The organism is Leifsonia sp. PARNA 1/14, assembly GCF_055720965.1.
Genome location: NZ_JBVQSP010000004.1, coordinates 281,314 through 369,296, shown reverse-complemented (window position 1 = coordinate 369,296; position 87,983 = coordinate 281,314). Strand labels below are relative to the sequence as shown.

The following is an 87,983-nucleotide window of genomic DNA, read 5'->3' as shown; positions in this document are numbered from 1 at the left end:
TCGCTCGCGTCGCCATATCGTGAGCCACCGACGCGACCGCCGCCGCCGCGACGGCCGGGAGTGTCGGGTCGAGCGGGTTGTCCAACGCCACATTCACGGGCTCGATCGTCGGCGCCTCCCGCTCCCGCTCCTCCTCGCCCTCGCTGAACGAGTCGAGGAAGCGGCGCCACCAGCCCTGGCGGGGAGGCTCCGCGCCGGCTGCGGGCGCAGCATCCGGTGCGGCCGCCGGCGCGACCGCCGGCGTCGGGTCATCCCCCACTCCCGGCGTGACGTTCGTCGGCGGGAGGTCGCTCGGCGGCTCCTTCGAGAAGAGGAAGGTCCCGACGAGCGGGATCGGCGCGTCCACCGAGTCGTCACCGGGCGCTCCGGGCGCGTGCTGGGCGATCTCGGCGTTCAGCTGCACCGGGTTGTAGTGCACGGCCTTCTGCTCGGTGATGAGCACCGACAGTCCGCGGATCGCGAGTTGGAGGTCGGCCTGCCAGGCGACGTCCGGCCGAGCGGCTACCGCCGACGCGGGAGGCAGCGAACTCAGCTCCACCTGCACCGACCAGTGCCCGAAGAGGAAGCGCGCGAGGTTCTGGTAGCCCTCCTCGGAGTTCACCTCGCCGTACGGGCCGGAGTGGGACTTGTAGACGAACGCGCGGTGCGCGCCCTTCACGTAGGCGTTCTCGATGAGCACGAGTCCGTCGCTGCGCGGCCCGACGCCCAGCTTGGCCAGGTTGTAGTCGTTCGAGTCGGTGCCGATGATGCAGAACACGTCGTCGACGTCGAACACCTCGGGCGGGATGACGCGGGGATCCCACGCCTCGCCGATCGGCTTGTCGCCGAACTTCTTGCCCGGCGTCAGGTAGCCGTACATCTTGGGCGGCGAGAAGATGTCCGATCCGGCCGGGCCGAAGGTCTCCATCAGCCAGTTCATCAGGCCTCCGGTGAAGACGATGCCGCCGTGCGGGGTCGCGTAGGTGCAGAACTTGGCGACCAGCTCCTTCGCGGGGATGCGGCCGTCCTCCTCGCAGACCTTCTGCATCATGCAGCGCGCGACCAAACCGCCCATCGAGTGCGCGACGAGGAACACCTGGGGCGCGCCGGTCTTCTCGCGCACCTGGAGGACGAGGTCGTAGAGCTCGCGCGCCGCCTGCTCGATGTCGAAGCCCTGCGCCGTCGTGTGCTCACGGACGAGGTCCTCGGTCCAGGTGATCGCGCGGTCGAAGAGGTTGCCCGTTCGCGGCGTCGGCGCCGCGTACGTAGTGGCGGCCTCGTCGTAGAAGCGGTGGATCCAGATCGACTTCTGCGGGAGAGTGCCGTCGGCCGCCGTGGCGAGCAGCTCCTTCTGGCTCCCCCGCACGAGCACCTGGTAGTCGCGCTCGCCGAGCAGCCGCAGCAGCGGGCCCTCGAACTGGTAGAACTTGGGGTCGCCGTCGCCGTTGACCCGGGTGTGGGTGGCACCCTCGTTGAAGCCGTAGAAGGGATCGTTGACCGTGGAGTCGATCTGACTGGTGGGGCCGGCATACCCGCGGCAGTAGACGATCGGAAGCTCGTTCACGGTGACACTGTCGCGCAGCGGAACGGGGCGCGGCAAGATTCGTCACGAATGTCAACGTTCGTGGCCCGAAACGTGACATTCGTGACGAATCCCGCGGGGACTCAGCCGCCGATGCGGATGAGCTTCTTGTTGACGAACTCGTCGGCGCCGAAGCGGCCGAGCTCGCGGCCCGAGCCGGAGCGCTTCACGCCGCCGAAGGGAAGCTCTGCGCCGTCGGCGAGCACCACGTTGACGAAGACCATGCCGGCCTCGATCTGGTCGGCGACCCGGAGGGCCTGCTCCTCATCGGTGGTGTAGAGGTACGAGCCGAGACCGAACGGAGTGTCGTTCGCGATGCGTACCGCGTCGGCCTCGTCCTTCGCGCGGAAGACCTGCGCGACCGGCCCGAAGAACTCCTCCTTGGAGGCCGGGTTCTCCGGCGTGACGTCGGTCAGCACCGTGGTCTCGAAGAACGCGCCGTTGCGGCCGCCGCCGCGCACCAGCGTCGCGCCCGCAGCGACCGCGCGCTTGACCTGGTCGTCGAGACCCTCGGCCGCCTTCAGCGACGAGAGCGGGCCGAGCGCCGAGCTCTCGCTGGTCGGGTCGCTGGCCTCCACCTCGGCGAGCTTGGCGGTGAACTTCGACAGGAACGAGTCGTAGAGCTCGTCCGCGACGACGAACCGCTTGGCCGCGTTGCAGGACTGGCCGCTGTTGTCGAGGCGTGCGTCGACCGCGTTCTGCACCGTGGCGTCCAGGTCGTCGGTCGACAGCAGGATGAACGGGTCGGACCCGCCCAGCTCGAGCACGACCTTCTTGAGGTTGCGGCCGGCGATCTCGGCGACCTTCGCCCCGGCGCGCTCGGAGCCGGTGAGCGACACGCCCTGCACCCGCGGGTCGGCGATGACCGTCTCGATCTGGTCGTGCGACGCGTAGATGTTGACGTAGGCGCCCTCCGGGAAGCCCGCGTCGAGGAACATCTTCTCGATCGCTGCGGCCGACTCCGGGCACTGCTCGGCGTGCTTGAGGAGGATCGTGTTGCCGATGATCAGGTTCGGTCCGGCGAAGCGGGCGACCTGGTAGTACGGGAAGTTCCAGGGCATGACCCCGAGCAGCACGCCCAGGCCCGACCGGCGGACGACCGCGGAGCCGCTGCCGTCGAGCAGCTGGATCGGCTCGTCCTTCAAGAACTCCGACGCGTTGTCCGCGTAGTACTCGTAGATGGCGCCGGCGAAGTCGACCTCGCCCAGCGCCTGCTCGACCGGCTTGCCCATCTCACGCACGATGATGTCGGCCAGTTCTTGGCGGCGCTCGACGTGCAGCTGACCGACACGGCGCACCAGCGCAGCGCGGTCCTCGACCGTGGTCTTCTTCGACCAGGTGCGGAACGCGTTGTCGGCCGACGCGATCGCGGCCTCCAGGCCCTCGTCGGTGATCGTGTCGAAGGTCTTGACCGTCTCGCCCGTGGCGGGATTGGTCACGGCGTAGCTCATGTTGCTCCTTATTCCTACTGTGACGGGGTCGTGGCCCTGGGTGATCGTGGCGAAGAGAGCCCCTCTGACGGAAAGGGCCCTCGGTAAGACCCTACGGGGCGGCGGCCTGCGGCGCTACGCGTCGGGCCCGCCCGGGCGGCTCAGGCGACCCGGTCGGGCTCGGCACGCGGCACCGAGTCGAGCAGCAGACGCGTGTACTCGTGCTGCGGGTTCGAGAGCAGGTCCACCGTCCGTCCGCTCTCGACGATCTCGCCGGAGCGCATCACGACCGTCCGCTCGCAGACGGTGCGCACGACGCCGAGGTTGTGGCTGATGAACAGCACGGTCAGCCCGCGGTCGCGCCGGATGCCGGAGACGACGTCGAGCACCTGCGCCTGCACCGAGACGTCGAGCGCGCTCGTCGCCTCGTCCATGACGAGCACGGCCGGCTCGATCGCGAGCGCCCGCGCGATCGCCACCCGCTGCCGCTGGCCGCCGGAGAGCGTGCGGGGCAGCGCCTGCGCGTGCGCCTCGACGAGCCCGACCTGGCCGAGGAGGCCGAGCACCTGCGAGCGCGCGTCGGCGGCGCTGAGACCGGGGTGGTGGAGGCGCAGGGCGTCCTCCACCGCGCGGCCCACGCTCATGCGCGGGTCGAGTGAGAGGTAGGGGTCCTGGAACACCATCTGGATGCGCCTCGCATGCCGCAAACGGTCGGTGCGCGTGCGCGGCGTGTCCTTCTGCACGGCGCCGTCGATCGACACCGTTCCCGAGTCCGGCTGCTCGAGGCCGACGATCATGCGCGCGAGCGTCGACTTGCCCGACCCCGACTCCCCCACCACGCCGAGCGCTTCGCCGGCCGGGATGGCGATGGTCGCGCCGGCGACGGCCCGCAAGGGCTCTCGGCCGCGGAGCTGGTAGGTCTTCGCGAGGTCGTGCACGTCGAGCACAGGAGGCTCGATCGCGCCCGCCGCGTCGGCATGCGCCCGCTCGCGCGGCTCGTCGCCGGTGACCTCGATCGTCGGCGTCGCCGCCACCAGCCGTTGCGTGTACGGGTTCACCGGCTCTCGCAGCACGCGGGAGGCCGTTCCCTGCTCGACGACCCTGCCCTCCCGCATCACGTAGACGCGGTCGCAGAACGCGGCCGCCAGCGTCAGATCGTGGGTGATGAAGAGCATCCCCATCGCGCGCTGCCCGCGCTGCTCGGCGAGCACGTCGAGGATCTGCGCCTGCGTCGTCACGTCGAGCGCGGTCGTCGGTTCGTCGCACACCAGCAGCTTCGGCGACCCGGCGAGTGCGCCGGCGATCATGACGCGCTGGAGCATCCCTCCCGAGAACTCGTGCGGGTACTGGCGCAGGTGCTCCTCCGGGTGCGGCAGATGCACCGCGGCCAGCAGTTCGACGGCGCGTGCCCGTGCCTCCGCCGCCGGCCGCCCCTCGCCGAGGCGCAGGGCCTCGGTGAGATGGTCGCCGATCGTGCGCATCGGGTTGATGCCTGCGCGCGGGTCCTGGAAGATCATTGCGGCCGTGGATAGCCGCAGCCGCTTCAGCGTCGCGCGGTCGGCGGTCAGGACGTCCGTGCCGTCGAGCACCACCGAGCCGGAGTTCGCGGATCGGTCAGGCAACAGGCCCAGCACGGTGCGGGCGGTCAGCGACTTGCCAGAGCCGGACTCACCCACCAGCCCGACGGTCTCGCCGTCGGCCACCGCGAGGTCGATGCCGTGCAGCAGACGGCGGCCGGAGCCGTGCTTGGGCGCCGGGAGGTCGAGGGTCAGCCCCGAGATCTCGAGCAGGGTCATGCGGGCGTCCTTCCACCGATGCGGTCAGAGAGCTCCTCGCCGATCACATTCACGGCGACGACCACGATCACCACTGCGACGGCGGGCACGATCGCGGGCAGGAAGTAGCCTCCGGCCACCCCGGCCTGGGCCTCGTTGATCATCGCGCCCCAGTCGGCGACCGGGGCCTGCACCCCGAGTCCGAGGAACGAGAGGCCGGCGAGCTCGGCCAGCACGTAGCCGAAGTTCAGCGTGGACTGGGCGCCGACGGTCGGCGCGACGTTCGGGAGCACCCGGCGCACGGCGATCCACGACCCCGCGAAGCCCTGCACCCGGTACGCCGACACGTAGGGACGCGCGCGCTCCGTCGCCACGAGCTGGCGCGTGAGCCGGGCCACGAACGGCGAGTACGCGATGCTCATGGCGATCACCGGCGCCACCAATCCCTTGCCGAACAGCGCCACCGCCATGATCGCGATGAGCAGCGAGGGGAAGGCGAACAGCACGTCGAAGACGCGCGCCAGCGTGGCGTCCAGCCAGCCTCCACGCCAGCCCGCGATGAGCCCGAGCACGATGCCCAGCAGCGTGGAGGCGACGACCACCAGCAGCGGGCCGAGCAGTGCCGTGCGGGCGCCGAAGATCATCCGGCTCAGGGTGTCGCGGCCGAGGGCGTCGGCGCCCAGCCAGTGCGCCGGGCTCGGGTTCGCGTACACGGCCGAGAAGTCCACGTGGTCCGGGTCGTACGGGGCGATGAAGGGTGCGAACACGGCCGCGAGGGTGATCACGCCGAGCACGACGATGGCCACGGTGAAGCCGACCCGGGCCGGCCGGCGCGCCGTCGAGCGCATCACCTTGAGCGCGAGGGTGGGGGTCGGGGCGCTCATCGTCCGGTCTCCCCCGCCGCCGCTCGCGGGTCGATGATGGGCTCCAGGAGGTCGACGATCGCGTTCACCACGATGAACGCCGTGACCACCAGCAGCACGATCGCCTGGACGACCGGGAAGTCGAGCCGGTCGACCGACTGCACGAGCAGCGATCCCATCCCGGAGATTCCGAACGCCGACTCCACGATGGAGGTCGCCACCAGCAGACCCGCGACGAGCATGCCGCTCACCGTCAGGATCGGCCCGATCGCGTTGCGGAACACGTGCCGGCGCACGACCGCCGCCCGGCCGAGCCCGCGACTGGTCGCGACCTCCACGTGCTCGCGGCCGAGCTGCTCGACCATCGACATGCGCGTCACCTTTCCGATCAGGACCACGAAGACGATCGCCAGCGCGATCGACGGCAGGACCAGGTGGTAGGCCATGTCGAAGAACCCGCTGCCCGAGCCGAAGGCCGGGAACCAGCCCAGCTGCACGGCGAAGAGCGAGATCAGCACGATCGACCCGACGAACGACGGGATGGCACCCAGCACGGTCAGCAGTGTCAGCGTCGCGCGGTCGGCGATCCTGCCGCGATTGAGGGCGGCGACGGTTCCGGCCACCAGGCCGACCACGGTGATCATCAGGCCGGCCATCACGACGAGCCCGAGGGTCACCGGGAGCCGGTCGCCGATCACCGTGGCCACCGACTGGCGGTACTGCAGCGACCGGCCGAAGTCGCCGTGCAGCATCCCCGCGACCCAGTTCAGGTACTGCTGCCAGGGCGGGAGGTTCAGGCCGAACTCCGCGGTGACCTGGGCCACCGCCTCCGGGGACGGTTTGCGCCCGCGGAGGAGGAAGCTCACCGGGTTGCCGGGAACCAGGAAGCGCGAGAAGAAGACCAGGAGCGAGGCGAGGAACAGCGTCAGCAGGAGCGAGCCGAGCTTGCCCGCGACCCGCCGCGCGGCCGCCTTACCGTGCGCCAATCGTGGCCGCCCAGGGGTAGTAGAGGAAGGCGACCGACGGCGCCACCCCGGTGATCTTCTTGCCGACGAACACCGTCATCGGGCCCTGGAAGAGCGGCAGCCACGGCAGCTGCTGGTTCGCGATCTTCTGCAGCTCGGCCGATTTCTCCGCGCGCGCCTTCGGGTCGGCGATCGCGACCGCCTGGTCGACCAGGGCGTCGAAGCTCGGGTCCGACCAGTTGCCGTAGTTGCTGAACTGGCCGGTGCGCAGCACGCCGTACATCTCCAGCGGGTCGGGCGTCGAGAGGTACCAGGAGGTGTAGAACAGGTCGACGCCCTCGCGTGCCGTCGGGTCGGAGAACAGCGTCGTGTACGAGTCCGGCGTCATCGTCTGGATCTTCGCCGTGAGGCCGATCGACTCCGCCGCGGCGGCCGTGGCCTGCGCGACGACGCTGAAGTCGGCTCCCATCGGCGCGGTGCGGATGGTGATCGTCTTGCCGGTGGCTCCCGCCTTCTCGACGAGCTTCTTCGCGGCCGCCACGTCGTACGTGTAGGGGTCCAGGCCGCTGAACGCCGCCTTCTTCGTGGCGTCGGACGCCTGTCCCCACACCGACTCGGTCGTGAGCGCGTTCGTGACGGAGCCGTAGCCCTTGACCGCGGCATCCACGACGCCCTGCCGGTCGATCGCCATCAGCAGCGCCTTGCGCACGTTCAGGTCGCCGAGAACCCCCTTCAGGTTGCCGACGATCAGGCTGCCCACCGCGGTGTTAAGGCCGAAGTACAGCTTGCCGGCGTCGGAGGTGCTGAGCTTGGTGATCGCCTCGGTGGGCACCATCCAGCCGCCGTCGACCTGGCCGGAGGTCAGTGCGTTCACGCGCGCGTTCGGGTCGGTCATGAACAGGATCGTGACCGTGCCCGCCTTGGCCCTGAGCTTCGGGTCCCAGTACTTGTCGTAGCGGGTCAGCGTCACCGACTCGCCCGACTTCCACGAGGTCAGCGCGAAGGGCCCGGTGCAGTTGACCAGGCCGGTGGAGTTGCCGTAGTTCTTGCCCTTCGCCGCGAGCGTGGCCGCGGACTCCACGACGCCGGCGGCGCCGCTGATGCCGAGGTTGAACTGCGAGTCGGGCTTGGTCAGGGTGACCGTGACCTCCATCGGCCCGGTCTGGTCGATCGAGGCGACGTTCTGGTACACGGAGTACCACGACGAGCCGACGGCGGGGTCGAGGTGGCGCCGCATGGACGCGACGGCGTCGGCCGCGGTCATCGGCGTACCGTCGTGGAAGGTCACGCCGGGACGCATCTCGTACACCCACGTGGTCGGGGTCGGGTTGGAGTACGACTCGGCGAGCCCCGGCGTGATCGTGTAGTCGGGGTTGAGCCTCAGCATCGACTCGCAGACGTTCGAGAGCACCTGGTTGTCGGAGTAGTCGAACGCGTACGCGTAGTCGAGCGAGTACGGCTCCGAGTACGAGACCCAGGTGAACGAGTCGATGTCGCCGGAGGGCGCGGGGGTCTGCGCCGTCAGCTGGTACGACGGGTGCGACCCCGTCGACGTGGAGCCGGAGCCGGCGGGAGAGCACGCGGCGAGCGCGAGACCGGTGGAGAGCACGACCGCCGTCGTGAGGACGAGACGGTGTCGGGTGCGGTGTCGAGGCATTTCGTGAATCCTCCTGTGTGGTGCGCTGGGGGTTTGGGGTGGGTGGTCGGGCGGCGAGGCGTCACGCGTTCGCGGGGACGACGGCGGCGTCACGCACGTACACCGGCACGCCGCCCACCCAGGTCGAGACGACTGTGCTCTCGTGGATGCGGTCGGCCGGGACGGCGAACGGATCGGGTTCGATCACGACGAGGTCGGCGCGGTAGCCGGGGGCGATCGTCCCGGTGTCGTGGTCGCGGTGGTTCACGTAGGCCGAGCCGGAGGTGTAGGCGGCGAACGCGGTCGCCAGGTCGAGCCGCTGCTGCGCTCCTCCGAGCGGGGCGTCGGCCGCACCCGGGGAGACCCGGTTGACGGCGATGTGGATGGCGGCGAGCGGGTCTGCGCTCGACACCGGCCAGTCGCTGCCGGCGGCCAGCCGGGCACCCGCCCGCTGCAGATCGCCGAACGGGTACTGCCGTGCCTCCAGCTCGTCGTGGAGGAACGGCAGGGTCAGCTCGTCGAGCTGCGTCTCGTGGCAGGCCCAGAGCGCCTGGAGGTTGGCGATCGCGCCGAGCTCGGGGAAGCGCACGGCGTCCTCCTCCGACACGACCTGCAGGTGCGCGAGATGGTGGCGGCCGTCGGTCGCGCCGTTGGCCTCCCGCGCCGCCTGCACGGCGTCGAGGGCCTCCTGCACCGCACGGTCGCCGAGGGCGTGGAAGTGCACCTGGAAGCCGAGGCGGTCGAGCTCGGTGACATACGCGCTGAGGAGGTCGGGGTCGATGAACGACAGGCCCGCGTTGTCCGTCTCGTGGCCGTGCGCGTCGAGGTAGGGCGACTTCATCGCCGCCGTGAAGTTCTCGGCGACGCCGTCGACCATGATCTTCACGGTGCCGAGGTCGAAGCGGTCGTCTCCGAGCCGCGCGTATTCGGCGCGCCGCTCGACCATCCCGGCGATCTGCTCGGCGCCGGTGTCGCGCAGCCACCACTGGGCGCCGCGGACGTGCGCGATGAGGGTGTCCTCCTCGAGCGCGCGGCGGTAGGCAGGGAGGTTCGGGGGCAGGGTGGCGACCGTGCCGATCATCGCGTCCTGCCAGCCGGTGATGCCGAGCGCGAGCAGCTCGGACTGTGCGCGGAGCAGCCCCGCGTAGGCGAGCTCGTCGTCGATCTCGGGCTTGACGCCGTCGAACAGGTCGCCGGCGCCCTCGTGGAACGTCCCGGCCGGGAAGCCGTCGGCCTCCCGCTCGATGCGCCCGTCGACCGGGTCGGGCGTGCTCGCGTCGAGCCCGGCGAGCCGGATCGCCGCCGTGCTCGCCCACACGCTGTGGTGGTCGCGGCTGGCGACGAGCACCGGGCGGTCGCCGACCACCGCGTCGAGCAGGCCGCGCGTGGGTGCCCCGCCCGCGAAGTGGTCCATCGACCAGCCGCCGCCGACGATCCAGCCCTCGGGGTTGGCGGCCGCGTAGGCTGCGACCCGCTGCAGGGTCTCCGCGGCGTCGGCGGACTCGGCGAGCGCGCACTGCAGCAGCTCGACGCCGCCGCCCACCGGGTGGATGTGCGCATCCTGGAACCCGGGGCTGACGAGGGCGCCCTCGAGGTCGATCACCTCGGTCGCCGGGCCGCGGTGGGCCTCCACCGATCGCTGCGGCACGAGGCCCAGGATCCGCCCGTCGGCGATCAGCACAGCCCGGCCGGACACCGGCTGCCCCGCCCCGGTGAAGATCCGGCCCCCGGTGAGGATCACGTCCGCCAGGTCGCCTGCCCGGTTCACTGCTGCGTCGGCCATCGTGCCGATTCCCTTCGTCGTCGAGTGGATCGAGCCGATGCTAAGACGATTCCAACGCTGATGTCAACAGTGCTGACATTGCTGTTGGCATCCGCTATCGTTAGAGGTGTGACTGAAGCGATGACGCACGACCACGGCAAGCGCCTCGACCGCGCGACGATCGTGAGGGCGGGGCTCGAGATCGCCGCGAGCCCGCGCACCTCCACGATCTCGATCCGCGCGCTCGGAACCGCCCTCGGCGTCGACCCGACCGCGGTCTACCGGCACTTCCGCGGCAAGGACGACCTCATGCGCGCGCTGCTCGACGAAGTGCAGGCCATCGCGCTCGCCGAGGCCTCAGCGCACGACGGCGACTGGAGCGACCGGCTCCGCACGCTCTCCCGCGCGACGCTCGACACGTTCGTCCTCTACCCCGCCATAGCACTGGAGGCCACGGTGCTCACCACCAACGGCCCGGCGGAACTCGCGACGATCGAGTACATCCTCACCGCCTTCGCGGGGGCAGGGCTCAGCGGCGCCGACCTGGTTCGCCACTACGCGCTCTTCGCGTCGTACGTGCTGTCGGAGGCCGCGGGCATCGCGCGCGGCCGCACCACGACCTCCGGAGGCGCCGGCGAGGCGCGCGCCAGCAACGCCTGGTTCGAGGGCCCGCTGCTCGTCGACCCGCTCACCCACTCCCACATCGCCTCCGTCGCCGCCGAGCTGCGCGACCTGCGCGACGAGGACATCTTCCGCATGGGCGTCGACGCCATCCTCGACTCCGCCGAGCGCACCGCGGCCTCCACGTCCTCCTGAAGGAGATCTGCTCGCGACACGCCCGCAAACTCCCCCAGGACACCGCCGAGGAGGAGATCCCCGGGCGCGTTTCCTCTGAGAGAAATCGCGACGGACGCCGAGTACGGGTGCCGCAGCGCAGGGGTTGGATGCTGCGGCACCCGACGCGCGAAATCGACGCGAGGAGTGTTCGACCCGCTCAGGCGAGGGCGCGGGCCTTCAGGTGGTCGAACTCCTGCTGCGTGATCGTGCCGGAGGCCAGTAGCTGCTGGGCCTTGGCGATCTCGTCCGACGGGCTCGACGACGCGACCGACCGGATGTGCGCGTCGACGACGGCCTGCGTGTCGGCGGCCTCCTTCACGCTGCGCTCCGCCATGCCGCGGCCGCGTGCGATCAGGTAGACCAGCGCGGTGAGGAACGGCACGAAGATCAGGAAGATGATCCAGACTGCCTTCCACCAGCCGTTGAGTCTGCGGTCGCGGAAGAGGTCTCCGATGATCGCGAACAGCGCGAACAGATACGCGATGAACGCGAAGCACCAGAAGAACCACCAGACGATGCTCCAGAAAGTGTTGATGATGAACCTCCCGGTGATGGCCGGCCCACTGCCGGCGACGGGAATGTAACTCTCGCGGCGGTGCTGTGGCTACACCTGAATTTGACCTCTCCCCAACGACGTCGCGCTCATGCATCCTGTGGCCCGAGGGGAGGTTCGCGATGGGGGCTGAGCTTCACTGGACGAGCCGGTGTCACGGGAAGGGTCGGCCATCCTCCCCGGCGCCGGCCTCCCGGGCACCGGCTCCCGAGCGGGTGGCGAGCACGCGTTGCGCTCGCTGAGGAGGCCGGAGGTCGGATGCGGGAGCTCGCCAGGTTCGGCGGCGCGGTCGCGGTGATCGCGCTGGTGGCCCTGGCGACCACCGGCGGCCCCGCGCTCGGCCCGGTGCGCGTGATCGACGCGATCGTGGTCGTGCTCGCGGCCGTCGGCGCAACCGCCTGCGCCGTCGTCGCAGACGTGCGGCGGGCGCGTGAACGCGATCCGGAGGCGACGGCGCACTCCCCCGGCTAGCGGTGGCTCGCGGTAGTTTGGAGGAATGGCCGACCTTCCCGACGCGCTGCCCGCCGACTACGACCCCGCCCACGTGTTCCGCGTCGTCGCGATGCCGGTCGAGCGCGGTTGGGGCGTCTGGTTGCGCGCCGCCGACGACAGCATCATCCACAGCTTCGGGCTCGGCCTGGCCCCGGAGACGCCCTTCCGTCCGGAGGTGCTCGACGTGCTCGGGCCGATCCTGAACCTTCAGTACCGGCTCGCCTACATGGACGACGCCGCGTGGGACGAGATCGAGAACCACTGGTCGGCGGTCGTGTACGAGTACACGCCGCGGTAACCGCTCGCTGCCGGTCGGCGCTCAGTCGTTGGGCGTCGAGATCTGCTGCACCACGTCGCCGTCTCCGTCGGCGAGGGTGCGCGGCACGGTCTCGGCGTACAGGTAGGCGGCCGCTTCGGGCCACGCGCTGGCATCCACGAGCCGGAACACGTCGACCGCGGCCGCGCCCTCGAACGCCGCAGCCGCCCGGATCACGGCGGGCGGACCTCCATCGACGATCGGGAGGCGCTTGCTGATGCTCGCCGTCGACTCGTCCGGGTAGAGCAGCACGGCGACGAAACTGCCGTGCGCACCGCCCTCGTCCAACGCTGGCATGCCGACCCCCGCAAGTCGTCATCGACCCCGAACGGGGCCTCCTCGTGGCCGCATGATGCACCAGCGCCTTCGCATTCGGCAAGACAGCATCCGCGCCGATCCGGGGGACAAAACGCCGAAGGGCACGTTGTTGTCGCTTTTCGCGCGCGAAAGCGACGACAACGTGCCCTTCGAGGGTCGAGAACTACTGGGGTGAGGAGTCCACGAGGTCGGCGTCGGTGGGCGTGGTGGCACGCTTCGCGCCGCGCCGCTCGGCGCCGCGCTGCCCTGCCCCGCGCTGTTCGGCCTCCAGGCGCTCGGCCTCCTCGCCGCCGATCGCCTCACCGCGGGCCACGAGGCCCGACTGGTCCGACAGCGGGATCTGCTTGAGGAACAGCGCGAGCAGGAACGCGACCGCGATGAACGGCAGCAGGTACCAGAACACCGGGGCGAGAGCGTCTGCGTACGCGTTCACGACGCCGGTGTGCACGGCCTCCGGGAGCTTGTTCAGGGCCTCCGGACTCAGGGTGGAGGTCGCTCCGGCCGCGTCGGACGCCGAGGCTCCGGCCTTCGTGAACACCGCCGTCAGGTTGTCGGTGAGGCGCGTGGTGAACAGCGTGCCGAACACCGCGGTGCCGAGCGCAGCGCCCACCTCGCGGAAGTAGTTGTTCGTGGAGGTCGCGGTGCCCAGCTGCGCGGCCGGGACCGCGTTCTGCACGACCAACACGACGACCTGCATGATCAGGCCGAGGCCGGCGCCGAACACGAACAGGTACACGCAGATCAGCCAGATCGGGGTGGAGGCTGCGAGCGTCGTCATGCACACCATAGCGATGCCGGTGATGATCGTGCCGAGCACCGGGAACAGCTTGTACCGGCCGGTGCGGGTGATCAGCGCGCCCGAGAGGATCGAGGTGCCGATCAGCCCGACCATCATCGGGATCATCAGCAGTCCCGAGGCCGCGGCCGAGGTGCCCGACGACATCTGCAGGAAGGTCGGCACGAAGCCGATCGCCGCGAACATCCCGATGCCGAGCGCGAGCCCGATTGCGGTCGCGTTGATGAAGATCGGGTTCTTGAAGAGGCTGAGCGGGATGATCGGGTCCTTCGCCTTCGCCTCCGCGATCACGAACGCGACGGCGGCAGCCAGCATCCCGACGCCCCACGCCCAGGTCGCGAGCGAGCCCCAACCGTAGTTCTTGTCGCCGCCGAAGTCGGTGAAGAAGATCAGGCAGGTCGTCGCGATCGAGAGGAACAGGATGCCGAGGATGTCGATCGGGTGCGTGGCCTTCTTGGTCGGCAGTGTCAAGGCGAAGATCGCGATCACGAGGGCGGCGATGCCGACCGGGATGTTGATGTAGAACGCCCACTGCCAGGTGAGGTGGTCGACGAAGAAGCCGCCGAGCAGCGGGCCGGCGACGGCCGACAGGCCGAAGATCGCGCCGAGCGGGCCGAGGTACTTGCCGCGCTCGTTGGCCGGCACGATGTCGGCGATGATCGCCTGCGACAGGATCATCAGACCGCCGCCGCCCAGACCCTGCATGGCCCGGAAGACGACGAACGTCCAGAAGTCGCCCGCGAACGCGCAGCCGATGGAGGCCGCCGTGAAGATCGCGATGGCGGCGATGAACAGCCACCGCCTCCCGAGCACGTCGCCGAGCTTGCCGTAGACCGGCATGACGATGGTGGTGGCGAGGATGTACGCGGTGGTGATCCAGACCTGATGCGAGACGCCGCCGAGGTCGCCGACGATGGTCGGCATGGCGGTGGAGACGATGGTCTGGTCGAGGCTGGAGAGCAGCATCCCGGCGATGAGGGCGCTGAAGATGATCCAGATGCGGCGCTTGGTGAGCAGCATCGGGGCCGGCGCGAGGGCGGTGGTCATGGTGTCCGTTCGTTCGTGTTTCGTGGTGTCTGCAGATGCTGGGGAGGTCTAGAAGAGCTCGCGCACGACCTCGAGGCGGCGGCGCACGATCGTGGGGAGGTCGTCGGCGGGCTCGGCGCCGGTGCTGCCGCTGTCGGGGTCGCGCTTGAAGTACTGCTCGGCGCTCGCACGCATGATCGCGCCGACGAGCTGCACCGCCGCCGCCGCCCGCAGATCGCCACGCGCGAGGCCCTCGCGGCGCTCGACGAGCTCGATGTCGCCGCGCTCGCCCTCGCCGGCGAGCTGGAGCATGTGCCCGATGAGCCGCGGCTCGCGCTCGAACGCCTGAATGAGCTGGGCGACCTCCGCCGCAGTGATGCCGCCGAACGACCAGCGCTCGAGATGGAGGGCGATCAGGTCGTCCACGAGGTGCGGGATGCCGCGGGCGCCGGCGGCGAGAAAGCGCTCGGCCGCGCCGGACTCGTCGAGGTCGGCGGGCACGCCGATCACGGCGTTCTCTTTGGAGGCGAAGTAATTGAAGAAGGTGCGGCGCGAGACGCCGACCTCCTCGCACAGCTCTTCGATCGTGAAGCCGGTGAGGCCGTGCTCGATCGTGAGCCGGCGGGCCGCGTCTTTCAGTCCTTGCGCGGTCTCGGCCTTGCGCCGTTCCCGGGTAGACATTGCACTCTCACTCACAAAGTGCAAGTTTGCACTGTGTACCTGAAAGTGCAATGTGAGCGCTGCGGGGCTATACGACGGCGCGGACGGCCGGTACCGTCGCGCCGTGACCTCCTCCGCGCCTCCCGAGTCCGCCTGGCGTCGCTTCTGGAATCGCGGCGGCTGGTGGAAGGCGGTGCTCGTCGCCCTGGTCTACCTGGCGCTCTATCTCGTTGCCGGCCAAGTCGTCGGCGCGCTGTTCGGCTCGAAGATCGACAAGACCGACCTCATCGTCAATCCGCAGAGCGTGTTCTTCGGCATCGCGCTGCCGATCATCGTCGGCAGCGTGATCCTGGTCCTCTTCGCGTGGTCGCTCGGGTGGCTGCGCGAACTCTTCGGCCGCCAGCCCCTCCGCGGCCGAGTGTGGATGTGGATCGCGCCGGCCGTCGTCCTCCTCGCGACAGTGCTGCGGATCGCCGGCACCGACTACGCGCACCTCGACGTCGGAGTCATCGCGACGGTCTACGCGACCGGCCTGTTCATCGGCTTCGCGGAAGAGCTGGTCACGCGCGGAATCGCCGTCGACCTCCTGCGCCGCCGCGGTTACTCGGAACGTGTCGTGATGCTGCTGTCGAGCGTGATCTTCGCGGTGATGCACTCGACGAACCTGCTCAGCGGCCAGAACATCCTGACGGTCGGCGCGACGATGGGGTTCACGTTCGTGTTCGGCGTCGCGATGTACCTGACACTGCGCGTCACCGGCAACCTCGTCTGGCCGATGCTGCTGCACGCCGTCACCGACCCGTCGACGATCCTGGCCACTGGAGGAGTGGATGCAGCCGGCACCACCCTCAGCCCGCTCGCGGGCCTCGCCGGGATGTCGACGCTGGTGTACCTCCTGCTCACGATCGTCGCCCTCTTCGCGGTGCGCGGCCGCGTCTACCCGGGAGGCGCGGCGCGCCCCGCGCTGCTCGTCCGCACCTGACGCCGAGGCGCACGTCGCGACGAGCAGCGCGAGGGGCACGGTGTTGTCACTTTCGGCGCCCGAAAGTGACAACAACGTGCCCTTCGGCGCCCAGCGGCCGCGCTCAGCTGCTCGTGTTGAGGGTGTATCGGCCGGAGGCGCATCCGGTGATCAGCCAGCCCCCGGGCGCCCGCGCGGTCGCGAGCGCCGTCACGCCCGTGGAGTGCACGGTCGGCCTCGCGGCTCCCGGCACCCACACCTCCAGCCCGCAGCTGTCCTGCGTCGCGTTGCCGGTGAGAAGCAGATCGGAGCCCTTGGCGCTGAGCATGGTGAGCGTTCCCGGAGCCGATCGCGGGTATGCGCGGCTCAGGATGGCGAGCAGGTCGGTGCGGGGCGCCGCATCGCCTCCCGTGGCGCAGTTCTGCACCTGCAGCCCATTACCCGTCGGGCCGATGCCGTTCTGCGGGTCGCCGCACGCCTGCTTCCACACCCAGTAGGCGCTGCCGAGCCGGTTCGCGTCCTCGGCTTTCGCGTAGCGGGTGAGCCGCGCATCCACGTCGGCCGTGTCGCCCCAGTAGCCGTACTCCCCCGACCAGAGCGGCGCATCGTACTCGGCGGCGACCCGCTGGGCGAGGGTGAACTGCCGGTCGAGCCCGACGATCGGCGGCAGGCCGAGCGAGCGGTCCATCGTGATCGACTCGGCGTAGAGGTGCGGCGAGAAGACGATGTTCCCGTCGGTCGTGAACCCCGGCGTCGGTCCGGTGTCGAAGCCGAGCCCAGACCAGAGGATGCTCGGCTCGACGACCACCAGCTGCCGCGACCCCGCCGCGCGGATCGCCCCGATCGCGCGGTCGTAGAACCGGCCGAGCAGGTACGACGTCGTCACCGGCGCGGTCTCGCCGAAGCCCGGCTCGTTGAGGAGGTCGTAGCCGGCGACCGTCGGCTCGTCCCGGAAGACCTCCGCCAGCTTTCCCCACGTCGTGACCAGCGCCGACTGCACTCCGGAGGTGTCGAAGTAGAAGTTCTGGAACGCGCGGTCGCCCGCGGGTGAGATGTCGCGTCCGGTGAACTGGCACCGCGGTGCGCCGTCGGTGATCGTCGCCCAGGACGGTGCGCCGTCGTAACCCCACATCGGGTCGGTGCCCGGCCGGCAGTCGGTGCCTGCGGGGGTCGCACCGTTCCACCAACCGTCCTGGTGCATGTCGAGCACGATGTAGATGCCGTGCCGGCGCGCCCAGCCCACGGCCTCCTGCACCTTGGCGAGGTAGGTCTTCGAGAGCACGCCGCGGGTCGGCTCGAGCGCCGACCACGAGAGGTTGAGGCGCACCACGTTGAAGCCCTGCGCAGCGATGCCGGCGAAGTCGCCCTCCGTCAGCGGCCGGGTCGCCGCGACGCCGGCCTTCGGCTGGTAGAAGTCGACGAGCTGGTTGACGTTGACGCCACGCAGCAGCACCTGGTCGCCGCGGCCGTCGGTGATGGTGGTTCCGGAGGCGCGGAGGAAGCCGGCGGGTGCGGTGCCGCTGCGGTCTGTCGCGCTGGCCGCAGCAGCGGCGTCCGCCGCCGATGCCGGTGCCATCGCCGGCACCCCGAGCGCCACCACGACCGCGACCACCACGATGGCCGCCGCCGACACGCGTGCGACGCGCACCCTGCCCGCGGCGGGGATGCGCTCGACGACGAATGCTCCGACCCCGACGATCCAGCCCACGCACGCGCCGAACGAGAGCCCGTCGGCGACCGCGACGTAGGCTGCCATCGCCGGCCAGAGGTCGCCGCTCAACCCGCCGTCGACGGCGAACGCGACGACTGCCTGCACCAGGCCGACCAGGCCTCCCGCGACGAGCGCCGCGAGCCAGCCGCCCAGCACGCCGGGCACCCGCCGCCGCATCCAGCGCAGGCACAGCACCGTGGCCAGCCCGATCAGCAGCACGGCGACGATGACCGAGAGCGGACCGCGGTCGGGGCGGGCGACGGGGACGCCCGGCGCGTACGCCGCGCTCGTCCACCATTCGCCCGCGAGCAGCGGAGCCGCGGCCGCGAACAGCGCCGCCGGGATCCACGGCGGCCCGCAGCGGTACACCTCCCGGGTCGTCGTGCCGCCGAACCAGCGCGCGATCGCAGCCACGATCAACGCGGCCGGCACCGCCTTGGCCGTCACATACCCGGCCGCCCACGCACTGATCGCCAGGTCTCCCGTCATCAGCAGGCACGCGAGCGCCTGCGCCACGAGGACAGCCAGCACGACACCGGCGGCCAGCGTCCAGTAGCGCTCGCCTGCACGCAGCGTCACCCACCACACCATCGCGAGCAGCACCGGGAGGTAGACGAGGTAGGGAGCGAACGGCCAGCTGCCCGCTTCGATCGTCGGCTGCGCGCCCGAGTAGCCGACCAGCGCCAGCAGCCCGGTCGGGTCGGCGACCGCCTGGAGGACGACCAGGACCAGGGCGGCGGACACCGCGACGAGAGGACGGCGGACCGACTTCATGACACTCCATCGTGACGACGTGCTAGGCGCCGCCGACGGTGGCAGCCAGCACAGAATGCGGGATTCGGCACTGAGTGTCAAGCCGGCGGCGGTGGCAGGATGGCATCGTGACCGAATCGATTCTTCTCATCACCGGCACCTCCTCGGGCATCGGCCTGGCTTCGGCCGTCGCCGCCGCCCGCGCCGGATTCACCGTCGTCGCCACCATGCGCGACCTCGCCAGGGCCGACGCCTTGCGCGCCGCGGCCGACTCCGCGGGCGTCTCGCTCGACCTCCAGGCGCTGGACGTCACCGACCCGGCCTCCATCGCGGCGTGCCTGTCGTACGTGGAAACCACCCACGGCCGACTGGACGCTCTGCTGAACAACGCCGGCGCCGGTCACCTCGGCACGATCGAGCTCGAGTCGGTCGACGACGTGCGCGACGTGATGGAGGTCAACTTCTTCGGCACCGTCGCACTCACCAAGGCGTTCCTCCCGTTGCTGCGTGCCAGCCGTGGCCGCGTCGTCAGCGTCTCGAGCGTGGGTGGCGTCGTCGGCCAGCCGTTCAACGAGGCGTACTGCGCGGCCAAGTTCGCCGTCGAGGGGTTCATGGAGTCGCTGACCCCGGTCGCCGCGACCGTCGGCGTGCGGGTGAGCGTGATCGAGCCGGGCGCGGTGACGACCGAGTTCGTCGCCAACGTCGGCGGGCAGCGCTCGGTCGACGGCACGCCGTACGAGGGTGCTTTGAACGCGTACCTTGCGCGCACGGCCGCCGCGTTCGACCCCGCGAACGCCCAGACTCCGGAGGGCGTGGCCGACGTCATCGTGCAAGTTCTCACATCCGAGAACCCGCCGGCGCGCGTGCAGACGTCGGAGGCCGCACAGAGGTTCGCTGGCGTGAAGCTCGCGGACCTCGACGGGTCGCACGTGCAGCACGTGACGGCGCACTGGGTGACCGGCGCCTGAGTCGCGGCCTCCAGCTTTCGCCGAAGGGCACGTAAACGCCCCTAAAACCGCGTTTTTGGGGCGTTTACGTGCCCTTCGGCGGCTGCAGCCTAGCGCCGTCGGCCGCCGACGAGCGTGTAGAGCAGCGGGAGCACCGACACGCTCATGAGCACGATCCCGAGCGGCAGCACGGTCGGCAGCAGCACCGCCCCGGCGACCAGCAGTGCACTGAACAGCACCGCCCCGATGAGGCGGCGCGTCACCCGCTCGAGCCGCGCGATGCGCCGGTCGAGGTCGGGCGTCTTGACCGCGAACTCGCCGTTCTCGATGCGCGTGATGACGGTGTCGAGACGTTTCGGCAGCCGCACCGTGACGCCGGCGATCGAGACGGCCTCCTTGAGCACGTCTTGGATGACGTTGCCGCTCTCGTCGCGGAGCAACTGGGAGGCGTAGGGCTCGATCGAGTCCCACAGGTTGAAGTCGGGGTCGAGCGCGCTGCACACGCCGGAGGTCAGCGACATCGCCCGGATGATGAGCAGGAAGTGCTCGGGCAGCTGGAACGGCAGCGACCGGATGACGTCGCCGAACTGCACGGCGAAGTCGCGGAACTCGCGCTGGTCGACCTCCCGCAGCTCGGCGAACCCCATGCCGCCGAACCGCGCGAACAGTTGGGTCATCGCCCGCTCGAGCTCGGTCGTGTCGGAGCTCGGCAGCAACACACCGACGTCGCGCATCGCGTCGACGAGCCCCTTGCCGTTGCGGGAGGCCGCCGCGATGAGCAGTTTGCGGAGGCCGCTGCGCGTGCTGTCGGGCACCTCCCCCATCATCCCGAAGTCGATGAACGTGAGCTTCCAGGGGTGCTCGGTGGTCGCGTCCATCGCGTCGGCGGGGTCGGCCACGCGGGGGGTGACGAAGATGTTGCCCGGGTGCGGGTCGGCGTGGAAGAACCCGTTCGTGAACAGCTGATCGAACATCACGGATGCGAACACCGGAGCCACGTGCGCCGGGTCGATCCCCGCCGCGCGCAGGGCGGCCGCGTCGGTGATCTTGATCGCCGTCACGTCTTCGAGCGTGAGGACGCGCCGGGTGGTGCGTTCCCACACCACTTCCGGGTTGGCGACGCGCGGGTCGTGGGCGAAGTCGTCGGCGAACCGCGCGCAGCTGCGCGCTTCGTGGAGGTAGTCGATCTCTTCGAGACAGGTCACCGAGAACTCCTCGACGAGCGCCGGCATGTCGACGCGGTCGGCCACGACCCGCACCCGCTTGAGCCAGCCTCCCACCCGCCGCAGCGCCGCGAGGTCGACGTCGACGATCGCGTCGATGCCGGGCCGCTGCACCTTGACGACGACCGTGTCGAGCCCCGTGTCCTCCCGGTCGGCCTGCGCCAGCCGCGCCCGGTGCGCCTGGCCGAGGGAGGCCGCGGCGACGGGGACCGGGTCGATGCTCTCGAACACGCGGTCCAGCGGCATCCCGAGCTCCCGCTCGGCCAACGCCGCGATCGCGTCGAACGGCACCGCCGGCACCTCGTCTTGCAGCCCTTCGAGCTCTTTGGTGATCTCGGGCGGGAGGACGTCGAGGCGCGACGACATGAACTGACCGACCTTGATCATCAGGCCGCCGAGCTCGACCGCGAGGTCGTGGAACCGGCGAGCGAACGCCGTCAGCCGTTTCGTGCGGCCGCGTTCGCTGAACCGGGCGAGCCCGATGCGCGGCAGGAAGAGGTCGTACCACCAGATGTGGATGAGGTTGCGTGCCGCGAAGCGCAGGATGCGGCGGTAGCGGGCGCGGGTGTCCCCCGCGCCCGCCGTGTTGCGTGTGGCCGGGGCCGCCACCCCGTCAGTCCTGAGCGAGGATCGAGTAGAGCTTGCGGCGCGCGTCCTCCAGGACGGTCACCGCCTCCTTGATCTGCTCGGGCGTGCCCGTGCGTCGCACCTGCGCCGCCGCCTGGGCGAGCGCGACGCCGGCCTTCGGGAGGTCGCCGTCGAACGGGTTGTGGCCACCGCCGAACGGGCCGCGGTTGCTGCTGCTTTCTTTCTCACTGCCGGTGTCCCAGGGCGCTGGCCCAGCCTCTTCGGCCGCGGCCCTGCCCTCCTCGGTGAGCGCGTAGGTCTTGCGCCCGTTGGACTCCTCGGCCGTGATCAGCCCCTCATCGGCGAGCAACTGGAGGGTCGGGTAGACCGACCCGGCGGACGGCTTCCAGCTGCCGCCGCTGCGCTCCTCGATCTCGCGGATGATCTGATATCCGTGCATCGGCTTCTCGGACAGCAGCGCGAGCACGGCGGACCGCACATCCCCGCGCCCCATCCGGGTGCCGACCTTCTTCTCGAACTGCGACCGCAGCTGATCGAACGCCTGCCACAGGTTGTCCGGGTTCATGTTGGCGCCCCAGCCGCCGCCACCGGTGAATGTTCCGCTCATGATGTGTCCTCCTCGGGAGAAGCGGGTAACGATAGTTCACGATATATCGTTCGGGCCTGGAGTGGGAGGGGGTTCGGGGAACTCACATCTTTGGCGCAGCATATTCAGTTCAGTCCTGAAATGAGGAACAGGAGGCTTAGATGCCACAGGGCTACTCAGTCGGGGCCGACAGCCGCATGTCCCGTGCAAGATAGAGGGCGGAGAATACGCGCCTCCGCCCTCTACTTAGTGGCTGGCGCTAACTCACTCGCTTCTGCTCTGCCAGCAGCGCCGTGTATGCATCGCGAACTACCTCGTACGCGGCGGGAGCCTTACCGATCTTGACGGGATCATAGTCAAGCACCTGCATGATGAGCTTGAACTTCTGGGCGATCTCGGGGAGGTTCTTCCTGATGAAAGCGGCCGGATCGACAGCCCACTCAATGCGGCCATCCTCGTCGCGCCGCATGAGTGCGGTGAGACCCCAGAGAAGCGGATACATGTAGCCGTCCGGGCTGTTGAACGACACCTCGCCGCCAGAGAACCGCGCGGTCTTGGAGCGCCCAGACGCGTTCATCTTGTTCACAGCGGTGATGCGGCCATAACGGCCCTCGTTTGCGTTGTATGCCTTCGGGAACTCGTCGTAGATGAGGTCGTACAGACCGGGCAGTTCCGACGCAAGCTTGAGTGCACTCCTGACGTTGGGGTTGTAGAGCTCGGCGACACCAGCGCGGTCGTGGGTGACCGCTTCCATGTTCATCAGATCGTGGAATTTCTGCATGCACTCCCCTTTGTTCCGATAGAGGTTCTGAGGGATCGGCGGAACGACGGGACGCTCACCATCGTCCACCGGCATTGGGTCGAGAAGCCCGAGGGGCAGCCACGCCAGTGCGATCAGGTCCTGCACCTTCACGGAGGCTCCGGGCTCGTTCGGCTTCCACTCGATGCGTGCCTCGATGTTGTCCGGCAGGTACTTGCGCAGGTCGTTGTAGAAGCCAGCCTTGTTCGACTTGGCGCCGACGACCAGTTCGGCGTTGTTGTTCCTTGCTTCACAGATCTCGAGAATCGAGGACTGGAACTCGTCGATCTGCACCTGGTCATCAGGATCAGCCGGAACGATCAGTTCCACGGGAATGAGGAAATCGAGCTCGTCGTCGCGCACGTCGAAGGAGGACGCGCGGCCGCGAAGGTCCTTCAGGCGCTCTGCTTGGTCCTGCCAGAGTTCGCGGAAGGTGAACCAGTTCTTTGCCCTGCGGAGCTGCTGCTCGGGAACGCTGGCGAGCTTGAGAATGTGAAGCCCGATGGCCAGCGTGTTGTGACCGCCGTCCAGGATGCCCTCCACGTGAGCGTCACGGAAGGTAGCACGGATGCGTCCACGATCAAGGCGCTGATATTCGGTGGCTCCGAGCAGGACACCCTTGGACTTGAAGGGGAACTCGTCCGGCGTGGTGGCGATCGACTCCATGATCGCGGTCGTCACGCGGCCGACCTTGGAAGAACGCGGGTTGGCTTCCAGGTCCAGGACATCGATCAGCGGCATGAAGTGCCGTCCGCGAACGAATCCGGAGATCCGGGTGATGCCGCGGATGGTCTGCTCGAACGGCTGCTCGAACTTGATGGTCGCGGCTTTCGTCTCGACCGGTGTGGTTGTTGCGATGGTCATAACTCTTCCTCTCATTGGGGGAAGAGCTTCTGGGCACAAAAAAACCGGCACGCGGCCGGCCACTGTTATCCACCCAGTGGTGGTTAATCCAGAAGCCCTATCCGGGAACTTGCTGATCACTTACCGCGCTCCTTGCGGAGCATCGTTGTTACGCACGCCTTTACAGGCACATCTGAAATGTAGAGCCTTGGACGGCTTGACCACAAGAGCTTTCAATTACCCCAGTGTGGGGGTCACGCGCTCATGTCGGATTCGTCCTGAGCGCCTCTCCGCCAGACTGGGTCTATGCCAAACGAGGAAGCCGCCGGCCAGGACCACCATCCCGACCTTCCAAGTGTCGTCGGGACACCGACCGCGGAATTCCCCGCCGGCTATCGTTACGGCGTAACCAGATACGCCGACATCATCCTGCGCGAGGCCTTCCCTGAACGATTCTCAGAGCTTGTCCAGACGCTGGAGAGCTACAGCATCAAGGTCGAGGAGCTCCTCAAAGGAGGCGGTGGCCGGGCGAGCCATACCGCTCGCTTCGATGCCACTCTTGCAGGGTTTGGCTGGGGCAAGCGGAACATCTCGATATCTCGCCACATCGATGGCAAGCCACTGCATGTCACCAAGGGTCACGAAATCGACATGTTCGCGACGGGTTCAACGGACGACCCTTACCCCGGGATCGGGGTCGAGATGGAGTGGAACAACAAGGACCCCTTCTACGACCGAGATCTGCTCAATTTCCAGGCGCTCCATCATGAGGGCGCCTTGGCCGTCGGCGTCATCGTCACCCGTGGTCCCGAGCTTCAGCGGATCATAGGGCCGACTATCAAAACAGCAGAGAAGGCTGGCAATACCAAGTACGGGCAGTCCACTACGCACTGGAACAAGCTCATCCCTCGCGTGAACCTAGGTGGTGGCGGAGAGTGTCCGCTGATCCTTGTGGGAATCGAACCAGCCAGGATTGAGGGCATCGAGCTCGTGCAGCTCGCGTTCGACGAGCACACCACCCTCTACTGAGCGCACCCGCGCACCGTCGACACGGCAATCGCATAAAGATCCATTACCAACAGATAGATCTTTGTTTGCTAGAATGGCTATGTGACGAGCACTGCCCTAAGTATCGACCAGACCCACGACATCGCGCCGCTGCCGACCATCGATGGCGGCTTCCAGACAGTGCTGGCGGACCCCCCGTGGCGCTTCACTAACCGAACGGGCAAGGTGGCACCGGAACACCGCCGGCTGGACCGCTACAGCACCATGGATCTCGAACAGATCAAGGCGCTTCCGGTGGGTGACGTCACTGCCAAGAACGCGCACCTCTACCTCTGGGTGCCGAATGCGCTGCTGTTAGAGGGCATCGACGTCCTCCAAGCGTGGGGCTTTCGATATGTCTCCAACGTTATTTGGGCGAAGCGGCGTAAGGACGGCGGCCCGGACGGGCGAGGCGTGGGCTTCTACTTCCGTAACGTGACCGAGCCGATCCTCTTCGGCGTCAAAGGCTCGATGCGTACCCTTGCGCCGGCTCGCTCGACAGTCAACATGATCGAGACCCGAAAGAGGGAACACTCACGCAAGCCTGATGAGCAGTATGACCTCATTGAGTCGTGCTCGCCCGGCCCGTACCTCGAGATGTTCGCGCGGTATGCCCGAGAGGGCTGGAGCGCCTGGGGCAACGAGGCCGACGCCGAAGTGATTCCCCGAGGCCAGTCACATAGGGGCTACGCCGGCGGTGAACTTGACCGGGTGCCGATGCTCGAACCGCACGAGCGAACCAGTGAATGGCTCTCCAATCGGATCGCCAACATCCTTGCCGACGAATATGAGCGCGGTACTAGCATCAGCAAGCTCGCCGAGGACACCGGTTACAGCATTCAGCGGGTGCGAACACTTCTCGAACGCGCCGGGGTGAAGAAGCGCAATCGGGGCCGGCCCAAAGCATCATCGCCGCGCACTGCATAACACGCCTGGCGTTACCGCGCCTTGACGGATGAGCGACGATTTGGGATGAGCCACCAGCCTGGCCCGCACGGGCACAGGCCACTCGCAGCTCACTTGTCGGAGCGACAGTGAGCATGAACGCTTCGGCCGCGAAGCCACGAGAATACGGGCTTCGCTCGTCCGACGTGTATACCGATCACCTAAGTCCACCCACGGAAATCAGCCATTGAGCCACCTACCAGAACGGTCGAGGGACAAGCAAGGCCAATTGGCACAGATTGCGAACTCATTCGAAGACAAGAGATACACGAGGGCTGGATCCCTCATCGGCAGGCCCAGCGAGCGCGGTCTACCCGACGTTTCGTTGTGGCCGGAGATCGGAACGTTTCTGCGGCCCGTCGCAACGACCACCATCCCTCAGGACCAGTTTCCGCCAGCCGGCGACGCCCTTCCCGGCGTCGAGGGTGCACCAGGGTGACTCACGAAGACCGCCAGCTGGCGCGCGGTGTGGGTAGCCGCATAGTCCCGGAGGACTTCCCCCACGTCGTGCGTTCTCTACGTCCCAGAGAAGTACAGCTAATTCGATCGCTTCGGCTGCTGGCGGCCGCTATCTGAGAACAAGGGATGGATTAGCCTTTCGGACCGGAAGACGGGGTCGGCACCGGCGAAGCGGGGAGTATCGTCACTCGGTTGTTGACGACAGGTGCCGGCTGTGCCGGTTGCGATGCGATAGGTCGCGGTCCGTACAACGCGATCGCAACGAAGGTTACGGCGAGTAGGCCCATGCCAATCAGATAGAACACGTTCAGTTTCCGGGACGATCGCCATACCACGGGCTTCTTTTTCCATTTCCAGTGTTTGAAAGTGATGTGACTCTGGTCCGTAATGTGCGCGCCTAACCCGACCTTTATGCCACTTTGCGTGAGAAGTTTCTCTTGATCCGCGCCCTCGATTACTGCGCCAATCAGAAGCATGTGAAACCATCCACGATCGGCGAACCAAAACGCACCCCAGAGACCTGCACCAAGTAAGGGGACGACGACAGCCGGGCTGAAGTGCCAACCGCCTAGGTGAGCGGCGGTGGTATTTAAGTACACAAATCCAACCGCACCAAGTGTAAATGTGAGCACTGTTAGCGCCAACGCGCGAATTCGCCAACCTATGTCATTGAAATGCATCTGGACTCCGACAGCTTCCTTCCAGATATCGAGATGTTTGCCCACGTCCAATTTGGGTCCAAAGTCGAAGAAGCTCAGCAGTTGATAGAACCCTTCATCTAGCACGTAGTCTGCCTTCGCCTTGATTGCCGGATCGGTGGACTTCTCCTTTTCTACGGCCGCTGGCTTCCAGTGAGTCACTTGTCGGAGCAAGTCATAACCCGGCTTCATGAAGGTCTCGCCGTACTTGGCGTGAACGCTTATCACACCGACTTTCTGCGCCATCTCAACGTCTCGGTCGAGACTGTCACCTACGTAAGCAACTGCCTGTCCTGCAACCGCATTGTTTGCAATGATCTCTTGGAGAATTTGCGGATCCGGCTTAGCAATCCCGCGCGCGACGTTCAAGTGCGTGGTGAGTTTGAGACCGTACTCCTCGGCTGGAAGAGTCCGAACGGTTTCGGCTGTTTCTCCAGCTGGGAAGTCGTGGTCGGGGGATGAATAGAGAACGTCGATCAATCCATCAAGTCCTGTGTTCCTCACCCTCCATTCGGTCCAAAAGCTCAGCGATTCTGTATATGCGACAATCTTTACGCCGCGAGACTTCACGTATTGCAGCGTCGACCTGACGCCCGGATAGAGCATCGTGTTGCCCTTGCGCGCTGAGTTCTGCGCATGAAGGACTGAGTCAAACACCTCGGACGCCTTGCGACCTGCCCGGAAGCCCTCCAAGACAATGAGTTCGTCGAGCAACCACGAATATTCGGCAGTACCTCGTTCCTCGTGAACGCTCTTTATCGCAGGAATCAGCTCGGCATCCGACTTGCCGGTGATCGCCTTCAGCTCCGTAAGCATCGCGGAGAATGACGCGTACCATGCGTCAAACCATGTCCACAAGGTGTCGTCTAAGTCGACAATAAGAAGGCCAACCTGCGGGCGCGATGCTGAGGTAGTCATAAGTCAAACCTACGGGAGGCGACCGACGTCCAACCGAGATCTGTCGAGACCGTTAGCAGGACAACCCCACCGCGACTGCGCCAGCGTGACGTGGGGTACAGGCGACTTCCAGTGGGCGCGGCGCAGTGATGGTGTGTGGTGAACTCGATGATTCCGGCCAGAAGCAGCAGTGGTTATGTAACTCCCGTCATGCAAGCTCGGACGAGCTCTATGCCCCCACTCAGGCAGCTCGATCGACTTCGACGGGCCGGGCGATAGACCACAGCTACAGGCTTCGTTCGACGTCGCTGTGGGGGATTTCGATGAATCCCGCGGCCGGGTGGCATTGCGACCCGCTGGTCTCTATTCACCGCTTTCGCGGTCGCGATCTCTCTGGTGGCTCAGTTGAAGCCGTGAGCCCAGTTCACACGACCAACTCCCCTTGCACCTCCCCCGCCTCCACCAACCACCGAACAGCCTCCAGCACCGTCTCCTCCGCGGTATACCGCGGCGCGTACCCGAGCACGTCCCGCGCCTTCTCGATCGAGAAGACCTGGCTCCGCACCAGGTGCTCCCAGCTCGTCTCCGCATCTCGCGCGCTCAACCCATCCCGAAACGAATCCCACGACACCGACTCCAGCGACGCAGTCCGCCCGAACCACGACGCTGCCAATTCGGCGTAGCCGCGCACGTTCAGGGCGGTCGGCGCCACGATGTAGAAGGCCTCCCCCGCCGCGCTGAGCGGGTGGTCCACCGCGAGCTCGAACGCCTGCGCGACATCGTCGGCGTGTACATGGTGCATCGTCTCGGCGCCGAGGCCGGGGATCGACAACGGCGCCCCGGAGGCGAGCGTCGCCCACACGGTGGGGTCGAGGTTGCCGGTCGGGCCGATCGGCGCCCAGCCGGGGCCACTGATGTGGCCGGGGTGCAGGGAGGTCGTGATGAGGCCTCCCGATGCGGTCTCGTCCCTGAGCATGCGCGCGATCAGGTCCTTCTGGATGCCGTACTCGCCGAACGGCGGCGTCGCCGTCTCTTCGGTGATCGGGAGGCTGACACTGGGGCCGGCGCTCCAGATCGAGCCGCAGAAGACGTACTGACCCAGCGAGCCGCGCAGCCGCTGGACCAGCGCGGTCGCCGACGCGAGTGTGAAGCACAGGAGGTCGATCACGACATCAGGGCGGAGCGCGGCGACCCGGTCGGCGAACGTGCCGTCGCGGTCCTCCTGTTCGCGGTCAGCAGTGACGACGTCCACGTCGGCCCACTCCGGAGCCTCCGCGTACGGGACACGGGTGCCGCGGCTGATGGACACGACATCGTGCCCGGCCCGCACCAGGCGCGGGACCAAGAACGTGCCGATGTGTCCGCTGCCGCCGATGACGATGACTCGCATGTGGCTCCTCGTTTCGTGTTCGCTCAGTTCAAGAGTTCCCGCCCATCATCCACCCGACCGCGCACGCGGGGGCCCCGGCCTCCCTCCCAGGGAGAGCGACCGGGGCCCGCGCGCTACTCGGTCAGAGCCTCACCCACGGCACGAACGTGCTCGACACGCTGGTCTGGTGCGTGTAGTCGCGGTTGTTGCCCGAGTCGGTGGCGATGACGCCCACGGTGCCCGCGGCCTCCAGTGTCATGACCGGGTCGCTGACGAAGGTGCCTGCGCCGCCGATCGCGCCGTAGTCGACGAAGGCGCCGGCGACGCTGGACTGCCCCACCAGGCTGATCGCGCCGGACGCGGTTCGCACCGCCACGGCCATGGTCTGGTTCGACGCCTGCAGCATGGCCGGGGAGCCGGCCTTGCCCGAGGCGATCGGCGTCCAGGCGGTGAAGGTGCTCGTCACGCTGGTCTGGTTCGTCTCCCACAGGCGGCCGTCACCCGAGACCGCCGTCACGACCACCGTGTTGTTGGGCGCAAGGGCCATCGCCGGCGAGCTGGTGAACGCGGGTCCGTTCGAGCCGATCGCGCCGTAGTCGACGAACGCGCCGGCCACGCTCGACTGGCCCACCAGGCTGATCGCGCCGGAGGTGGTGCGCACGGCCACGGCCATGGTGTTGTTCGAGGCCTTCACGATCGCCGGGCGTCCGGCCTTGCCGCTGCCGATCGGCGTCCACGCGGTGAACGTGCTCGTCGGAGACACCTGGTTGGACTCCCAGAGCCGGCCGTCCGTGCCGACACCGACCACGACGAGCGTGTTGTTCGGCGCCATCGCGACGGCGGGGTCGCTGGCGAAAGCGGGCCCGTTCACGCCGATCTGACCGTAGTTCGTGAAGCCGCTGCCCACCGAGCTCTGCGCCACCAGCCCGTACGAGCTGTTGGAGGTGCGACCGAAGATGGCCAGCGTTCCGTTCGACGCGACGATGGCGGCGGGAGCCCCCGTGAAGCCTCCGCTCGTCAGCTTGGTCCAGGCGGTGAAGCCTGCGCCCGGGGATGTCTGGTTCGTCTCGAACAGGCTGCCGAACTGGTCGATCGACGCGGCGGCGACGGTGCCGTTGGGCATCTTGACCACGGTTGCTGCCGGGTTGGTGGATGAGGTCGGCGGCGTGCTCGTCGCCCCGAAGTAGTTGAAGTGCACCGCATCGCCCGGGAGCTGGAAGTATCCGTAGGCCGACCCATGAGCGACGACCCAATCGCGCTGGCTGCCGGAGAACGAGAAATCGACGGCGACCCCGCATCCGTGGTTGGACGTTCCGGGCGTCGTGCCGCCCTTGTCCGACCAGTAGACCTGACCGGCGTAATTGCGGTAACCCTCGTTCGGGTGCAGGTAGTCGCCCGTCTGCGAGTGGTAGGCGACCAGCATGCTGGTGAGGTTGGAGGCGGCCGACGGCTCCAGGTAGATGGCACCCAGGTCACCCTGCTGGCCGACCGGCGCCCAGTTGTAATAGGAGGCGCCATTGCCCGAGACGACCGTCATGGCCGACAGCGGCACCGACCCGTTCGTGTAGCCGCCCCAGGAGCAGCCGTCCGCTGCGCTGGCGGGAGCGGCGAGGCCGACGACGGGCGCCGCGATCGCGGCCGACACCACCAGGGCGAGGGCGGCGCGGCGCCGGATCGTGCGACCCGGCTTGGATTCCGATGACTTCATTGTGATCTCCCCTTCTTGTCGTGGACAGCACGACGCCACGGAAGGCACAGGTGTGCACACAGACGAGGGCGCGTTCGACCGTCTCCGGTCCCCACCGGCGGTCTCTCCCCCGAGAGCTTTCGATTCCCCCTGCACATTCGAGACGTGATGCGCACTCGCAAGCATGGACTCGGGCGCCGCGACCGGTCTACCCCGCGAACAGGGGAGGGTGCTCCCACCCCCAGTACAGGTGCACGCACGCGCAAAATCTCACGATTCGGTAACGAAAGCGATACATTCGGTCGACCCGAAGATGTTCTCGACGAGGAGCCCGATGAGCCAGTTGCCGCCCCCCGGCTGGTACCCCGATGCCGACACCCGCTACCAGCGGTGGTGGGACGGGCAGCGCTGGACGGACTCGCTGCAGGCGCTGCCACCGTCTGCGCCCGTTCTGCTCGCGCAGAGCAACGGACTCGCGACGGCGTCCCTCGTCGGCGGGATCGTCGCGGCGGCAGTCGCGGCGCTCGCCATCATCACCGCGATCGGAATCGATCCCCTCCTCCTGCTGTTCATGGTCGCAGGCACGATCGTCTCGCTCGTGACGGGAATCCCGGCGCTTGTCCGCGCCAATCGGCTCCAGCCGCACGTGGGAAGGGCGCGCGCCGTTTGGGGCATCGCCCTCGGTGCCGGGGCGCTCGTGCTGGTGGCGGCGGTCGTCACCATCGCGCTGATCACCACGAACGGTGGCACGAACGTCACCAGCGCGTGATGGGTTGACCCTCGGAGCGAACGCTCAGTACCCGACCACCCCGGTGAAGTCCGGCGACCCGTCCCCCTTCGCCGGCAGCGGGGTGCCGTTCACATAGCGCGGCCACTCCAACCGGAAGCCGCCCGTGGGCGTGAGCACATTGGGGTACGCGGAGGCCGGCGCCGCTGGAGCCGCGGCCGCAGCAGGCGCGGTATACGCGCCAGCCGCGGAGACAACGGGTCCGGGAGCGACCGGCACCACCCCCGGCGCCACCACCGCACGCGGCACCCCCTGCACCCGCTCCCGCTTCGGCCCGAACAGCGTGTACGTCAGCGGGATGAGGATCGTGCCGAGCGCGTCCAGGATCGCGATCGCGCCGACCAGCCTCCAGAACGCCTCACCGAAGTCCACGTGCTGGAACACCAGTGGCGTGGCCAGCGCGACGGTCAGCGCTCCGACCAGGATGAGGGTGACCAGCGTCACCTTCGACATGATCGGCCCCGTGAAGCGGCGCTGCGTGTTCAGCACCAGGTGGATGTGCAGGAGGCCGAGGCGGGTCACCGCGACGAGCAGCATCCACGAGAAGAAGCCCCACCACCAGTCGTCGGGCACGCTGCCGTCGAGTGCAGGCGCCCAGATCTTCCACAGACCGTCGAGCAGCAGGAACGCCGACAGCGTCACGGAGACCGCGCCGAACCACGAGGCCCGTCGCGCGGACACATCGGCGTCGTACCACGACACCAGCGAGAAGAACACGAGCAGCGCGATCGTGCCGATCAGCCTCCAGCAGGTCTCGTCCCACCGGCCGATGATCACGGCGTAGACACCCACGAGCGCGGCGGCGATCAGCGCGCCGATCACGATCCGCGGCAGCAGCCTCCTCACCCAGCCGAAACGGTCGAACTCGGGTGCGGGCGCGGGGGCGGTGGCCTCGGTCATGTGTCGGAGGCTAGCGGCGCCGCATCGCCGAACGAATCAGTGGAGGTACGGATTCCGTCCTGTAAGCGGGCATACTCCCACCCCTTCTTATCCCCTCCCGCACGGCACCTGTCAACCGACTCGCACAGCGAACTTTCCGTGGCTTCATGGACGCCACACACGTTCGAACCAAACGGAAGGGAGCCGGAGCATGACGATCTCGGGAGACGACCCCGAAGGCACTCCGATCTTCGAGAACACACGCCAGAGCTACGGCGAGGCCGAGGTGGTGACGGGGGCCGAGCCGCCCGTCGGCAGCACTTTCCTCACCGGCAGCGACGAGTCCGGCACGGCCGGCACGACTGGCGGCAACAGCGGCGACAGCAGCAAGACCGAGGTCGCCAAGGATGAGGCGGGCCGCGTCGCGGACTCGGCGAAGGACGCCGCAGCCGACGTCGCGGAGGTCGCCAAGGACGAAGCGGCGACCGTCGCGCACGAAGCCCAGCAGCAGGCGAAGCAGCTGTACCACCAGACCCAGTCGGAGCTGCGCGAGCAGGCGGCCGTCCAGCAGCAGCGCGTGGCCGACGGCCTCCGGTCGATCGGCGACGAGCTGCAGCAGATGGCCCGCTCGTCCGAGCAGCAGGGTGTCGCGAGTGACATCGTCGGCCAGGCCGCGAGCCGCACGCAGTCGGTCGCTCGCTGGCTCGACGAGCGCGATCCGGGCTCACTGCTGCAGGAGGTGAAGTCGTACGCACGACGCAACCCCGGCACGTTCATCGCCGCGGCGGCGCTCACGGGTGTGCTGGCCGGGCGCCTGACCCGGGCGCTGGCCTCCGGAGGCGACGACAGCGGGAGCGGCAGCGGCAGCACGACCTCCGGCAGCAGCTTCGACGGCGTCCGCACGACCTCCACCCTCGGCTCCCCCACCTCCGCGCCGGTCACCGGCACGTCGGCGGGTACACCCGGCACGGCCCTGCCGAGCGGCGGCGGCTACGTCCCGGGTGGCACGATGGGCGGCGAGAACCAGGCCGGAGGTCCGCTGTGACCGATCAGCCCACTCCTTCGGAGGAACGCGCGGGCCGCGAGTCCCTCGGCGATCTGCTCGCCGAGGTCAGCCGCGACCTGTCGACGCTCATCCGGCAGGAGGTCGAACTCGCGAAAGCCGAGCTGAAGCAGACCGCCACGCGCGCCGGGAAGGGCGCCGGGATGATGGGCGGCGCCGGCTATGCCGCTCTGATGGCGGTGTTCTTCTTGTCGATCGCTCTGTGGTGGGCGCTCGGCTACCTGATGGGCAACGCCTGGTCCGGCGTCGTCGTGGCCGTCATCTGGGCCATCATCGCGCTGATCCTCTACCTGGTCGGGCGCAATCAGCTGAAGGCGGTGAAGGGGATGCCGCAGACCGTCGAGACGGTCAAGGAGTTCCCCGACACCCTGAAACGAAACGGAGAGAACCGATGACCGACGACCCCGATGTGATCCGCGCCGAGATCGAATCGACGCGCCGCAACCTCAGCGGCGACGTCGACGCCCTGGCCGACAAGGTCACGCCCAGCAAGATCGCCGACCGGCAGAAGCGCAAGGTCAAGGGTGCATTCCACTCCTTCACCGAGAAGATCATGGGCTCCGACGATCCGTACGACCAGCATCGCGGCGCGGTCGGAACGACCGGCGACGCGATCGGCGACGCGAAAGACGCGACCGTCGATGCGGGCCGCCGCGTCGTGGCGAAGGCGGAGGGCAATCCGGTCGCCGTCGGGCTGATCGCCTTCGGCGTCGGCCTGCTCGCCGCCTCGCTCATCCCCGCCAGCGACAAGGAGCAGGAGCTCGCCGCCAAGGCGAAGGACGCGGCCCAGCCGATGCTGCAGGAGGCCGCCGAGGTCGGCAAGCAAGTCGCGAACGACCTCAAGGAGCCGGCTCAGGACGCCGTCGAGTCGGTGAAGGAGACCGCCCAGCAGTCGGTCGAGACGGTGAAAGCCGAGGCGACCGACCGGGCCGGCGACGTCACCGATGACGCGAAGGAGGCGGGCCAGCGCGTGAGCGACGCCTGACCTGACACACGACCGAAAGCGGGAACGGCGCCGGCCCGAAGGCACCCGGACCCGACGGCGCGGCGAGCGACCCTGGGGTCGCCGCCGCGCCGTTCCACGGTGAGGGGTCCACGACCCCTGTTCGGGAGGGCGATGGCGCCACTCGGCGGCTGCTAGCTTGTGATCACTTACCGGTGAGAAACCTCGAGGATCACAGTGACACCCACCAGAACCGCCGTGCGCTCACGTGCGCTCGCAGCGACCGCCCTCGTGGTGGCAGCGCTCATCCCGACCACGGGGATCGCCGCGGCCCCAGGCGTCGGGGCACCGGCCGCAGCGACCGAGACCCAGCCCGAGCACCTGCAGGGCACCCTCCTCGTCACGCGGACCGAGCCGGTCATCGAGAAGGGCAAGTCGCTCGGAAGCGCGAAGCCGAAGACGAGCTACACGGTCGTTACGAGCGATGGCCGGCACGTCGCGATCACCGGCGATGTGCCCGCCGGCGCCACCACCGGCGCGCAGTTCGACGGCACAGTCGCAGTGCCCGCCGGCCGGTCGGCCTCCCCCTCGACGTCGGGTTCGGGGGCCCCTCTCACGGTGACGGCCGCGACGGTCACTCCGAGCGTGGTGCCCAGCGCTCAGAACCACGTCCTCGACCTCGTGGTGATCAACCCCGCCGGCGTCGCACCGGTCGACGCGTCCTACAGCACCTCGGTCGTGACCACCCTGGCGACTCACGTCACCGACTTCTGGCACGGCCAGTCGAGCCAGTACACGACGGACCCGTCGAAGGTCGTCTCGTTCACCACGACGCCGACCGTCCCGGTGCTCAGCTCCGCGCAGCCGTGCTCCCAGGACATCGTCACGCTGTTCGATCAGGCGGCCGTCGCGCTCGGCTACACGTCCGCACAGAACTATCTGGACACTCCGCCGGCCGGAGCCGGGCACCATCTGGTCCTCCTGCTCCCGCCGGGCTGCCAGAACGACTGGACGGGCATCTCCACGATCGGTGACGGCATCGGCAGCAGCGGACTCATCGAGGAGACCCTCGGCATCGGAGCCGACCGCACCCTCCTCGCCCAGGGGATCGGCGTCAACTTCGGTGTCGGCTCGTCCGATCTCGACTTCTGCAAACGCACGACCTCCGCGCCGGACTGCACGCGGTACGCGTACGGCGACGGCTACGACGTCATGGGCTTCATCATCGACGGGTACGACAACCTGAACGACCTCAACCCCACCACTCTCGTGCAGCTCGGGTGGGCGCCCGCCGCGATCACGAGCTACGCTCTGTCGGCCGGTCAGGCCACGCGCACCTTCACGTCCATCTCGTTGCAGTGGCGAGGCGATACGCATCTCCCCGGGATGCTCGCGATCGTCGACCCGGTGACGCAGCAGACGTACTACCTGGAGTACCGGTCCGGCAACGAATGGGATCCCATGCCCGGCTACGACGACTACCTCCTCCTCCCCCTCGCCGGCAACGATGTCGCACTGGAGGGGCGCGGGGTCCGCCTCCTCACGAGCAACGGCGACAGCGGCTCCGTCGTGGTGACACAGCCGGACGACAACTACTCGTACAACGACGTCGCCGGCATCAACGGGATGCTCGACGGGAACGGCCGGACCTATCAGAACGCGACGGTCCGCAACGACTCGGGCACGATCCGCGTGCGCGTCACCGCGAGCACCAGCTCCACCGCGACCGTCGACATCACGCTGTCGGTTCCGCAGCCCCGCCTGCACGACTACTCCGGTGACGGCCACCCCGACCTCCTCAGCCGCAACACGGGCGGAGCGCTGTTCTCGTACCACGCAAACGGCACCGGCGGCTGGAACGTGCCCACCGCGACGCAGGTCGGCAGCGGCTGGAACGGCATGACCGCCATCGTGGCGGCGGGCGACTTCGACGGCGACCACCACCCTGACGTCCTCGCTCGCGACACCACCGGCACGCTCTGGCTGTACCCGGGCAACGGCACGGGAGGCTGGGGCGCGCGGCGGGCGGTCGGAAGCGGTTGGAACATCATGTCGAAGATCGTCGGAGTCGGCGACTTCAACGGTGACGGCACGGCCGACATCGTCGCCGCCGACACCTCCGGCCGGCTCCTCCTCTACCCCGGCAACGGCTCCGGAGGCTGGCTGAGCGCGAGCGTGATCGGCAGCGGCTGGAACACGATGGTCTCGATCATCAGCATCGGCGACTTCAGCGGCGACGGCCAGCCCGACGTTCTCGCAGAGGACACGGCCGGCGCGCTCTGGCTCTACCCGCACTCCCTCTCGGGCTGGTCGGCCCGCAAGCAGGTCGGCAGCGGCTGGCGCAGCATGGTCGGTGTGCTGAGCGTGGGCGACTTCGACGGCGACGGGGCGAACGACATCGTCGCGACCGACACCGCGGGGATCCTCTGGCTCTACCGCGGTACGGGTGCCTCCGGCTTCCGCAGCGGCCGGGTGCAGATCGGCTCGGGCTGGGGCGGGATGACCTGGATCGGGTAGTGCGTCCGATCGCTGTTCCACGCTGATCGTGGGAGGGTGGAGGGGTGGCCCTCCACCCTCCCCGACCGCCCGCGGCCATCGTCATCGCCGGAGGCCGCTCGTCGCGGTTCGGCAGCGACAAGCTGGCCGCTGAGCTTCACGGCCGCACCGTGCTCGAGGGCACGCTCGCGGCCGTCAGCGGATGCACGCCCGTCGTGCTGGTCTCGGCCTCCTCCACCTCTCTGCCGGACGATGTCGTGCGCGTCTCGGAGTATCCGCGCTGGAGCGGACCCGCCGCAGCGATCGGCGCCGGGGTCGCCGCACTGCCGGCCGAGGTGCGCGAGACGCTGATCGTCGCCGCCGACCTGGCGCACCCGGAGGCCGCGATCGCGGCCCTGCTGGCGCTCGACGCCGGCGTGCTCGCCGACCTCGACGGCGCGCCGCAGTGGCTCCTCGCCCGCGCACCGGCCGCCGCCCTGCGCGGGCGGCTCAGCGAGTTGGAGGCCGCGGGCGGAACGGCAGGGCGACCCGCGCGCGCGATCGTCGGCGAGTTGGGCCTGCCGCTCGTGCCGGCCTCCCCGAGCGCGGTCGCCGACATCGACTTCCCGGAAGACCTCGACAGGATGAAGGAGCACTCATGACACCCGAAGAACTCGACGCCTGGGCGGGAGCCGCCGCACGACGCCTCGGGGTGACGCTCGAGCCGGGTGACGTGTCGGCCCTGCTCGACCTCGCCAAGGACGCCGCGCACGGTGTGACGCGCCCGGCCGCGCCGCTCACCGCCTACATCGCCGGCATGGCCGTCGGCTCGGGCCGCACCTTGGAGGACGTGACCCGCGAGCTGCGCGTCGCCATCGCCGAGAGCGCGCAGCCGGAAGACGACGAGACGTGAGCAATCGCGGGAATCCGGCCTCGGATTCCCGCGATTGCTCACGTCTGAGTGGTCACATCGCGCACATGAGGAGGACGCCCACGGCCATTCCGGCGACCTCGCCGAACGCGAGGAGGCCGGGGCGACCGGCAGCCCCCGCGACCCGTCGCGCCCGCGACATCGCGACCAGCAGCCACACGCTGTAGGCGAGATACCCCGCGACGAAGGCGACCGCGATCGCCGCGAGCGGCACCCCGTGCGAATGCCCGGGGGCAGCGGAGGTATGCGCCCCCGCCATCCCGAGCGACATCGCGACGAGCGCCGCCATCGTCACCCCGCCGAGCGCACGATGGAGGCTCATCGGCGCGACCCGTCCCTCCCGCCTCTGGAGAGCGAATCCGGCCGACGCCAGCGAGAGCACGATCGACACCAGCCCCAGACCGGGCGCGGCGGAGGCCAGCACGCACCCGAGCATCGCCAGCACCATCAGCGACGCCGAGATCCACACCCGCCGCGGACGCGGCGAGCCGAGCAGGCAGCACGCGGAGACCGTCGAGGCTCCGAGCGCGCCCACGTCGAGCATCATCAGTGCCCGCAGCTGCAATCGGGGCCGCAGGCCGACGACTCCGCACCGGAGGCGGTGTGGCACGAGGCCGACGCCGACCGCGGGAGGTCGAGGGTGGGGTTGCGGTCGAAGAAGCCGTACGGCTTGAGCGAGAAGCCCGCGTAGTCGACGGGCATGATCGGCCAGTCCTCCAGGCGCGGGAAGTGCGTCAGCCCGAAGGTGTGCCAGACGACGATGTCCTCGCCGTCGATCGGGCGGTCCTGGGCGACGTACGCGGGCAGGCCCGCGCCGCCCGGGTGGAGGTTGACCGCGTAGCCTGCGGCCCAGAGCTCCGAGGGCTCGTACCGGGTGACCCAGAGGTGGTGCGCGGCGAACCCGGCGCGGCGGCGCTGGTGCGCCTCTTCCGCGCTGAACAGCGCCGGCCCGGACTCCGGGTGCAGCACGTACGAGGTCGGACGGCCGACCCGGTTGGTGCGCTCGGCGCTGCTGATGCTCCACACGCGGCCGACGCTACCGTCGGCGTCGCGCACCGCACCACCCTCGGTCTGGAGGCGTGTGATCGTGCGGCCGATGGCGCTCCCCCACGGGTTGCCCCCCGACACCGGCACCCGCGTCACGTCGATCTCGTCCACCGCGTTCGCGACGCCGTCGACGGTCAGGTCGAGGCGGGCGCAGAACATGTGCTGGTGCACGGGAGCGCCGAGCCCGGGCGCGAGCGGGGTGGAGTACGGGTCGTCGCCGCCGTCGTGCGCACCGGTGAAGACGATGCCGGTCGCCTTCGCCTCCACCTCGAAGGTGCCGTCGAGGTAGAAGTAGAAGTAGAACCCGTAGTCGTAGTTGCCGACGGTCGTGAAGAACGAGACGACCAGGCGGCGCTGACGGCGCGCCTCCGAGGTGTGGCTGAACTCGTCGGTGTGCTTCCAGAGGATCCCGTAGTCCTCCTCGTGGATGCAGATCGCGTTCGTGATCGTGCGCGGGTTGCCGAAGTCGTCGGCGACCACGGCGTCGAGGTAGAAGATCTCGCCGAGGCAGTCGCAGCCGAGCTCGAGGGAGTTCGCGAGGCGGCCGAACTGGTACTCGCCGGCGTCGTAGTAGTTCTGCCAGCCGTGGATGGGCGTCGGGTCGGCGTAGTTGACGACCATCTCCGAGATGGAGGCCCGGTACAGGATCGGCCGGCGCTCCTGCTGGTAGGTGAAGGCGACGTCATGCAGGGTCAGGCCTTCGCGTCCGTTGAAGCCGACGCGGAGGTCCCAGTTCTCCCACCGCAGCACGCCGTCGTCGTACGTGAAGCTGACGCCCTCCGGCTGGCGGATCTCGATGGGCTTGAGGGAAGTGCGCAGCGGCCCGGTGAGCTGCGGGTCGAGGTAGTCGCCGGACTCCATCGGCACGGTGTCGATCGGTGTCTCGACGAGCCGGATCACCGAGCGCGAGAGTGTGTCCACGTGGGCGACGATGCCGTCGATCGGGTGCGCCCACGCGAGGTCGGCCTGGTCGGCCTGGTAGAAGGCGAGCACGCGGAACATCCGGCGGCCCTCCTCGTCGTCGTAGTCGAAGTGCCCGGCGGTGAGCGGGCAGGTGCGCACGTTCTCGATGTCGTGGATGCCGCGCCGGGCGAGCGCTGCCGCCCATTCGGCGTCGGCCTTGACGATCTCGTCGACGAGCGCGAACTCCTCGTCGAGCACGGGGGCGGTGCCCTCCGTCACGGGGTCGAGCTCGCGGGTGCTGACGACGAGGCCGTCGGTCACGTCGACGACCACCTGCGTGACGGCGCCGGTCGAGAAGTCGAGCAGCAGCGTCTCCACCTCCCGGTGCAGCGTGGAGGCACGCTCGGGGTCGAGCACGTCGCGCTTGTGCGGCTCGTGCAGCAGCACGTACGTGAACCGGGTGTGCTCGGTGACCAGGCCGGCCGCGGTGAGGACCTCGCGCGCGCGGTCGATCTCGGCGCCGGTGAGCGCGGCGAGCGGGTGGGTGGTCGTCGTGGTGGGGACGGTCAGGGACATTCCATACTCCTTCGTCGGTGCTCCCGATTGTTATTGACTCTAGCGTCAAAATCCCACGCACGGAAGGGGCAGTTGCTAACGGAGGAAATCCGGGCCGGCACACCGCCGGAAAGCGGGCAACGGAGGAGATCTACCGGAGGTCCGGGCCGATCTCCTCCGGTACCTGCGGTTTCGGGGTTCGGCACAGCCGATCTCCTCCGTTCGCCGCACGACCGAATTCGTCGGGCAAGATGGAGGGCGTGCCCAAGATCGTCGACCACGACCAGCGCCGCCGCGACATCGTCGAGGCCTACCTCCGCGTGCTCGCGCGCTCGGGCGTCGCGGGCACGCACGGGAGGTCGGTCGCGGCCGAGCTCGGCGTCGTGCCCGGCACGCTCTGGCACTACTTCGACTCGGTCGAGCAGATCGCGGAGGCAGCGGCCCAGCGGGGAGTCGAGCGCACGCTCGCGCGCATCGATGAGCGCTCGGGCGACCTGCGCGGGCTCGCCGCCCTGCTCGCGATCGCCGAGGAGATCCTCCCGATCACCGATGTCACCCGCGAGGAGGCGCGCGTCGTCGTCGCCTTCTGGGGTCAGGTGCTGCCCGACGCGGACACGCGCTCGGCGTTCGGCCGGCCGCGCGAGTTCACCGACCGCACCCGCGTCGCGCTGAGGGATGCGGTCGCCGACGGCGATCTCGTCGAGGCGACGCCGATCGAGCCGCTGGTGCGCCTCCTCGACTCGGTCTACGCGGGCGAGCAGGTCATCTGGGCAGCTGAGTCCGTCGACGACGACCCACGCCAGGCCCGCCGGTCGTTCGCGACCGCGGTCGCGCCCTGGCTGGGCGAGGCGACCTCGCCGGCCGCCGAGACGCTGCGCGGCTGGCTGCGGTAGGAACGCTCAGCCCGCCGCCCCGGTCAGCAGCCGCGGATCGGTGATCGCGTCGTACTCCTCCGCGGTGAGCAGCCCGCGACCGACGATCGCGGTGCGCACGTCGACTCCGGTCTCCAGCGCCTCGTGTGCGATCAGCGCGGCGGTCGAGTAGCCGATGCGCGGCGTGAGCGCCGTGACCAGTCCGACCGACGACGCGACGCGCGTGCGCAGCAGCTCGGCGTCGGCCCGGATGCCGTCGACGCAGTTGACGCGCAGCGTGCGGCAGGCGTTGGTCAGCCAGGTGAGCCCCTGCAGCAGCGCGTTCGCGATGACCGGCTCGAAGGCGTTCAGCTGCAGCTGGCCGTTGTCGGCGGCCATGGTGATCGACACGTCGGCGCCCGCGATGGCGAACGCGACCTGGTTGACGACCTCCGGGATCACCGGGTTCACCTTGCCCGGCATGATCGACGAGCCGGCCTGGCGCGGCGGGAGGTGCAGCTCACCGAGCCCGAACTGCGGCCCGCTCGAGAGCAGCCGCAGATCCGACGAGATCTTCGAGAGCTTGATCGCTGCACGCTTCAGCGCGGCCGAGACGAGCATGAACACGCCCGTGTCCGACGTCGCTTCGATCAGGTCGGAGGCAGTGACGAGCGGGAGGCCGGTGAGCGCGGCGAGGTGGCGCACGACCGCGGCGGCGTAGCCGGGCGACGCGGTGATCCCGGTGCCGATCGCGGTCGCGCCGAGGTTGATCTCGCCCAGCAGCGGGATGGTCTCGCTCAGCCGCAGTTCGTCCTCCTCCATCGTGACCGCGAACGCGGTGAACTCCTGCCCGAGCGTCATCGGCACCGCGTCCTGCAGCTGCGTACGCCCAATCTTCACGTGCTCGCGGAACTCGACGCCCTTCGACCGGAACGCGGCCGACAACAGCGCGTGCTCGGCGATCAGCCGTCGCAGCCCGATGGTCAGGGCGATCTTCACCGCGGTCGGGTACACGTCGTTCGTGCTCTGGCTGCGGTTGACGTGGTCGAGCGGGTGCACGAGGTCGTAGCGCCCGCGAGCGTGACCGAGCCGTTCGAGCGCCCGGTTGGCGATGACCTCGTTGGCGTTCATGTTGGTGGAGGTGCCGGCGCCGCCCTGGATGAGGTCGACGACGAACTGGTCGTGGAGGTCGCCGTCGACGATCTCCTGGCAGGTCGCGTCGATCTCCGACGCGATCGCGGGATCGAGCACGCCGATCTCGGCGTTGGCCCGCGCCGCCGCCTGCTTGACGAGCGCCAGGGCGGTGACGAGCTCCGGGTACGTGCCGACGCCCCGGCCCGAGATCGGGAAGTTCTCGACCGCGCGCTGCGTGTTCGCACCCCAGTAGGCGTCGGCCGGCACGGCGACCGGCCCGAGCGAGTCGTGCTCGATGCGCGTCGCGCTCACGAGGCGGCCCGCACGACGTCGACGACAGTCTGCGCGAGAGCGACCGCGGCATCCCGCAGCGCCTTCTCGGCGTCGGCCCCGACGCACGCGGCCGCGAACTCGGGCTGGTGGTTGGTGGCCGGGAGGCTGTTGATCCCGACGTACGGATGGATGGCCGGGACGACCTGGGAGACGTTGCCCATGTCGGTCGACGCGCGGTTCATGCGGCCGGCCGCCGAGGCCGAGCCGGAGGTGTCGAACATCCGCCCGAGCGCCGTGGCGTTGGCGCGGTAGAAGCCGAGCGCCCGCTCGTCGTTGCGGAACTCCGAGTACGGTTTGCTCTCCGGCGTGATGATGATCGTGGTCCCGGAGGCCAGGGCGCCGGCCTCGAAGCAGCGGTTCACCTTCTCCTCGACGCGCCCCAGCTCCTCCAGCGTCTCCGCGCGCACGTACCAGCGGCCCTCCGTGCGGTCGGGGATGGCGTTGGGCGCCTGGCCGCCGACGGTCTGGATGCCGTGCACGCGCACCGAGTGCGGAAGCTGCTGCCGCAGGAGCCCGATCGCCACCTGGGCGACCACGAACGCGTCGTTCGCGTTGACGCCCTCATCCGGATAGGCGCCCGCGTGCGCGGCCTTGCCGTCGTACCGAACGTGCGAGTGCGCGACGGCGAACGGCCGCGCCTCAGCGACATCCACCGGCCCGGGATGCGCCATCACCGCCAGGTCGAGCCCGGCGAAGGCGCCACGGTCGAGCAGCTCGATCTTGCCTCCGCCGCCCTCCTCGGCCGGGGTGCCGTAGACCTCCACGGTGATGCCGAGCTCGTCGGCAAGCGGCGCGAGCGCGGAGGCGACCCCGACCGCGATCGCCGCGATGAGGTTGTGCCCGCAGGCGTGCCCGAGCCCGGGCAGCGCGTCGTACTCGGCGCAGACGCCGATGCGCACCGGGCCGGAGCCGGCGGTCGCGAGGAACGCGGTCTCGAGCCCGAGGTAGGCGGGCGTCACAGTGAAGCCGTGCGCCGCCAGCGCCTCGCAGAGCCGGGCGGCCGAGCGGTGCTCGTTCCAGGCGGTCTCCGGGTCGGCGTGCAGCGCCTCGGACAGGGCGACGAGCCGTGGGAGGTCGGCGTCGACGAGCTCGCGCACGCGCGCCTTCAGCGTGGCGGCATCAGCCACCGCGAGAGACTCACTCATCGCGCTCACTCATCCCCGGGCACCCCGTAGCTCGGCGCGCCGGCCGGCATCAGCCCGCGGGTGACGTACGCGTCGCGCTGCGGCAGCCAGGTCTCGACCAGGATCTCATCGAGCAGCTCGACGGGGTCGTCGGCCCAGTCGACGCGGAGGTCGGTGACCCGCCAGCCGGCGTCGCGCACGACCGCGACGCCGGCCGAGTGCACCGGCCCTTCCTCGCCGCCGGCGGCGATCGCGGCCTTCAGTGCGGCCAGCAGCCGCACCTCGAGGTCGCCCGTCGCCGCCTCGAACGCGTCCACCATGAGCTGCGGCACGTCGGCGCGTGCGAGCATGTTGCCCGCGGCCACGGCGTGCGCGGACTGCGCCTCGCCGTGGTGGCCGAGCACCTGTGAACCCGAGTGGATGGCGGAGCGGCCGTCGCGGTCGATCACGAGAAGCTGCCGGTAGTCGATGTCGGGCGTGGAGTCGACGACCCACGCCAGCACCTCCTCCACCGGCCGGCCGTCACGCAGCCCGTCGATGAGTTGCGGGCCGAGCCGTGGATCGGTGATGTTCTGCGAGTGGGCGCCCCCGACACCGTCGGCGAGGTTCACGCAGCGGGCGGCGACGGCCGGCGAGGAGGAGCAGATGGCGGAGCCGATCGCGCCGGTGTCGTCGACGGCGAGGATGGAGAAGGTCACTGTGCACCGCCACTGATGACGGCCGTCGCGTCGATCTCCACCAGCCACTCCGGCCGGGCGAGCGCCGAGACGACGATGCCGGTGGACACCGGGAAGACGCCCTTCAGCCAGCGGCCGACGACCCGGTAGACGGCCTCCCGGTAGCGCGGGTCGATGAGGTAGATGACGACCTTCACGATGTCGTCGACGCTCGAGCCGGCCTCCTCGAGCAGCATCGCGATGTTCGCCATCGCCTTCTCGGCCTGAGCCTCCACGTCGCCGATGCCGACGGACTCGCGGGTCTCGAGGTCCTGACCGATCTGGCCGCGCAGGTAGACGACGCCGTTCGCGACGACCGCCTGGCAGAGGTCGTTGTCGAGGTTCTGCTCCGGGTAGGTGTCCTTGGTGTTGAACGGGCGGATCCGGTTGTGGGTCGGCATCAGAGAACTGCTCCTTGCGCCGCGAGCGCGGCCTGCTGGTCGTAGGCGACGTAGCCCCGCTGGATTTGGATCTGGTCGGCGATGTGGCGGGCGTCGTGCCAGACGCCCCAGATGAAGCTGGAGCCGCGCCGCGACTGCCACGGCAGGCCGAGGAAGTAGACGCCCGGCTCGGTCGAGACGCCGCGCTGGTGCGCCGGCCTGCCGTTCTCGTCGAACGCGTCCACCTGCAGCCAGCTGTAGTCGGTGCGGAAACCGGTCGCCCACACGATCGTGGTGATGCCGGCGGCGTGGAGGTCGAGCTCGAGGATCGGGTCGGTGAGACTCGCGGGGTCGGCGAGCACGGCGCGTGCCTCCGGCTCTTCGGGGAGGTCGAGGCCGTTGCGGGCGACGTAGGCGTCGGCCTCGTCGAGCAGCGCGAACAGGTTGGCGTCGCCGGCTGCCACGTTGCGGGCGAGGTCGGGCGCGAAGCGCATCCGCCCGTCGACGTAGGCGTCGGTGCGTCCGACCAGGGTGATGCCCGTCGCCGCGAGCTCGCGGAAGTCGACCGTGTGACCGCCGTCGGCGCCGCTCACCGCGATGGTGACGTGCTCGGCGCCCTGCGGGGGCGCGGCGAGGTCCCACTTGCCGAGCACGCCCAGCCACCAGACGAAGTCGCGCCCGCGGTAGCGACGGGGAGGCCGGTCGTGCGGGCCGACGGAGAGCCAGACCTCCCGTCCGGAGCGGCGCAGCTCGTCAGCGATCTGCACTCCCGACGACCCGGCGCCGACGACGAGCACTCCGCCCTCCGGCAGCTGCGCCGGGTTGCGGTAGTCGCTGGAGTGCAGCTGGTTGAGACTCGAGCCGTCCGGGACGACGGCCGGGATGACCGGGACCTGGAACGGCCCGGTCGCCGCCACGACGTAGCGGGCCTGGAGATCGCCGTCGGAGGTCTCGACGGTGAAGCCGGGCCGGTCGCTGTTGCGCACGACGCGGGTGACCTCGACCCCGGTGCGGATGGGCGCGTCGATGAGCTTCGTGTACGCGACGAAGTAGTCGGCCACGTCCTCCTTGGGAGCGAAGTCGTCGGCGCCGACGGTCTCGAACTCGAGCTTCGGGAAGCGGTCGTGCCAGGCGGGGCCGTTGGCGACCAGCGAGTCCCACCGGCCCGAGCGCCAGCGCTCGGCGATGCGGCCCTTCTCGAGCACGAGGTGCGGGATGCCGCGGTCGGTCAGATGGTCGCTCATCGCCACACCGGCCTGGCCGGCGCCGACGACGACGACCTCGATTTCCTGGCTCGACATGTTGATTCCCTTCGCTGATCCGCTGATCCGTGAGCTGAACCGTGAGCGGTCCGTGCGGTCCCGCGGCTCGTCCAGTCATTGTCGGCAGGAGCAGTTGAATCTGTAAAACAATGAGAATCGACGAATCGAATCAGTTGAAGTGATGCTTTACGCGCGGACCGCGCGCGCGAACATCTCCTGGCTTGCGCACCGTTTCAGGTTGCATCCGCTGTTTCATCAGTTGGGTCGATGCACTGCAACGTTTTTCGTCGCTCGTTTCGATGCACTCACCGTGCGTACTCTTCCGGCATGACGATCGACACAACTGTCCGCATCGACGGCAGGGCACTCATCGACGGCGACAGGGTCGACGCCGCATCGGGCGAGACCTTCGTCACGGTCAACCCGGCGACCGGCGCAGCCCTCGCGGAGGTCGCCAAGAGCGGCCTCGCCGACGTCGACCGCGCCGTCGCCGCTGCCCGAGCCGCTTACGACAGCCGGGTCTGGAGCGGCCTCGGCGCCGCCGACCGCGGCGCGGTGCTCCGCCGCCTCGCGGAGCTCATCGAACGCGACGCCGAGGAACTCGCGCTGCTCGAATCACTCGACATGGGCAAGCCGCTGTCGCAGACCCGCACGGTCGACGTGCCGGGCACGGCCGCGACCTTCCGGTGGTACGGGGAGCTCGCCGACAAGCTGACCGACGAAGTGCCGGCCACTCCCCCGGGCTCGACCGCGATCGTCAGCCGAGTCGCCCTCGGCGTCGTCGCCGCGATCGTGCCGTGGAACTACCCGCTCGACATCGCCGCCTGGAAGCTCGCACCCGCGCTCGTCGCCGGCAACAGCGTGGTGCTGAAGCCCGCGGAGACCACGAGCCTCACCGCCCTCCGACTGGGCGAACTCGCCCTGGAGGCCGGCCTCCCCGCCGGCGTGCTCAACGTCGTGCCCGGTCCCGGTTCGGTCATCGGCCGCGCTCTCGGCCTCCATTTCGACGTCGACGCGCTCACCTTCACCGGGTCGACCGCGGTCGCCAAGAAGCTGATGACGTACGCGGGCGAGTCCAATCTGAAGCGGCTCAGCCTGGAGGCCGGCGGCAAGAGCTCCAACCTGATCTTCGCCGACACGGAGGACCTGATGCTGGCCGCCGAGAAGGCCGCGTTCGGCGCGTTCTACAACCAGGGCGAGGTCTGCTCGGCCAACTCGCGCATCTTCGTCGAGCTGCCGGTCTACGACGAGTTCGTCGGCCTGCTCGCCGACGCCGCCCGGGCCTACCGGTCGGGCGACCCGCTCGACGAGGCCAGCGGCAACGGCGCCCTGATCTCCGCCGCGCACGCCGACGACGTGGCGGCAGCGATCGAACTGGCCGCCCGCGACGGCGAGCTGATCGGCGGCGAGCGCCACCAGCGCGGCGACTCGAACGCGTTCATCGACCCGGCGATCGTCGCCGGCCTCCCGCTCTCGCACCCGCTGCACCGCGACGAGATCTTCGGGCCGCTGGTCGTGGTGCACGCCTTCGACCATGAGGACGACGCGGTGCGCGCGGCGAACGCGACGGACTACGGCCTCGCGGCGTCGGTCTGGACCTCCAGCCTGTCGCGCGCCCACCGGGTCTCGGAGCGGCTCGTCGCCGGCACGGTGTCGGTCAACACCGTCGACGCGCTCGGGTCGACCACCCCGTTCGGCGGGTTCAAGCAGTCCGGCTTCGGCCGCGACCTCTCCCGGCACGCCATCGACAACTACGTCGGCCTGAAGACCACGTGGTTCCAGCACGACTAGGACGCACCGCACCATGACCCTGCAGCTCGACACGCCCACCCGGCCCGGCTTCCGCGTGCCCGCGGACGTCGCCCGCACGTGGCTGCTCATCTCCGCCGCCCGCCTCGACGCGGTCGCCGTCAGCGGCTCCCGGGCCGACGCCATCGTGATCGACCTGGAGGACGCCATCGACGCCTCCCGCAAAGACGTCGAGCGCGAGCGCGTCGCCCGCTTCCTCGCGACCGGAGGCGAGGCGTGGGTGCGGATCAACGACCGCACTACGCCGTTCTGGGCGGACGACGTCGACCGCCTCCGCGGCCTTCCCGGACTGCTCGGCGTCGTGCTCGCGAAGACCGACGAGGCCGGCCACGCCGCGGAGACGGCCGAACGCCTCGGCGGTGAGACGCCGGTCGTCGCCCTGATCGAGTCCGCGCTCGGCATCGAGAACGCCGCCGCCATCGCGCGCGCCGCCGGGGTCTTCCGGCTCGCCTTCGGCAGCGGCGACTATCGCCGCGACACGGGCGTCGCCAACAACGAACTCGCGCTCGCCTACCCGCGCTCGCGGCTCGTCGTCGCCAGCCGCGTGGGCGGCCTCCCCGGCCCGATCGACGGACCGTCGGTCGTCGACGGCGTGCCGATCGTCACCGAGCAGTCCCGCTCGGCGTCGGCCCTCGGCCTCACCGGGCGCCTCTGCCTGCGGGAGGCCCAGGTCGCGGTGGTCAACGAGGTGATGGCGCCCTCGGCCGAGGAGGTGTCGTGGGCCGGCGACTTCATCCAGGAGTTCGACGCCTCCGGCCGCGTCGTGCGCGACGGCAGCGACCTCCCCCGCCTCGGCCAAGCCGAGCGCATCCTGCAGCTCGACCGGGCGTTCAACCCTGCTCCGTAACTCACCCCACCCCCCACGAGAATGTAAGGACGAAGGAGTCCCCGATGAGTTCATCCACCCGAAACGACGCGAAGCTCGCGACCTCGAGCATCCGGGCCCAGCGCTTCCATAAGACGCTCGGCCGCCTCGACATCGTCTTCCTCTCGATCGGCGCGGTCATCTCCATCGACACCGTCGCGCAGATCGCGGCGGGAGGCGGCGCCGAGGCGTTCACCTGGACCGCCGTGATCGGCATCACGTTCCTGTTCCCCTACGCGCTCGTCATCTCCGAACTCGGCAGCACCTTCCACGACGAGGGCGGCCCCTTCGTCTGGGTGCGGCTCGCGTTCGGCAAGCTCACCGGAGCGATCGCGACGCTGTTCTACTGGATCACCAACCCGCTCTGGATGGGCGGCTCTCTGGTGTTCATCTCCGCCGCGACCTGGGGCGCTTACATCGCGCCGCTGCCGGAGGGCAGTGCGGGAGACATCGTCTTCAAGCTGGTGTTCATCTGGCTGGCCATCGGCACGGCGATCATCGGCCTCCGTTACGGCAAGCACATCGTCGCAGCCGGAGCCGTCGTGAAGGTCGCGCTGCTGCTGGTCTTCGTCGTCACTGTGGTCGTCTACGCCCTGAAGAACGGTGTGCACGGCTACGCCGCCGGCGCGTTCTCGCCGACGCTCGGCGGCTTCCTCGCGGTGACGCCGGTCATCCTGTTCGCGGTCGTCGGATTCGAGGCGCCCAACGGCGCGGCCGAGGAGATGCGCGATCCGCAGAAGGACGTTCCTAAGGCCATCACCTCCTCCGGCATCATCTCGATCCTGTGCTACCTCGTCCCGATCTTCGCCATCCTGGCGGTGCTGCCGGCCGACAAGGTGCAGGGCGCCAGCGGCCTCCTCGACGCCTTCAAGGAGGTCTTCTCGGTCTACGGCATCGCCACCGGCCCGGTGATGTTCATCGCGGCCCTGCTGTTCGTGTTCGTGGTGCTGACCCAGGCGAGCGCGTGGATGATCGCCTCCGACCGCGTGCAGGCGGCCGCCGGCGCCGACGGCGCGTTCTTCCGCTACTTCGGCGTCTTCTCCAAGCGATTCGGCACCCCGGTGCGGATGAACCTGCTCTCCGGGATCGTCGCCACCGTCTTCTGCATCGCCGCGACCCTGCTGCTGAAGGGCAGCACCGCCGCCGTGTTCACCGTCGTGCTGACCGTCGCCATCTCGACCCTGCTGCTGTCGTACCTGGTGATCTTCCCGTCGATCATCCGGCTGCGCCGCAAGTACCCGGACATCGAGCGACCCTTCCGCGTCCCCGGCGGTACGGCCGGCCTGTGGACCGCCGTGGTCGTCATCTACGCCTGGGTGCTGCTCGGCTCGTGGGTGGCGGTGTTCCCGGGAACGCTGGAATCGCTCTTCGGCCTCAAATACGACTTCGTCGACACCTGGGGCGTCGACCGGCCGACCTTCGAGGGCTTCACGGTCGGCACCCTGATCGTCATCACGATCCTCGCGCTGGCCGGCTACTTCTGGCAGCGGGCACGCGACCGCCGCGTCGCCCCGGAGCCCGAGCTGCTACTGGAGCCGGTACGCGACTGACGCGCTCGCCCCACGGCGCCTAACGCCGGAGATCCCAGCCATATCGGCTGGGATCTCCGGCGTTACTCCCGTTCAGCCCGCGTCTCGAGTGAGATCTCCGGACGAGTCAACCCGCGATCAGGTCGGCCGCCCGCTCTGCGACCATCATCACCGTGATGACCGGGTTCACCGAAGTGAGCGTCGGGAACACCGACGCGTCCGCGATCCGCAGCCCGTCGATGCCGCGCACGCGGAGGGACGGGTCGACCACCGCGAGCTCGTCGTCGGCGGCGCCGATCCGGCACGTCCCGCTCACGTGGTAGACGGTCTGGTGGATGTCGCGCTGGACGGCCGAGAGCTCTTCGTCGGTCTGAAGCTCGGGGCCGGGAAAGACCTCCCGCACCAGGTGCCGGCGCATCGGCTCCGCCTCCGCGATCCGCCGCGCCAGGCGCACGCCGGCGACCAGCATCCGCTCGTCGTGGCCGGAGGCGTCGGTGAAGTAGCGGTAGTCGATCACGGGAGGCTCGTCCGGGTCGGCGGAGGCGATCGTCACCCGGCCGCGGCTGTGCGGCTTGGCCACGTTGGGTGCGATCGCCACGATCGTCTCGGGGAAGCTCACCCCGCGGGCACGCGGGTGGTCGACGACCGGCTCGACCGGGAAGTGCATGAGCACGTCCGCCTTCGCCGGGTCGCCATCGACGCCGACCATCGCGCCGGCGTCCCAGCCGGAGGCCGAGATCGCGGGCGGGGCCGACACGGCCTCCCACACCACGAGGCCTTCGGCGTGGTCCTGGAGGTTCTCCCCCACGCCCGGGAGGTCGAGCACGGACTCCACCCCCGCGGCCTCGAGCACTTCGACCGGCCCGATGCCCGAGAGCAGCAGCAGCCGCGGTGTGTCGATCGCCCCGCAGGCGAGCACGATCTCGCGGCGCGCCCGCACCACGTGCAGCTCCCCGTCGGCCGAACGGTAGTGCACGGCGACCGCCCGTCCGTCCTCCACGACGACCCGCTCGGCGCGCGCACCGGTGATCACGTCGAGCGAGTCCCGGGTGTCCATGACGTCGTGGAGGTAGTGGATCGAGCTCGACCCGCGCACGTTGCTCCGCGGCTCGTAGCCGACCTCGAAGAAGCCGGCGCCGCGCGCCAGGGTGTCGGTGCGACCGTCGTTCCACCGCTCCTGCACTGGGAGGCCGAGCGCACTGCTCGCGGCCGAGACCACGTCGGCGACGAACGGGTTCCGATCGGCCGGAGCCACCGGGTGGATCGGGATCTGCAGCCGGTCGAAGTACGGCTGGAAGCTCGCGGCGTCCCACCCGGCCGCTCCGGCCTCCACCCACTCGTCGAGGTCGGAGGCCGGCGGTCGCCACGCGATCATCGTGTTGGCCGTCGAGCAGCCGCCGAGGATACGCATGCGCGACTGCCGGATGGTCGAGTTGCCGCGCTCCTGCGGCACACTGCGGTAGTCGAGGTCGTACTCGCTCTCGATCATCTCCTCCCAGCGCCGGATCGAGCGCGCGCGGCCCTCGTCGCGGTCGCTCGGCCCCCACTCGAGGAGGCCGACGGTGACGTCCGGGTTCTCGGAGAGCCGCGCGGCGAGGATGCCGCCCGCGGTACCGCCGCCGACTACGACATAGTCGTACTCGGCGGCGGCGGTGGTACTGGTGGCGCTGGTGACGGTCATTCTGCTCCTGCGGGGGTGATGGAGGCGGGGGCCGGCGCGTCGAGCACCGGGTTCTTCGACGGCGCCCACTTCATGAGCGCGTAGTAGAGCGGGCAGATCACGGCGAGGCCGACGATCCACGAGATGTCCACGCCGCCGAGGGCTGTGGCGATCGGGCCGGTGTAGAACGCGGTGCTGAGGAAGGGCAGCTGCACGAGGATGCCGAGCACGTAGCAGATCACCGCGTTGCGGTTGATGCGGCCGTAGATTCCGCCGTCCTGGCGGAACAGCGAGGCGATGTCGTACTTGCCGTGCTTGACCGCGTAGTAGTCGACCAGGTTGACGGCCGTCCACGGGATGAGCACGCACAGCAGCAGGATCATCAGATTCGACAGGTTGACCAAGAAGTTGGCCGAGAACGCGAACCCGAGCACGAGCGCGACCAGGAACAGGATCACCGCGACGGCGCCGCGGGTGACGGCCCGCGGGAGCCACTTCGGGAACAGCGTCTGCCCGATCGTGATGATCGCGAGACTGCCGCAGTAGAGGTTCATGCCGTTGCTGACGCTGATCCCGACGCCGAAGACGAGCAGCGCGAGCCCGGCGATCCCGGGGACGAGGGCGCTCAGGCCGGTCGCGACGTCGTCCTTGGGGAAGGCGGCGCCGACGATCGAGCCGAGCACCATCGGGATGACGGAGCCGAGCACGCAGCCGGCGAAGGTCGCCCAGAAGGCTGCGCGCACGCCGGTGTCCTTGGGCATGTAACGCGTGTAGTCCGACACGTACGGGGCATAGGCGATCTGCCAGAGCGCGGCGACCGAGATGGTGCCCATGATGCCGGTCGCGGTCACCGAGCCGTAGCTGAGCGCGCTCGCGGGCAGGGTGCCCGCCGCGAAGATGTAGACGAACACGAGCGCGATCGTGAGGCCTGCCACGATGCTCATCACCGTGCCGAAGACGTGCAGCAGGCGGTAACCGAATACGGCGCCGAACACGCTGATGAGCCCGACGATCACGGTCGACCAGAAGTCGCCGATGTGCGTCAGCGAGTCGAGCGCCTGGCCTCCCAGGATCACGTTGGAGGCGAAGAACGCCACGTACATCCCGACCACGATGACGACGACCAGGAGGCTGCCGTACGACCCGAACTGCGCGCGGGTCTGCAGCATCTGCGGCACGCCCATCTGCGGCCCTTGCGCCGCGTGCAGGGCCATCACGACGCCGCCGATGAGGTTGCCCGCGATGAGCGCGATGATCGCCGCCCAGATCGGGAGGCCGTACACGGCGGTCGCCAGCAGCCCGGTGGCGATCGACAGCATCATGATGTTGCCGCCGAACCAGATCGTGAACAGGTTGCGGGCTTTGCCGTGCCGCTCGTCCTCGGGGATGTAGTCGATGGTGCGGGTCTCGACGCCGAGGGCGTCGCTGCGCGGCTCGATGCGGGCCTCAGTGCTCATGGTGTGCTCCTCGTCGTGGCTTGGCATAGAAGCCTCTGCTGCTTTTCCGCATCAATCAACTAAGGTTGCCTGAAGCACTGCATCACTTCGGCAGATACCGCGCCGAAGGAAACACAGCCGAAACGTCGTCGTAACCGGGAGGCATTCCGATGAGCAAGAAGCCCGACGTCACCCTGGCGCAGTTGCGCTATTTCATCGAGGCGGCGACGCACCTCTCGATGACGCGTGCCGCGGAGGAGCTGTTCGTCGCCCAGTCCGCCGTCTCGTCGGCCATCGCGCAACTCGAGCAGCAGGTCGGCGCGCAGCTCTTCATTCGCCAGCGCTCCCGCGGCCTCACGCTCACGCCGTCGGGTCAGCAATTCCTCGGCGACGCGCGCGCCCTCTTGCTCAATCTCGAGGAGGCGCTCGACACCGCGCGCGGCATCGACAACCAGGTGCGCGGCACCATCCGCATCGGCTGCTTCGTCACGCTCGCGCCGTTCGTCCTCCCGGCGATCGTGAGCCGGGTGCGTGCGGAGCACCCCTACCTCGACATCGAGGTCGACGAACTCGACACCGACGGCGCGCGGGCGGCGTTGCGCAGCGGCCGTGTCGAGCTGCTGATCGGCTACGACTTCGGTTTCGGCAACGACATCCGCACGGCGGTGCTGTCGGACGCTCCCCCGCACGTCATCCTGCCGGCCGATCACCCGCTGGCGGCCTCCCCCCAAGTGTTCCTCCGCGAGCTCTCCCGTGAGCCGATGATCCTGCTCGACCTGCCGCACAGCCGCGAGTACTTCCTCGGCATCCTCGCCGGAGCCGGCCTCCAGCCCGAGATCCGTCACCGCTCGCTGAACTACGAGACCGTGCGCGCGTTCGTCGCGCACGGTCACGGCTTCTCGATCCTCAACCAACGGCCGCGGCACGACCTCAGCTACGACGGCGAGCGGGTGGCCGCCCTCCCGATCGCCGACAGCGTCCCCGCGCTGCCGGTGGTGCTCGCGGCGATGCGCTCGGTGCGGGCGACGGCGCGGGCGCGGGCGGTCAGCGACATCGCCGCGCAGGTGGTCGCGGAGTCGCTGAACCCGGCACCGTCGCGGGCGTGATCTGGGCGACGGTCCGGCGTACGTTTCGGCATCTGACGCGCTGATGAAGTGATCCACGCGAACCTATTTGCGTGATCCAGCCCTGGCGGCGGAGACTGGTCCGATACGCGAAGGGACGCCGATGACGAGTCTGCACATCACCAACGCCCGCCTCTACCTCGGCGACGGCCGCTGGCAGGAGGGCGGTGTGCTCGTCCGCGACGGCGTCATCACGGCGGTCGGCGCCGACGACGACCTCGCCGCGCAGCGCGTCCCCGGCACTGAGGTGCGGGATGCCGGTGGCGCGTCCCTCCTCCCCGGCTTCCACGACACGCACGTGCACCCGCCGATGGCCGGCAGCTCGCTGCTCGGCATCGACCTCATGCCGGTGCACGACGCCGACGCCTACCTGCGGATCATCGTCGACTACGCGGCCGCGCATCCCGAGCTCGCCACGATCGTCGGGGTCGGCTGGTACGGCGACGTCTTCGCAGGAGGCTTCCCCACGCGCGCGCTCCTGGACGCCGTGGTCGGCGACCGCCCGGTGATCCTCACCAGCCACGACGGCCACGGCGTCTGGGTGAACACCCGGGCACTGGAGGCCGCAGGCATCGGCCCGGACGTCGCCGACCCCTCGGGCGGTCGTTACGTGCGCGACGCGCGCGGCGAGCTCACCGGCGTGCTGCTCGACACCGCGATGCAGGCGCTCGACGCGATCCTCCCGGAGCCCGCACCCGGCGCGATGGAGGAGGCGATCCTCGCCGCGCAGCGCCGCCTCCACTCGGTCGGTGTGACCACGTGGCACGACGCCGCCGTGGGCAGGAGCGAGCTCGGCCCCGACTCGCTCGACGCCTACCTGAACCTGGAGGCGCAGGGCGCACTCACCGCCCGGGTGGTGCTCTGCCAGTGGTGGGACCGCGACCGCGGCCTCGAGCAGCTCGCCGACCTCGAGGCGCGACGCGAGCGGGTCGCGCAGACCTCCCGCCTCGTGGCGAGCACCGTCAAGATCATGCAGGACGGCATGATCGAGAACCACACCGCCGCCCTCCTCGACGACTACGCCGACGCGCCGGGGGTGCGCGGTGACTCGTTCCTCCCGGCCGAGGAGCTCGCCACGATCGTCGCCGAGCTCGACGCGCGCGGCTTCGACGTGCACCTGCACGCGGTCGGCGACCGCGCTGTGCGCGAGTGCCTCGACGCGGTCGCGCACGCCCGCTCCGTCAACGGGCCGGCGGGAGGCCGCCATCAGCTCGCGCACCTCGACGTGGTCGACACGGCCGACGTCGAGCGGTTCGCCGAGCTCGACGTGACCGTGAACGCGCAGCTGCTGTGGGCGCGCACCGACACCGAGATCGTGGACGAAAGCTGCCGATGATGGGCGACGACCGGGCGGCGCGGCACTTCCCGTTCGAGACGCTGCGGGCGCGCGGCGCGCGCATCGTGGCGGGCAGCGACTGGCCGGTCTCCGACCCGAACCCGCTGTGGGCGATGCACACCGGCGTCACCCGGCTGGCGCCCTCCACCGACCCGCACGCCACCGGCCGCGCGCTCATCGAGCCGCTGCTGGCCTCCGAGGCGCTGCCGCTGCCGACCGTGCTCGACGCCTACACCGGCACCGCCGCGTGGGTCGGCCGGTTTGAAGCGAAGACCGGGCGGCTGGAGGCCGGTCTCGCAGCCGACCTCGTGCTCCTCGACCGCGACATCTCCGACGGCCGCGACCTCGACACGGCCCGCGTGGTCGAGACCATCGTCGACGGTCGCACGGTCTATCGCGCCTGACGGGACTGCCGGGCGACTCAGCTCGTGACTCCATCTTGGGGGTCTTGATAGCCGGTGGCGGTCCTGGCAGTGTCGCTCTGTTGGGCGTTCGCCTGCGAGTTTGGAGTGCGGATGCGCGTCTGGCTGTCGATCGTGGTGATCGTGGCCGTCATCACGGCGGCGATCTCGGTGCCTCTCATGGCGTCCGCCGATGCAAACGGGCAGGCGCTCGCCCGGTACCGTTCCGCACGGTCGGCTCTGCCCGGCGAGGCGAGCCGTCTCGACCGCGCCATCGCCGACTTCGACGCCGCACATGACGATCTCGCTCGGATCGGCGCGACCATCGATAAGCTCAGCGCAGCCCCGACGGGCACGCTCCTCACCGCCCAGCGGGCCGCCGTGGACGAGGCCGCCGTCGGCATCGCAGCCGCGCTCGCGCTGACTCCCGGCGAGAAGGCGACCGCCCCGGAGGCCGCGGCGCCAGCCCATGCCACGACGGACGAACTCGCAGCCGCCGCCGCCACCCTGGAACAGCAGGACGGCCGTGAGCGCGGCTGGCTCTCCACGACCGAGCAGACCACCCGCGCCGTCGACGTCGAGCATGCGGTCGCAGCCGCCGTCCTCCGAGCGCTGGTCAGCGGCGCCCCGGCGGAGGGCGACCAGCAGGCGATCCCCGGTCTGGGCGACGCGTCCGCTGCCGCGCTCGCGCTCTACCCGCGGGCCGATTCATCGGCGAAAGACTCGGTTTCGGTGGCGGCGAAGGCCGCCGGGATCGCTGCTGACGCCGGTGCCACCGTCGATACCGAGCTGCTCGCCTACGCCGCCAGCGTCGAGAACCTCCGCGCATCGCAGGCGGCCGCCGACGCGGCGGCAGCGGCTGCCGCAGCTGCCGCAGCCGCTGCCGCCGCGTCGGCGACCAAGCACTCGACCAGCACAAGCTCGGGCGCCGGTTCGGGAGGCGCCTCCGGAGGCACGCAGAACGGCCGGCCGAACCCCGCTCCGCCGCCGGTGTTCCGCAACCACGTGCCCAAAGTCACCACCGAGGGCGCCTACACACCCGGGTGCTCCGGGAGTGCATTCCAGACGATGCAGTCCGGCGAGCACGGCATGCTGCTGATCACCCTCGACTACGACAACCCTTACGATTACCAGACGTTCACCACTGCGGACGGCTGGGGCCTCACCGTCATCGACTGCGACTGATTCGACCGGCCGACCTGGTCAGCCCGGTCGACCGACGTGAACATCGCGCCTTCGACGACGGATCCCGCGATTGCTCGCGTCTCGACGGCGCCGCTCGGGCACGATGGAGCATGTGATCGATGACTCCACGACCGGCATAGCGCTGGCGCGCGACTACTGGGAGGACGTAGTCGCTCCTCTCCTGGCGTCGCGCTTCCCCGGACTTGTCCACTCCGCGGGACGGCTCGGAGCCGGATCCGACGTGCTCGGCCTCGACGACGGGACCTCCCGCGACCACGACTGGGGTCTGCGCATGGAGGTGTTCGTCGCCGACGATGTGATCGGTGCGGTCTCTGCCTATCTCGATCACGCACTCCCGGAAACCTTCGAGGGCCTGCCGATCCGGTACCCGTTCACCGGCGAGGGCGAGCCCCGCCATCACGTCGACGTGACCTCGGTGGAACGGTTCCTGCGGTCGCGGCTGGGGGTCGATCCCCGCGCCGGTCTCTCCGTGCCCGAGTGGCTCTCGCTCACCGGGCAGGCCGTACTCGAGGTGACGGCAGGGCCGGTCTTCGTGGATGGGGACGGGGAACTCGGCAGAGCCCGTCGCGCACTCGACTGGTATCCGGACGACATTTGGAGGTACGTGCTCGCGTGCGACTGGATCCGGCTGGCGCAGGAGCTCCCGCTCATGGGTCGCGCAGCCGAACTCGGTGACGAGGCGGGTGCGCGCATCATCACCGCACGGCTCACTCACGTGGCGATGCACCTGGCGTTCCTGCTGGAGCGTCGCTGGCCTCCATACGCCAAGTGGTTCGGGACGCTCTTCGCTCGCCTTCCCGGAGCTCCCGAGCTGCAGCCGCCGATCGCCTCCGCGCTCACGGCGACGGATGCGGCCGATCGGCAGGAGGCGCTCGCCACGGCCCTCCAGCACCTCCTGGCTCAGCAGAACGAACTCGGCCTCACGAACGTCGCACGCGCAACGATCCCGTTCTGGGACCGGCCCTTCCTCCATCCCGACCCTGCGATCATCGCCCAGTTGCTCGACCCGATCACCGATCCGGAGGTCCGCACCCTCCCCCGAGGCCGCGGCTCAGTCGAGCAGCTGACCGACAACGTCGACGTGCTCACGGACCCGCGGGCCCGGCTCCGCCTCTACCGCGAGACGTGAGCAATCGCGCGAATCCGCACCAGGATTCCCGCGATTGCTCACGTCTCGGCGCCCCGGCCGTCCGGGTCAGGCCGCGCGCTCCCCCGCGAAGGCGTGGAGGCCCTCGGGCGAGATCGCGAAGCGCACCTGCTGGCCGGCGGCAAGGGTGTCGGCCTCCTGCGACAGCATCGTGACAGGGATGCGGAGGTCACCGGCGGTGATCTCGGCGCGCGCGAACGGACCGAAGAAGTCGATCGCGCTCAGGACGCCGACAGCGGTTCCCGGGGTGGTCGCCGCGTCGTCGCGGACGATGCGCACCCGCTCGGCCATGACCAGCACATCCACACGGTCGCCCTCGCGGAGGTCGCCCTGCGCGGTCGTCAGCGAGAGGCCGCCGATCTCCACGGTGGCCGACGGCCCGGTGCCGTGCACGACGCCGGTGCCGAGCAGCTGACCGCCGAGGAATTGCGCCACGAACCGGTTGCCCGGCGTCCGGTACATCGACTCGGGGGTGTCGTTCTGCTGCACGACGCCGTGGTCGAGCATCATCACCTGGTCGCCGAGGTCCATCGCCTCCTCCTGGTCGTGCGTCACCATGATCGTGGTGAGACCGGTCTCCTGGTGGATGCGTTTGAGCTCGCGCTGCATCTCGCCGCGGATCTTCTTGTCCAGTGCCGAGAGCGGCTCGTCGAGCAGGAGCAGGTCGGGTGAGGTGACCAGTGCGCGGGCGAGGGCGACGCGCTGCTGCTGGCCTCCCGAGAGCTGGGCCGGCGAGCGGCCGCCGAAGTCGCCGAGGCCGACCAGGGCCAGCATCTCCTCGGCCTTCTTCTTCGCGGCCGTGCGCGGGGTGCGGCGGGCGCGCAGGCCGTACATCACGTTCGACAGCACGCTCAGGTGCGGGAACAGCGCGTAGTTCTGGAAGACGAACCCGATGTTGCGCTTCTCGACCGAGAGCCGGGTGATGTCGCGTGAACCGACGCGGATGGCGCCCTCGTCGGGCTCCTCCAGGCCGGCGATGATGCGCAGCAGGGTGGACTTGCCGGATCCGGAGGATCCGAGCATGCAGCAGAACCGGCCGTCGCCGACGGTGAGGTCCAGCGGTTCGAGGACGCGCGTGCCGTTGAAGGTCTTGGAGACGCGCGAGACGGTGAGCTCGGCCATCAGTTTCCTTTGTTCGTGGAGGTGGTGAAGAGCTTGGCGGCGTTGCCGGACAGCCAGTTGAGCACGACGACCAGCAGCACCGTGCTGAGGATGATGATCGTCGCCAGCGCATCCACGTCCGGGGTCACGCCGAGGCGGACCATGGAGTAGATCTGCACCGGGAGGGTGGAGACGCCGATCGGGGCGAGGAAGAGCTGGATCGCGAAGTTGTTGAACGTGATCACGAACGCCAGCAGACCGCCCGCGATGATCGAAGGTCCGATCAGCGGGATGGTGATGGTGAGGAACGTGCGCAGCGGCGATGCGCCCAGGGAGTGGGCGGCCTCCGCGTAGTTCGGGTTGAGATCGCGCAGCCGCCCGGAGACGATCAGCACGACGAACGGCAGCGACGTCACGATCGAGGCGAGGATCAACCCGAGCGTGCTCGACCCGAGGCCCAGCCAGCCGAAGACGACGACGAAGCCGGCGGCGAGGATCAGGGCGGGCACCGTGAGCAGGGCCAGCAGCAGGCTGTTGATCGGGAGGGTGACGTAGACCTTCGCCCGTGACATACCCAGCGCCAGCAGGGTGCCAACGATCACCGCGGCGATCGTGGCCTGCGTCGCCAGGTTGAGGCTGGTCAGTAGCGCGTCGACGAGCGCCTGGTCGTGGGCGAGGTTCGCGTACCAGTCGAAGGTGAAGTGGAACGGGAACGTCCCGTAGCGCGACTGGTTGAGGCTGAGCGCGGTCATGGCCAGCAGAGGGAGCGCCAGGATGACGAGCACCACGTAGAGCCAGATCTTCATCAGGCGGGGCAGGACGGCGGTCTTCATCGGAGCACCCCTTCGGTGGTCAGCGCATCCTCGGCGATGCGGGTCTGCGCGACGATGCGCTCGGCGCGCGGCCGGCCGGCCTTCGAGACGCCGGAGAGCGCGTTGCGAGACCAGGTGAGCAGGCCGGTCACTCCGCCGACGATCGCCAGCGAGGCCACCAGCAGCACGAGCGACATCGCGACCGCGAACTGCTGGTGCACGCCCGCCTGCAGCTGCGCGGAGATCGTGTTGCCGAGCATCTGCCCGTTCGGGCCGCCGAGTATGGCGGGCTCGGCGAACGCGCCGACGGTCTGCACGAAGGTGAGCGCGAAGTTCACACCGATCATCGCGGTCGACAGCGGCCAGATCACCCGAGTGAACACGAAGCCCTTGCTCGCGCCGAGGGTGCGGGAGGCCTCCAGCACCGAGCCGTTGATCTGCTCGGACGCCGAGTACATCACCAGGATCGCGGTGGGGATCGACTCCTGCACCAGCATCAGGATGTTGGCGGCCGGCGTGTACATGATCGACGCCTGCGGGCCGGCGACTCCGATGGCCGAGAGCAGCGACATGACGGGCCCGCCCGCCTGGATGAGGCTGACGAATCCGTAGATCAGCAGCAGCTGCGACGTGATGTACGGGATGATGACGAAGCCCAGGATCAGCGGCTTCGCCTTCGGGCTCGTGTAGCGGGCCAGCGCCCACGCGGCCGGCCAGGCGAGCGCGATGCTGAGCACGGTCACGCAGAACGCGATCAGCAGGGTGCGGCCCAGCAGCGACATGTACACGGGGCTGCCGAACATCTGCGCGAAGTTCTCGAAGGTGAGACTTCCCGCGCTGTTCGTGAAGCCGATGACCAGCAGGGCGATCAGCGGCAGCAGCGCGAACAGGACGAGAAGGATGCCGCCGGGCGTGAGCAGGAAGCCCGTGCCCAGGGCCCCCCTGGCCCGCCGCCGGGGACGGCGGGCCAGGGACAGAGGGGCGGTGGTCATCAGGAGCCGGCTTTCACCTGGGTCCAGGCGTCCAGCCACGACTGGAGCCGGTCGGCCGGCTCGGGCAGCTGCAGGGCCAGGCTCGAGATCTTGTCGGGGTTCGCCTGCAGCCGGTCGAGCGTTGCCGGCTCGAGCGCGTCGACGACGGACTTGTTGGCCGGGGCCGGCGAGGAGTCCGCGGGGGTGTTCGCCCACTTCGTGAGGAAGTCCTTGCCGGTCATGTAGTTCAGCCACTTGTAGGCGAGGTCGAGGTGCTGGGTCTTGGCCGCGATCGCCCAGTTGTCGATCCAGCCGACCGCGCCCTCCTTGGTGATCTCGTACTTGAAGTTGTCGGTGCCCGCAGCCTTGCTCGCGATGAGGCCGCCGATGCCGTCGGAGTTGGCGATGCCGGCGACGATCGAGCCGCTGGCGATGCCCTTGGCGAGGTCGTCGGTCGACGAGTACAGCAGCTTCGCGTTGTCCTTCAGCTTCTGGAGGGCCGGCGTGACCTTGGTCATGTCGGGGTTCTGCGGGTCCTCACCGAGGTAGAGCGCGGTGATCGGCACGAGCACGTTCGGGTCGTCGATCAGGGCGATCTCCCCCTTGTACTTCGGGTCCCACAGCACGCTGAGCGAGTCGGGGGTCGGCGTCACCTTGCTGCCGTCGAAGAACAGGCCGGTGCTGCCCCACGTCCACGGCACGCCGTACAGCTTGCCGTCCTTGCGGATCTCCTTGCGACCGGAGAAGTCGGAGTAGTAGTCCTTGTAGTTCGTCAGCTTGGAGGTGTCGAGCTCGTGGAAGATCCCGTCGTCGATCCCCTGGCCGATGTACTGGATGTTCGGCAGCGCGACGTCGATGCCGCCGTTCGCCTTCTGCACGAGCTGGAGCTCGTTGGCCTCCGAGTCGATGTACTGGAACTTGAGGGTCGCGCCGGTCTCCTTCTTGAAGTCGGTGGCGACCCAGGGCAGGTCGGCGCCGTAGCCCTTCCAGATGGCGACCGTCAGGGTGTTGCTGTCGCTGCCCGATGCGCTCGGCGAGAGCGAGCACGAGGTCAGGGCGACGGCTGCTGCCACGGCTGCTCCGACGGCGATGGTGGTCCGTCGTGCGATGGAGCGGCGCCGTTGCCCTTTGCTGCTGCGTGAGTTGTTCACGTCTTTCTCTCCTTTGTGTGTGGTGCTGATGATCCACTCCTGGCGGGTGGGGATCGGGGTCAGAGGATGCCGGCGGTGACGTCCTCCAGGTAGGTGCGGGCTGCGATGAGCTGCCCGACGGGGTCGGACGCGGCGTCGAGCTCGAGCAGGATGCCGCCCTCGTAGCCGATCTCGGCGAGGGTGCGCGCGAACGCGGGCCAGTCGACGATGCCCTGGCCGGCCGCGCGGAAGTAGGGGCGGTGCCGGTCGAAGATGTCGCCGTCGACGAGGGCCTTCTCGCGGAAGGCGCCTGCCGCGTCCTTCCAGTGCGCGATGACGACGCGCTCGCGGTGGCGCGAGACGAGCTGCACCGGGTCGCCTCCGCCGAGCACGATGTGGCCGGTGTCGGGGCAGAACGCCACGAGGAACGGGTCGGTGAGCAGCAGGAACAGGTCGACGTCGCGCGGAGTCCAGAACACCGAGTGGCTCTCGGTGTGGAGGGCGAGGGTCACGCCGTGTCGGGCGGTGATCGCGCCGACCTCGTTGGCGATGTCGGCGATCGGGAGGGCTGTGGCCAGGTCGACAGGGGCGAGGTTGTCGCCCTGCGCGTTGTTGCGGCGCATCGGCAGCCCGGCGACGAGGTAGAAGGCGCCGATCTCGGCGAGGAACGCCGACTCGGTCTCGGCCGCGGCGAGGATGGCCTCCCGGGTGGCCGGGTCGGTGACGTCGTCGGCGTGCTCGATGTCGGCGAAATAGGCGCTGACCACCGAGAGGCCGCGGGAGGCGATCTCGGCCGCGAAGGCCTCGGCCGAGCCGTAGGCCGCGATCGCGGTGAGGCGGTCGGCGGGAGCGAAGGTCATCTCGAACTCCGCGATGCCGGCCTCCTGAAGAGCGTCGAGGATCCGGTCCCAGACCTGGCGCGGCTCTGCCGTTGCGAGCGCCTGGAGGTCCTCACGGGAGGAGACGCCGTAGAAGGCGGGGTCGAAGAAGGTGATCAGGTCGACGCCGAAGGCGCGGGTCGTGACGGGGGCGGTGGTGGTGGTCATGCGTTCGCCGTCTCCTTGGCGGTCGCGGAGGTCCAGGTCCCGGTGGAGGGTTCCGGACGCTCGCAGGTGGTGGTGAGGGTGTGGACGCCGTCGGTGCCGTTCGCGATCGCGTCGAGCACCTCCAGCACGTGGAGGGCGAAGCCTGCGCTGGTGCGGAAGGGTTCGCCGTTCAGCGCGCCGGCGAGGTCGGCGACGCCGGGGCCGCGCAGCGGCAGGAGGTCCTCCAGCACGCCGTCGGTGAAGCCGTCGATCACAGGGGTCAGTTCGCGCCACTCGGTCTCGCCGTGGAGGCGGACCCTCACGGTGTCGTCGTAGTTGTTCGGGTCGGGCACGCTGAGGGTGCCCTTCGAGCCGTAGAGCTCGATGAACGGGAGCTGGTGGTCCCAGACGTCGAAGCTCGCGAGCACGGTGCCGATGGCCCCCGAAGCGAAGTCGAGGGTGGCCGAGGCGTGCGTGGGGATGGTCACGTCGATGGACTCGACGCGCCGGCCGGGCGTGGACACCGGGCGGACGGTGCTGCCGACGCGGGCGCTGGCATAGACGCTGGCGACCGGGCCGAGCAGGTTGACCAGCGCGGCGATGTAGTACGGGCCCATGTCGAGCGCGGGGCCGCCTCCGGGCTGGAAGAGGAACGTCGGGTCCGGGTGCCAGAGCTCGGCCTTGCTGTGGGTGACGAAGGCGCTGGCGCCGATCACCTCGCCGATCAGGCCCGCGTCGACGGCCGCGCGGGCGGTCTGCCCGGCCGAGCCGAGGAAGGTGTCGGGGGCGGAGCCGAACAGCACTCCGCGCTCTTCGGCCTCGGCCACGAGCGGGGCCGCGGTCGCGAAGGAGGCCGTGAGCGGCTTCTCCGTGAACACGTGCTTGCCGGTCGCGAGCAGGGCGCGGGTGACGCTCTCGTGCGCCAGCGGCGGCGTGAGGTTCACGAGGATGTCCACCTCGTCGTCGGCGGCGAGCGCCTCGACGGAATCGAAGACCCGCACGCCGTACCGCTCTCCCGCGGCTCGTGCGAGGTCTGCGCTGAGGTCGGTGCAGCCGACGATGTGGAGGCCGTCGAACCGGTCGAGACCGCGGAAGTACGCGCCGGAGATGTTGCCGCAACCGACGATGCCGACGCCGATCCGATCTGAGTTGCGAGTCACGTTCGCCCTTCTTCTTTGAAGCTGAAAGCCTGTCCGCGAGTTCCGCGATCGGCTGTTGAAGGGGACAGTACCAATTATGCGAGGTGATAGCAAAACAATTATGCGGATTGATAGCAAAACTTTTTTCGATCCCGTAGTATCGGCCTCGGCACGAAGGGGTAGACCGCTATGGACCATCAGGACATGAGGCAGCGCAACGCTGCGAGCACGCTCGGCATCCTCTATCGCTCCAGTCCGGCGAAGATGACGGCGCTGCAGCGCGAGTCCGGGCTCTCCCGGCGCACGATCGAGCTCATCCTCGACGACCTCATGCAGAGCGGGTGGGTGACCGAGGTGCATTCGGCCAGTCCCGCTGCCCGGCCTGTCGGGCGACCGGCGCGCAGCTACGCGTTCCGCTACGACGCCGCCTGTGTGGTCGCCCTGCAGCTGGAGGCCGGCCAGATCCACGCGACCGTGGCCGACCTGGCGACCGAGATCCTCGGCGACCTGCGCGTGCCGCTGCCGATCAAGACCTCCCGAGCCGAGCGGCTCTCCCTGCTCGACGACAGCGTCACCGAACTGCTCGACACGGCGGGAGTCGATCGCTCGGCCGTCGTCGCGGTGACCGTGTCGACGCCCGGGATCGTGCGCGACGACGGCATGGTCGACCTCCCGATGACGATGCCCGAGTGGACGGGATTCTCCCTCAGCGACGCCGTCGGCGAGCTGTTCGACTGCCCGGTGCGCGTCGAGAACGACGCGAAGATCGCCGCGCTCGGCGAGAAGTGGTCGCGCGACGGCGAGGTGCAGGACTTCGCCTACATCTTCTCCGACAGCGAGCGCATCGGCATCGGACTCGTGCTGCGAAACGAGCTCTACCGGGGGCGCGACGGCGCGGCCGGCGAGGTCAGCTGGGCGCGCGACCTCGGCCTCCACGACATGGTCAGCCCGTTGCTCGTCGACCTCGCCGACGAACTCGCGCCTGGCCACGCGGCGACACTGGAGCTCGTCACGGCGGCTCGGGCCGGAGAGGCCTACGCGGTCGAGGAGGTCGAGCGGCTCGCGAGCGCCCTGCGGGCCACCATCACGCTGATCGCCTGGCTGCTCGCCCCGGAGGAGATCATCTTCGGCGGTTCGCTCGGCACCATCCAGGATCTCCTCATCCCGGCGCTCGAGAAGGAGCTCGCCGGCAACGAGAGGCCGCTGGAGGTGCGCCTGCGCGGCTCCCGGTACGGCGACGCCAGCGTGCTGACCGGCTGCCTGCGCATGTGCATCGAGTCGCTCAGCGACCAGCTCTTCACGCCGACCGGGATGGCGGCGATCGGCCCGGCGCCGATCGCGCCCGGCCAGGCAGGCTCCCGCGCTGCGGAAGCGGCAAGCTGACCCCCCGCCCAAACCGCTACGCCGAGGGGCACGTCGTTGTCACTTTCGCGGCGCGAAGGCGACAACAACGTGCCCCTCGACGGACGATTCCGTCGTCAGAGGATCGGCCGCCCTCCGGTGACCGCGACGCGGGCGCCCGAGATGTAGGAGCCCTCGTCAGAGGCCAACAGCACGTACACCGGCGCGAGTTCGGCCGGCTGCCCCGGCCTCCCGAGCGGTGTGTCGCCGCCGAACTGCGCCACCTTCTCCTCCGGCATGGTGGAGGGGATGAGCGGTGTCCAGATCGGTCCGGGCGCGACGCTGTTCGCGCGGATGCCCTTCTCGCCGAGCAACTGGGCCAGCGATGCCGTGAAGTTCGCGATCGCCGCCTTGGTCGCCGCGTACGGCGCCAGCGTCGGCGACGGCATGTCCGAGTTGACCGACGAGGAGCCGATGATGCTCGCCCCCGGTTTCATGTGCGGCACAGCCGCTTTCGCGAGGTGGAAGTAGGCGGAGAGGTTCGTCGCCAGCGTGTAGTCCCACTCGTCGTCGGGGATCTCGTCGAGCGACTCGTGCGTCATCTGGAAGGCAGCGTTGCTGACCAGGATGTCGATGCCGCCGAGCTCCTCCACCGTGCGTGCGACCAGGTCGCGGCAGTGCTGCGGGTCGGAGACATCGCCGGGGAGCAGCACGGCCTTCCGCCCGGCCTCGCGGACCCAGTTCGCGGTGTCCGCCGCGTCGTCGTCTTCGTTCAGGTAGGCGATCGCGACGTCGGCGCCCTCGCGGGCGTAGGCGATGGCGACGGCTTTGCCGATTCCGCTGTCGGCACCGGTGATCAGCGCCTTCTTGCCGGTCAGCCGTCCGCTGCCTCGGTAGGTCTGCTCGCCGTGGTCGGGCCGCGGGTTCAGCTCCTCCGTCGACCCGGGAGGGGTCTGCTGCTGGGCGGGCTGTTGCTGTTCGGTGTCGGACATGCGATTCCTCCGTTTCGTCCGCCCCAACACAACACCGCAAAAGAATGCAGCAGAGGGGCTTGACGAGCCACCGCGCGCCCCTCCACCTGGCAGAACACGCCGCGAAGGCGCCCGGTCAGACAGCGTGTTCTGGCAACCCGTCGTCGGCCGGCGCTGCCCGACCCGTCCTGCGGATGTGCCGGGCGATGAAGAACCACGTGAGGCCACTCGCCACGACGAACACGAACTCGAAGAGCAGCACGAGGCCTCCCCGAGCGGCGGCGTTCAGATGTACGGTCTGCATCCACCCGAGGAACCCGTCGAAGCCGCCGTGCGCGACGACGACGCCCACATACGCCAGCAGCCCCCCGATCGAGAAGCGGTAGCGCCCCTCCCTCGCCCCGGCGAACACTGCCGCAGCGAGAAGCGACGAGAAGACCGGGTGCAGGAACGGCCCGGTGAGCTGGCGACCGATCGTTGTCCCGATGAACAACCCGATCCCGTAGCCGTCCGCCTGGCCGCGCGCGAAAGCCTCCAGCAGATAGCCGAGGTTCTCGATGACGCTGAAGCCGATGCCGACCGCACCGCCGACGAACAGGCCGATCCGGGCATCCTTGACGGGGAGCTTCAGCGCAAGGAGGAGGACGAACCCGAGTTTCACGGTCTCCTCGACCACACCGGCCATCGTCAGCGCGAGCTCGCTCGGATGGGTGGAGGTGCCTCCGCTGGCGAGATCGATGATCGAGTTGACCGGCGCCGCCACCAGGGTCGCGGCGAACCCGCCCAGGCCGGCGATGAAGAGCAGGCGCGGGGCAGAGAGCTCATCGTCGGGACGCAGCTTGTACATCATCGTGTACATGAGTGCGACGCCCACGGTCGCGGCCCCCGTCAGCAGAAGGAACGGCGAGAGCACGCTGGGCCCCTCGGCGCGCGCGTGCGGAGCGATCGCGGCGAACAGGAGGCTGAAACCGAACACCCACAGCCACACGCCCGCACTGGCTCCGGCGATGATCCAGCCGCCGAAGCGCCCGATCCACTTGCGGGGCTCCCGCTTCTTCGGCGGGTTCACCGGGCCGGCCGGGTAGGTGTACCCCGTCCATTCGGCGCCGCTCCACCACCGCAGCATGCGCGGGTCGTACGGATCGGGATACCAGCCGCTCGGCGGCAGCAGCGGTGGAGCGTAGGTCACCCGGTCAGCCTACGTTTCCGCGGCGGCGCACGCCCGCCTCCAGAACGGGCGACACGCCGCCGCGAGGCGTGTGCTGATCAGGCCCGGCCGGGCCGGCCGGAACGGAAGTACTCGTTGGCCGGCTTCATGAAGATCAGGATGGTCGCGATCACGCCAACGATCACCCTGGCCGCGCCCACACCGTAGCCGCCGAGCACACCGAACAGCGACAGCACGGTGACGATCAGCAGGACGATGCGGGCCCAGTTGGCGCCTCGGCGCATGAAGACGGCGAACAGCACGTACGCCGCGATGTACAGGATGCCGAAGATGACGGCGATCGTGACCGAGATTCCGATGGCCGCGTTGGCTGCGCTGTCGGAGAGGCCGCTCTGCTGCTGCATCAGCGTCGACTTCAGCGACCCGATCGTCGCGAGCGAGATGATCAACGCGACGAGGCTCAGCGCGGCTCCGGCGATGTAGAGCCAGAACGCGGCGTTCACCTGCGGCGGCGGCGCGACGGTCGAGCCTCCCGCCCCCGCCGTGGTGCCGGAAACGCCTGCAGACTCGGTGCGATCACTCATGTCGGTCCTCCTCAGCCGATGCCAAACCGGTCGTCCGACCGGCTCGGCACACGATAGCCCTGCTCAGTGATTTGAGCAATGGTCACTTCACGGAGTGGCCCAGCGGGTTTCAGGACTCCACGTACTGCAGTCCGACCGCAGACTCGAGCGTCGCGCTGGCTGCATGCAGCGGGACGCTCCACGTCTGGTCGCCGACGATGCCGTCAGCGGTCACGCCGCCCCATCCCTGGAAAGCCTCCACCGCCGCGCGCGTGTGCGGCCCGAAGATCCCGTCGATGCCCTGCGGGGTGACGCCTCCCCACTGGTCGGCGCCGTTCGTGAGGATGGTCTGGAGGCTCGACACCACCGGTCCGGAGTCGCCCTCCTTCAGCACGGGCATCGGTCCGCCGTCCGGGAGGGCCGCCCACGTGAGCGGGCCGACGATGCCGTCCGGCGTGAGCCCTGCGCCCTGCTGGAACTCGACGACGGCCGCATGCGTGGCCGGCCCGAAGATCCCGTCGACCTCGATGGAGAGGTTCGGCGTCCTCCGCAGTGCCCGCTGCACCCGCTTGACCGCGTCTCCGGTGTCGCCCTGCTGGACGGTCGGCTGTCCTGGATTCGCCATGGTGATCTCCCTCTCGCTGGATGCGGTCTCGGGTTGTCGCGAGAAGTGTCCCAGACCGGGTTGTCTACGGCAATGGACGGCGCGATCTCGCGGCCCGACCGCGTGCCCCGCATTCGGGGGACACGATCGGGCTTAGCGTGTCGTCATGGCGATCAGGATCGAATTGCGTTCGGCGAACTGCCCGATCTGCGGAAAGCGGATGGACGGAACAGTCAAGATGCTCGGCAACCCGGGCCAGGCGGGATTCCGCACTGCGCCCCAGGACGTGCACTGCGCGTCCGGCTGCGAGCGCGCGCTCGGCGAGAACCGGGAGCGGATGTTGGGGGTGTTCCAGGAGTAAGGGCGCCGAGGCCGGCGACTACGGCGATGGCGTCTTCAGCGCCGTGGTCGACATCTCCGGAGCCGAGGTGATCACGGCTCCGCTGGGTGGCGCGCCCGTCGCGACGGTGCGGCTCTTCACGGCGCCGGCGGTGATGTCGCCGCCCTGGATCGTGTACGTCGTCGATGCCGCCACCGACTCCCCTCCCTTCAGCTGGCCCGGTTTGGACGGCGTCGGCCACACATAGGTGATGGCCGAGGGAGGCTGCAGTGAATCCACGAGGACGACGTCGTTCAGGGTCTGAGTCGTATTGTTCGTCACCTTGAAATGGAATGTGATCGTGTCCGCGGTCGCAGGCGGAGTGCTGAGAGCCGGGACCGCGATCTGCGTCAGCGTGAGCGTCGAACGTGACGGTCCTCCGCCGTCGATCCCTGCCGCCTTGAGCACTGCGGCGTTCGAGGCCTCGTTGGCTTTGGTCGCGAAGTAGAACGCGACAGCCGTTCCCGCCGAGGCGACGATCCCGCCGACGAGGATGTTCCTCAGGTTGGCGTCGGTGCCTCCGAGGGTGACGGCGGTCAGGATCAGCAGCCCCGCGATCAGGGTCACCGCGATCCAGGCCCGGACCACGCTCGTGTCGGCGTCCTTCTTCTTCTTGGACATCTTCGACAGGTAGACCAGCAACGCCCCGAACGCCAGGATCATGGCCAGGAGCAGCGCGACCGTGGGCAGCCACGGAGCAAGGTCGGCCGACATCGCCGGCCCGGGATTCGGCGCCGGCGTCGGCGTCGGGGTGTCGGTGGACAGCTTCGACAGGATCATGCCAGGCCTCCCTCTCGGGCCGCCGTCGCGGCGGAGGACATCAACCCCTGCTGGCCAGCAGTGTGGCAGACCGCATCGTCTACGACAATGTCTGTTCGAGCATTCCTCATCGGGCTGGGTGGTTCGTGCCCCGCTCGGGGAATGGCAGTGGCGTCGAACCGGTCGGTAGCGTCGGCGCATGCAGAAACCGGACGGCGACGACCCCGATCGACAGGTCTTCCTGAGCATCCGAAGGCTGGACAGCCCTCCCGAACGGGGCCGGGCCGAACGCGAGCGTCGGCAACGGGACCAGGCCGCAGTCTTCAGGCGGGCCGACCCGGCCTCCCCCACGCGCCAAGAGCTCGATCGCGAGCGGCGGGAACGCTACGTCGCCGAGCGCGCGAACCCGACCGGCACCCTCGCCCGCGCGGTCGCGGCATACAAGTGGGCCACGGATCCCGAGCGTCAGCGCGAAGGACGCCGGCAGCGGGAAGAAATCCTGCGCCGCGGGAAGCCGTTACCGGTGCCGACGCGGTCCTCCCCGCCTTTCCGGCTCGAGTCGACCGCCGACATCGACTACCACTCGCTAGCCCTCGATGGGATCGACCCGGATCTGAACGACATAGAGCCTGTGCATCGGCCGCTCACCAAGCTGGCGGCCTCCACCGACTCGGGCCTGATGCTGCTCACCGGAATCGCGATGGGGCCGGTTCGCCTTCATCTGGAGGCCGCCACGGCCCAGCCGGAGGTCGACCTCGACGCGTGGGAGACGGTGGTCGAAGTCCCGATCGATACGCCGGAGGGACGAATCGTCTTCAGCACGCTCTTCGGCGGTGCGGCTCCCGACGTGAACATGGCGACGTCCGGTCCTGGCAGCTACCAGGTGCGTGTTGGTAACCGCGGCTACGACGTCGCCTACGACCTCGGCGTCACGGAGCCCGTGGAAGACCTGCTCGTGCAGGTCTGGCCGAGCGCGGCTCCGCGAACCCGGGTCGTGAAGGGAGGCTGAAGCGCCTCAGGCCGTCTCGCCCTCCTGGCGCCGCATCTGCTCTTCGAGCTCGCGGATGCGCTTGTCGCGTTCGGCCAGCTCGATCTCGTGCTCGAGCGCAGCGAGCTGCGCCTCGGTGCTCGCTGCGTACGGAGCGTGCGTGTTCGTCGCGCTGCTCGTCGGCCTCGGGACCCGCCGCGGGCGCGGCGACGACTCGTACTCCCGCCCGATCGCGAACCACAGGATCGCGCCGACCAGCGGCAGGAAGATGACGATGAACACCCACGTGATCTTCGGCAGGTGCTTGATCTGATCCTCCCGCCGCAGGATGACATCCAGCAGAGCCACGACGAAGAATGCGAACGTGAGCAGGTAGAAGACGAACATGCGGTCGAGTCTATGAGGTTGCTGTACGGGATGTCCGCCACCAGTTGGGGGCGCACGGCGGGTGGGCCAGCGGGAGGGATCGGGGTGGCAGGGCCCCCGCGCACCTGCCACCCGAGCGTCGCGCTCCCCCGATGCGACGCGCACGAACAGCTTAGGGAGACCGGCGCGCGGAGGGAATGTGACGAAGGTCACATCCGCCCTCCCGCCTATCGCCGCTGTCGCGCGCCATGATGGTGCTGTGGTTCCGAGAATCCGCCCGGTCGACGTCGACGACGTCTCGGCAACGGTCGACGCGCGCATCGCCGACGCGCTGGTTCGCGAGCTGCGCGTGCGCGGCAACGCGCTGGCGGCCGATTCCGCGGTGGCCGCGCAGTTGCGCGCCCAGGTGCACGTCGTGCTCCGGCGGACGCGCAAGCGACTCGGTACTGCGGCAAGGCCTGTACAACGCGCCGGGCCGGACTCGCCCGGTACTCCGGCCTCCTCGGCCTCGCCCGGTTCGCAGGTGGGGCGCGACCGAGCGCGGCAGAACATCCACCCCGCCGACAGCCTCACCGCGGCGACCCTGCTGTTCGACATCGCGCTCGCGGAGCTCACCGCGGGCGACAGCGACCCGGCCGACGTCGCACGCGCGCTCAACGCGTCAATCATGGACGAGGTCGTCCCGGCCTCCCTCACCTACGTCGATGTGCTCATCGAGCGCCTGGCCGTCGCGCACACGGAGGAGCGGCTGGGCATCTCACGCGAACTCCACGATCGCGTCGCGCACGGCATCGCGGCCGGCATCCAGCGTGTCCAGCTCAGCCGGCAGCACGACGGCGCGGCCTCCGCGCCCATCGACGAGGCGCTCCGGCTTTTGGAGGCCGCTCTCGACGAGACGCGCTCGCTGGCGTTGGATCTGCGGCACTCGGTCGGCGACAAGCACCTGGACGAAGCGATCCGCGACTACGTCGCCGACCTCAGCCCGGAAGCGCCCGCGGTCGAAGCGCACAGCTACGGCAGCGCGCGCTCGCTGCCCACCGGCGTGCAGGAGGAGGCGTTCATCATCGTCCGGGAGGTCGTCCACAATGCGCGCCGCCACTCGCGCGGCGACCGCATCCGCCTCGAGTCGCACTGGCTCGTCGACCGGCTGATCATCTCGGTCTCCGACGACGGGATCGGCTTCGAGCGCGACCGGATCCGGCCGGGCGCGCTCGGCCTCATCGCCGCCCAGGAGCGCGCAGAACTGATCGGCGCCGAGCTGACCATCGCGAGCACGCCCGGATCAGGGACGACGGTGACGCTGACCATCGCAGAGCCGGGCGGGCGCCGGTGAACGGCTCGACCACGAATCGCACGATCGTGCTCGCGGACGACCACGCCCTCTTCCGCAAGGGCGTGCGCGCCCTGATCGAGCATTCCTTCGACGTCGTCGGGGAGGCCGCCGACGGCCAGGAGGCGGTCGCGCTCGTCGAGCAGGCCCGGCCGGACGTCCTGCTTCTCGACGTCGAGATGCCGGGCGGCTCGGCCGAGCGCACGATCACCACGGTGCGCCGGCAGTCGCCGTCGACGGCCGTCGTCATCCTCACCATGCACACCGATGCAGTGCTTCAACGGCAGCTGTTGCGTGCGGGCGCGTCGGCGTTCGCGTCGAAGAACATCGACGAGCGATCCCTCATCCAGTTGCTCGCCTCGGCGAAGCCCGCTAGGGAGGCCGCCCCGGTGGACGCCCCCGCGCCGTCCGACCGCGTCCTCACCGACCGCGAACTCGAGGTGATCAGGATGATCGCGCAGGCCTACACGAACCGTGAGATCAGCGCGCGCCTGAACATCACCGAGGGCACCGTCAAACGCCACACCACGAACATCTACGCCAAGCTCGGCGCCACCTCCCGGATCGACGCGGTCCGCAAGGTGATCCGGCTCGATCTGCTCGAAGGGTGACCCGTCCATGACACGACGAACACGGCTCCAGGCGAAGGTCGCGTTTGCGCTCGGGAACGCGGCGCTGCTCGCCGCTGCCATCACCGGCTGCAGCTCGCCTGGCGCCGGGGCATCGACGGCCTCCCCGTCACCACGGGCGACCGCCTCGCCGACACCGCACAGTAACCCGTCGATCGCGCTCACGTGCGCGGTTCTCGGGTCGTTGGATACGTCGTTGGAGGACACGGCGATCGAGCAGCACTTCGGAAAGACGGACGCCTCCGGCTACGCGGCGGTGATCAACACGACGACGAACACGCTCATGGGGCTCCGCCGCAACTCGGCGGCCGGCATGCAGTCGGAGGTCTGGAACCTCCAAGAAGCGGTCAAGACCTCGCCGCCGACGGTTCCGGGCGCGACGTTCGACCCGCACGGCGCGGATTTCGTCGCCGCCGTGGCCGAGGTCAAGAAGCAGTGCGACGCAAACGGCACACCGTTAGTGATCTACGCCCCGGAGGGCCAGGGGTGAACCTCACGGTTCCGGATGCGACCGCGCCTGCCGGTCCTCGATGATCGCCACGATGTTCGCGTGGTTGAGGTAGACGGCGACGCGCCAGCCGCCTTCGTCGCGGTGGAGCAGGTAGCTCGAGTGCAGTGTAAGGGGCTCCGCGTGCGCGTCGGCGAACCGCACGCGCCAGGCGGTCCGCAGCAGCGTGTGCTGGTCGTCGATCGGCCGCTCGGAGAACTCGACGAGTTCGGTGCCCTGCGCTCCGATCGAGGCGAACATCTCCGCTCGCCGCGGCAGCGACGCGGCCAGTTGCTGCGCGGTGACGGGTCGCACGGAGGTCGGATCGAGGCTCAGGAAGTCGTCGCAGAACAAGGCCGCGGACGACGCGGGATCGCTCTCGCTCGCAGCCGCGAAGGCTTCGACGAAGTCGCGGACGTCGGGCCTGACATCGCCCTGCGCGGTCGCGGTGACTGTCGCCATCGGTATGCTCCTCTCGTGAATCCGGCCGGTCGGCCGGCGGGCGCTCTACGATGGAAGTATAGACAGTAACTGTCGCGACAGCTATAGGAGGACGGTATGCCCGGTCCGGTAGTGACCCTCACGAGCGTGATCGTCCGGCTCGCGCGGGACGCGCGGACGGCGCTGGACCAGCAGTTCGCCGCGCACGACCTCACGTCGCAGCAGGCCGGCGTCCTCATCCGCGTCTACGGCGGCGAGTCGAGCCCCCGACGCATCGCCGACCTCCTCGGCACCGACACCGCGGGGGTGACCCGCCTCCTGGATCGCCTTGAAGCCAAGGGCCTGATTCAGCGAGAGCGCGACGCCGGGGATCGGCGCGCGATCGTGGTCGCCCTGACCGACGCAGGCGCCGCCCTCATTCCGCTGCTGCCGGGGGTGTTCGAGCGCGTCGGCAAATCGTTGGCCGCCGGCATCCCGGATTCCGACATCCAGACGACGCTGCGGGTTCTGGAGGCGATGCTGCAGAACGTGCAGACACAGGAGTAGACCTCAGTCCTTGCGGCGCATCCAGTGCTCGCGCATGAACATCCGCCCGAACCACGCACTGAGACCGTTGCCGCCGTACTCGTCGGGGTCGGCGTCGAGCACCTCACTGCCCTGCGGTTCGGGCAGCGTTCGCGCCTCGTCGTCGGTGAGGGTGGTCTGCACGGCGGCTTCCGTGATGCGCCCGACCTGGCTCGCGTCGACGAACCGCAGGCCGGCGTCGGTGCTGACTGCGATGCCGTCGAAGAGGTCGAGCGAAGGATCCTGCAGCACATGCTCGACGCGGCCGATCTCGATGCCACCGGCGGTAAAGACGGGGGTGCCGTTCTGGAGGGCGGTGTAGGCGATAGGGGTGTCGTCGGTCACGAGGGTCACTGTACGCCGGGGCGATGTCCGCTCCTCGATCGGACACGCTCACGCGAAGATGGGGGCATGACGAACACGACACCAGAGGGACGCTTCTCCGCCCAGGAGCGAGCGGCCATGAAGCAACGAGCGGCTGAGCTGAAGGCGGAGGCCATCCGCGCGAAGGGCGCAGAGAAGGCCGCCGCGGAGGCGGCTGACGTGCTCGCCAAGATCGTCCAGATGCCCGACGGCGACCGCGAGATGGCGGAACGCATCCACGCGATCGTGTTGGAGGTCGCTCCGAACCTCTCCCCCAAGCTCTACTACAGCCAGCCGGGCTACGCCCGCGACGGCAAGGTCGTGGTGTTCTTCCGCAGCGGCCAGATGGACAAGACGCGGTACTCCACGTTCGGCGTGAGCCCGGAGGCGGCGCTCGACGACGCGAGCGGGTTCTGGCCGACGTCGTACGCGCTCATCGAGCCGACCGAGGAGGCGTGGGAGCGGGTGCGGGAGGTCGTGCGACGGGCGGTGGGTTAAGTCCTGATCAGCGGGCGTTGTCCTCCACAACGTTGCGCACCGCAGCCACCGCGAGATGCAGCATCCCGCCGAGAACGCCGAGCGCCCCGATCGCGTTCCCGAACAGGAAGTAGCCCGCGGCGCCCCGCGGATCGGCGCCCATGGTTGCGATAGCGATGAAGTAGAGGACGGCCGCGGCGATCAGCGCGACGATGTAGATCGCGGCGAGAACCGTCAACGGCAGGTTGGGGCCGCGGCGGGAGCGTGCGGAAGTCTTGGACGCGCGATCGGACATGGCTGGATGCTATCGACACCGAAACACGCGACGGAACACCTGAATATCACACCGTCGCGTTATCGAGTGACTTTTCAGAGAGTGTCCGGCATTCAATCGGTGCATTTCATGAGTCATACTCACTTTAAACGATAAGCCGCCACCGAATCGAGACGTCAATGCATGGGCTAGGTGCGAGTCGAGCAGAGGCCGCCCAACAGGCCTCCCGCCTGAACCTCCTCTCAGCAGAAGTCGATCGCGAACTCGATTCCTACGCGGCGCGAAACGACGCCATGCAAGGACGCGCGGGAATCCTCGTCGCCGCTGCGAGCGTCGTCGGAACCCTTCAGGCCTCCATCGGTTCCCCATCGGCCGCATTGTGGAACCTCGTGGCATCCGCTCTTGCGGCCACGATCGGGATCATCGTGGCTGCACCGATAGGCACTCGCGTCCTCGACCTCGACGTCGTCAAAGGGCGGCTCAATACTTTGAGCCCCGACGAGGGCAAAGAGAAGCTCACCGAGAAGAAGATTGGGATGCTGAGCAGCAATCAGCGCTGGCTCAACGTTCGGGGATGGCTGACCGCTGTCGGTTTCGTCTTCCTCGCGATCGCGCTCGTCAGCTCGTTCTGGAGCGCCACACACCCCACGACTCCCGAGCCGACCCGCGTACAGATCGTCAGCTCACAGGAAGGGACGCTGTCACCATGAACGAGAACGACCAACAGGGCAAGCGACGCAGACCCAAGGACGACGATCCGTGGACAAAGGTCGTGTTCGTCCGGTTCGAGGGCCTGGGCGTGGGCGCAGGCGAGCGAACCCCCGCCCAGTCGCCCGAAGAGGACTGGGAGCACATCCCGACCATCGAGGTCGCGATCCCGCCTGTGAACGAAGGCGGCGTATCCGACGAGGTCGCTTCCGCCCTGGCAGACTACGAGGCCGAAGGACGCGAGGACGACGTGAACGAGTACCTGGATAATCTAGGACTGGACCACCCGACCTTCCAGTACTTCGGGTCGATCTCCTTGCCGCCCAGCGTGGTCGGATGCCCGCCTGGCTATCACAACGCTGTTCACATTACCAAGGACGGGAAAATGGGCTTCTACTGCGCACCTGACGAATAGCCAAAAAAGGCGCGCTTGGGCAGCCGAATAGGTCGCCGCTCGTCGGTTCACTTTTCACGCCTCACCGACTTCCGGTTCGGCCCCTGCGGCCCCGCCCGCGGCGCGTATCTGCCAGCGCCCTGGTGGTCGACCTGTGATCTCGTGCCCACTCCTGTCTTCGCTGGACCAGCAGAGACTGCGCGGCCTCCGATGCTCGTCGAAGATGCCGGAACTCGCCCGAGATCCTAGCCGTGCGAATTGCGGGCGGGCCGGTAGCGTCGTGCGAGGAGGACTCGCACTGGCCGCCGAACGGAGGACTATGACGCTCGACAATGAAGATGCAATCGCGAAAGCCATCGGCGCCGACTCTCTCGATGACCTCACCGAATCGCAGGTGATGGCGCTGGCACAGCGCCTCGGCGAGCTCCCTTCCGAGCTTCAGCTACATCTGATCAAGACGAGCCCACCACTTCAGGCGTACGCGCTGAAGGCGGTCGCGGCGGTCGAAGACGACCTGCGCACTACGCTCTCGGCTTTCAGCGAGAACAGCGGGCAAGCTCTTGAGGCGCTTGGCGAAACCCGCGGGATCATCGCCGGCGAGCTAAACAAGCCCGACCTCAGCGATGAACGCTGGCACTACCTCATCAACAAGCTGACAGACAACGAGGACAAGGCAACCGAGGTTGCTGCGGAGGCCAACCGGCTGATCTCAGAGCAGGCGAACGCTGCTCGGCGTGCGAAGCTGGCGGTCGCGGCAATGCCTTACGTCGAGGTAGTGCTCCAGGTAGGAATTCGGATAATGGTCAACACACGTCGAATCTAAATGAATATGGCAGCGGACGACGACGCATTCTTCGAAGCAGCGGCTGGGTTAACCAACGACGCATCCTTTCTCCCGGCCGGAACAATCGACGAAGATGTGCCAGTCGGGTCGGGCATTTACGCAATTCGACTCAAGATCGGATCCACCCTTCCTGAGCCGTTTGGGTCGTTTCTTGCTATGCGCAGTACCCGCCTGATATACATCGGGAAGGCCACGTCGCTGAAGTCCCGGATGCTCGGGAACGAGCTGCGAGGGCGCGGTCACGGCACGTTCTTCCGGAGCATCGGCGCCGTGCTCGGTTACCGTCCGCTTGCGGGGTCCCTCGCAACGCGTGTCAACAAGTACAACTTCATGTTCGTGAAACTTGACCGCGCCGCCATCGTCGAATGGACCAACTCACACCTCGAGGTCAGTTGGATCGAGTTGCGGCTTGAGCAAGTTCGCGCGGTCGAGTCGGGGCTCATCACCGCGCTCACTCCGCTGCTGAACCTTGATGGGAACCCGGCAGCCTTAGCGGAACTCGACGAGCTAAGGGTCCTCTGCCGACGGATCGCCGCCGATGAGCGCAACGCGTTCTAAGAGCTACGTCCGCGGATGCCTCTCTGCGCGCTCATGGTGCATGCGCGCCAACTACGCCAACATTCGTAAGAAGGGCCGTGTGAGCAAGCACGTCCTCAAGTCTTCTCCACGCCCGTCACCAGGCTGCGCCCCACACGCTCCCCCAAACGCCGGCCCTCGCTGCGCTCGGGTCGGCGCCCGGGGCCCCTCGCGCGCGGGGACCCCATTAGACAGCAGCGAGTTCTGAAAAAGCCGGTGGGCACGTGGTCGCTTTGCGACCTCCGTGCCCACCGGCTTTTTCAGAACGTCGGGCTGACAGGATTTGAACCTGCGACCCCTTGACCCCCAGTCAAGTGCGCTACCAAGCTGCGCCACAGCCCGTTGCTGTCCCACCCAGGCCGGGGGGCGCCAAATGAGACAACTCGTCTATCTTAGCGTGCTGGCGGGGCCGGTCGGGACCAACCCGAAAGCCACTGTTGGCCCCACCAGCACCGGCACCCAACGCGTCACTCCCGACGAGCAATCACGCAAGGCGCCACGGACGTCCCGCCCCGCAGCGGTTGGTCCGAGTGGGTCGGCGACGGGATGCGCGGGGAGGCTGCATCCCGCCGCCGAGTCACTTCTGGGCGGTGTCACCGCCCAGGATCGTGTCGATCTCGTCCTGGGTGAGCGGGGTCCAGGGGGACGAGTCGGGGTTGGAGCTGGCGGCTTCCGGGCTATCGCCCTGCGTCCACCACTTGGCCTCGAACGGCACGCCGTCGAAGAGCACGCGCGCGCCCTTGTCGTAGGCGGTGGCGCCGGCCCAATTCGGGTAGGTGCCGGCGGGGAGGGTCGGCTGCGGGATCGGGGTCTCGCCGGGCAGCACCGGGCCCACCAGCTCCCAGGGGGTCTCCCACTGGTTGAGCACGGGGTTGTCCGGCACGTCGGCCTTCGTCCACCACTTGGCCTCGTAGACGTTGTGGTGCCAGGTGACCTTGGTGCCCTTGAGGTACGAGTTGGTGGCGGTCCAGACCGGGTACGGCGAGTGGGCGGGGTCGTCGGTGGCGGCAGCGGAGGTGGGTTCGGCCGTGGTGACGGCGCCCTCCCCCAGCGCGATGCGGCCGTCGAAGCCCTTCGACAGGAGGCCGGCGAAGGTCAGCTTGCCCTGGTTCACGCCGCTGCAGGCGTCCGAGACCACGGTCAGGTCCACATAGTTCGATCCGCAGGTCTTGTCGCGGTTCGCCGACCACATCGACATTCGGCCGAGGCCGGTCGAGACCGCCCAAGCGTTCAGCGCCTTGGCGTCGGCGAGGCCGAAGATCTGGCCCTGGTCGTCGTTCTGACCGATCATCGGGGTGGCGCCGATCTTCGCCCACAGGCTGGGGTCGGACTGGTGGGTGCCGGCACGGTTGTAGAGCACGCCGAGCTGGCGCTGCGCAGCGGTGAGCGCAGCCTCCGAGGTGGCTTCCATCGACTTCTTGGCGTCCTTGGCCTGCCCGTAGTCCATGGTCATCAGGTTGACGCCGGCGAGATCCACGTTGGCCTTCAGCATGGCCTCGATGGCGTTGGTGCCGTCGGTGGTCATGCCGGTCGGCGCCACCGGGAGGGTCAGCCACACGGCGAGGCTCTTGCCCGCGGCGCGGCGCTCCTGCTGCAGTTCGGCGATGACCGTGGCCCGGCGGGAGGCGGCGTCGGCGTTCACCAGGCCCTCGCCCTCCAGATCGAGGTCGATGGTGCCGATCTTGTAGCGCTCGACGACCGACGAATACGCCTTCTTCAGTGCCGCGTCGTCCGTGCAGTCGACGGCGAGCTCGTCGTTCGCCTGGCCACCGAACGACACCGCGACGTCGCCGCCCTGCTGCTGCAGGCGGGCGATCCTGCGGTCGAGGTCGAGCGCGCCGCGCGCCTGGTCCATCGTGTACGCCGCACCCCACGAAGGCGTGCACGCGTCGGACGGGCTGGAGACGATGAACGAGAGCACGGCGTCCTTGGTGGAGGTCGACCCCAGGTTCTCGAACGCGTACTTCGGGGTGGCGGTCACATCCACGAAGGAGGCGAACCACGGCTTCACGTCGACGGAGGCGCGAGCGCTCCACCACTGGAAGCCCACGACTCCGCCGGAGACGACCACGACGGCGACGAGCGCAGCGCCGATCACGCGCCACGGCGAGAGACGACGGCCGGTGTCCGACTCGGGAGTCTGCAGCCGATCGGTCTGAGCGGCGTCCGTGTTCGCGTTCGTGTTCTTGCTCTTGCGGGCCATCACGCAGCCTGCTTCTGATCGTCGGAGACCGGAGCGTCGGAGGCAGCGACGGCGTCATCCCGCAGCGCGGTGCGCTCCAGGTGGGGCACCTCCCCGCCGGCGTGGCCGTGGTAGAGCACCGAGCGCCAGTCGATCGACTCCGTCACCGGAGCGGAGGCCGGGGTCGAGCGCTTGCGCTTCTTGTCGACATAGAGCGGCTTGGTCAGGCCGAGCCAGATGTCGACGATCGAGTTCCAGATGCCGATGTAGGCGACGAGCGACCAGATGGCCAGGGTGGCGTTGAACGCGGCGAACGCGGCGTTGCCCCAGTTGTGCGCGTTCCAGTCGCGCCACAGCGTGAAAAGCGAGAACGCGATGATCGCCATCGGAGCGATCACGTACAGCAAGGGCGACGCGGTGCGGTTCTTGACCTTCGGGGTGCGCGCGAACGGGATCTTCTTGCCGGTCAGCGACTGCTGGATCGACTTGAGCACTCCAGCCAGGTTGACCGGGAGCAGGATCAGGTTGAAGCCGTAGATGCGGAAGATGTCCGTGCCCTTGTAGCCGGCGTAGCGGAGGTCGCTGGCCTGGCTGATGAAGTACGGCAGCGCGGCCAGGAGGACCATCGGGCTCAGCAGGCGGCCGTCGTACGGGTACGCCAGCAGGAACACGAGTCCGAAGCTCGCCCAGCAGATGGAGGCCATGTAGTTCACGCGCAGCAGCAGCTCGATGCGCGAGACGTTCTCACCGCGGCGCTTGCGCTCGCGAACCTGCTTCCACAGCTTCGGGAGGATCAGCAGGCCGCCGTTCGCCCAGCGGCGGCGCTGAACGATCAGCGAGCCGAAGTCCGGCGGGGTGGCCGAGTAGCTGAGGCGCTCCGGGTAGTTGACGAGGGTCCAGCCGTGGGTGCCGAGGTCGATGCTCGACTCGGTGTCCTCGATGACGGTGCGGTCCTGGATGTACCGGCGCACCTCGAAGCCGCCGACCCACTCGGTCTCGACGATGTCCTCCAGTGCGCGCTTGCGGATCACCGCGTTCGCACCCACCCAGAACGTCGCGCCGTAGTAGCTCTTGCCCTGGTGGAGGATGTGCTGGATGTCGGTCGTCGCGCCGGCGAGACGCTCGATGCGGGTGCCCGCGCCCCGGAACGAGGAGTACGGCGTCTGCGTGACGGCGACGCGCGCGTTGTCCGGCTGCTGCAAGAAGTAGGTCAGCCGCAGGCAGTACTCGCGCAGCAGGATGGAGTCGGCGTCCAGGGTCAGCAAGAAGTCGCTGTCCGGGATCTCGATGTCGCCGGGCTTGCGGGAGCCGGCGGGCACCGGGTTCAGGATGGGGCCGTCCGGCGTCTGCTCGACGCGGTAGGTGCCGCCCATGAGGCCGATGTAGGCGTTCAGGTTCATCGCCTTGTTGGCCTCGTGCGAGAGGGAGGCCCACTTCTTGCGCTCGAAGATCATCAGCTCGGCGTCGAACGTCCACGCCAGGCGGCGGTACAGCTGGGCGACGCGGTCGGAGGACAGCTCGGCGCCCTCCGCCACGGCTGCCTTCACGGCCTCTGCGGTCAGCGCCAGTTCGTCGCCGAGAGCGCGGAGCACCTGGTCGGCGAAGAAGACGTCGACGTGGTCGTCGATGCCGTGCGCGTCGGCCTGGGCGTACAGCCACTCGGCGGCCCAGCGGTAGTGCTCGGCCAGTTCGAGGGCGGCCTCGTCGGTGACGAAGGCGCGCTCGTCGCCCAGCTCGAAGCGCATCAGCGCGTCCGTGAAGCGGAAGCGCGGCTCCGCGAGCTGACCGGTGATGCTGTCGGCGAGGTCGCGGGTGGCGTTCAGCTTCTCGGCCACGGCGGGGTCGGTCGGGTTCGGGTTGTCGTCGACCAGCAGCACGACCCGCATGGAGGGGAACTCCTGCAGGGCTGCGGAGAGCAGCGTCATCCGCACGACCTCGGGCTCCTCCGCGTAGGAGGGCACGAGCACCGTGATGGACGGCTGGTTCTGCGCGAAGTGGCGGTCGAGCTCGGCGCGGGGAACGCGCACGTGCTTCTGGAAACGCTGCAGCGCGCCTTGACGGGCGACCAGGTACATCAGCGCGGAGAAGGTGAGGAACGTGACGACGACGGTGTAGCCGATGGCCTCCATCGTGAACCGGAAGTCCTGCGTGCCCAGCACGAGGAACTGACGGATGATCGTCGTCACGACATAGATCGCCCAGAAGACGATGGTCGCGACGATGGCGACTCGGCTCCAGGTGATCTTGCGATCGGAGGGCTTGGGATGAACGGTCGGAAGCGGTTCGGTGCGGCGCTCGGAGCCCCACTGCCGTTTCCGGGCAGGCGAATATGAACTTGTAGAACTCATGGTCGGGTATGCGTCCTTCATGGACAGAGCCCGCGCCTTCGGGTAGCGCGGTCGGGTAGCTCCGTCGGTTGTCCACATTAGTGAGGACAGCCCGGGGTACAAATACCCCCAATATGGTCGCCCCCTCATTGGGGGTGACGTGGACCCATCTGTTCACCTCCGCGGTCGGCGCGTCGATTTGACGGGCCGACCGGGCGGACGAAGAGGTTAACGCTTCCGCTTCTCGCGCACCCGCATGTTCAGCACGATCGGAGTGCCCTCGAACCCGTATACCTCGCGGAGGCGGCGGATGATGTAGCGCCGGTAGCCCGGGTCGAGGAAACCGGTGGTGAACACCACGAATGTCGGCGGCCGGCTCGACGCCTGCGTGCCGAACAGGATGCGCGGCTGCTTGCCTCCACGGACCGGGTGCGGATGCGCCGCGGTGAGCTCGGCGAGGAACGCGTTGAACTTGCCGGTCGGGATACGGGTGTCCCACGACTCGAGCGCGAGCTCCAGCGCCGGAACCAGCTTCTCGAGGTGCCGCCCGGTGCGTGCCGAGATGTTGACGCGCGGCGCCCACGACACGTGGGCGAGATCCTGCTCGATCTCCCGCTCCAGGTAACGACGGCGGTCGTCGTCGAGGAGGTCCCACTTGTTGAACGCGAGCACGAGCGCGCGGCCCGACTCCAGCACGAGGTCGATGATGCGCACGTCCTGCTCGCTGATCGGCTCGGAGACGTCGAGCACGACGACCGCGACCTCCGCCTTCTCGAGCGCGGTGGAGGTGCGCAGCGACGCGTAGAAATCGGCGCCCTGCTGCAGGTGCACGCGGCGGCGGATGCCGGCGGTGTCGACGAAGCGCCACACCTTGCCGCCCAGCTCGACCTGCTCATCCACGGGATCGCGGGTGGTGCCGGCGAGCTCGTTGACGACGACCCGCTCCTCCCCCGCGGCTTTGTTGAGCAGCGACGACTTGCCCACATTGGGGCGGCCGACGATCGCGACCCGGCGCGGACCGCCGACCTCCCGCTTCGCGACGGCCGACACCTCCGGCAGCGCCTTGAGGAGCTGGTCGAGGAGGTCGGCGACGCCACGGCCGTGCAGTGCAGACACGGGCCACGGCTCGCCGAGGCCCAGCGACCACAGCTCGGTCGCGTAGGGCTCCTGCCGCGCGTCGTCCACCTTGTTGGCCGCGAGGAACACAGGCTTCCTGGTCTTTCGCAGCAGGCGAACGACGTGCTCGTCGGTGGAGGTTGCGCCCACCGTCGCGTCGACGACGAACAGCACGGCGTCGGCCAGGTCGATCGCGACCTCGGCCTGCGCGGCGACCGACGCGTCGATGCCGCGGGCGTCGGGCTCCCAGCCACCGGTGTCGACGACGGTGAACCGGCGCCCGTTCCACTCGGCCTGGTACGAGACGCGGTCGCGCGTCACGCCAGGGGTGTCCTCCACGACGGCCTCGCGGCGGCCCAGGATGCGGTTGACGAGCGCCGATTTGCCCACATTCGGGCGGCCCACGATGGCCAGCACCGGCAGAGCGGGCAGGTACGTGATCTCGTCCGGGTTCTCGGTGGCGGTACCGAGGAGGTCGAGGTCGGTGTCGTCGAGCTCGTACTCCTCCAGGCCGCTGCGGAGGGCGGCGGCGCGCTGCACCGCAAGGTTGTCGTCAAGGCCGGCGAGGCGCTCGACGAGGTCGTCGGCGCCGCTGGGCTCGTTCTCGATGTCAGACATGGGTCTCTTTCTGTACGACCGCGATGACCGCGTCGACGGTCTGGTCGAAGTCGAGGTCGGTGGAGTCGACGGTGGTCACACCGTCTGCGGCGTTCATGAAGTCGACGACCCGGGAGTCGGCCGCGTCACGCCTGCGAAGCGCCTCGCCGACGTGAGCGGCGGAATGGCCGGTCAGCTCAGCGGAACGCCTGGCCATTCTAACCTGCTCGTCGGCCGTGAGCAGGATGCGCACGGGCGCATCCGGGCAGACGACCGTGGTGATGTCGCGTCCCTCGACCACGATTCCCGGCCGTTCCGTGCGCGCCACGATCGACCGGAACAGGCCGGTGAGGAAGGAACGTACCTCCGGAACCCGTGCGATCGCGCTCACAACAGCGGTGACCTCCGGTTCGCGGATGACGTCGGTCACGTCGTGGTCGCCGACGAACACGTGGTACGTGTCGGGGTCTGTGCCGATGCGGTAGTCGAAGTCGGGCAGCGAGTCGATCACGGTCGCCGAGTCGGTCGGGTCGAGCCGGCGCTGCACGACGTACCAGCCGAGCGCGCGGTACGCCGCGCCGGTGTCGAGGTACTCCCAGCCGAGTCTGCGCGCCGTCGCCTTCGAGACCGACGACTTGCCGCTGCCCGCGGGGCCGTCGACGGCGACGACGACGGGCGGGTCGTCAGCGTCGGCGCCGGTCTGCGAGTCGGTCGTGTCGGTCATCCTGCGAGCCTCCAGCCGCGGTCGGTCAGGTCGGTCACGGTGCGCTGCCACACCTCGGGGAGCACGGCGATCTCGGCCAGGCCGAAGGGCGCGCCCGGGGAGTGCTCCAGGCGGAGGTCCTCCAGGTTCACGTCGAGCTCGCCCAGTTCGTTGAGCAGTCGCGCCAGCTCGCCCGGCCGGTCGTCGACCATGACGATCATGCTCGAGAAGCGCTTGTCCTGGCCGTGCTTGCCCGGGAGGCGCGAGACACCGAGGTTGCCTCCGGCGATCTCTTCGGCGATGGCGCGGCGCGAGCCGCTGGCGTCGACGTCGTCGAGGGCGGCGAGCACGTGGTCGAGGTCGTCGCGGTAGGCGCGCAGGATCTGCACGATCGCCGGCGCGTTGGCGCCGAGGATCTGCACCCAGAGCTCTGGCTCGCTCGCGGCGATGCGGGTCACGTCGCGCACGCCCTGGCCGGCGAGGCCCAGCGCGGCGTCGGTGGAGGCGGCCAGCCGCTTCGCCATCAGCGACGACACGATCTGCGGGGTGTGCGAGACGAGCGCGACGGCGGCATCGTGGTCGGCGGCGGCCATCTCGATCGGCGTCGCGCCGAGGTCGAGGATGAGCGCCTCCACGAGGTTGACCGCGGAGCGCGGGTTCTCCGGCCGGGCCGAGACCACCCACGGGCGGCCGATGAACAGGTCGGCGCGCGCGGCGCTCGGGCCCCCGCGCTCCCGCCCGGCGAGCGGGTGCGAACCCACGTACCGGGAGAGGTCGAGCCCGGCCTCCTGCAACTCGGCGAGGGGTGCGCCCTTGACGCTGGCGACATCGGTGACGACGGCGGCGGGATGCGCGGCGAGCTCCTCCGCGACCACGCGCGACACCAGGTCTGGCGGCACGGCGACCACGATCAGCGCGGGATCCGCCTCCCCGTCGTCCGCTCGCCCCGCGCCGTAATCGGCCGCCAGCCGCAGGTGGGCGGGCGAGGCGTCGGCGAGCAGCACATCGACGCCGCGGGCGCGCAGCCCGAGCCCGACGGAGGCCCCGAGGAGCCCGGCCCCGACGACGCGGACCGGTCCGGCGAGGCGGGAGGCGGAATCGTTCACGGATCCACCTTAGTCAGTGGGCGCGGGCCGCCCGGACGCGTCAGCCGCGCTCGCCTTCGCCGTCGCCCTGCCGCGAGATCGTCAGCAGTGCGCCGAGCTCGTCCTTCGTCAGGTCGCGCATGGCACCGATCTTCAGCGTGCCGAGGTGCAACGGCCCGAACTGGCGCCGCACGAGCTCGATCACCGGGTGCCCGACCTCCGCCATCATGCGGCGGACGATCCGGTTGCGGCCCGAGTGCAGGGTCAGCTCGACGAGGCTGTCGCTGCCGCCCGACCGCGACTGCAGCAGCCGCGCCTTGTCGGCGGCGATCGGGCCGTCCTCCAGCTCGACGCCCTTCGTCAGCCGGCCGATGGTCTGCGGTGTCACGTTTCCACGCACCCGTGCGATGTAGGTCTTGGTCACCCCGAAGCTCGGATGCGCGAGCACATGGGCGAGCTCTCCGTCGTTGGTGAGGATGAGCAGCCCCGACGTCTCGGCGTCCAGGCGCCCGACGTTGAACAACCGCTCGGAGTAGCCCGCCGTGAACCGGGACAGGTCGGGACGGCCTTGCTCGTCGCGCATCGAACTCACCACGCCGACCGGCTTGTTGAGCATGACGTAGCGGCGGGAGGTGTCGAGTTGCACCGCGGTGCCGTCGACAGCGACGCGGTCGGTCGCCGGATCGACGCGCCGACCGAGCTCGGTGACCACCTGGCCGTTCACGCTCACGCGGCCGGCGACGATCAGGTCCTCCGACACGCGGCGGGAGGCCACACCGGCTGCCGCCATCACCTTCTGCAGGCGCTCGCCCTGCGCGGCGTCGCCTCCGCCCGCGCTACCGGACATCGTCGAACCCATCGGCGCCGTCGGCCAGCAGCGGGGAGATCTTGGGCAGCTCGTCGACCGAGTTGATGCCGAGCTGGGTCAGCAGCAGGTCCGTGGTGCCGTAGTTGATCGCGCCGGTCTCGCTGTCGGTGAACAGCTCGGTGATGAGACCGCGGCCGAGCAGCGTGCGCACCACCGAATCCACGTTGACGGCGCGGATGGAGGCGATGGCCCCGCGGCTGATCGGCTGCTTGTACGCGATCACGGCGAGCGTCTCGAGCGCGGCCTGCGACAGCCGGGTGGGGTTCTGCTGCAGCACGTAGCCGGAGACGACCGTATCGAAC

Annotated in this window: 86 protein-coding genes and 1 tRNA gene (1 of these 87 running past the window's edge); 36 read left to right on the top strand and 51 right to left on the bottom strand. The window is 69.0% G+C overall.

From position 1 onward, the window contains the following. From AC0HS0_RS13380 to AC0HS0_RS13350, 7 genes are all read right to left on the bottom strand, one after another. A partial coding sequence (locus tag AC0HS0_RS13380; protein ID WP_472964530.1) for an esterase/lipase family protein occupies positions 1–1,543 on the bottom strand: 1,543 nt, incomplete at its 3' end. A gap of 101 nt (positions 1,544–1,644) precedes the next feature. Beyond that, positions 1,645–3,012, bottom strand: a complete 1,368-nt coding sequence (locus tag AC0HS0_RS13375) for an NAD-dependent succinate-semialdehyde dehydrogenase (protein ID WP_472964529.1) — start codon at positions 3,010–3,012, stop codon at positions 1,645–1,647. A 140-nt stretch (positions 3,013–3,152) separates the two neighbouring features. Beyond that, positions 3,153–4,787, bottom strand: coding sequence for a dipeptide ABC transporter ATP-binding protein (locus AC0HS0_RS13370; RefSeq protein ID WP_472964528.1), 1,635 nt, complete (start codon positions 4,785–4,787; stop codon positions 3,153–3,155). Next, the gene (locus AC0HS0_RS13365; protein WP_472964527.1) at positions 4,784–5,650 is read right to left on the bottom strand and encodes an ABC transporter permease; all 867 of its coding nucleotides are present in this window, start codon (positions 5,648–5,650) and stop codon (positions 4,784–4,786) included. The genes AC0HS0_RS13370 and AC0HS0_RS13365 overlap by 4 nt, the downstream gene beginning before the upstream one ends. Beyond that, positions 5,647–6,615, bottom strand: coding sequence for an ABC transporter permease (locus tag AC0HS0_RS13360; protein ID WP_472964526.1), 969 nt, complete (start codon positions 6,613–6,615; stop codon positions 5,647–5,649). The genes AC0HS0_RS13365 and AC0HS0_RS13360 overlap by 4 nt, the downstream gene beginning before the upstream one ends. After that, entirely contained in the window at positions 6,602–8,251 is a 1,650-nt protein-coding gene (locus AC0HS0_RS13355; RefSeq protein WP_472964524.1) for an ABC transporter substrate-binding protein, read from the bottom strand. The genes AC0HS0_RS13360 and AC0HS0_RS13355 overlap by 14 nt, the downstream gene beginning before the upstream one ends. A 61-nt stretch (positions 8,252–8,312) precedes the next feature. Next, positions 8,313–10,013, bottom strand: a complete 1,701-nt coding sequence (locus AC0HS0_RS13350) for an amidohydrolase (RefSeq protein WP_472964523.1) — start codon at positions 10,011–10,013, stop codon at positions 8,313–8,315. 108 nt (positions 10,014–10,121) lie between these two features. Between AC0HS0_RS13350 and AC0HS0_RS13345 the strand changes: the two genes are divergently transcribed. Further along, positions 10,122–10,808 (top strand): TetR/AcrR family transcriptional regulator, encoded by a 687-nt coding sequence (locus AC0HS0_RS13345; protein WP_472964521.1) that lies wholly within the window; start codon positions 10,122–10,124, stop codon positions 10,806–10,808. A 178-nt stretch (positions 10,809–10,986) separates the two neighbouring features. Here the strand turns inward: AC0HS0_RS13345 and AC0HS0_RS13340 are convergent, their stop codons facing one another. Further along, positions 10,987–11,313, bottom strand: coding sequence for an SHOCT domain-containing protein (locus tag AC0HS0_RS13340; RefSeq protein WP_472964598.1), 327 nt, complete (start codon positions 11,311–11,313; stop codon positions 10,987–10,989). Here AC0HS0_RS13340 and AC0HS0_RS13335 point away from each other — a divergent pair. The 3 genes from AC0HS0_RS13335 to AC0HS0_RS13325 all read left to right on the top strand — a co-directional run bounded on the left by AC0HS0_RS13335 (position 11,282) and on the right by AC0HS0_RS13325 (position 12,172). Then, positions 11,282–11,413, top strand: coding sequence for a hypothetical protein (locus AC0HS0_RS13335; protein ID WP_472964520.1), 132 nt, complete (start codon positions 11,282–11,284; stop codon positions 11,411–11,413). The genes AC0HS0_RS13340 and AC0HS0_RS13335 overlap by 32 nt on opposite strands. A gap of 227 nt (positions 11,414–11,640) precedes the next feature. After that, positions 11,641–11,853 (top strand): hypothetical protein, encoded by a 213-nt coding sequence (locus tag AC0HS0_RS13330; protein ID WP_472964518.1) that lies wholly within the window; start codon positions 11,641–11,643, stop codon positions 11,851–11,853. A gap of 25 nt (positions 11,854–11,878) precedes the next feature. Next, positions 11,879–12,172 carry a hypothetical protein gene (locus AC0HS0_RS13325; RefSeq protein ID WP_472964517.1) on the top strand — a complete coding sequence of 98 codons (294 nt, stop codon included), beginning with the start codon at positions 11,879–11,881 and terminating at the stop codon, positions 12,170–12,172. A 21-nt stretch (positions 12,173–12,193) separates the two neighbouring features. Here the strand turns inward: AC0HS0_RS13325 and AC0HS0_RS13320 are convergent, their stop codons facing one another. From AC0HS0_RS13320 to AC0HS0_RS13310, 3 genes are all read right to left on the bottom strand, one after another. Continuing rightward, a complete protein-coding gene (locus tag AC0HS0_RS13320; RefSeq protein WP_472964516.1) occupies positions 12,194–12,487 on the bottom strand; it encodes a hypothetical protein in 294 nt (97 codons plus the stop codon). Positions 12,488–12,671: 184 nt separating this feature from the next. Beyond that, a complete protein-coding gene (locus AC0HS0_RS13315) occupies positions 12,672–14,351 on the bottom strand; it encodes an MDR family MFS transporter (protein WP_472964515.1) in 1,680 nt (559 codons plus the stop codon). A gap of 48 nt (positions 14,352–14,399) precedes the next feature. Continuing rightward, positions 14,400–15,011 (bottom strand): TetR/AcrR family transcriptional regulator, encoded by a 612-nt coding sequence (locus tag AC0HS0_RS13310; protein WP_472964514.1) that lies wholly within the window; start codon positions 15,009–15,011, stop codon positions 14,400–14,402. 103 nt (positions 15,012–15,114) lie between these two features. Between AC0HS0_RS13310 and AC0HS0_RS13305 the strand changes: the two genes are divergently transcribed. After that, a complete protein-coding gene (locus AC0HS0_RS13305) occupies positions 15,115–15,972 on the top strand; it encodes a CPBP family intramembrane glutamic endopeptidase (RefSeq protein ID WP_472964513.1) in 858 nt (285 codons plus the stop codon). A gap of 103 nt (positions 15,973–16,075) precedes the next feature. Here the strand turns inward: AC0HS0_RS13305 and AC0HS0_RS13300 are convergent, their stop codons facing one another. Further along, positions 16,076–18,436: a glycoside hydrolase family 5 protein gene (locus AC0HS0_RS13300; protein WP_472964512.1), complete on the bottom strand. Its 2,361-nt coding sequence runs from the start codon at positions 18,434–18,436 to the stop codon at positions 16,076–16,078. Between the two features lie 107 nt (positions 18,437–18,543). Here AC0HS0_RS13300 and AC0HS0_RS13295 point away from each other — a divergent pair, with 107 nt between their 5' ends. Next, positions 18,544–19,383, top strand: coding sequence for an SDR family NAD(P)-dependent oxidoreductase (locus AC0HS0_RS13295; protein ID WP_472964511.1), 840 nt, complete (start codon positions 18,544–18,546; stop codon positions 19,381–19,383). An 89-nt stretch (positions 19,384–19,472) separates the two neighbouring features. On the opposite strand, the gene AC0HS0_RS13290 is transcribed toward AC0HS0_RS13295, so the two are convergent. From AC0HS0_RS13290 to AC0HS0_RS13280, 3 genes are all read right to left on the bottom strand, one after another. Further along, positions 19,473–21,194, bottom strand: coding sequence for an ABC1 kinase family protein (locus tag AC0HS0_RS13290; protein ID WP_472964509.1), 1,722 nt, complete (start codon positions 21,192–21,194; stop codon positions 19,473–19,475). A 4-nt stretch (positions 21,195–21,198) separates the two neighbouring features. After that, positions 21,199–21,780 carry a PadR family transcriptional regulator gene (locus AC0HS0_RS13285; protein ID WP_472964508.1) on the bottom strand — a complete coding sequence of 194 codons (582 nt, stop codon included), beginning with the start codon at positions 21,778–21,780 and terminating at the stop codon, positions 21,199–21,201. A 238-nt stretch (positions 21,781–22,018) separates the two neighbouring features. Beyond that, a complete protein-coding gene (locus AC0HS0_RS13280) occupies positions 22,019–23,422 on the bottom strand; it encodes a hypothetical protein (RefSeq protein WP_472964507.1) in 1,404 nt (467 codons plus the stop codon). Between the two features lie 285 nt (positions 23,423–23,707). On the opposite strand from AC0HS0_RS13280, the gene AC0HS0_RS13275 reads away from it, so the two are divergent. Both AC0HS0_RS13275 and AC0HS0_RS13270 read left to right on the top strand, forming a co-directional pair. Beyond that, complete coding sequence (locus AC0HS0_RS13275; RefSeq protein WP_472964505.1) at positions 23,708–24,430, top strand: BglII/BstYI family type II restriction endonuclease; 723 nt, start codon at positions 23,708–23,710, stop codon at positions 24,428–24,430. A gap of 81 nt (positions 24,431–24,511) precedes the next feature. Beyond that, positions 24,512–25,375 carry an MT-A70 family methyltransferase gene (locus AC0HS0_RS13270; protein ID WP_472964504.1) on the top strand — a complete coding sequence of 288 codons (864 nt, stop codon included), beginning with the start codon at positions 24,512–24,514 and terminating at the stop codon, positions 25,373–25,375. Between the two features lie 608 nt (positions 25,376–25,983). On the opposite strand, the gene AC0HS0_RS13265 is transcribed toward AC0HS0_RS13270, so the two are convergent. The 3 genes from AC0HS0_RS13265 to AC0HS0_RS13255 form a co-directional block, all read right to left on the bottom strand. After that, positions 25,984–27,468 carry an HAD family hydrolase gene (locus tag AC0HS0_RS13265; protein ID WP_472964503.1) on the bottom strand — a complete coding sequence of 495 codons (1,485 nt, stop codon included), beginning with the start codon at positions 27,466–27,468 and terminating at the stop codon, positions 25,984–25,986. A gap of 403 nt (positions 27,469–27,871) precedes the next feature. Then, positions 27,872–28,837, bottom strand: a complete 966-nt coding sequence (locus tag AC0HS0_RS13260; RefSeq protein WP_472964502.1) for an NAD-dependent epimerase/dehydratase family protein — start codon at positions 28,835–28,837, stop codon at positions 27,872–27,874. Between the two features lie 121 nt (positions 28,838–28,958). After that, positions 28,959–30,524: a DUF8189 domain-containing protein gene (locus AC0HS0_RS13255; RefSeq protein ID WP_472964501.1), complete on the bottom strand. Its 1,566-nt coding sequence runs from the start codon at positions 30,522–30,524 to the stop codon at positions 28,959–28,961. 313 nt (positions 30,525–30,837) lie between these two features. Here AC0HS0_RS13255 and AC0HS0_RS13250 point away from each other — a divergent pair, with 313 nt between their 5' ends. Then, a complete protein-coding gene (locus AC0HS0_RS13250; protein ID WP_472964500.1) occupies positions 30,838–31,272 on the top strand; it encodes a DUF2510 domain-containing protein in 435 nt (144 codons plus the stop codon). A gap of 24 nt (positions 31,273–31,296) precedes the next feature. Here the strand turns inward: AC0HS0_RS13250 and AC0HS0_RS13245 are convergent, their stop codons facing one another. Beyond that, positions 31,297–32,190, bottom strand: coding sequence for a hypothetical protein (locus AC0HS0_RS13245; RefSeq protein ID WP_472964499.1), 894 nt, complete (start codon positions 32,188–32,190; stop codon positions 31,297–31,299). Positions 32,191–32,380: 190 nt separating this feature from the next. Between AC0HS0_RS13245 and AC0HS0_RS13240 the strand changes: the two genes are divergently transcribed. The 6 genes from AC0HS0_RS13240 (at position 32,381) to AC0HS0_RS13215 (ending at position 37,563) form a co-directional block, all read left to right on the top strand. Beyond that, positions 32,381–33,214, top strand: a complete 834-nt coding sequence (locus AC0HS0_RS13240; RefSeq protein WP_472964497.1) for a hypothetical protein — start codon at positions 32,381–32,383, stop codon at positions 33,212–33,214. Further along, on the top strand, positions 33,211–33,627 hold the full coding sequence (locus tag AC0HS0_RS13235) for a phage holin family protein (RefSeq protein ID WP_472964496.1): 417 nt from the start codon (positions 33,211–33,213) through the stop codon (positions 33,625–33,627). Before AC0HS0_RS13240 ends, AC0HS0_RS13235 begins: the two co-directional genes overlap by 4 nt. After that, the gene (locus tag AC0HS0_RS13230; RefSeq protein ID WP_472964495.1) at positions 33,624–34,217 is read left to right on the top strand and encodes a DUF3618 domain-containing protein; all 594 of its coding nucleotides are present in this window, start codon (positions 33,624–33,626) and stop codon (positions 34,215–34,217) included. The genes AC0HS0_RS13235 and AC0HS0_RS13230 overlap by 4 nt, the downstream gene beginning before the upstream one ends. 195 nt (positions 34,218–34,412) lie before the next feature. Further along, the gene (locus tag AC0HS0_RS13225) at positions 34,413–36,692 is read left to right on the top strand and encodes an FG-GAP repeat domain-containing protein (protein WP_472964494.1); all 2,280 of its coding nucleotides are present in this window, start codon (positions 34,413–34,415) and stop codon (positions 36,690–36,692) included. Between the two features lie 44 nt (positions 36,693–36,736). Further along, entirely contained in the window at positions 36,737–37,312 is a 576-nt protein-coding gene (locus tag AC0HS0_RS13220) for an NTP transferase domain-containing protein (protein ID WP_472964493.1), read from the top strand. Next, on the top strand, positions 37,309–37,563 hold the full coding sequence (locus tag AC0HS0_RS13215) for a DUF6457 domain-containing protein (RefSeq protein ID WP_472964492.1): 255 nt from the start codon (positions 37,309–37,311) through the stop codon (positions 37,561–37,563). The genes AC0HS0_RS13220 and AC0HS0_RS13215 overlap by 4 nt, the downstream gene beginning before the upstream one ends. 52 nt (positions 37,564–37,615) lie before the next feature. On the opposite strand, the gene AC0HS0_RS13210 is transcribed toward AC0HS0_RS13215, so the two are convergent. Further along, entirely contained in the window at positions 37,616–38,116 is a 501-nt protein-coding gene (locus AC0HS0_RS13210) for a hypothetical protein (RefSeq protein ID WP_472964491.1), read from the bottom strand. Between the two features lie 11 nt (positions 38,117–38,127). Next, complete coding sequence (locus AC0HS0_RS13205) at positions 38,128–40,107, bottom strand: primary-amine oxidase (RefSeq protein WP_472964490.1); 1,980 nt, start codon at positions 40,105–40,107, stop codon at positions 38,128–38,130. 239 nt (positions 40,108–40,346) lie between these two features. Here AC0HS0_RS13205 and AC0HS0_RS13200 point away from each other — a divergent pair, with 239 nt between their 5' ends. Continuing rightward, positions 40,347–40,979 carry a TetR/AcrR family transcriptional regulator gene (locus tag AC0HS0_RS13200; protein WP_472964488.1) on the top strand — a complete coding sequence of 211 codons (633 nt, stop codon included), beginning with the start codon at positions 40,347–40,349 and terminating at the stop codon, positions 40,977–40,979. A gap of 6 nt (positions 40,980–40,985) precedes the next feature. On the opposite strand, the gene AC0HS0_RS13195 is transcribed toward AC0HS0_RS13200, so the two are convergent. From AC0HS0_RS13195 to AC0HS0_RS13175, 5 genes are read right to left on the bottom strand one after another with little or no spacing between them, the layout of a single operon-like run. Then, positions 40,986–42,383: an aspartate ammonia-lyase gene (locus AC0HS0_RS13195; RefSeq protein WP_472964487.1), complete on the bottom strand. Its 1,398-nt coding sequence runs from the start codon at positions 42,381–42,383 to the stop codon at positions 40,986–40,988. Further along, positions 42,380–43,531: a M20 family metallopeptidase gene (locus AC0HS0_RS13190; RefSeq protein WP_472964486.1), complete on the bottom strand. Its 1,152-nt coding sequence runs from the start codon at positions 43,529–43,531 to the stop codon at positions 42,380–42,382. Before AC0HS0_RS13190 ends, AC0HS0_RS13195 begins: the two co-directional genes overlap by 4 nt. A 23-nt stretch (positions 43,532–43,554) precedes the next feature. Next, positions 43,555–44,226 carry a DUF1028 domain-containing protein gene (locus tag AC0HS0_RS13185; RefSeq protein WP_472964485.1) on the bottom strand — a complete coding sequence of 224 codons (672 nt, stop codon included), beginning with the start codon at positions 44,224–44,226 and terminating at the stop codon, positions 43,555–43,557. After that, positions 44,223–44,645: a RidA family protein gene (locus AC0HS0_RS13180; RefSeq protein WP_472964483.1), complete on the bottom strand. Its 423-nt coding sequence runs from the start codon at positions 44,643–44,645 to the stop codon at positions 44,223–44,225. Before AC0HS0_RS13180 ends, AC0HS0_RS13185 begins: the two co-directional genes overlap by 4 nt. Then, entirely contained in the window at positions 44,645–45,925 is a 1,281-nt protein-coding gene (locus AC0HS0_RS13175) for a flavin-containing monooxygenase (protein WP_472964482.1), read from the bottom strand. Before AC0HS0_RS13175 ends, AC0HS0_RS13180 begins: the two co-directional genes overlap by 1 nt. Before the next feature lie 288 nt (positions 45,926–46,213). On the opposite strand from AC0HS0_RS13175, the gene AC0HS0_RS13170 reads away from it, so the two are divergent. Genes AC0HS0_RS13170 through AC0HS0_RS13160 form a run of 3 tightly spaced genes read left to right on the top strand, consistent with a single transcriptional unit; the run spans position 46,214 to position 50,110 of the window. Then, positions 46,214–47,677: an aldehyde dehydrogenase family protein gene (locus AC0HS0_RS13170; protein ID WP_472964481.1), complete on the top strand. Its 1,464-nt coding sequence runs from the start codon at positions 46,214–46,216 to the stop codon at positions 47,675–47,677. A gap of 13 nt (positions 47,678–47,690) precedes the next feature. After that, entirely contained in the window at positions 47,691–48,542 is an 852-nt protein-coding gene (locus AC0HS0_RS13165; protein WP_472964479.1) for an HpcH/HpaI aldolase/citrate lyase family protein, read from the top strand. A gap of 44 nt (positions 48,543–48,586) precedes the next feature. Continuing rightward, positions 48,587–50,110, top strand: coding sequence for an APC family permease (locus AC0HS0_RS13160; RefSeq protein ID WP_472964478.1), 1,524 nt, complete (start codon positions 48,587–48,589; stop codon positions 50,108–50,110). Positions 50,111–50,216: 106 nt separating this feature from the next. Here the strand turns inward: AC0HS0_RS13160 and AC0HS0_RS13155 are convergent, their stop codons facing one another. Both AC0HS0_RS13155 and AC0HS0_RS13150 read right to left on the bottom strand, forming a co-directional pair. Further along, positions 50,217–51,770 carry a GMC family oxidoreductase gene (locus AC0HS0_RS13155; RefSeq protein WP_472964476.1) on the bottom strand — a complete coding sequence of 518 codons (1,554 nt, stop codon included), beginning with the start codon at positions 51,768–51,770 and terminating at the stop codon, positions 50,217–50,219. Continuing rightward, positions 51,767–53,206 carry a purine-cytosine permease family protein gene (locus tag AC0HS0_RS13150; RefSeq protein ID WP_472964475.1) on the bottom strand — a complete coding sequence of 480 codons (1,440 nt, stop codon included), beginning with the start codon at positions 53,204–53,206 and terminating at the stop codon, positions 51,767–51,769. The genes AC0HS0_RS13155 and AC0HS0_RS13150 overlap by 4 nt, the downstream gene beginning before the upstream one ends. A 149-nt stretch (positions 53,207–53,355) precedes the next feature. Between AC0HS0_RS13150 and AC0HS0_RS13145 the strand changes: the two genes are divergently transcribed. From AC0HS0_RS13145 to AC0HS0_RS13125, 5 genes are all read left to right on the top strand, one after another. Continuing rightward, positions 53,356–54,291 carry a LysR family transcriptional regulator gene (locus tag AC0HS0_RS13145; RefSeq protein WP_055918716.1) on the top strand — a complete coding sequence of 312 codons (936 nt, stop codon included), beginning with the start codon at positions 53,356–53,358 and terminating at the stop codon, positions 54,289–54,291. Positions 54,292–54,412: 121 nt separating this feature from the next. Continuing rightward, complete coding sequence (locus AC0HS0_RS13140) at positions 54,413–55,645, top strand: amidohydrolase (protein WP_472964473.1); 1,233 nt, start codon at positions 54,413–54,415, stop codon at positions 55,643–55,645. Continuing rightward, a complete protein-coding gene (locus AC0HS0_RS13135; RefSeq protein WP_472964472.1) occupies positions 55,642–56,049 on the top strand; it encodes an amidohydrolase family protein in 408 nt (135 codons plus the stop codon). The genes AC0HS0_RS13140 and AC0HS0_RS13135 overlap by 4 nt, the downstream gene beginning before the upstream one ends. 111 nt (positions 56,050–56,160) lie before the next feature. Then, positions 56,161–57,231, top strand: coding sequence for a hypothetical protein (locus tag AC0HS0_RS13130; protein ID WP_472964471.1), 1,071 nt, complete (start codon positions 56,161–56,163; stop codon positions 57,229–57,231). Between the two features lie 112 nt (positions 57,232–57,343). Beyond that, positions 57,344–58,381, top strand: coding sequence for a DUF4037 domain-containing protein (locus tag AC0HS0_RS13125; protein ID WP_472964470.1), 1,038 nt, complete (start codon positions 57,344–57,346; stop codon positions 58,379–58,381). A 66-nt stretch (positions 58,382–58,447) separates the two neighbouring features. Here the strand turns inward: AC0HS0_RS13125 and AC0HS0_RS13120 are convergent, their stop codons facing one another. From AC0HS0_RS13120 to AC0HS0_RS13095, 6 genes are all read right to left on the bottom strand, one after another. Continuing rightward, on the bottom strand, positions 58,448–59,521 hold the full coding sequence (locus AC0HS0_RS13120; RefSeq protein WP_472964469.1) for an ABC transporter ATP-binding protein: 1,074 nt from the start codon (positions 59,519–59,521) through the stop codon (positions 58,448–58,450). Beyond that, the gene (locus AC0HS0_RS13115; RefSeq protein WP_472964467.1) at positions 59,521–60,333 is read right to left on the bottom strand and encodes an ABC transporter permease; all 813 of its coding nucleotides are present in this window, start codon (positions 60,331–60,333) and stop codon (positions 59,521–59,523) included. The genes AC0HS0_RS13120 and AC0HS0_RS13115 overlap by 1 nt, the downstream gene beginning before the upstream one ends. Next, the gene (locus AC0HS0_RS13110) at positions 60,330–61,304 is read right to left on the bottom strand and encodes an ABC transporter permease (RefSeq protein ID WP_472964465.1); all 975 of its coding nucleotides are present in this window, start codon (positions 61,302–61,304) and stop codon (positions 60,330–60,332) included. Before AC0HS0_RS13110 ends, AC0HS0_RS13115 begins: the two co-directional genes overlap by 4 nt. Continuing rightward, complete coding sequence (locus tag AC0HS0_RS13105; protein WP_472964464.1) at positions 61,304–62,356, bottom strand: ABC transporter substrate-binding protein; 1,053 nt, start codon at positions 62,354–62,356, stop codon at positions 61,304–61,306. Before AC0HS0_RS13105 ends, AC0HS0_RS13110 begins: the two co-directional genes overlap by 1 nt. Positions 62,357–62,493: 137 nt before the next feature. After that, positions 62,494–63,459: a sugar phosphate isomerase/epimerase family protein gene (locus AC0HS0_RS13100; protein ID WP_472964463.1), complete on the bottom strand. Its 966-nt coding sequence runs from the start codon at positions 63,457–63,459 to the stop codon at positions 62,494–62,496. Continuing rightward, positions 63,456–64,598: a Gfo/Idh/MocA family protein gene (locus AC0HS0_RS13095; protein ID WP_472964461.1), complete on the bottom strand. Its 1,143-nt coding sequence runs from the start codon at positions 64,596–64,598 to the stop codon at positions 63,456–63,458. Before AC0HS0_RS13095 ends, AC0HS0_RS13100 begins: the two co-directional genes overlap by 4 nt. A 183-nt stretch (positions 64,599–64,781) precedes the next feature. Between AC0HS0_RS13095 and AC0HS0_RS13090 the strand changes: the two genes are divergently transcribed. After that, positions 64,782–65,960, top strand: coding sequence for an ROK family protein (locus AC0HS0_RS13090; RefSeq protein ID WP_472964459.1), 1,179 nt, complete (start codon positions 64,782–64,784; stop codon positions 65,958–65,960). Between the two features lie 95 nt (positions 65,961–66,055). Here the strand turns inward: AC0HS0_RS13090 and AC0HS0_RS13085 are convergent, their stop codons facing one another. The 4 genes from AC0HS0_RS13085 to AC0HS0_RS13070 form a co-directional block, all read right to left on the bottom strand. Further along, positions 66,056–66,910, bottom strand: coding sequence for an SDR family oxidoreductase (locus AC0HS0_RS13085; protein WP_472964458.1), 855 nt, complete (start codon positions 66,908–66,910; stop codon positions 66,056–66,058). 115 nt (positions 66,911–67,025) lie between these two features. Beyond that, the gene (locus AC0HS0_RS13080; RefSeq protein WP_472964457.1) at positions 67,026–68,078 is read right to left on the bottom strand and encodes a PrsW family glutamic-type intramembrane protease; all 1,053 of its coding nucleotides are present in this window, start codon (positions 68,076–68,078) and stop codon (positions 67,026–67,028) included. 77 nt (positions 68,079–68,155) lie between these two features. Next, positions 68,156–68,641 carry a TMEM143 family protein gene (locus AC0HS0_RS13075; RefSeq protein WP_472964455.1) on the bottom strand — a complete coding sequence of 162 codons (486 nt, stop codon included), beginning with the start codon at positions 68,639–68,641 and terminating at the stop codon, positions 68,156–68,158. A 109-nt stretch (positions 68,642–68,750) separates the two neighbouring features. After that, entirely contained in the window at positions 68,751–69,245 is a 495-nt protein-coding gene (locus tag AC0HS0_RS13070) for a peptidoglycan-binding domain-containing protein (RefSeq protein ID WP_472964454.1), read from the bottom strand. Positions 69,246–69,390: 145 nt separating this feature from the next. On the opposite strand from AC0HS0_RS13070, the gene AC0HS0_RS13065 reads away from it, so the two are divergent. Then, the gene (locus AC0HS0_RS13065; RefSeq protein WP_472964452.1) at positions 69,391–69,585 is read left to right on the top strand and encodes a hypothetical protein; all 195 of its coding nucleotides are present in this window, start codon (positions 69,391–69,393) and stop codon (positions 69,583–69,585) included. Between the two features lie 18 nt (positions 69,586–69,603). Here AC0HS0_RS13065 and AC0HS0_RS13060 read toward each other — a convergent pair whose 3' ends face one another. Further along, a complete protein-coding gene (locus tag AC0HS0_RS13060) occupies positions 69,604–70,383 on the bottom strand; it encodes a DUF7507 domain-containing protein (RefSeq protein WP_472964451.1) in 780 nt (259 codons plus the stop codon). 178 nt (positions 70,384–70,561) lie between these two features. Between AC0HS0_RS13060 and AC0HS0_RS13055 the strand changes: the two genes are divergently transcribed. Then, the gene (locus AC0HS0_RS13055; protein ID WP_472964450.1) at positions 70,562–71,371 is read left to right on the top strand and encodes a hypothetical protein; all 810 of its coding nucleotides are present in this window, start codon (positions 70,562–70,564) and stop codon (positions 71,369–71,371) included. 6 nt (positions 71,372–71,377) lie between these two features. Here AC0HS0_RS13055 and AC0HS0_RS13050 read toward each other — a convergent pair whose 3' ends face one another. Beyond that, complete coding sequence (locus AC0HS0_RS13050) at positions 71,378–71,737, bottom strand: PLD nuclease N-terminal domain-containing protein (protein ID WP_472964449.1); 360 nt, start codon at positions 71,735–71,737, stop codon at positions 71,378–71,380. A 238-nt stretch (positions 71,738–71,975) separates the two neighbouring features. Between AC0HS0_RS13050 and AC0HS0_RS13045 the strand changes: the two genes are divergently transcribed. The 3 genes from AC0HS0_RS13045 to AC0HS0_RS13035 are packed head-to-tail and all read left to right on the top strand — an operon-like array spanning position 71,976 to position 74,165. Continuing rightward, positions 71,976–73,049, top strand: a complete 1,074-nt coding sequence (locus AC0HS0_RS13045; protein ID WP_472964447.1) for a sensor histidine kinase — start codon at positions 71,976–71,978, stop codon at positions 73,047–73,049. Further along, positions 73,046–73,657 (top strand): response regulator, encoded by a 612-nt coding sequence (locus AC0HS0_RS13040; RefSeq protein WP_472964446.1) that lies wholly within the window; start codon positions 73,046–73,048, stop codon positions 73,655–73,657. The genes AC0HS0_RS13045 and AC0HS0_RS13040 overlap by 4 nt, the downstream gene beginning before the upstream one ends. A gap of 7 nt (positions 73,658–73,664) precedes the next feature. After that, positions 73,665–74,165, top strand: coding sequence for a hypothetical protein (locus AC0HS0_RS13035; protein WP_472964445.1), 501 nt, complete (start codon positions 73,665–73,667; stop codon positions 74,163–74,165). A gap of 3 nt (positions 74,166–74,168) precedes the next feature. Here the strand turns inward: AC0HS0_RS13035 and AC0HS0_RS13030 are convergent, their stop codons facing one another. Next, complete coding sequence (locus AC0HS0_RS13030) at positions 74,169–74,624, bottom strand: hypothetical protein (RefSeq protein WP_472964443.1); 456 nt, start codon at positions 74,622–74,624, stop codon at positions 74,169–74,171. A gap of 96 nt (positions 74,625–74,720) precedes the next feature. Here AC0HS0_RS13030 and AC0HS0_RS13025 point away from each other — a divergent pair, with 96 nt between their 5' ends. Then, positions 74,721–75,149, top strand: coding sequence for a MarR family winged helix-turn-helix transcriptional regulator (locus AC0HS0_RS13025; RefSeq protein WP_472964442.1), 429 nt, complete (start codon positions 74,721–74,723; stop codon positions 75,147–75,149). Between the two features lie 3 nt (positions 75,150–75,152). Here AC0HS0_RS13025 and AC0HS0_RS13020 read toward each other — a convergent pair whose 3' ends face one another. Further along, positions 75,153–75,512, bottom strand: coding sequence for a hypothetical protein (locus AC0HS0_RS13020; RefSeq protein WP_472964441.1), 360 nt, complete (start codon positions 75,510–75,512; stop codon positions 75,153–75,155). A gap of 66 nt (positions 75,513–75,578) precedes the next feature. Between AC0HS0_RS13020 and AC0HS0_RS13015 the strand changes: the two genes are divergently transcribed. After that, positions 75,579–76,028 (top strand): DUF1801 domain-containing protein, encoded by a 450-nt coding sequence (locus AC0HS0_RS13015; protein ID WP_472964440.1) that lies wholly within the window; start codon positions 75,579–75,581, stop codon positions 76,026–76,028. 7 nt (positions 76,029–76,035) lie between these two features. Here the strand turns inward: AC0HS0_RS13015 and AC0HS0_RS13010 are convergent, their stop codons facing one another. After that, positions 76,036–76,302, bottom strand: coding sequence for a hypothetical protein (locus tag AC0HS0_RS13010; RefSeq protein WP_472964439.1), 267 nt, complete (start codon positions 76,300–76,302; stop codon positions 76,036–76,038). Between the two features lie 272 nt (positions 76,303–76,574). On the opposite strand from AC0HS0_RS13010, the gene AC0HS0_RS13005 reads away from it, so the two are divergent. The 4 genes from AC0HS0_RS13005 to AC0HS0_RS12990 all read left to right on the top strand — a co-directional run bounded on the left by AC0HS0_RS13005 (position 76,575) and on the right by AC0HS0_RS12990 (position 78,785). Continuing rightward, positions 76,575–76,991 carry a hypothetical protein gene (locus AC0HS0_RS13005; protein ID WP_472964437.1) on the top strand — a complete coding sequence of 139 codons (417 nt, stop codon included), beginning with the start codon at positions 76,575–76,577 and terminating at the stop codon, positions 76,989–76,991. Further along, on the top strand, positions 76,988–77,404 hold the full coding sequence (locus AC0HS0_RS13000; RefSeq protein WP_472964436.1) for a hypothetical protein: 417 nt from the start codon (positions 76,988–76,990) through the stop codon (positions 77,402–77,404). The genes AC0HS0_RS13005 and AC0HS0_RS13000 overlap by 4 nt, the downstream gene beginning before the upstream one ends. A gap of 298 nt (positions 77,405–77,702) precedes the next feature. After that, complete coding sequence (locus AC0HS0_RS12995) at positions 77,703–78,206, top strand: hypothetical protein (protein ID WP_472964435.1); 504 nt, start codon at positions 77,703–77,705, stop codon at positions 78,204–78,206. A 6-nt stretch (positions 78,207–78,212) separates the two neighbouring features. Further along, positions 78,213–78,785 (top strand): GIY-YIG nuclease family protein, encoded by a 573-nt coding sequence (locus AC0HS0_RS12990; RefSeq protein WP_472964434.1) that lies wholly within the window; start codon positions 78,213–78,215, stop codon positions 78,783–78,785. A gap of 286 nt (positions 78,786–79,071) precedes the next feature. Here AC0HS0_RS12990 and AC0HS0_RS12985 read toward each other — a convergent pair. From AC0HS0_RS12985 to scpB, 8 genes are all read right to left on the bottom strand, one after another. Then, a tRNA-Pro gene (locus tag AC0HS0_RS12985) sits at positions 79,072–79,145 on the bottom strand. A gap of 235 nt (positions 79,146–79,380) precedes the next feature. Beyond that, positions 79,381–81,006 (bottom strand): chitinase, encoded by a 1,626-nt coding sequence (locus AC0HS0_RS12980; protein ID WP_472964433.1) that lies wholly within the window; start codon positions 81,004–81,006, stop codon positions 79,381–79,383. Beyond that, positions 81,006–83,333, bottom strand: coding sequence for a glycosyltransferase family 2 protein (locus tag AC0HS0_RS12975; RefSeq protein WP_472964597.1), 2,328 nt, complete (start codon positions 83,331–83,333; stop codon positions 81,006–81,008). Before AC0HS0_RS12975 ends, AC0HS0_RS12980 begins: the two co-directional genes overlap by 1 nt. Positions 83,334–83,540: 207 nt before the next feature. Then, on the bottom strand, positions 83,541–85,046 hold the full coding sequence (gene der, locus AC0HS0_RS12970; protein WP_472964431.1) for a ribosome biogenesis GTPase Der: 1,506 nt from the start codon (positions 85,044–85,046) through the stop codon (positions 83,541–83,543). Beyond that, positions 85,039–85,749, bottom strand: coding sequence for a (d)CMP kinase (gene cmk / locus AC0HS0_RS12965; protein ID WP_472964430.1), 711 nt, complete (start codon positions 85,747–85,749; stop codon positions 85,039–85,041). Before cmk ends, der begins: the two co-directional genes overlap by 8 nt. Further along, positions 85,746–86,834, bottom strand: coding sequence for a prephenate dehydrogenase (locus AC0HS0_RS12960; protein ID WP_472964429.1), 1,089 nt, complete (start codon positions 86,832–86,834; stop codon positions 85,746–85,748). Before AC0HS0_RS12960 ends, cmk begins: the two co-directional genes overlap by 4 nt. A gap of 40 nt (positions 86,835–86,874) precedes the next feature. Beyond that, positions 86,875–87,660, bottom strand: a complete 786-nt coding sequence (locus AC0HS0_RS12955) for a pseudouridine synthase (RefSeq protein ID WP_472964428.1) — start codon at positions 87,658–87,660, stop codon at positions 86,875–86,877. Then, positions 87,650–87,983, bottom strand: partial view of an SMC-Scp complex subunit ScpB gene (gene scpB, locus AC0HS0_RS12950; RefSeq protein WP_472964427.1) — the 3' portion only. The gene runs 281 nt beyond the window's last position; the window shows 334 of its 615 coding nt (coding positions 282–615); the start codon falls outside the window, past its right edge; its stop codon occupies positions 87,650–87,652. The genes AC0HS0_RS12955 and scpB overlap by 11 nt, the downstream gene beginning before the upstream one ends.

What these genes read in the sequence shown, in the direction of transcription:
- AC0HS0_RS13375 (WP_472964529.1), bottom strand. Translation starts at nt 3,012, where the DNA reads ATGAGCTACGCCGTGACCAATCCCGCCACGGGCGAGACGGTCAAGACC.
- AC0HS0_RS13370 (WP_472964528.1), bottom strand. Translation starts at nt 4,787, where the DNA reads ATGACCCTGCTCGAGATCTCGGGGCTGACCCTCGACCTCCCGGCGCCC.
- AC0HS0_RS13365 (WP_472964527.1), bottom strand. Translation starts at nt 5,650, where the DNA reads ATGAGCGCCCCGACCCCCACCCTCGCGCTCAAGGTGATGCGCTCGACG.
- AC0HS0_RS13355 (WP_472964524.1), bottom strand. Translation starts at nt 8,251, where the DNA reads ATGCCTCGACACCGCACCCGACACCGTCTCGTCCTCACGACGGCGGTC.
- AC0HS0_RS13350 (WP_472964523.1), bottom strand. Translation starts at nt 10,013, where the DNA reads ATGGCCGACGCAGCAGTGAACCGGGCAGGCGACCTGGCGGACGTGATC.
- AC0HS0_RS13335 (WP_472964520.1), top strand. Translation starts at nt 11,282, where the DNA reads ATGATCGCGAACAGCGCGAACAGATACGCGATGAACGCGAAGCACCAG.
- AC0HS0_RS13330 (WP_472964518.1), top strand. Translation starts at nt 11,641, where the DNA reads ATGCGGGAGCTCGCCAGGTTCGGCGGCGCGGTCGCGGTGATCGCGCTG.
- AC0HS0_RS13325 (WP_472964517.1), top strand. Translation starts at nt 11,879, where the DNA reads ATGGCCGACCTTCCCGACGCGCTGCCCGCCGACTACGACCCCGCCCAC.
- AC0HS0_RS13320 (WP_472964516.1), bottom strand. Translation starts at nt 12,487, where the DNA reads ATGCCAGCGTTGGACGAGGGCGGTGCGCACGGCAGTTTCGTCGCCGTG.
- AC0HS0_RS13315 (WP_472964515.1), bottom strand. Translation starts at nt 14,351, where the DNA reads ATGACCACCGCCCTCGCGCCGGCCCCGATGCTGCTCACCAAGCGCCGC.
- AC0HS0_RS13310 (WP_472964514.1), bottom strand. Translation starts at nt 15,011, where the DNA reads ATGTCTACCCGGGAACGGCGCAAGGCCGAGACCGCGCAAGGACTGAAA.
- AC0HS0_RS13300 (WP_472964512.1), bottom strand. Translation starts at nt 18,436, where the DNA reads ATGAAGTCGGTCCGCCGTCCTCTCGTCGCGGTGTCCGCCGCCCTGGTC.
- AC0HS0_RS13285 (WP_472964508.1), bottom strand. Translation starts at nt 21,780, where the DNA reads ATGAGCGGAACATTCACCGGTGGCGGCGGCTGGGGCGCCAACATGAAC.
- AC0HS0_RS13280 (WP_472964507.1), bottom strand. Translation starts at nt 23,422, where the DNA reads ATGACCATCGCAACAACCACACCGGTCGAGACGAAAGCCGCGACCATC.
- AC0HS0_RS13275 (WP_472964505.1), top strand. Translation starts at nt 23,708, where the DNA reads ATGCCAAACGAGGAAGCCGCCGGCCAGGACCACCATCCCGACCTTCCA.
- AC0HS0_RS13265 (WP_472964503.1), bottom strand. Translation starts at nt 27,468, where the DNA reads ATGACTACCTCAGCATCGCGCCCGCAGGTTGGCCTTCTTATTGTCGAC.
- AC0HS0_RS13260 (WP_472964502.1), bottom strand. Translation starts at nt 28,837, where the DNA reads ATGCGAGTCATCGTCATCGGCGGCAGCGGACACATCGGCACGTTCTTG.
- AC0HS0_RS13255 (WP_472964501.1), bottom strand. Translation starts at nt 30,524, where the DNA reads ATGAAGTCATCGGAATCCAAGCCGGGTCGCACGATCCGGCGCCGCGCC.
- AC0HS0_RS13250 (WP_472964500.1), top strand. Translation starts at nt 30,838, where the DNA reads ATGAGCCAGTTGCCGCCCCCCGGCTGGTACCCCGATGCCGACACCCGC.
- AC0HS0_RS13245 (WP_472964499.1), bottom strand. Translation starts at nt 32,190, where the DNA reads ATGACCGAGGCCACCGCCCCCGCGCCCGCACCCGAGTTCGACCGTTTC.
- AC0HS0_RS13240 (WP_472964497.1), top strand. Translation starts at nt 32,381, where the DNA reads ATGACGATCTCGGGAGACGACCCCGAAGGCACTCCGATCTTCGAGAAC.
- AC0HS0_RS13230 (WP_472964495.1), top strand. Translation starts at nt 33,624, where the DNA reads ATGACCGACGACCCCGATGTGATCCGCGCCGAGATCGAATCGACGCGC.
- AC0HS0_RS13215 (WP_472964492.1), top strand. Translation starts at nt 37,309, where the DNA reads ATGACACCCGAAGAACTCGACGCCTGGGCGGGAGCCGCCGCACGACGC.
- AC0HS0_RS13205 (WP_472964490.1), bottom strand. Translation starts at nt 40,107, where the DNA reads ATGTCCCTGACCGTCCCCACCACGACGACCACCCACCCGCTCGCCGCG.
- AC0HS0_RS13180 (WP_472964483.1), bottom strand. Translation starts at nt 44,645, where the DNA reads ATGCCGACCCACAACCGGATCCGCCCGTTCAACACCAAGGACACCTAC.
- AC0HS0_RS13175 (WP_472964482.1), bottom strand. Translation starts at nt 45,925, where the DNA reads ATGTCGAGCCAGGAAATCGAGGTCGTCGTCGTCGGCGCCGGCCAGGCC.
- AC0HS0_RS13170 (WP_472964481.1), top strand. Translation starts at nt 46,214, where the DNA reads ATGACGATCGACACAACTGTCCGCATCGACGGCAGGGCACTCATCGAC.
- AC0HS0_RS13165 (WP_472964479.1), top strand. Translation starts at nt 47,691, where the DNA reads ATGACCCTGCAGCTCGACACGCCCACCCGGCCCGGCTTCCGCGTGCCC.
- AC0HS0_RS13160 (WP_472964478.1), top strand. Translation starts at nt 48,587, where the DNA reads ATGAGTTCATCCACCCGAAACGACGCGAAGCTCGCGACCTCGAGCATC.
- AC0HS0_RS13155 (WP_472964476.1), bottom strand. Translation starts at nt 51,770, where the DNA reads ATGACCGTCACCAGCGCCACCAGTACCACCGCCGCCGCCGAGTACGAC.
- AC0HS0_RS13150 (WP_472964475.1), bottom strand. Translation starts at nt 53,206, where the DNA reads ATGAGCACTGAGGCCCGCATCGAGCCGCGCAGCGACGCCCTCGGCGTC.
- AC0HS0_RS13145 (WP_055918716.1), top strand. Translation starts at nt 53,356, where the DNA reads ATGAGCAAGAAGCCCGACGTCACCCTGGCGCAGTTGCGCTATTTCATC.
- AC0HS0_RS13140 (WP_472964473.1), top strand. Translation starts at nt 54,413, where the DNA reads ATGACGAGTCTGCACATCACCAACGCCCGCCTCTACCTCGGCGACGGC.
- AC0HS0_RS13135 (WP_472964472.1), top strand. Translation starts at nt 55,642, where the DNA reads ATGATGGGCGACGACCGGGCGGCGCGGCACTTCCCGTTCGAGACGCTG.
- AC0HS0_RS13130 (WP_472964471.1), top strand. Translation starts at nt 56,161, where the DNA reads ATGCGCGTCTGGCTGTCGATCGTGGTGATCGTGGCCGTCATCACGGCG.
- AC0HS0_RS13120 (WP_472964469.1), bottom strand. Translation starts at nt 59,521, where the DNA reads ATGGCCGAGCTCACCGTCTCGCGCGTCTCCAAGACCTTCAACGGCACG.
- AC0HS0_RS13115 (WP_472964467.1), bottom strand. Translation starts at nt 60,333, where the DNA reads ATGAAGACCGCCGTCCTGCCCCGCCTGATGAAGATCTGGCTCTACGTG.
- AC0HS0_RS13110 (WP_472964465.1), bottom strand. Translation starts at nt 61,304, where the DNA reads ATGACCACCGCCCCTCTGTCCCTGGCCCGCCGTCCCCGGCGGCGGGCC.
- AC0HS0_RS13100 (WP_472964463.1), bottom strand. Translation starts at nt 63,459, where the DNA reads ATGACCACCACCACCGCCCCCGTCACGACCCGCGCCTTCGGCGTCGAC.
- AC0HS0_RS13090 (WP_472964459.1), top strand. Translation starts at nt 64,782, where the DNA reads ATGAGGCAGCGCAACGCTGCGAGCACGCTCGGCATCCTCTATCGCTCC.
- AC0HS0_RS13085 (WP_472964458.1), bottom strand. Translation starts at nt 66,910, where the DNA reads ATGTCCGACACCGAACAGCAACAGCCCGCCCAGCAGCAGACCCCTCCC.
- AC0HS0_RS13075 (WP_472964455.1), bottom strand. Translation starts at nt 68,641, where the DNA reads ATGAGTGATCGCACCGAGTCTGCAGGCGTTTCCGGCACCACGGCGGGG.
- AC0HS0_RS13070 (WP_472964454.1), bottom strand. Translation starts at nt 69,245, where the DNA reads ATGGCGAATCCAGGACAGCCGACCGTCCAGCAGGGCGACACCGGAGAC.
- AC0HS0_RS13065 (WP_472964452.1), top strand. Translation starts at nt 69,391, where the DNA reads ATGGCGATCAGGATCGAATTGCGTTCGGCGAACTGCCCGATCTGCGGA.
- AC0HS0_RS13060 (WP_472964451.1), bottom strand. Translation starts at nt 70,383, where the DNA reads ATGATCCTGTCGAAGCTGTCCACCGACACCCCGACGCCGACGCCGGCG.
- AC0HS0_RS13055 (WP_472964450.1), top strand. Translation starts at nt 70,562, where the DNA reads ATGCAGAAACCGGACGGCGACGACCCCGATCGACAGGTCTTCCTGAGC.
- AC0HS0_RS13050 (WP_472964449.1), bottom strand. Translation starts at nt 71,737, where the DNA reads ATGTTCGTCTTCTACCTGCTCACGTTCGCATTCTTCGTCGTGGCTCTG.
- AC0HS0_RS13035 (WP_472964445.1), top strand. Translation starts at nt 73,665, where the DNA reads ATGACACGACGAACACGGCTCCAGGCGAAGGTCGCGTTTGCGCTCGGG.
- AC0HS0_RS13030 (WP_472964443.1), bottom strand. Translation starts at nt 74,624, where the DNA reads ATGGCGACAGTCACCGCGACCGCGCAGGGCGATGTCAGGCCCGACGTC.
- AC0HS0_RS13025 (WP_472964442.1), top strand. Translation starts at nt 74,721, where the DNA reads ATGCCCGGTCCGGTAGTGACCCTCACGAGCGTGATCGTCCGGCTCGCG.
- AC0HS0_RS13015 (WP_472964440.1), top strand. Translation starts at nt 75,579, where the DNA reads ATGACGAACACGACACCAGAGGGACGCTTCTCCGCCCAGGAGCGAGCG.
- AC0HS0_RS13010 (WP_472964439.1), bottom strand. Translation starts at nt 76,302, where the DNA reads ATGTCCGATCGCGCGTCCAAGACTTCCGCACGCTCCCGCCGCGGCCCC.
- AC0HS0_RS13005 (WP_472964437.1), top strand. Translation starts at nt 76,575, where the DNA reads ATGCAAGGACGCGCGGGAATCCTCGTCGCCGCTGCGAGCGTCGTCGGA.
- AC0HS0_RS13000 (WP_472964436.1), top strand. Translation starts at nt 76,988, where the DNA reads ATGAACGAGAACGACCAACAGGGCAAGCGACGCAGACCCAAGGACGAC.
- AC0HS0_RS12995 (WP_472964435.1), top strand. Translation starts at nt 77,703, where the DNA reads ATGACGCTCGACAATGAAGATGCAATCGCGAAAGCCATCGGCGCCGAC.
- AC0HS0_RS12990 (WP_472964434.1), top strand. Translation starts at nt 78,213, where the DNA reads ATGGCAGCGGACGACGACGCATTCTTCGAAGCAGCGGCTGGGTTAACC.
- AC0HS0_RS12980 (WP_472964433.1), bottom strand. Translation starts at nt 81,006, where the DNA reads ATGGCCCGCAAGAGCAAGAACACGAACGCGAACACGGACGCCGCTCAG.
- AC0HS0_RS12975 (WP_472964597.1), bottom strand. Translation starts at nt 83,333, where the DNA reads ATGAGTTCTACAAGTTCATATTCGCCTGCCCGGAAACGGCAGTGGGGC.
- der (WP_472964431.1), bottom strand. Translation starts at nt 85,046, where the DNA reads ATGTCTGACATCGAGAACGAGCCCAGCGGCGCCGACGACCTCGTCGAG.
- cmk (WP_472964430.1), bottom strand. Translation starts at nt 85,749, where the DNA reads ATGACCGACACGACCGACTCGCAGACCGGCGCCGACGCTGACGACCCG.
- AC0HS0_RS12955 (WP_472964428.1), bottom strand. Translation starts at nt 87,660, where the DNA reads ATGTCCGGTAGCGCGGGCGGAGGCGACGCCGCGCAGGGCGAGCGCCTG.